Here is a 113,552-nt window from a genome sequence, read left to right as displayed (position 1 = left end):
CGACCGGTTGGCGGCGTTGGCCACCGAGATCAACCGGTTGGGCGGTGACGCCGCCGAAACACCCGATGGCCTGATCATCACCGCGGCGCCGCTGCACGGCGGAACCTGGTGTTCCTATGCCGATCACCGGATGGCCACCGCAGGCGCGATCATCGGCCTGCGGGTCGCCGACGTCGACGTGGAGGACATCGAGACCACCGCCAAGACCCTGCCCGCCTTCCCCCGGATGTGGGCGGAGATGCTGGCCGATTCGGGTTCGAGCGCTTGAAGCCCGGCGACTACGACGAGTCCGACGTCAAGGTCCGTTCCGGCCGCGGCTCCCGGCCGCGCACCAAGATCCGCCCCGAACACGCCGACGCCCGTTCGGCCATGGTGGTCAGCGTCGACCGCGGCCGCTGGGGGTGCGTGCTCGACGGCGAGCCGGATCGCCAGATCACCGCGATGCGCGCCCGGGAACTGGGCCGCACCCCGATCGTCGTCGGCGACAACGTCGACGTCGTCGGCGACCTGTCCGGCCGGCCCGACACGCTGGCCCGCATCGTCCGGCGCGGTCCACGACGAACGGTGTTGCGCCGCACCGCTGATGACACCGATCCGACAGAACGGGTGGTGGTCGCCAACGCCGACCAGCTGCTGATCGTGGTGGCCCTGGCCGACCCGCCGCCGCGCACCGGACTCGTCGAGCGGACGCTGATCGCCGCCTACGCCGGCGGATTGGTGCCGATCCTGTGCCTGACCAAGACGGACCTGGCCGATCCGGAGCCGTTCGCCGGCCAGTTCGCCGACCTGGATCTCACGGTGGTCACCGCAGGCCGCGACGATCCGCTCGACGCGGTGGCTCCGCTACTGCAGTCGCACATCACGGTGTTGCTGGGCCACTCCGGGGTGGGCAAGTCGACGTTGGTGAATCGCCTTGTCCCGCAAGCCGACCGAGCGGTCGGGCAGGTCACTGACATCGGCCGGGGCCGGCACACCTCCACCCAGTCGGTGGCGCTGCCGCTGGCCGGATCAGGCTGGGTGATCGACACCCCGGGCATCCGATCGTTCGGCCTGGCCCATATCGCGCCCGACGATGTGCTGATGGCGTTCTCCGATCTCGCCGAGGCGATCACCGAATGTCCGCGGGGCTGTGGACATCTGGGGCCGCCGGCCGACCCCGAATGCGCCCTGGACTCGCTGAGTGGGCCCGCGGTACGGCGCGTCGCCGCCGCGCGACACCTGCTGTCCACGCTCCGCGAGGGTTAGCGCGCCACAACGGGAGGTCAGGCGGCCAGGCGGGCCGGCTTGTCGCGCCGCCAGCCCCGCACGGTAGAGATCGCGGTCTTGAGTCCGCGACGCCGGCCGGTCACCGGGTCGGCTCCGGTCGACTCCGGGCCCAGCTCGGCGAACATCCGCTCGCTGCGAGTCTCCGGGGCATCATCGGCGGTGTCACGCAGGAATCGGTCCGGCAGTGACAACTTGGCGATGGTGCGCCAGGTCTTGCCGTACTGCACCAGAAAGGGACCCGAGGTGTAAGGCAGGTCGTAGCGCTCGCAGATCTCGCGCACCCGCACCGCAATCTCGGGGTAGCGGTTGCTGGGCAGGTCCGGGTACAGGTGGTGTTCGATCTGATGGGACAGGCTGCCGCTGAAGAACCGCATCGGCTGCCGGGCGTCGATGTTGGCGCTGCCCAACAGCTGTCGCAGATACCAATGGCCGCGTGTCTCGCCGACCATGTCGGTCTTGGTGAATTTCTCGGCGCCGTCCGGAAAGTGGCCGCAGAAGATGATCGCGTTGGACCACACGTTGCGGATCACGTTGGCGATCGCGTTGGCCTTGCATGTCGAGCCAAACGTCGCGCCGGGCGACAGCGCGGTCAGCGCCGGGAACGCGATGTAGTCCTTGAACACCTGCCGGCCGGCTTTGGTGACGAACTCCCGCAGCCGCACCAGCGTCGCCGCACGATCGGCCCGGCCCATGAAAATCTTGCCGATCTCCAAGTGCTGCAAGGCGACTCCCCACTCGAACCCGATCGCCAACATGGCGTTGTAGAACAGGTTGAACAGGTTGAAGCGCTTCCACGGAGTGTCACGGGTAACCCGCAGCAGGCCGTAGCCCACGTCGTCATCCATTCCGAGGATGTTGGTGTACTTGTGATGCTGGAAGTTGTGGGTGAAGCGCCAGTGCTTGGACGACCCGGCCATGTCCCACTCCCAGCCACCGGAGTGGATCTCCGGGTCGTTCATCCAGTCCCACTGGCCGTGCATGACGTTGTGGCCGATCTCCATGTTCTCGATGATCTTGGCCACGCCCAGCGTCGCGGTGCCGGCCCAGCGGACCGAGCGGCGAGAGCCGGCGGCCAGCATCAGCCGGCCGGTCACCTCGAGCACCCGCTGCGCGGCGATGGTGCGACGGATATAGCGGGCGTCGCGCTCGCCGCGGGATGCCTCGATGTCGCGGCGGATCTCGTCGAGCTCGGCGGCGAGATTCTCCACATCGGCGTCGCTGAGGTGCGCGAACACCTCGACGTCGGTTACCGCCATCGAACCGCCTTTCGGACACGGGATGCTGAAGCCTTGACCTACGATATCGTAACCTACGTTGGCGTAGGTTACCAACGGGTAACCCTCAGACGTCCAGTTCGCAGTCGCCGGCGGCGGTCGAGATGCACGTCTGGATGCGGGTGCCCGGCTCATGATCGTCACCGGTGCGCAGGTCGCGGACCTGGCCGGCCGTCAACTCCACCACACAAGACTGGCAGATGCCCATCCGGCAGCCGAACGGCATCTGCACCCCGACGCTCTCACCGGCCTCCAGCAGCGTCGTCGCCGCATCCGTCACGACGATCTTGCCGCTGGCGGCGAAGGTGACCGTACCGCCACCGTCGGCCACCGCGGTGCGCGCGAGGGTGAATCGCTCGATGTGCAGCCGGTCGGCGATCCCGGCGGCCGCCCAGATGCGCTCGGCGTCGCCCAGCAGCGCCGCCGGCCCGCACGCCCAGGCCTGCCGGCCGCGCCAGTCGGGCACCGCGGCGTCCAGCGAGCCGGGCCCGGACAGGTCCAGCCGGCCTTCGGTGCGGGTGGCGCGCAACAGCAGCCGGTAGCCGGGATGCTCACGCGCCAGGGCCGCCAACTCGTCGGCGAACAGCACGTCGTCGGCGGTGGGCGCCGAGTGCAGGTGCACCACGTCGGTGATGCCGTCCCGGCGGGCCAGGGTCCGCAGCATCGACATCACCGGGGTGATGCCGGACCCGGCGGTCAAGAACAGCACCGTGGCCGGCGACGGATCCGGTAGCACGAACTCGCCCTGGGGGGCGGCCAGCCGGACCACGGTGCCCGGGGCGACGCCGTCCACCAGGTGGCTGGACAGGAATCCCTCGGGCATCGCCTTGACGGTGATCGCGATGGTGCGTGACCCGGTCACGGGACTGGAGGTCAGCGAGTAGGACCGCCAGCGCCAGCGGCCGTCGACCAGCAAGCCGATGCCGATGTACTGACCGGCCCGGTAGTCGAAGTGAAAACCCCAGCCCGGTTTGATGACCAGCGTCGCCGAATCGGCGGTCTCACGCCGCACCTCCAGCACCCGCCCGCGCAGCTGGCGGGCCGACCACAGCGGGTTGGCCAGTCGCAGGTAGTCGTCCGGCAACAGCGGCGTGGTGATGCGGGTGGCGATGCGGCGCAATGCGTTCCAACCCGGATGACGATCGGCGCCGGCGACGGTCGGCCGCTTGGTGTCGCCGATGTTCGCGGTGACTGCGGAATGTTTCTTGCTCACGATGAACCTACGGTAGCGTAGCTTCGCCCGGCCGACATCAGAGCAGGTCAAGCAGGAACGGCAGCTCCTGGGTGGCATACCAGGCCAGGTCGTGGTCCTGGGCGTCGCCGACGGTCAGCTCGGCGTCCTCGTCGCCGAGGTCGGCGTCGTCGATCACGGCCACCGCCGCGCGCACTGCCGGTTCGGCGGCCGCGTTGTCCACGTAAGCCGCCACGACGTCGCCGATCTCGACCGGCCCGGCCAACCGCACCACGGCGGCATCGAGATCGGGGCGCGCGGCCGCGCCGTCGACCTCGGCGACCAGCACCGCCCGGCGGGCGGGCAACGTATCGTCGCCGGGGCCCGTGCCGGCGCCGCCGAGCAGCCGCAGCGAGGCCAGCGCCGCCTCGCCGAGTGCCACCTCGGCCAGTTCCTCGTCGTCGCCGTGGGCGTAGGACTCCCGCAGCGCCGGGGTCACAGCGAACGCGGTCCCGCTGACCGCCTGCAGTGACCCGTCGGCGACCAACTGGGCCAGCATGGCCAGCGTCACCGGGATGTACACGCGCATGAGCCCAGACCTTAGCGGCGATAACGAGCGCGACGAAGCCGGTCGCAGCCATCAAACACCGCGGCCCGGCCGGGACCGGTCACGCCTCGCCCGCCAGCGTCGCCGCGTAGTCCTCGACGTAGCGGTAGTTTCCGCGGTCGGGGCGCTGGTAACCGTCGCCCGCCGCGGGCCGGTCCGGCAGTTCCACCTGCGGCAGCGCCACCTCGCGGTAGGGAATCGTCGACAGCAGGTGCGCCATCATGTTCAGCCGCGCGTGCTTCTTGATCTCGGACTCGACGACGTACCAGGGGCTTGCCGCGACGTCGGTGTGCGCCATCATCTCGTCACGGGCCCGCGAGTAGTCATCCCAGTGGTTCACCGACTCGAGGTCCATCGGGGACAGCTTCCACTGCTTGAGTCGATCGTTGCGCCGGTTGCGAAACCGACGCAGCTGTTCCTCCTGGGAGACCGAGAACCAGTACTTGCGCAGCAGGATTCCGTCGTCGATCAGCAGTTGCTCGAAGACCGGGGCCTGTTCGAGGAAGCGCGCATGCTCTTCGGCCGTGCAGAATCCCATCACCTTCTCCACGCCGGCGCGGTTGTACCACGACCGGTCGAAAAGGGTGATCTCGCCGCGGGCCGGCAGCGCGGCGACGTAACGCTGGAAATACCACTGAGACCGTTCGCGTTCGGTGGGCGCCGGCAGAGCCGCCACGTGGACCACACGCGGGTTGAGGGTCTCGGTGATCCGCTTGATGACACCGCCTTTGCCGGCCGCGTCGCGGCCTTCGAAGATCACCACGACTCGAGCGCCGGAGCGCCGCACCCATTCCTGGAGTTTGACGAATTCAATTTGCAGGCGCAGTAATTCGGCCTGATACACATCGTCGGCGATCCGGGCCTGCGCTCCGCTCATGTCGCAGCCTCCAGCAGTTCGGCCAGCGCTTCGTCCAACAGCGCAGAGACCAGCCCGACGTCACTCATCGACTTGCGGTCGGCGTTGACCCCGTAGTACAGCATGCCGTTGTAGGACGTGACCCCGATGGTGAACGCCTTGTTGGGCAGCAGCGGGGGCACGCTGTAGGTCTCGAGCAGTTTTGCGCCGCAGACGTACAGTTGCCGCTGCGCGCCGGGCGCATTGGTGATCAACAGGTTGAACACCCGCCCGGAGAACCCGGCGAACGCGGTGGCGACCCGAACGCCCATCGCATGCAGCGTCGGCGGCGCGAAGCCCGACACCGTCAAGATGGTGCGGGCATCCACCAGGCCGGTCGGAGCGGGGTGCGACTCGGTGGCGTAGGCGATCTGGGACAGTCGCACCACCGGATTGGGTTCGCCGACCGGCAGATCCACCAGGAACGGGGTGACCGAACCGATCGGCTGACCCGCGGTGTCGTACTCATGGTCGGGATACACCGACAGCGGCGCCATCGCCCGCACCGTCCGCGTCGAGGACACCGGCTCGCCGCGGGACAGCAGCCAGTTGCGCAGTGCCCCGGTGATCACGGCGAGCACGACGTCGTTGATCGCACAGCCGTAGCGGGCCCGTACCGTGCGGTAGTCCTCCAGCGCCCCGTGCGCCACCGTGAAGAGGCGGTTCTGCGACACCTGGGTGTTGAGCGGGGTGTTCGGCGCGGTGCCGCGCACCATCGCCCGGGCGGTGTCGAATGCCTTGCGGCCCACCCAGGTCAGCGGGTCGCTGAACGTCGATCCGACCGCCCGCAGCTGGGTTCGAGGTGCCGCCACCCAGTCCCCGAGCGCCCCCAGCACCAGTTCGACGGCGCCGGGCTCGCGCCGCGGAACCCAGATGTCCTCGTCGAACGGCGGCGGGCGCTGCGTCCGGTCCACCAGCACATGACCGAGCGCGGGCGCCGCCATTCCGTTGACCAGCGCCTGGTGCGACTTGATGTAGAGCGCCATGCGGTTGTCGGCCAGGCCCTCGATCAGGTACAGCTCCCACAGCGGCCGGTGCCGATCCAGCCGCTGCTGCCCGAGATGGGCGATCAACTCGTGCAGCTGGCGGTCGCTGCCCGGCGACGGCACCGCGAGATGGCGCACATGGTAGGTGATGTCGAACTCGTGGTCATCGACCCACACCGGCCGGGCCAGGCTCATCGTGACTTCCCTGATCTTCTGCCGGTAATACGGGATCTGTGGCAGCCGTTGCTCGACGGTGGCCAGCAGCTGCTCGTAGCTCAATCCGCCGCGCGGCCGGCGCACGATGAACAGCGATTGCACATACATCGGCGTGGTGGTGTTCTCCAGCCGGTAAAAGGCCGCGTCCGTCGCCGACAGCCGGTTCACCATCGCCGCCCGCCCTCCCTACTGACTCGATTCGGCCTGGCGCGCGACACCCACCGGAACCAGAACCGGAGAAACACTGCCGCTCACGGTAGCCCGCCGCCGCAGCGCAGGTACCCGGATACGGCCGCGCCGTGATTGTGCGATGATCGCCACACATCCTGCCACTCTCCAGCAGGGTCATCCGTCGGATCGACCGTGGAGAGCTGCCGTGACCGTGGACCCCTCCCCGCCCATACCCGCGACCGTCGCGCCGGTGATCGACTACGAGCCACCGGCCCGGGCGGCGACCCCGTGCCGGCCGGCACAACAGGCAGCACCGCCCGGGCCCCGGCGCGGGCGCGGGCAGCCCCCCGGAGGCGGGCAGGACCGGCCCCCGCGTCACCGGCTGTCGCCACCGTTGCAGTCGGCCGTGGTGTTCGCCGACGCCGCGCTGCGCCGGGTGCTGGAGGTCGTCGATCAGCGTCGCTCGGCCAAACACCTGTATCCGCTGCTCGCCGCCGGACTCGCCGAGTCGGTGCTGGCGGCGCGCCCCGGCGCCAAGCTCCGTGGCGGGCCGGCGACACTGCAGCGGGTGCGCGTGCGACCGGCCGGATCAGCCGAACCGGCCACCGCCGTCGAGGCGTTCGGCACCTACCGGCGCGGCCGGCGCACCCACGCGCTGGCCTGCCGTATCGAGCGGGTGGCCGAAACCGGACCCGAATGCACGGCCTGGCAGATTGTCGCCCTGCACATCGGCTGAGGGCCGGTCGGGCGAACGCTGCCCAGTCCCGGCTACCCGGCACTGTACTTCTCCACCAGCACGTCCTTGTACAGCTTGCCGGCGGCGCACATGCCGCCAGTGTCGCCAAGGCGTACGTCTCCGATGCTCGGGTTCACCTGGGAACACGACCTGCACCTGTACCTGCGGCGCGCACGGACCGACGCACTGCTGTACGGGGACGCCGTCTTTCACCGGGAGCAGCTGTGCCGATCGCTGGAGGCCGCGAACGCCTAGGCGGTCTTGACCGGCCGCAACCGCGACGCCAGCGCGGCCGGCGAATCAGCTCTTGCGCGTCTTGGGGGGTTTGGGTCCGCGGCCTTCGCGGCGGGCCGCCTCCCGGCGCTCACGCCGCGATGCCGCACCCGCCGGCTGCAGGTCGCGGCTGCGCCGCACCTGCGCGGAGCCGTCCTCGTCGGGACCGGAGTACGTCAGGCCCGCGGTGCCGTCGGCGCCGTCGGCGCCATTGGCCCCGTCGACTCCCTTGGCGCGCAACCCGAACTGCGCCAACCCCTCCGGGGCGTCCACCGGTGCCACCTGCGGCTGGGTGGGCGCGGCCTCGACGGCGACGTTGAACAGGAAGCCGACCGACTCCTCCTTGAGACCCTCGAGCATGCCGGTGAACATGTCGTAGCCCTCACGCTGGTATTCCACCAGCGGGTCGCGCTGAGCCATCGCCCGCAGCCCGATGCCCTCCTTGAGGTAGTCCATCTCGTAGAGGTGTTCGCGCCACTTGCGGTCCAGGACCGACAACAGCACGCCGCGTTCCAGCTCCCGCATGGCCCCGGCACCCGCCTTGCCGTCGACCTCGGCCTCGCGTGCGGCGTAGGCGTTCTCGGCGTCGGCGATCAGCGCCTCCAGCAGTTCCTCGCGGGTCAGGTCATCAGCCTCGCCCACGTCGGCGGCGTGCAGCAGGTCGTGATAGTCGATGCCCACCGGGTACAGCGTCTTCAGCGCGGTCCACAGCTGCTCCAGGTCCCAGTCCTCGGCGTAGCCCTCGGACGTGGCGCCGTTGACGTAGGCGGTGATCACGTCGACGAGCATGTCGTGGGCCTGCTCGGCCAGGTTCTCGCCGTCGAGGATGCGCCTGCGCTCGGCGTAGATCACCTTGCGCTGCTGGTTCATCACCTCGTCGTACTTCAGCACGTTCTTGCGGATCTCGAAGTTCTGCTGCTCGACCTGGGTCTGGGCGCTCTTGATCGCCCGGTTGACCATCTTGGCCTCGATCGGCACGTCGTCGGGCAGGTTGAGCCGGGTCAGCAGCGACTCCAGCGCCGCACCGTTGAACCGTCGCATCAACTCGTCGCCCAGCGACAGGTAGAACCGCGACTCGCCCGGGTCGCCCTGCCGGCCGGATCGGCCGCGCAGCTGGTTGTCGATACGCCGGGACTCGTGCCGCTCGGTGCCCAGCACGTAGAGCCCGCCGGCCTCGCGGACCTGCTCGGCCTCGGCCTCGGCCTCCGCCCGGATCTTCTCCAGGACCTCGTCCCAGGCGGCCTCGTACTCGTCGGGGGTTTCGACCGGGTCCAGTCCCTGGCTGCGCAGCCGCTGGTCGGCCAGGAAGTCCGGGTTGCCGCCGAGCACGATGTCGGTGCCGCGGCCGGCCATGTTGGTCGCCACGGTGATCGCACCGCGCCGGCCGGCCTCGGCGATGATGTGCGCCTCGCGCTCGTGCTGCTTGGCGTTGAGCACGTTGTGCGGGATCCGCCGCTTGGTCAGCTGTTTGGACAGGTACTCCGAGCGCTCCACGCTGGTGGTGCCGATCAGCACCGGCTGACCCTTCTCGTACCGCTCGACGAGGTCGTCGACGACCGCGGCGAATTTGGCCTCTTCGGTCTTGTAGATCAGGTCGATCTGGTCGGTGCGCACCATCGGTTTGTTGGTCGGGATAGGAACCACGCCCAGCTTGTAGATCTCGTGCAGCTCGGCGGCCTCGGTCTCGGCGGTGCCGGTCATCCCGGCGAGCTTGTCGTAGAGCCGGAAGTAGTTCTGCAGGGTGATGGTGGCCAGCGTCTGGTTCTCGGCCTTGATCTCCACCTGCTCCTTGGCCTCGATGGCCTGGTGCATGCCCTCGTTGTAGCGCCGTCCCACCAGCACCCGGCCGGTGAACTCGTCGACGATGAAGACTTCGCCGTTTCGGACGATGTAGTCCTTGTCGCGGTTGAACAGCTCCTTGGCCTTCAGGGCGTTGTTGAGGTAGCTGACCAGCGGCGAGTTGGCCGCCTCATACAGGTTGTCGATCCCGAGCTGGTCCTCGACGAACTCCACCCCGAGCTCGTGCACCCCGATGGTGCGCTTGCGCAGGTCGACTTCGTAGTGGACGTCCTTCTCCATCAACGGCACGATCCGGGCGAACTCGGTGTACCAGTGGGAGCTGCCGTCGGCCGGCCCGGAGATGATCAGCGGGGTGCGGGCCTCGTCGATCAGGATGGAGTCGACCTCGTCGACGATGGCGAAGTTGTGCGGACGCTGCACCAGCTGGTCCAGCGAATGCGCCATGTTGTCACGCAGGTAGTCGAAGCCGAACTCGTTGTTGGTGCCGTAGGTGACGTCGGCGTTGTAGGCGACCCGCCGCTCGTCCGGGGTCATCGACGACAGGATCACCCCGACCTCCAGGCCCAGGAACCGGTGCACCCGGCCCATCCACTCGCTGTCGCGCTTGGCCAGGTAGTCGTTGACGGTGACGACGTGCACGCCGTTGCCGGCGATCGCGTTGAGGTAGGCCGGAAGCACACAGGTCAGGGTCTTGCCCTCGCCGGTCTTCATCTCGGCGACGTTGCCGTAGTGCAGCGCGGCGCCGCCCATGAGCTGGACGTGGAACGGCCGCTGGGTCAGCACCCGCCAGGCCGCCTCGCGGGCCACCGCGAACGCCTCCGGCAGCAGGTCATCGAGGGATTCGCCACCTTGGTGCCGCTCCCGGAACTCGTCGGTCTTGGCCCGCAGTTCGGCGTCGGTGAGGGCTTCGACGTCCCCGGAGAGGGTGTCGATGTAGTCGGCGACCTTCCTGAGCCGTTTGACCATCCGGCCTTCACCAAAACGCAGCAACTTGGACAGCACGGCTGGTCCCCTACTCAGTCTTCGTCTATTACGAGCGCCACCCATGGTAGGTGACGCCGCTGCGCAGCACGGTTTTGCCGCGGCCGAGCAGTGTCAGGACGGCTTTTCCGCGGCGCCGGGCCGGGCGGCGTCAGACCAATCGGATCAGGCCGTAGTCGTAGGCGTGACGGCGGTAGACCACCGACGGCTGGTCGGTCTCCTTGTCGTGGAACAGGAAGAAGTCGTGTCCGACCAGTTCCATCTCATACAGCGCGTCGTCGACCGACATCGGCGTGGCGGCGTGCTCCTTGGTGCGCACTATCCGGCCCGGCTCGTGCGCGTACGCGTGCCCGTCGGGGTGCACGGAGCCGTGCCGGTCCGGTTCGGCGGTGCCGTCCCGGTTGAACGCCGCGGCAAGGAACTCCGGGTCCGGCGCCGTCGCCCCGGTCGCCTCGGCCACCGACAACGGCGTCTTGTCGCCGTAGGAGACGTTGCGGCGGTCCTTGTGGCGGCGAAGCCGGCCCTCCAGCCGGTCGAGTGCAGCCTCGAATGCGGCGTAGAAACTGTTGGCGCGGGCCTCGCCGCGGATCACCGGTCCGCGACCGTGCGCGGTGATGTCGATCTGCTGGCAGGACTTTCGTTGCCGGCGGTTGTTGGCGTGTTTGAGCTCGACGTCGAACAGCCGAATGGAGCGATCCAGCCGCTCCAGCCGGGCCAGCTTCTGCGCGACATAGACCCGGAAGTGGTCCGGTATCTCCACGTTGCGGCCCTTGACCACGATCTCCGCGCCGGTCGACTGCTCCGGGCTGTCATCGACGTCGACCTGCGTACGGCTGGTTTCCACGAATTGACTTGCCATGCTCGACACTCTTTTCTCGTCGTCTCGACCACGTACTGCTGCGCCTCTACGGTCCAGCGAACCCCTTGATGACGACCGTAGCCATGCCGCCGGATACGTGCCACCGGTTTGACGGACCCGTTGCCGGTTGGTTGCCGCAGCGGCATCAGGCGGCCGCGATCACCAGCGCGGCGATCACCCGAACGCCCCCGGCGCGCAGCACCCGCACCGACTCGGCCAGCGTGGCGCCGGTGGTGACGACGTCATCGATGATCACGACGTCACCACCGGCGGCGGGCAGCCGGCGGCGGTTCAGCAGCACCCGGCCGGCGATGTTGCGTTCCCGGGCGCCACTGCCCAGCCCGACCGAGTCGCGGGTCAGCGCCCGCATCCGCAGCGCGGGCGCCACCGTCATGCCGGGCTGCCGCGCCGTGGCCGCGGCCGCCACCCGCCCGACCGGGTCACCGCCGCGGCGGCGGGCGGCGCTGCGCCGGGTGGGTGCGGGAATCAGCGTCAGCGGCACGTCGACCATCTGCCAGCACAGCAGCCGGTGCAGCGCCGCGGCCAGCGTCGCTGCCAACGGCGTGATCAGGTCGGTGCGCCCGTGCTCCTTCAGCGCGACGATCGCCGCCCGGCGGGCTCCGGCGTAGCGGCCCAGCGCGAACACCGGCACCTGCGGGTCCAGCCGCGGACTCACCAGCCGCGGCTCATCCGGCCCGATGGCCAACTGCGCCGCGCAACCGGGACACCACCGGGTCGCCGGGGCGCCGCAGCCACCACACTGCCGGGGCAGCACGAGGTCGAGCACAACGACGAAACTGCCACCGGCCACCGACAACCTGACTGCGCCAGAGGCCCTACTACGCGATGTCGTACTTCGGTGTCAAGGGGCATTGGTCAGCGACAATGTTAACCCCGGACCCCAATACCGTGAGGTCCCTAACAGATTCACGAATTTTCCGCTTCGATACTGTTAGCGTCCCCGTCCATGACCTCCGAAGCGACACAGATGGGCACGCCGACCAGCGACTCCGGCCGCGCCGAAGCATTGGTCAGCAAAGGCTGGGCCCAGGGCGTGGCCCTGGTGATGATCTTCGGATTCCTGGTGATGGGAATCTTGGCCTACCGCACCTATACCGCATCGATGCCGATGCCGGACAAGGTCGTCACCGAGACCGGCGAGCAGTTGTTCACCGGCGACGACATCACCCGCGGCCAGACGCTGTTCCAGGCCCGCGGACTGATGCAGTACGGCTCGATCCTCGGCCACGGCGCCTACCTCGGCCCGGATTACACCGCCGAATACCTGCGGTTGGCCACCGACAACGTGGCCGGCCAGTTCGAAGCGCAGGGCGTAGCCAACCCGCACCAGGAAGTGATCGCCGAATTCCGGACCAACCGCTACAACGCCGACACCGGCACGCTGGTCTTCACCGACAAGCAGGCCCGCGCATTCGACGACATCCAGCGCCACTACGCCGAGTACTTCGGTGAGGCCACCACCAAATACGGCCTGCTGCCGGACATGATCACCGACCCGGGCGAGATCCGCGACCTGACGGCGTTCTTCGCCTGGACGGCCTGGGCGGCGGCGGCCGAGCGGCCCGGCCACAGCTATAGCTACACCAACAACTGGCCCTCCGAGCCGCGCGTCGACAACGGCCCCACCGGATCGGTCGTGGTGTGGTCGGTGCTGTCGCTGATCGCGCTGCTCGGCGGTATCGGGATCATGTTCACCATTTACGGCCGGTGGAGCCAGAACATCGGCTGGCACGGCGCCGAGACGACCAGGCTCAAGTTCCGCCAGCCCGGCGAGGTGCCGCTGACCCGCTCGCAGCGCGCCGCGATCTGGATCTTCGCCGTGGTCGCGGTGCTGTTCTTGATCCAAACGCTGCTGGGCGGCGCCGTCGAGCACTACCGCGCGGACCTGGCGGAGTTCTACGGCATCGACCTGGCCAGGCTGCTGCCCTACAACCTGGCCCGCACCTGGCACCTGCAGCTGTCGCTGTTCTGGACCGCGGCGGCGTTCCTGGCCGGCGGGATCTTCCTGGTGCCGTTCATCACCCGCCGTGAGCCCACCAAGCAGTCGTGGCTGGTCTACGGGCTGCTCGGCGCGCTGGCGATCGTGGTCTTCGGATCCATGGCATTCGAGGCGCTGTCGATCTTCGGGATGATCGAGCCCGGCACCGTCCTCTCCCAGCAGTGGGAGTTCCTGGACCTGCCACGGGTGTTCCAGCTGTTGCTGATCGTCGGATTGTTCTTGTGGATCTTCATCATCTGGCGCGGCATGCGCGCCAAGCTGGCGTCCACCTCGAAGCTCAATCTGCCCTGGGTGTTCTTCTTCACCGGCCTGACCATCCCGGCCTTCTACGCGGTCAGCCTGCTCGCCGGCAGTGAAACACACTTCTCGGTCGCCGACTTCTGGCGGTTCTGGATGGTGCACCTGTGGGTGGAGGACTTCCTGGAGCTGTTCACCACGGCGATGGTGGCCTACCTGTTCGTGCAACTCGGGGTGGTGCGCGAGCGCGTCGCGCTGCTGGTGATCTTCCTCGACATCATCTTGTACTCCGCCGGCGGCGTGATCGGCACCATGCACCACCTGTACTTCTCCGGCACCCCGGTGGAGCACATGGCCCTGGGCGCGTTCTTCTCGGCCGCCGAGGTCATCCCGCTGACCTTCCTGACCGTGGAGGCGTGGGCGTTCCTGCAGCTGGGCGCGCGTCAGGAGGCCGGCGGCGAGCACAACTTCCCGGCTCGCTGGGCGGTGATGTTCCTGGTCGCGGTCGGGTTCTGGAACTTCCTGGGGGCGGGCATCTTCGGCTTCCTGATCAACCTTCCGGTGGTGTCCTACTACGAGATCGGCACCGCGCTGACCGCCAACCACGCGCACGCGGCGATGTTCGGGGTCTACGGCATGCTCGCAGTGGCGCTGGCGATGTTCGCCTTCCGCTATGTGATCCCGGCGGACCAGTGGCCCAACAAGCTGGCCCGGCTCTCGTTCTGGAGCATGAACATCGGACTGGCCTGGATGGTGTTCGTCACGCTGCTGCCGCTGGGGGTGCTGCAGCTGTTCCACTCGGTCAACGCCGGCTACTTCGAAGCGCGGTCGCTGGGCTACATCACCAAGCCGGGCAACGCACTGCTGGAGTGGATGCGGCTGCCCGGTGACTTGATCGTCATCGTCGGAGGCGTACTGCCGTTCTGCTGGATCGCCTGGATCGCGCTGCGCAACTTCCGTTCCGGTGAGACGGTCGACGAGTTGCCGGAGCACCCGCTCTACGCCACGGTGACCGTCGGCGAGGATTCCGAGGCCGAGGGCTGACGACGATGACGATGCCGGGAGCGTGGGTGTGGCTGATGTCCGGCTACGCCGTTCTCCTGCTCGTCTTCGCGTGGGGCTTCGACGCCATGGCCAGGCGGACCTCCGACCGCGCCGCCCAGTGGCGCACCGGCAGGTTCGCCTACCACGACGATCACGACGCCTGGAAGTGCCCGGAGGACCAGTGGCTCTGGCCGACGTCGTTCGACCCCGACAACCGGGTGATGCGCTACCGGGCGACGCCGTCGATCTGCAACGCCTGCCCGGTCAAGGACACCTGCACCACGTCGAATCACGGCCGGGAGATCACCCGGCCGGTGGACCCGTGGCCGCATTCGGAGGCGGGCCGGTTCCATCGGGGCATTGCCTGTGCGGTAGCGGGGTTCGGGGTGGTCATGCCGCTGGCGACGCTGATTGCCAACCACCGGTCCGGCGACGTGCTGGTGCTGGGTGCGACGATCCTGATCGTGCTGGCCGGTGGTGCCCCACTGGTGCGCCATCTGTGGAACACTCCGTCGAACGCCCCGACCGAGACGCCGGGCCCGGCCGGCGGGCAAGCACAGGTCGAGCAGGTCGAAGCGGCCATCGACCGGTATTCCACCCGGTGGGGCGGTTTCTCCGACAGTGCTCTGACCACCAAGACCAGGAAGGCAGCGCGCAAGTGAGTGAAGGGCTCATCACCGTGGTGGTGCTGGTGATCGCGGCGCTGGCCGTGCTGGCCTACTTCTCGATCCATGTGCTGCGGGAATACGAGCGCGGCGTCGTCTTCCGCGTCGGGCATGCCCGCCCGCTGTATCAGCCGGGACTGCGGATCCTGATTCCACTGGTGGACAAGATGATCCGCGTCGACCAGCGGGTCGTGACGCTCACCATTCCCCCGCAGGAGGTGATCACCCGCGACAACGTTCCCGCCCGGGTGAACGCGGTGGTGATGTTCCAGGTGGTCGATCCGCTCAAAGCGATTCTGGCGGTCGAGAACTACGCGGTGGCCACCTCCCAGATCGCCCAGACGACCCTGCGCTCGCTGCTGGGCCGGGCCGACCTGGACACGCTGCTGGCCCACCGTGACGACCTCAATGCCGACCTGCGCACCATCATCGACAAGCAGACCGAGCCGTGGGGCGTGCAGGTCCGGGTGGTCGAGATCAAGGACGTGGAGATCCCCGAATCGATGCAGCGGGCGATGGCCCGCGAGGCGGAGGCCGAGCGCGAACGCCGGGCGAAGGTCATCAACGCCCGCGGTGAACTGCAGGCCTCCGAGGAGCTGAGCCAGGCCGCCGAGACGCTGTCACGTAATCCGGCGTCGCTGCAACTGCGGTATCTGCAAACCCTTTTGGAGCTCGGCGCCGACCAGAATTCCACGGTGGTGTTCCCACTGCCGGTGGACATCATCACGCCGTTCCTGGGCGGCGCGAGCCAGGCGCTGCGCGCTACCGGACGCGACAGCACAGCCGGCTGAGTCGGTTAGCGGGCCACCATCCCACCGTCGGCGTGCAGGGTCTGCCCGGTGATGAAGCTGCCGGCGTCGGAGACCAGAAGCAGCGCCGGGCCGACCATTTCGGCAGGGTCGGCGATGCGCTGCTGCAGCGTGGCGACCCGCAGCGATTCGATGAACTCCGGCGGGTTGTTGCGCACCATGTCGGTATCGACCGGTCCGGGGGCAAGCGCATTGACCCGGATCCGCGATGAGGCGAACTCGGCGGCCATGGACCGGGTGAAGGAGACCAATGCCGCCTTCGCCGCCGAGTACATCGACGTCGCCGGCGAATAGACGAAGGCTCCGGCCGACACCATGTTCAGGATCGCGCCCCGGCCGCTGGCGCGAAGGTGCGGTAGCGCCGCTTGGACCAGCAGCACCGGCCCCTGCAGATTCACCGCGAACGACTTGCCCAACGCCTCGGGGGTGATCTCACCCAATGGCTGGGCGAGCGCATTGGCCGCATTGTTGATGACGATGTCGATGCCGCCGAACCGCTCGACCGCGGTGTCGACCAGCTGCTGGATCGCCTCGACGTCGCCGAGATGCGTTGGCACCCCGATCGCCTCGGCGCCGGCCTGGCACAGTTGCTGCGCGGCGCGCTGGCATGCATCGCCCTTGCGGCTGGCCACGACGACCTTCGCGCCGGCGGCGGCAAGGCCGTGCGCCACCGACAACCCGATGCCGCGCGTACCTCCCGTCACGATGGCGGTGCGGCCGGTCAGGTCGAACAACGCGGTGAGGGCGGACCGGTCCACTGTGACCTCCTTTGCTGATTGCCGATATTACTTCCGAGCGGTATCGGGGCTTTGTACCCTGTGAATCCGCGGGTTGCGCCACTACCGTGGTCAGTGTCTGAGCGGAGAGGACGCGTTGTGGTCACAGTCTTTCTGGTCGACGACCACGAGGTGGTGCGCCGCGGCCTGATCGACCTGCTCGGCGCCGATCCGGAGCTCGACGTCGTCGGCGAGGCCGGTTCGGTCGCCGAAGCGCTGGCGCGCATCCCGGCGCTGCGCCCCGACGTGGCGGTGCTCGACGTCCGGCTGCCCGACGGCAACGGCATCGAGCTCTGCCGGGAACTGCTGTCGCGCATGCCGGAGCTGCGGTGCCTGATCCTGACGTCCTTCACCTCCGACGAGGCCATGCTCGACGCCATCCTGGCCGGCGCCAGCGGCTACATCGTCAAGGACATCAAGGGCATGGAGTTGGCCCGTGCCGTCAAAGACGTCGGCGCCGGACGTTCGCTGCTGGACAACCGCGCCGCGGCGGCGCTGATGGCCAAACTGCGCGGCGCCACCGCCAAGCCCGATCCGCTGTCCGGGCTCTCGGAACAGGAGCGCACGCTGCTGAGCCTGCTCGCCGAGGGCCTGACCAACAAGCAGATCGCCGACCGGATGTTTTTGGCCGAGAAGACCGTCAAGAACTACGTGTCGCGGCTGCTGGCCAAGCTGGGGATGGAACGGCGAACCCAGGCCGCGGTGTTCGCCACCAAACTCGAGCGCTCCCGGAATGACTGACGACGGACCCGCGGACGGCCCGGACCCGCTGCGCGACACGTTATCTCACCTGCGGTTGCGCGAGCTGCTGGTCGGTGTCCAGGACCGGGTGGAACAGATCGTAGAGGGACGCGATCGCCTCGAGGGCCTGCTGGCCGCGATGCTGGTGGTCACCTCCGGATTGGAGCTCGACGCCACGCTGCGCTCCATCGTGCAGACCGCCACCAACCTGGTCGATGCCAAATACGGTGCGCTGGAAGTACACGACAACGACCGCCGGATGCTGGAATTCGTCCACGAGGGCATCGACGACGACACGTTCGCGCGGATCGGACGGCTGCCCGAGGGGCTGGGCGTGGTGGGCCTGTTGATCGAGGATCCCAAACCGCTGCGGCTCGATGATCTGACCAAACATCCGTCCGCGGTGGGATTTCCGTCCGGGCACCCGACCATGCGCACGTTCCTGGGGGTGCCGGTCGGCGTGCGTGACGAGGTCTTCGGGAATCTGTATCTCACCGAGAAGGCCAACGGACTGCCGTTCAGCGAGGACGATGAGGTGCTGGTGCAGGCACTGGCCGCCGCCGCCGGGATCGCCATCGCAAACGCCCGGTTGTACGCCCAGGCCAAGGCGCGACAGTCCTGGATCGAGTCCACCCGCGACATCGCGACCGAACTGCTGTCCGGAACCGATCCGAGCACCGTGTTCCGGCTGATCGCCGAGGAAGCCGGCAAGCTCACCGGATCGGAGTCGGCGCTGGTCGCCATCCCGCTCGATGACGACACCCTCGAAGCCGAGGTCAACGAGCTTCTGGTGGTCGAAACCATCGGCGCGGCAATGGCTCCCCTCGACGGCGACACCATCCCGGTCACCGGCAGCTCGGTCGGCGAGGCGTTCTCCCAGCGCAAGCCACGCCAGGTGGCCCGGCTTGCGCTGCCCGGCATCGACGCGACCGGTCCGGCACTGATCCTGCCGTTGCGCGCCGCCGACGCGGTGGCCGGCGTGGTGGTGGTGATGCGCCACGGCACCAGCATTCCGTTCAGCGTCGAACAGCTCGACATGATGGCCGCCTTCGCCGACCAGGCCGCGCTGGCCTGGCAGCTGGCCACCTCGCAGCGCCGGATGCACGAACTCGACGTGCTCACCGACCGCGACCGGATCGCCCGCGACCTGCACGACCACGTCATCCAGCGACTGTTCGCCGTCGGGTTGTCGCTGCAGGGCACCATTCCGCGGGCTCGCGACGCCGTGGTGCGGCGCCGGCTGACCGACGCGGTCGACGACATGCAGGAGATCATCGGCGAGATCCGCACCACCATCTTCGACCTGCACGGCGCCTCGGCGACGGTGACCCGGCTGCGGCAACGCCTCGACAACGCCGTCGCCCAGTTCTCCGGTTCGGGCCTGCACACCACCGTTGCGTTCATCGGCCCGCTGTCGGTGGTCGAACCGGTGCTGGCCGATCACGCCGAGGCGGTGCTCTCCGAGGCCGTCAGCAACGCGGTCCGGCACTCCGGCGCCACCGAGTTGGCGGTGCAGATCAAGGTCGAAGACGACCTGGCCATCGAGGTGGCCGACAACGGCCGCGGGATGCCGGAGGTGGTCACCCCCAGCGGTCTGGCCAACCTGCGGCGACGCGCCGAGCAGGCGGGCGGGACGTTCGGCATCGAGGAGGCGCCGGGCGGTGGCACGGTGGTGCGCTGGTCCGCGCCGCTGACGATATAGCCTCGGGCCGTCAGACACACACCGCGAGGTTTCCGGTTTCCTTCCCGGCTTCCGCGGAGCCGGCCCGCCGATCACCGGCGGTCAGCCATTCGACGGTGTCGTCGAGGAAGCGCCGCGGGGTGGCCGGCAGCGGGTCGGCGTTGATCGGGGCCCAGCCCACCCGCAGCAGCATCTGCGGATAGCCGCTGGTGCCGAAGACGTCGCGGCGCACCGCGGCGCGGGTTTCGGCGATCTCGAGCGGCTCGGTGACCGGGCAGCTGGCCAGCCCCAGCGCCGTCGCGGTCAGCAGCACCACGCTGGTGGCCTCACCGGCACGCAGCTGCGCCAGCCGGTCGTCGTGCTCGGTGCCCAACGCCAGCATCACCGCGCGATCCTCTGCCGGGCTGGCTCCGGGCGGCTGGGCCAGCAGCGGGTCGGCGAACAGCCGCCCCGGAATCGGCGCGCCGGTGCTCGGCGCCGGAACGCTGCGCGCCGGGACGCCGGCCACCGACCCGTATCGACCGCTCCACCTCGCCAGCTCGGCAAGGTAGTCGTAGTCGGTCCGGTGGGTGGAAACGGCTTGAGCCACCAGGGTGTTCAGCTGGTCGAGCGCGTCGATTCGGCGCAGCATCACCCCGGCGCGGGCGGCGCGGGCGCCCATCAACGCGATGTCGGCCGCCGCCACCGGCCAGCCGCTGAAGTAGCGGCGATCGGTGCGGCGCCGGGGTATCGCCGCGGCCAATGACACATTGACCTGCTCGGGAACCGGTTCGGGCACCCCTCCGGGATCGGGTCCGAACAGCTCAATCGAGGCCAGCTGGTCGGGACGAGCCGGATCGGGCAGCCGGTGAACCCGGCAGCGCCACCCCAATGCGGCCAGCGCCACCACGCAATGATGCAACGCCGCTCCGCAACTCAGCATCAGACCGCGGCCGTCGGGATCCACGCTGCGCAGCTGCAGATCGGGGTTGGCGAACAGCTCCAGTCGAGGCTGCTGCGTCGCCAGCTGCACCTGCCAGCGCCACGGCTGGGAGTTGTGCACCGACGGTGCACGGGCCGCCAGCTGCAGCGCAGTGCGAACGGTCTCCCGAACGGCCGCGGTGGCCAGGTAGTCAGCAGGCTGTTCATCCACGGTCCGGCCCCCTTTCGACTGCCATGGGCCTGCGCCGAATCGGCGCCGCCTCCGAGCCCTTGCGGAGCCCTTGACGCTTCCACGATGCCCCGGGGCGCGTGGCCCGCGACAGGGCAGGAAGACCCGGCTGCAAAGGACTTTGGGCCACCGGCGGCAGCGGCCTTCGCCGCCGATTTCATCCTGCCGCCGGACCGACTGGCCGCCGCGGTGCTGGCGCTACTAGGGACTTCTGGCCCTGCCTGCGCCGACCGGTACGGGCGGATCATGGAGAGCGGACGCAGGCAGGAGGTCCGCATCATGGAGCAACTGACCACACTGGACGCGGGATTTCTGGAGGCCGAGGACTCCGACCGCCACATCAGCCTGGCGATCGGCGGGCTGGTCATCCTGGAAGGGCCACCGCCGGATTATGCGTCCCTGGTTGCCACGTTGGGGGCGCGGATCAGCGGCTGCCGGCGGTTCGGCCAGAAACTCCAGTTCCACCCGTTCGACCTGGCGCCGCCCCAGTGGGTCGCCGATCCGGACTTCGACATGGCGCATCACCTGCGGCGGGTCGCGCTGCCGAGCCCCGGCGGCGACGCCGAACTGTTCGGCTTCGTCGCCGACCAGATGGCGCGCCGGCTGGACCGGGATCGGCCGCTGTGGCATATCTGGGTGATCGAGGGCCTGACCGACGACCGGTGGGCCATGCTGATCAAAGTTCACCACTGCGTCGGCGACGGGATCGCGACCTCGCACCTGTTCACCGGGCTCTGCGATGAAGGCGGCGACCTGGGCGACCGGGTGGCGAGTTTTGCCGGCCACCTTCATAGCTCACACGAATCACATTCGGGCGAATGGCATTTCGGACTCCCCACCGTGAACAGCAGCCCTGCGGCCTGGGCCGCCGAGCTGTGGAACGTGTCGACCGCGATCAGCGCCGCGGCGGTGCGGGCGGCCCGCGGCACCGTCGAGCTGTCGGCGGGGCTGCTCCGCCAGGGCACCCCCACCTCGTTGAACGGGCCGATGAGGACCATGCGCCGGTACAGCTCGGCGAAGGTGTCGCTCGCCGACGTCAGCCGGATCTGTCAGGCGTTCGACGTGACCCTCAACGATGTCGCGCTGGCCGGCTTGACCGAGGCCTACCGCGGCATGCTGGAGCGCCGCGGCGAACGCCCGCTGCCCGAAACGCTGCGCACCCTGGTCCCGGTGTCCACCCGCGGCGGCGACGCCATCGGCGCGACCGACAACCGGGTGTCGGTGATGCTGCCCTGCCTGCCGGTGGAGGAGGACAACCCGGTGCGGCGGCTGAAGCTGGTGCATGCGCGGCTGAGCCGAACCAAGCGCACCGGGCAGCACCAAGCCGGCAGTGTGTTCGTCTCGGCGGCCAACCACATTCCGTTCCCGCTGACCGCATGGGCCGTGCGGCTGTTGACGCGGTTGCCCCAGCAGGGCGTCACCACCCTCGCGACCAATGTGCCGGGGCCGTCGGAGACCCTGCACATCATGGGCCGCACCGTGCTCGAGGTGCTTCCGGTGCCGCCGATCGCGCTGCAGTTGCGGTCCGGGGTGGCGATGCTGAGCTACGCCGAGAGCCTGTCCTTCGGCGTGCTGGCCGATTACGACACCATGCCCGATGTCGACGAATTCGCCCGCAGCATCGAGGCGGCGGTGGCCCGCCTGGCTGCCGTCGCAAAGCGGCACAACGACAGGCGAGAACGTAGCGAACACCGGCAGCCGGCGCTGGTAGTCACCGGGTGAGCGATCCCCCGCAGCGCCTCGAAGCCTCAGCCCGGCAATACCGGCAGCGCGCCGGCGACCATGAACGGCCCCAGCGGCGACCAGCTCTGATCATCCTCGGCCCTCGACGACGACAGCGCGAGCACCCCGCGCGGATCCGCCACATAGACCGTGGACGGGTCGGCGACGATCGTCGATACCGGCAGCTGCAGATTGCCGCTGGGGGCATCGGAGTTCACCCCGTCGATGTTGACGTAGGACACCGGGTCCTTGGGATCGGATCGGCTCACCACGATGTCGTCGCCGGTGCGCCAGCTCAGTGACACCACCGAGGAGCCGAGCCCAAAGCCCAGCCGGCGGGGATAGTTCAGCACGAACTGGCCGGCCGCCGTCTGCTCGACACCGGCCAAGATCACCTGTCCTTCGATCACCATGGCGGCCCGGGTGCCGTCGCGGGACAGCTGCAGCTCGCTGATCGGTCCGGGGAACCGCGCGTTGATCGCCCCGGAGTCCACCGGGATCCGGGCCGGCCGGCCCGAGGCGACCTCCTGGATCGCCCGCACCACGTAGTTGCCGTCGACCACCACCCACACCGCTTCGTCCAGCGACCAGCTGGGCCGCGACAGGGTGTGCCCCTCGGCCGCCTGCACCGCCTCACCGCCGAGATCGCCGATCCACAGCGTGGCCTCGGGGTCGCCGGGGTGCACCACCACCGACGCCACCTGACGCCCGTTGCGCGACAACGCCGCCGACTGCTGGTCGGGTTCGCGGCCGAACGCCCCGGGCACCCGGTTGGCCTGCTGGCCGTCCAGGACCAGCAGCGAACCGCCCACCAGGGCGTGGATCCCGGCGCCGGCACCGTCGGACGCACCCGGGTCGGTGGTGGCCACATCGGAGGTCGTCCAGCCGTCGGGGAACCGGTCGTCGAGCGCCGCGCCGTCGGCGTTGATCACATACGGCCCCTTGATGTCCGCCCGGGCCAGCGTCCAGATCAGTTGGGCGGCAAGCAGTTGCCTGCTGTTGGGATCGGTGGTCGAGAGGCTGTCCAGCTCGATCTTCGCTCCGCCGTAGCCCCGGCCCACCCCGCTCTTGCCCCCGTCGGCGCGGGTCACCGGCCCGCGCAACCGCAACGGCGCCGCCAGCAGGTTGCGCACCCCGGCCATCTCCGGACGGGGGCCGGCGATCAGTTTGGACACCAACTCCGTCGCCAGCTGGTCCGGGTCGGACACCGCCACGTAACGGGGGTCGGGAACCACCGTCTTGCCGGTGGGGTCCACGAAATACAGCGTGTTGCGCTTGTAGGTGGCCTGAAACTGCTGCCAGTCCAAAAAAACTCCGTTGGGCAGCCGGTCGATGCGCCAGCCATCGGAGGTCTTGAGCAGCTCGATCGGCTCCGGGGACGGCAGTGCCCCCTCGGCGGTCTCGAAAACCCCCATGTCCGACAGCGAACCCAGCATGTCGGCTCGCATGGTGACCGCGACCCGGTCGGCGCTGCGGGTTTCGACGAACACCACGTTGTCGATCAGCAGCGCGCTGCCGGCGTCGTCCCAGGCGTCCGACGCCGACTGGGTGAGAAACTGCCGCGCGGCGCGGTGCCGGTTGGCCGGATCGGCTGTTGCCTTGAGGAATTCGCGCAGCAGCACGTCGGGGTCCATCCCCGGGGTGGGTTTGGGCAGCACCGACGGCGGCGGCGCCTGCACCGTGCCGATCGCCTGCGGCGCGGAGTTGCTGGGCACCCCGGCGCAGCCCGCCAACACGAGCACCGCGTTCATCAGGGCGACCAGCAACGCCACTGGAGTCCGCCGGCGCATCACCCGCTCCGCTCAGCATGTTCGCGTGCCCGCTGCCGGCGCTCCCGGCGCTCGGCGGCGCTCACCGGTTTCATCGGCAGCGGGCTGGTGGTGACCTTGTGGCCGCGGACCAGCGGCAGCGTGAGCCGGAAGCAGGCACCCTTGCCGGGTTCGCCCCAGGCCTCCAGCCGGCCCTGGTGCAGCCGGGCGTCCTCGACACTGATCGCCAATCCCAGCCCGGTGCCACCGGAGCGGCGTACCCGCGACGGGTCGGCGCGCCAGAACCGGCTGAACACCAGCTTCTCCTCCCCCGGCCGCAACCCGACACCGTGATCGCGGACGGTGACCGCGACGGTGTCCGCGTCGGCGCCCATCCGGATCACCACCGGCTTGTGCTCGGCGTGGTCGATGGCGTTGGCGATCAGATTGCGCAGGATCCGTTCCACCCGTCGCGGATCGACCTCGGCGATCACCGGTTGGCCCGGAACGTTCACCCGGAGTTCGACGCCGGCCTCGGCGGCCAGATGACCGACGTTGTCCAGCGCGCTGTTCACCGTCGAGCGCAGGTCCACCGACTCCACCGACAACTCGGCCACGCCGGCGTCGTGCCGGGAGATCTCCAGCAGGTCGTTGAGCAGCGACTCGAACCGGTCGAGCTCACTGACCAGCAGCTCGGTGGAGCGCCGCAGCGACGGCTCCAGGTCTTCACTGTGATCGTGGATCAGGTCGGCCGCCATCCGCACCGTGGTCAGCGGGGTCCGCAGCTCGTGGCTGACGTCAGAGGTGAACCGGCGCTGCAGGTTGCCGAACTCCTCGAGCTGGGTGATCTGGCGCGACAGGCTCTCGGCCATGTCGTTGAACGACACCGCCAGCCGGGCCATGTCGTCTTCGCCGCGCACCGGCATCCGTTCGGACAGGTACCCCTCGGCGAACCGTTCGGCGATCCGCGAGGCCGACCGCACCGGCAGCACCACCTGGCGCGAGACCAGCAACGCGATTCCCGCCAGCAGCACCAGCAACACCAGGCCGCCGGTGGCGATGGTGCCGCGCACCATCGAGATGGTGTTGCGCTCGGTGCCCAGCGGGTAGATCAGGTAGAGCTCCAGGTTGGTGATCCGCGAGGTGGTCGGTGTCCCGATCACCAGCGCCGGGCCGGAGAACCCCTCCACGTGCACGGTGGCGTACTGGTAGCTGACCTGACCGGCCTTGACGAATTCGCGCAGTGCGGCCGGCACCTGCTCGACCGGCCCGGCGCTGGTCGCCGCACGCGGGCCCTCGCCGAGCACCACCAGCACCGCGTCGAACGCGCCGGCGGTTCCGCTGCCGGAGGCCGGGTCGGTCTTGCTCATCAGCGTGTTGCGGGCCAGTTGCAGGCTCGAGGTCAGCGACCGGGCCTCCTCACCGCCGACGATGCCGCCGGCCGTGACGCGGGCCCGCTCGATCTGTTCGGTGGCCGCGCGGACCTTGACGTCGAGCACCCGGTCGGTGATCTGGCTGGTCAGCACAAAGCCGAGCGCCAAGATGACCGCAGCCGACAATCCCATCGTCAGCACCACGACCCGCAGCTGCAGCGACCGCCGCCAGGCGACCTGCACCGCGCGGCGCAGCGTGTTCACGCCGAGCAGCAGGGGACCCGACCGCCGGGGGCGCCGTCTGGAGCTGAAGATCACTGGCGCCGCACCCCGGGGGGGATCACGGAGGTCCGGCCTTGTAACCCACTCCTCGAACGGTCAGCACCACGGTCGGATTCTCCGGGTCTTGCTCTACTTTGGCCCGCAGGCGCTGGACGTGCACGTTCACCAGCCGGGTGTCGGCCGGGTGCCGGTATCCCCAGACCTGTTCGAGGAGCACCTCACGAGTAAACACCTGGCGGGGTTTGCGTGCCAGCGCCACCAGCAGGTCGAACTCCAGCGGCGTCAGGGAGATCTGCTCACCGCCGCGGCTGACCTTGTGTGCCGGCACGTCGATGTCGATGTCGGCGATCGAGAGCATCTCGGCCGGCTCGTCGTCGTTGCGGCGCAGCCGCGCGCGCACCCGGGCCACCAGCTCCTTGGGCTTGAACGGCTTCATGATGTAGTCGTCGGCACCCGACTCCAGCCCGAGCACCACGTCGACGGTGTCGGTCTTGGCGGTGAGCATCACGATCGGCACCCCGGAGTCCTTGCGCAGCACCCGGCACACGTCGATGCCGTTCATGCCGGGCAGCATCAGGTCCAGCAGCACCAGATCGGGCCGCAGCTCGTGTACCGCGGTGAGCGCCTGGGTGCCGTCGCCGACGACCGCGGTGTCGAAACCCTCCCCGCGCAGCACGATGGTGAGCATCTCGGCCAGCGAAGCGTCGTCATCGACGACGAGAATCCTTTGCCTCATGGCGTACATGGTGTCATCAGATCGAGATAAAACCCTGCTACCACACGCGTGTTTCGCAGGTTAACCGCACAGCACGCCGGCGAGCTCGGCCGGCGAGACCGTCGGACCGGCCAGCTGCCACCGCCCGCCGAAGCCGGCGCGGGCCAACCGGCGGTACACCTCGCCGGTGCGGCGCTGCAGACCGTCGTCACGTTCGTAGCTGTCGCGGGCCCGGGCGGTGTCGTGCGTCTCGCGGTCGCGGGCACGCTGGGCGGCGAGCTCGGCAGGGACGTCGAGCAGCACCTGCCAGTCCGGCGCGGGCAGCCCGAGTCGCTCGAACTCCAGCTCGCGCACCCAGGCCACCACCTCGCCGTCGGCGTTTTGGCGCAGCCGGGCGGCGCTGTAGGCCGCACTGGAGGCCACATACCGGTCCAGGATCACCACGTCATGTTCGCGGCACAGCTCCCCGATCTGGTCTTTGGCCCCGGCCCGGTCCAGCGCGAACAGCATCGCCATCGCATACACCGAGTCCGCCAGGTCGCCGTGCCGGCCGCGCAGCGCCTCGGCGGCGACGTCGGCGGTCACCGAGAGGCCGTAGCGCGGGAAGGCCAGGCTGGCCACCGACTTCCCGGCGGCCCCGAACGCCGCGCGCAGCCCGTTGGTGAGGGTGTTCTTGCCGGCGCCGTCGATCCCTTCGATCGCGATCAGCACGGCGGGAAACCCCTCGCGAGCAGACATGAAAGCCCCCAAATTCCCGCGGAAATGGGGGCGTTCATGACTGCTCGGCAGCGAAAATCAGTACCGGTAGTGGTCCGGCTTGTAGGGGCCTTCGACGTCGACGCCGATGTACTCGGCCTGTTCCTTGGTCAGCTTGGTCAGCGTGCCGCCCAGGGCCTCGACGTGGATGCGGGCCACCTTCTCATCCAGGTGCTTGGGCAGCCGGTAGACCTCGTTGTCGTACTCGTCGCCCTTGGTCCACAGCTCGATCTGGGCGATGACCTGGTTGGAGAAGCTGTTGCTCATCACGAACGACGGGTGCCCGGTGGCGTTGCCCAGGTTGAGCAGCCGGCCCTCGCTCAGCACGATGATCGAGCGGCCGGTGTCAGGGAAGGTCCAGACGTCGACCTGCGGCTTCACGTTGTCGCGCACCGCGCCGGAGGTCTCCAGAGCGGCCATGTCGATCTCGTTGTCGAAGTGGCCGATGTTGCCCAGGATGGCCTGGTTCTTCATCGCCTTCATGTGCTCGAGGGTGATGATGTCCTTGTTGCCGGTAGTCGTGATGACGATGTCGGCCTCACCGATGGCCTGCTCGACGGTCTGCACGTCGTAGCCCTCCATCAGCGCCTGCAACGCGTTGATCGGGTCGATCTCGGTGACGGTCACCCGGGCACCCTGGCCCTTGAGGGACTCCGCACTGCCCTTGCCGACGTCACCGAAGCCGCAGACCAGCGCCTTCTTGCCGCCGATCAGCGCGTCGGTGCCGCGGTTGATGCCGTCGATCAGCGAGTGCCGGCAGCCGTACTTGTTGTCGAACTTGCTCTTGGTGACCGAGTCGTTGACGTTGATCGCCGGGAACACCAGCTCGCCGGCGGCGGCCAGCTGGTACAGCCGCAGCACGCCGGTGGTGGTCTCCTCGGTGACGCCCCGAACCGACTCGGCGATCTTGGTCCACTTGGTTTTGTCGGTCTCGAAACGCTCACGCAGCGTGTTCAGGAAAACCTTCCACTCGTGCGAGTCGCCGTCCTCGGCGGGCGGCACCACACCGGCCTTCTCGTACTGGGCGCCGCGCAGCACCATCATGGTGGCGTCGCCGCCGTCGTCGAGGATCATATTGGCAGGAGCGTCCGGCCACGTTAATGCCTGCTCGGCGCACCACCAGTACTCCTCGAGGCTCTCGCCCTTCCAGGCGAACACCGGGGTGCCCTTGGGCTCCTCGACGGTGCCGTGGGGGCCGACGACGACCGCGGCGGCGGCGTGGTCCTGGGTGGAGAAGATGTTGCACGACGCCCACCGGACCTCGGCGCCGAGGTCGACCAGGGTCTCGATGAGCACGGCGGTCTGGATGGTCATGTGCAGCGACCCGGTGATGCGAGCGCCCTTGAGCGGGTTGACGCCGTGGTACTCCTCGCGCAGCGCCATCAGGCCGGGCATCTCGTGCTCGGCCAGCCGGATCTCCTTGCGGCCGTAGTCGGCCAGCGACAAGTCGGCGACCTTGTAGTCGATGCCGTTGCGGCTGTCTGCGGTCAAACTCATCAGTGCGCCCCTGTAGGTTCGGTGAAATCAGCTCCGCTACAAGCTACCGGCGGGAAGCCGAGTCTGCTCGAGCGGGTCAATCGACGTCGACGACCCCATAGGTCTCGGCTGCCGGGGTGAACAATCGGGCCAGGTCAGCGGCCACATCGTGGTCGGCTTCGGGCGGCATCGAGACATAGCTCATGGCCAGCCGGACGATGGCCCGGGCCAGGATTCCGGCGTCTTCCTCGCTGGCCTTGACCCAGCTGTGCATGAACGACGAGGTGAGCCGTGCCGAGCAGCGGGTGATGATCGGCCCGCTGTCGGTGGTGATGATCTGCAGCAGGTCCGGCTTGGCGGCGCCGGTCAGCAGCGAGATCACCAGCGGGTCGGCGGCCGAGGAGGAGAAGAAGGACCGGAATCCCTCCAGGAACGCGGCGTGGACGTCGCCGACGTTGTCGTAGATGGCGCGCTCGACGGCGTCGACGAGCCGGTCGGCCAGCCTGATCGCGTAGCCCTGCGCCAAGCCCTGACGGGAGCCGAACTCGTTGTAGATGGTCTGCCGGCTGACCCCGGCCGCCTCAGCTACCGCGGCGAGCGTGATCGACGACCAGTCCCGGCTGGTCAGCAGCTCCCGCATCGCGTCGAGGACCGAGTCGCGCAGCAGCGCCCGGGATGCCTCGGCGTAGGGGACGCGTTTCACCACCGCGAGAGTAGCGGGTGTCACGCTTGGACCTGCTCGAAGTCCGGCTTCTCGCGTACCGCGCAGTCCGGGCAGCACCAGTCGTCGGGCACCTGCGCCCACGGGGTGCCGGCTGGAAAGCCTTCGCGGGGCGCGCCGACGGCCTCGTCGTAGCAGTAGTCGCAGCCCGGGCAGCGGTAGCTCGCCATCACGCGGCCGCCGGTTCGTCCAGGGGCGCACCGTAGCGGGCCAGGATCTTCGCCCGCCGGCGCGGCTCGATGTTGACCCGGGTGATGTCGCCGTCGTAGTGGGCCAGCACCCGGTGGTCCATCAGCCGCCGCCACAACGGCGGGAGGTAGGTCAGCCCGATCAGCGTGGCGTACCCACTGGGCAGGTTCGGCGCCTCGGCCATGCTGCGCAGCGTCTGGTAGCGCCGCGTCGGGTTGGCGTGGTGATCGCTGTGCCGCTGCAGGTGGTAGAGGAACAGGTTGGTCACCAGGTGGTCGGAGTTCCAGCTGTGTTCGGGTGTGCAGCGCTCGTAGCGACCGTTGGCGCGGGTGCCGCGCAGCAGGCCGTAGTGCTCGATGTAGTTCACCGACTCCAGCAGCGAGAAGCCATAGCCGGCCTGGATGACCACGAACGGGATCAGCGCCGGGCCGAACACCGCGATCAGCACACCCCACAGCACCACCGACATCAGCCAGGCGTTGACCACGTCGTTGGACAGCCAGGTTCTCGGATCCGCCGGGTTCTTGTCGAGCCGGCGCAGCCGCGCGGCCTCCAGCTGCCAGGCCGAACGCAACCCGCCGAACACGCTGCGCGGCAAGAACTCCCAGAACGTCTCACCGAACCGTCCCGACGCGGGGTCTTCCGGAGTGGCCACCCGCACATGGTGGCCGCGATTGTGCTCGATGTAGAAGTGGCCGTAGCAGACCTGGGCCAGGGTGATCTTCGCCAGCCACCGCTCCAGCCGATCCTTCTTGTGCCCCAGCTCGTGTGCGGTGTTGATGCCGACGCCGCCCAGGGTTCCCACCGACAGCGCCAGCCCGATCTTGGCGAACCAGTTGAGAGACCCCTCGACTCCCAGCCAGCTCAGATCGGTTGCGGTGAACAGGTAGGCGCCCATGACGACGCTGGCGTACTGGCACGGGATGTAGGCGTAGGTGCAGTAGCGGTAGTACCGGTCGCTCTCGAGCTGCGCCATCAGCTCGTCGGGCGGATTCTGACCGTCGGCGCCGAACCGCAGATCCAGCGCCGGCAACAGGATGTAAACCAGGATCGGCCCGATCCAGAACGGCAGCTGGGCGGCGACGTGCCAGCCGAGCCGGTTCATCGCCCAGATCATCGGCAGCATGGTGAACAGCAGTGTCGGGGCGATCAGGCCCATCAGCCACAGGTAGCGCTTCTTGTCCCGCCAGATCTCCACCTCGGTGCTCAAATTCCCGCCTCCTTGTGAGTTCAACCACCGTCGCGCATGGACATTACCCCGTGATTCGTCCGGGGTCTAGACATTTGACGGTAATTTGTACACGTGCGTTCGGTGCAATGGCATCCGCGCAGCCGTATAACTTTGAGTGCACAACGCACTCACGGATGGGCACCACCGCGATGATGACTGCAGGGCCGGAGGCGGATTCGCGGCCGCCCACAGCGCTGCGACTCGGCGCCCACTACGCCGCCGGACTGGCGTTCGCACAACTGCTCACCAGCACCGAAGCGATCGCGGTGGTGATGTCGCTGAGCGGTGAGCCCCACAGCGGCACCGGTATCTGGCGCTCGGATTACCTGGTCCTGACCGTGGTGCTCGTCGCGCTCAGCACGCTCAGCGTGGCCATCGCGGGCACCGCCAGCATCGCCCCCACGCTGCGCTGGTACACCGCCGGACAACAGCCCGACGCCGCGCAGCGCCGCGCGGCCCTGCACATCGTGCGCCGGCAGTCGGCGGTCGTGTTCGGCACCTGGGTGATCGGCGGCGCGATCGGCCTGGCCACCGTGCGCTCGAGTGACGCCGGGATGATCGTGTTGCAGAGCCTGGTCGTCGTCTTCGGTGGAACCGCCACGGTGAGCACCAGCATGCTCTTCACCCACCGCACGTTTCGGCCGATCGTGGCCGCGGCCTGGCGGGAGACCGAGATCCGCGAGAACGCTCCCGGCGTGCTGCCGCGGCTGGTCACCATGTGGTTCATCACCAGCGCGCTGCCCGCGGCGGCGATCGTGGTGCTGATCGTCTGCCGCCGGATGGGCTGGGTCATCGACCGCGACGCCTCGGTGGAGATCCCGGTGCTGGTGCTGTGCCTGGTGGCGGTGCTGCTCGGGATGCGCGCCATGATCCTGGTGGCCCGCTCGATCTCCGATCCGGTCGGCGAGGTGGTGCGCGCGATGGCCCGGGTCCAGCACGGCGAGCGGGACGTCGCCGTCGGCGTCTACGAGCACTCCGAGATCGGCCGGTTGCAAACCGGGTTCAACAGCATGGTGGCCGGCCTGCGCGAACGCGACCGGCTGCGGGATCTCTTCGGCCGGCACGTCGGCCCGGAGGTGGCCCGGCTGGCGGTGGAGCGGGATCTCGCGCTGTCGGGGCAGGTGCAGGACGCGGCGATCCTGTTCATCGACCTGACGGGCTCGACCGAACTGGCGGCCACGCACCCGCCCGATGAGGTCGCTGCGGTGCTCAACGACTTCTTCCGCATCGTGGTGGCCGCCGTCGACGCACGGCACGGCTCGATCAACAAGTTCCAGGGCGACGCGGCGCTGGCGGTGTTCGGCGCCCCGGTCGCCTCCGACGGCGCGGCCGCAGCGGCGCTGGCCACCGCCCGGACCCTGCTCACCCAACTGCGGCGGCTGCCGTTGGTGGACTTCGGCATCGGCGTCTCGGCCGGGCCGGTGTTCGCCGGCAACATCGGCAGCGAGAACCGCTACGAGTACACCGTGGTGGGTGACGCCGTCAACGAGGCCGCGCGGCTGGCCGATCGCGCCAAGACCGTCGCCGCCCGCGCGCTGTGTTCCCAGACGGCACTGGAATGGGCCGACGACGACGAACGGGCGCGGTGGGCGACGCACGCAACGGCGGTGTTGCGCGGCCGCTCCGAACCCACCGTGATGTCCATGCCGGCCGGCGAGCCGACCCCGGTGCCGGCCACCGGGATGTGACCCAGCTCCCACCGTCATGTCACACTCTGGGCATGGTTTACGAGATCGCCCGCCCTCAGATCGAGGGCAAGATAGCCGTCGGTGAAGACCGTCAGCTCGGCTTCGCCGAGTTCGGCGCCCCGCACGGCCGGGCGATGTTCTGGCTGCACGGCACCCCGGGTGCGCGGCGACAGATCCCGGTCGAGGCGCGGGTCGTCGCCAAGGAGGCCGGCATCCGGCTGATCGGGGTGGACCGGCCCGGCATCGGCTCCTCCACGCCGTATCAGTACGAGACGGTGTCGCAGTTCGCCGATGATCTGCGCGCCGTGGCCGACACGCTCGGCATCGACAAGATGGCGGTCATCGGGCTGTCCGGCGGCGGCCCGTACACCCTGGCGTGCGCCGCGGCGATGCCCGAGCGGGTGGTGGCCGCCGGGATTCTGGGCGGCGTCGCCCCGGCCGTGGGCCCCGATGCCATCGACAGCGGCCTGATGACGCTGGCCCGGATCGCCGAGCCGGTGCTGCAGCGCGCCGGGCGCCCGATCGGCATCCTGGCCACCGGCCTGATCCGGATGATCCGGCCGGTCGCCGAACCGGCGCTGGAGCTCTACGCCCTGATCTCCCCGGAGGGCGACCGCCGGTTGCTGGCCCGGCCGGAGTTCAAGGCGATGTTCCTCGACGACCTGCTCCACGGCTCCCGCAAGCAGCTTGCCGCGCCCATCGCCGACGCCGTGTTGTTCGCCCGGTACTGGGGTTTCCGGCTCGAGGAGGTGAAGGTGCCGGTGCACTGGTGGCACGGGGATGCCGACCACATCGTCCCGTTCGCCCACGGCGAGCACGCGGTCTCGCTGCTGCCCGACGCGCAGCTCCACCCGCTGCCCGGCGAGAGTCATCTGGCCGGACTGGGGCGCGCGGAGGAGATTCTGCGCACCATGTCGCAGGTCTGGGACGACGCCGAGGCGCGCTGACTCACGCCATGACCGCACCTCAATCGATCAGGGAGTTGTTCGACCAGCTCGGCCTGCAAGAAGTGCCGTCGGCCGATGACACCCTGACCATGGAGATGCCGGTCGATGAGCGGGTGGTCAACACCGCCGGCGGGCTGCAGGGCGGCTTGATCGCCACCATGGCCGACGTGGCCGCCGGGCAGCTCGCCGCGCGCAGCACCGCGTTCGGCAACGGCATCGCCACCACGGATCTGTTCATCCGGTATCTGCGGCCGATCAAGATCGGGCCGGCCCGTGCCGTGGCGGCCATCCTGCGCACCGGCCGGCGCTCGGTGGTGGTCCAGGTCGACATCTACCGCGGCAACGACGACCAGCTCGCGGCCACCGCGACGGTGAACTTCGCCGCCATCGATCTGCCGGGCTGAGCTCCGGGCACGCCGCGCTGATTGCGCCACTTAGCTAAACAACCTAATATTTGGACACATGTCCAGACAGCCAGCCGATGATGTCGAGCGCCTGCGGATCGCGCTGCTGTCTTATCGCAGCAAGGAGCACTGCGGCGGTCAGGGTGTCTACGTACGCCATCTGAGCCGGGGGCTCGCCGAGCTCGGCCATCACGTCGAGGTGTTCTCCGGGCAGCCCTACCCCGAGCGGCTCGACCCGGCGGTGCAGTTGCGCAAGGTGCCCAGCCTGGACCTGTATCGCGAACCGGACCCCTTCCGGGTGCCGCGGCCCAGCGAGATCCGCAGCCGCATCGACCTGCTGGAGCTGACCACCATGTGGACCGCCGGGTTCCCGGAACCGCGCACCTTCAGCTTGCGCGTCGCCCGGCTGCTCGCCGCCCGCCGCGACGACTTCGACGTCGTCCACGACAACCAGTGCCTCGGCACCGGCCTACTGCAGATCGCGGCGACCGGGCTGCCGGTGGTGGCCACCGTGCACCATCCGATCACCCGCGACCGGCGGCTGGACCTGGCCGCCGCGCCGTGGTGGCGCAAGCCGGCGGTGCACCGCTGGTACGGGTTCGCCGAGATGCAGAAGCGGGTGGCCCGCCGGCTCCCCGAGCTGCTGACCGTCTCGAGCACCTCGGCCGCCGACATCGCCACCGACTTCGAGGTGGATCCGGCACGGCTCAGGGTGGTCCCGCTGGGGGTGGACACCGAGGTGTTCCGGCCCCGCGAAGGGCCGCGGGTCGCCGGGCGCATCGTGGCGATCGCCAGCGCCGACGTGCCGCTCAAGGGGGTGGCGCATCTGCTGGCGGCGGTGGCCGAACTGCGCACCGAGCGCGACGTGGAGCTGCAGCTGGTGGCCAAGCTGGAACGGGGCGGGGTGACCGAGAAGCTCATCGCCGAACTCGGCATCGCCGACATCGTGACGGTCTCCAGCGGCCTGACCGACGCCGAACTGGCGGCGGTGCTGGCTGCTGCCGAACTGGTCTGCATCCCCTCGCTCTACGAGGGGTTCTCGTTGCCGGCGGTGGAGGCGATGGCCAGCGGCACCCCGGTGGTGGCCAGCCGGGCCGGCGCCCTGCCCGAGGTGCTCGGCGACGACGGCGCCTGCGCGCAGCTGGTGCCCCCCGGCGACGCGGCGGCGCTGACGCAGGCACTGGGCATGCTGCTCGACGACCCCGAACGGCGCCGTCGGCTCGGCGCGGCGGGCCGCCGCCGCGCCCTGGACGTCTACAGCTGGCCGGCCGTCGCCGCCCAGACCGTCGCCGTCTACCGCGACGCGATCCAGCGGAGCGCGGCACCGTGTTGACCGTCGACTTCGACCGGCTGGGGATCGGAGCCGGGACGACGGTGATCGACGTGGGCTGCGGCGCCGGACGGCATTCGTTCGAGGCCTACCGCCGCGGCGCCGACGTCACCGCGTTCGACCAGGACGCCGACGAGATCGACGGTGTCGCAACCATGTTCGCCGCGATGGCCGAGGCCGGGGAGGCTCCGGCGGGCGCGTCGGCGCGCGCGGTGGTCGGTGACGCGCTGGCACTGCCCTACCCCGACGGCGCCTTCGATGTCGTGATCGCCTCGGAGATCCTCGAGCACGTCCCGGCTGACGGTGCCGCGATCGCCGAGCTGATCCGGGTGCTCGCCGACGGCGGCACGCTGGCGGTGAGCGTACCCCGCTGGCTGCCCGAGCAGGTCTGCTGGCTGCTCTCCGACGAGTACCACAGCAACGAGGGCGGTCACATCCGGATCTACCGGGCGTCCGCGCTGCGCAGCAAGATCACCGGAGCCGGGCTGCGATTCACCGGATCGCATCACGCCCACGGGCTGCACGCCCCGTTCTGGTGGCTCAAATGCGCTGTGGGGGTCAATAATTCGGACCATCCCCTGGTGTCGGCCTACCACAAGCTGCTGGTCTGGGACATGATGTCGCGGCCGCCGGTCACCCGGGTCGCCGAAGCGGTGCTCAATCCGGTGCTCGGCAAGAGCGTCGCGATGTATTTCACCAAAGCTGACGCAACGGCCGACTTCAAGGCCGACTTCCCCACCTCGGCGGGCACCCGTGCGCCCCGCTGAGATCGGCGCGCCGGGCGTTCCCGGCGTGCTCACCCCGCAGCAGTGCCGCCAGACCGCCGCCTCGATCGTCGCGGTGCAGGAATCATCCGGGGCGATTCCGTGGTCGGCGACCGGGCACACCGACCCCTGGGATCACGTCGAATGCGCGATGGCGCTCACCGCGGCCGGACTGATCGAGCCCGCCCGCGCGGCGTTCGACTGGTCTCGGGAGTCCCAGCGTGCCGACGGGTCGTGGCCGATTCAGTTGCGGGCCGGTGCGATCGAGGACGCCAACAGCGACAGCAACTTCTGCGCCTACATCGCCACCGGCGTCTGGCACCACGTGCTGATCACCGGAGACCGGTCGTTCGCCGCGGCCATGTGGCCGACGGTGGCGGCCGCGATCGACTTCGTGCTGGGGCTGCAGCGCGGCTCCGGGGAGATCTGCTGGGCGGCGTCACCGGCCGGCCCGGTCCCCGAGGCGTTGCTGACCGGATGCGCCAGCATCTACCACAGCATCCGCTGCGCGCTCGCCCTCGCCGACTATCTCGGCGCGCCGCAACCGGAGTGGGAGGTGGCGCTGGGCCGACTCGGGCACGCGATCACCGCCCACCCGGGCGCGTTCACCGAGAAACCGCATCACGCGATGGACTGGTACTACCCGGTGCTCACCGGAGCGCTGCGCGGCCCGGCGGCCGATGAACGGATCGCCGCACGCTGGGACGCCTTCGTGGTCGACGGCCTCGGTATCCGCTGCGTCGATGATCGGCCGTGGGTAACCGGCGCCGAAACCTGTGAGCTGGTGCTGACATTGGACGCGATGGGCTGGTCCGATGCGGCCCGCAACCAGTTCGCGGCGATGCAGCACCTGCGCGAGGCGGACGGATCCTATTGGACCGGCCTGGTTTTCACCGACGGAAAACGCTGGCCGGTGGAGCGCACCACCTGGACCGGGGCCGCCGTCATCCTGGCCGCCGACGCGCTGTCGGACACCACCGCCGGCGCCGGGATCTTCCGCGGCACCGACCTGCCCCGCGGGCTGGAAGGCGACTACGACTGCGCCTGCGCCGAACTGCCGCGCTAGACGTCGTCGCCGGCAACGCCGGACGTGCGCCGCAGCACCCGCAGCGACCCCGTCTGTGACACCGGCTCGAACTGCCGACTTTCGATTGCCCGGCAATAGATCTGGTAGGGCGCCTGACCACCGTCGGCCGGATCGGGGAAGACGTCGTGGATCACCAGCACCCCGCCCCGGTCGACCCAGCGCGCCCAGCCGTCGAAGTCCTGCTGCGCGGCCGCCTCACTGTGGCCGCCATCGATGAACAGCAGCTGCAGCGGGGTGCGCCAGCCGCGGGCCACCACGCTGGACTTGCCCACCACCGCCACCACGGTGTCGTCGAGGCCGGCCTGATCGAGGGTGCGCCGGAACGCCGGCAGCGTGTCGAACCGGCCGCTGTGCGGGTCGACCATGGTGACGTCGTGGTACTCCCAGCCCGGTTGGTGCTCCTCGGATCCGTGATGGTGGTCGACGGTGTAGAGCACACTGTGCCGTTCGAGCGCCGCGGCGCCGAGCAGCACGGTGGATTTGCCGCAGTAGGTACCGATCTCGACCGCCACGCCGCCGTCGAGCGCATCGACCGCGGCCCGGTGAAGCGCCCGGCCCTCGTCCTCGGGCATGAAGCCGGTCACCCGGCCGGCCAGGTCGAACAGTCGCTGGGTCTCATGGGATGCCATGCAGGCAAACTACGCTAGCGTGCGCTGCGCTGTTGTAGTAGCGTCCAGACATGTGTCCAGTCCGGTGGCTCGGGAGTCGACGCGTCGTCGGCTGACCGCCAAACAGGCTGACACCGTGGAGCGGCTGAGCCGCGCCACGATGACGGTGCTGGGCCGGGAGGGATTCTCCGGCCTGACGATTCGCATGGTGGCCGCCGAGGCCGGGATCGGCGCCGCCACCGCCTACACCTACTTCTCGTCGAAAGAGCATCTGGTCGCCGAGATCTTCTGGCGTCGGCTGGCCCTGGCACCGGCCCCGACGGTCGACTCGCCCGACCGCACGGTCCGGGTCGTCACCGTGCTGCGCCACATCGCGCTGCTGGTCGCCGACGAAGCCGAGTTGGCCGGTGCGGTCACCGCTGCGCTGCTCGGCAGCGCCCCGGACGTCGAGCACCTGCGCCGCCGGATCGGTACCGAGATCCATGACCGACTGGCCACCGCGGTGGGCCCCGGCGGCGATCCGGACCTGGTCGACTCACTGGAGCTGCTCTACTCCGGGGCGCTGGTGCGGGCCGGGATGGGGTACGGCTCCTACCAGCAGATCGCCGACCGGCTGGAGAAGTCGGCGCGGCTGCTGCTCAGCGCCGCGAGCTGAGCCGCCGCTCGGCGATGAAGTGCGGCAACCGGAAGTGGCGCGGCTGCTGCGCGGCCGGTTCCTGCTGCGCCACTCCGCCGTTCTGGGCCGCGGCGTAGGCGCCGGAATCACCGGCGACAGTCAGCACCTGGCCGCGCCAGCTGATGTCGGCCTCCCGATTGGCCTCCACCAGCGCGCGCTCCAGCAGTTCGTCGGCCTGCTCGATCGACAGCGCCGCCAACTCGACGAATTCGCCGTCGCGGGCGTCGAGCTTCAGCGTCGTCGGGCCGGTCTCGACCAGGTCGCAGTTGGCCCGGATGCTCAGCTCGGAGTTGGCGCGGGTCAGCCCCGCCAGCGCGTAGGCGGCCAGCAGCGCGCGGCCGGCCTCATCCCCGGCGATGCCGCAGTCGAAGCGCAGTTGCCGCAGTGCGGCGAAGCTCAGCACCTGGGTGCGAATGATGCGGCTGCAGCAGACACCGGACTCGGCCGCGGCGCGCGAGTCCGTCGGCGCACCGTCGACGAGCACCCCGATGATCTCGCCGGACAGCACGCCGCGGAAGCGGCTCTGGCCGGTGCCGCGGGCGGCGTCGATCGCACCGAAAACCAGGCTGCCCGGGCTCAACTCGGCCACGGCGCGGGCATTCTCCGGAGTGCTCTCGCGTGCGGCCCGATAGGCCGGGTGGGCGATCGCCGGCTTGCCGCCGATCGAGCCGGTCAAAAAGTGGCCGTCGAAAATCCGTTGCGGCAGCTCAAGATCGGTGTAGACCGTCCGGCAGCCGTCGTAGCACACCTCCAACCGCGGCACCCGGCCCAGCACCGGATGCTGATCGCGGATGCCCTGCAGGATCGCGGCTTCCACCCGCTGGATCTGGCTCTGGTTGTCGTCGATGATCACCGACGCGGTCGGATTGCCGTCGATCAGCCGGGTCTCCTGGGCGATCGCCGACGGGCCACGTCCGGCGCGGTGGGCCGGGCTGATCGCGGCATGCGGCCCGCCGGCGGGGGCCAGCTCGGTGTACACGCTCAGCGTGCTGGCACCGCCGGCCTGACAGGCCGCGATGAGCTGCCGGTAGGAGAAGCTGGACAAAGCAATCAACCTTTCTGCTGCCGCGAGTCTGGCACAGCGGCGCGGTCCAGGTCGGGTTCGAGGTAGATCACCCGGGCTGCCGGGACCGCCCTGCGGACGTTGGCTTCGGCATCGTCGATGGTGGCGGCGACGGCGGCCAGATCCAGCTGCGGAGGCAGCGCGATCTTGGCGCCCACCAGCATCTCGTCGGGCCCCAGATACAGGGTGCGGATGTGGATCAGCCGGGTGACGTTACGGGTCTGCTCCAGCGCCGCGCGGATGGCCCGGTCCTCGGCGAGCGTGGCGCCCTCACCGATCAGCAGGCTGTGCATCTCGACCATCAAGAACACCGCAACGACGCCCAGCAGCACGCCGATGCCCAGCGTTGCCACGCCGTCCCACACCGGGTTGCCGGTGACCACACTCAGGCCCACACCCGTCAACGCCAGCACCAGGCCGATCAACGCCGCGGTGTCCTCCAGCAGCACCACCGGAAGCTCCGGGGTACGTGAGGTGTGCAGGAACCGCAGCCAGCTGCCCTCCCCCTTGAACGGGCGCGACTCCACCACCGCGGTGCGAAAACTGAATGTCTCCATCCCGATCGCCACCACCAGGATCACGATCGCCACCACCGGCGAACTCAACTCGACCGGGTGGTGGACCTTCTTGTAGCCCTCGTACAGCGCGAACATCGAGCCCAGGCTGAACAGCACCAGCGCCACCACGAACGACCAGAAGTAGCGGCTGCGGCCGTATCCGAACGGATGCAGCTCGTCGGGGGCCTTGGCGGCGGCGCGCTGGCCGAACAGCAGCAGCGCCTGGTTGGAGGTGTCGGCCACCGAGTGCACCGCCTCGGCGAGCATGGCGGCGCTGCCGGTGATCAGATACCCGGTGAACTTCGCGACCGCGATCCCGGCGTTGGCCAGCAGCGCCGCCAGGATCGCCCTGGTGCTGCCGGAGGTCGACACTCACAGACCTATCGTCGAGCGGAACAGCACGGCCTGTTGCTGGGCCAGCAGGCGGATCGGCCCGTCGTCGCTGGGGACCCAGGCCGACTCGCCGCGGCGCAGGATCAGGCTCCCCGACTTGGCGTGCACGGTGACCGAGCCTTCGGTGCACAGCAGGATCTGCGGACCGTCATGGTGGGCCGGAGCGTCCAGCTCATGACCGAGGTGGGCGCCGTCCAGCGTCAACCGGGACACCGCGAACTCCTCGGCCGGGGTCTGGTAGACCACCTCGGGGCCGTCGGAGTGGATCGCCGGCCGCAGCGCCTCCTCGGTGGTCGGGGTGAAGTCCAGCACCCGCAGCAACTCGGGCACGTCGACGTGCTTGGGCGTCAGGCCGCCCCGCAGCACGTTGTCCGAGTTGGCCATCACCTCCAGCCCGACCCCGTGCAAGTAGGTGTGCAGGTTGCCGGCCGGCAGGAAGATGGCCTCGCCGGGCGCCAGGCTGATCCGATTGAGCAGCAGCGCGGCCAGCACGCCGGCGTCGCCCGGATAGCGCTCACCGAGTTCGAGCACGGTCTTGGCCTCGGCTGCGAATTCGCCGGCCTCCGAATGCAGGTATTGGATGGCCCCCTCGAGTACCGCGGGAACCAGCACGTCGAGGTCGGGCTGGGGCGCGGTGATCCAGGTGGTGAACAGCGCCCGCAGCCCGTCGGCGTCGGACTGGGCATCGGCGGGATCGAGGGCGGGGCGATCGCCGGCGGTCTGGCCGCCGAGCAGGTCGATGAACGGATCGAGGTCCGAGACCGCCAGCGCCCGCAGCAACTCGACGGTGCGCGCCGCGGGCCGGAAGCCGGCCAGCGCCTCGAACGGCTGCAACGCCACCAGCAGTTCGGGTTTGTGGCTGGTGTCGCGGTAGTTGCGGATCGGCGAGGACACCGGAACCCCGAGCCGCTCCTCCCGCTCATAGCCCTCGATCGCCTGCATGGCGCTGGGGTGGGCCTGCAGCGACAACGGCTCGTCGGCGGCGAGCACTTTGACCAAAAACGGCAGCCGGTCACCGAAGCGGGCGTGGGCCACCGGCCCGAGCTGGCCCTCCCAGTCGGCGGTCAAGACCTCCAGCAGCGACACCTCGCCGTCGGGAGTCTCCAGCCAGGCCGGGTCGCCGGGGTGGGCGCCCAGCCACAGCTCGGCCTCCGGGTGCGCCGCCGGGACCGGCCGCCCGGTGAACTCGGCGATGGCGGTCCGCGATCCCCAGGCGTAGGTCCGTATCGCGCCGCGTAGTGGTTCCACTGTTCCCGTCAACCTCGTAAAAGTCGCACGTAGGCGGCGGCCATCTCCAACCGCACGGCCAGTACCGCAAGCTGTTGCTCGGCCCGGCCCGGTCCGCCCGGTGCCGGCACGGCCGCCGCACCCGGTGTGTCCTCGGCTGCCGCCGGTGCCAGCGGCACGTCCCCGGCGCCGATCAGGTCGACATCGTGCAGCCCGCTGATCCGGGCCGCCACCACCGTCCGCTCGGCCGACAGTGCCAGGGCCAGCACTCGCAGCCGCTCTGCAGCCGGCCCGTCGATCTGCTCGTCATGAAAAATATCAGCGGATCCGCCGGCGCCGTCCGCGGCCCGGGCACGCAGCGCGCTCACCGCGTCGGCCAGCCCGGTCGCCGCCACCGCGGTCCGCCCGATCCGCAGCATCATCGCCGAACCGTGCCGGGCCAGTGCCAGTGATGCCGCGCAGTCACCGGCCAGGGCGACGTCGCGGCCGACGATCCGGTCGGCCAGGATCTTCGCTGGGTTGGTGAACAGCTCGCGTCCGGCGCTGTTGCGCAGCGCCTCGGCATCCAGTTCGTCGGCCAGCGCGCCCAGGTCGATCTGCGCGGCGGGATTCTCCGGCTCCACGGCCTCCAGCACGGCAAGCCCGGCGGCCAGGTAGCGAGGCAGCCCGAATTCGTCGGGGACCCCGACCCGCGGCTCGAGCACCGCGACCCGGCCGGCCGTGGCATCGCGCAACGGGCCCTGGTAGGGCGCGGCCACCACGACCCGCGCGCCGCGGCGCACCCCGGCGGCGGCCGCGGCGACCAGCGCGGGATCTCCCGGGTCATCGCCGGCGACCACCAGCACGTCCAGCGAGCCCATCCAGGCCGGGGCCTCGCCGGCCCGCACCAGCGGTTCGCGAGCCGAATCCCCCCGGGCCGCGGCCAGCAGGCTGCCCGCCGTCGCCGCCGCGCCGCGGGTCGCCACCCAGATCAGGGTGCGCGCCGGAAAGTCCCGGATGTCGCCGCGCACGGTGTCCAGGGCGCCCTCGGCGACCGCGGCGGCGGTGGCGCGCACCTGCGCCCCGGCCATCGACGCGGCCCACAGCGCCCCGTCGCGGTCAGCGGCCAGCAACGCCTCGGCGTCGTCGAGATCGACGGTCGTCGGGAAGGACCCGGGGAACGCGTTCACGGCCGTGACTTCTCGGCTGCGGTGACGGCCTCGACCTGTTCGGTGACCTGGGCCACCACCGCATCGACCGCGGCGGAATCGGGGGCCTCCACGTTGAGCCGCAGCAGCGGTTCGGTGTTGGAGCTGCGCAGGTTGAACCAGCTGCCGCCGCCCAGGTCGACGGTCACCCCGTCGAGATGGTCGACGGACGCCTGCTCGCCGAACGACGCGACCACGGCATCCGCATAGGCCTGCGCGTCGACGCCGTCGGCCAGGGTGTAGTTGATCTCGCCGGAGGCCGCGTAACGCTGGTAGTCGGCGGTCAGCTCCGACAGCGGCCGCTGCTGCTCGCCGAGCGCGGCCAGCACGTGCAGCGCTGCCAGCATCCCCGAGTCGGCCCCCCAGAAGTCCCGGAAGTAGTAGTGCGCCGAGTGTTCCCCGCCGAAGATGGCGCCGGTCTCGGCCATCATCGCCTTGATATAGGAGTGTCCGACCCGTGACCGCAGCGGCGTGCCGCCGCGCTCGGCCACCAGTTCGGCCACCGCGCGGGAGGTGATCAGGTTGTGGATCACCGTCGCGCCGGGTTCGCGGGCCAGTTCCCGCGCGGCGACCAGGCCGGTCACCGCCGACGGCGAAACCGGCTCGCCGCGCTCATCGACCACGAAGCACCGGTCGGCGTCGCCGTCGAAGGCCAGCCCGATATCGGCGCCGCTGTCGCGGACGAACGCCTGCAGGTCGACCAGGTTGGCCGGGTCCAGCGGATTGGCCTCGTGGTTGGGGAAGGTCCCGTCGAGCTCGAAGTACAGCGGCAGCAACGTGATCGCCGGCAGCGAACCGAACACCGCCGGAGCGGTGTGTCCGGCCATGCCGTTGCCGGCGTCCACGGCCACCCGCAGCGGGCGCCCGCCGGAGATGTCGACCAGGGAGTGCAGGAACGCCGCGTAGTCGGCCAGCACGTCGCGGTCGGAGACGGTCCCGCGGGATCCGGCCCGGTCGGCATCGGGCGCCACCCCGGCGATCAGCTCATCGCGGATCCGGTCCAGGCCGGAGTCGGCGCCGACCGGCTTGGCGCCCGCCCGGCACAGCTTGATGCCGTTGTAGGCGGCCGGATTATGGCTGGCGGTGAACATCGCCCCCGGGCAGTCCAACGACCCGGAGGCGAAGTAGAGCTGATCGGTGGAGGCCAGCCCGATCCGGATCACGTCGAGGCCTTGGGCGATCACCCCCTCGGCGAACGCCGCCGACAGCGGGGGCGAGCTGTCCCGCATGTCGTGGCCGATCACCACCTGCCGGGCACCCTCGTTGGCCATCAGCCGGGCGAACGCGGCGCCGACCTCGGCGACCAGGGATTCATCGATCTCCGAACCGACCAGACCACGTACGTCGTACGCCTTGATCACACGGTGGACAGCCGCAGCGGGCCGAGACATGGACAGGGCTCCTGACGAAGTGGACTCTTGACGCTCAAGCGTAGCCCGGAACGTCCGATCAGTCCGAAGGGTCCGGCAACACGCGCAGGTGGCCGCGACGCCTGCCGTTGCTCTTGCCCGGCGGGCCGGGCGGCGCCAGTACGCCGCCGCCGGGCGCGCCCCGCGAGCCGGTATCCGCCGGGCCGGCCTGCGGATACCACCCGTTGGCCGGCGCGGCTTGGCCGGACCGGCCCTCGCGCACCGCTTCGGCGAGCGCGATCAGGTCGTCCTCCTCGGGGGACACCCACGGGCCGGGGTGGCGGACCAGTTCCCAGCCGCGCGGGGCGGTGATCCGGCCGGCGTGGCTGAAACACAGGTCCCACGAATGCGGCTCGGCGGCGGTCGCCAGCGGGCCCACCACGGCGGTGGAGTCCGAGTAGACGAACGTCAACGTCGCCACCGCATAGTGCGGACACCCTGGCCGGCAGCAGCGGCGGGGAACCTTCACGCGGTCGAGGCTATCGTGGCGGCGCATCCCCGTGGCGCCGGACACGCGCAACGCGCGGCGACCCTATGCGCAACCGTTACCATCTTCTTTCGTGATCGCCACGCGTCGTCCATGGCGCGGCCGCGAACCCCGCGGACCGCTGCTGCCGCCGACGGTGCCCGGCTGGCGCACCCGGGCCGAACGGTTCGACATGGCGGTGCTGGAGGCCTACGAGCCCATCGAGCAACGCTGGAAACAACGGCTGGCGGCGCTCGACGTCGCCGTCGACGAGATTCCCCGGATCGCCGCCAAGGATCCCGACAGTGTGCAGTGGCCCCCGGAGGTGGTCGCCGATGGGCCGATTCCGCTGGCTCGCTTGATACCTGCCGGGGTGGATGTCCGGGGTAACCCGACACGGGCGCGAATACTGTTGTTCCGCAAGCCGATCGAGCAACGCGCGAATGACAGCGTGGAACTCGGGGATTTATTGCACGAGATCCTGGTGGCTCAGGTCGCCACCTACTTGGATGTCGAGCCCACCGTCATCGATCCGACGATCGAGGACTAGCGGCCGACGGCGGTGTGCGGCGCGCTCAGATGATGCCGCGCTTGAGGCGACGGCGCTCCCGCTCGGACAGGCCGCCCCAGATGCCGAATCGCTCATCGTGCGCCAGCGCGTATTCCAGGCACTCGCTGCGCACCGAGCACCGCTGGCAGATCTTCTTGGCCTCGCGGGTGGAGCCGCCCTTCTCCGGGAAGAAGGCCTCCGGGTCGGTCTGCGCGCACAGCGCGCGGTCCTGCCACTGCTCATTGGTGGCCGAGGCCGGGTCGAACGGGTCGAACTCGTCGTAGTCGTCGAGCTCCGGGACCAGGCTCAGGTGTGGCCGGCTGGGCGCCGGGTCGGCCTCGGCTGGTGCCATGAATCCGGTATTGGCATGCGGTGTCGCTCCCATTACGCCCCAAAGGTGCTCATAGGACATGCTCCGCTCCTCACCTGGTTGCGCGATTCTGATGTGTCGCCCGTATTGCGATGCTCTGCATCCCAATTCGAACATGTGATCGAATCTCGGTCTGCGACACCGAAATCGGCTGGCCAACCGCGAAATGACACTGATGTGATTAGACACGGGATGACTGGTCCGGTCAAGCCGAATGGCGAAATTCCTTACCATCTCGTGACCGATTTCGGACGTGTCCGAGACCGGCGAGTCCGTGTCATCTAGCCCACACCCCCGTTTCGGCGTGTCTTACCGGGGCCGGCCGGGCGGCCCGCTGTGGCGGTCCGCCACACCGGTCGCGGCCACGTCAACGGTACTGTCGTGCGCTGTGAAGGTCACGGTTCTCGTCGGCGGGGTCGGCGGCGCGAAGTTCCTGCTCGGCGTGCAGAAGTTGCTGGGCCTGGGCCGGTTCGGCGAGGCCGACGCTACGGCACACGAGTTGACCGCCGTCGTCAACGTCGGCGATGACGCCTGGATGCACGGGGTGCGCATCTGCCCGGACTTGGACACCTGTATGTACACGCTGGGCGGCGGGGTGGACCCCGAGCGCGGCTGGGGTCACCGCGACGAGACCTGGCACGCGATGGAGGAGTTGGCCCGCTACGGGATGCAACCGGACTGGTTCGGTCTCGGCGACCGTGACCTCGCCACCCATCTGGTGCGCACCCAGGCGCTGCGCGGCGGCTACCCGCTGACGGAGGTGACCGCGGCGCTGTGCGACCGCTGGCAGCCCGGCGCGAGGCTGCTGCCAGTCACCGACGACAGCTGTGAAACCCATGTCGTGATCACCGATCCCGCCGACGACACCCAGCGTGCGATCCACTTCCAGGAGTGGTGGGTGCGCTACCGCGCCGAGGTGCCCACGCACGGATTCGGCTTCGTGGGCGCCGAGAAGGCCAACGCGACACCGCAAGTCCTCGAGGCCATCGCCGACGCCGACATCGTGCTGCTGGCGCCGTCGAATCCGGTGGTGAGCATCGGCGCCATCCTGGCCATTCCCGGCATCCGGGCAGCGCTGCGGTCCACCCCGGCGCCGGTCGTCGGCTACTCGCCGATCATCGCCGGAAAACCGTTGCGCGGCATGGCCGACACCTGCCTGAGCGTGATCGGTCTGGAGTCCAGCTCACACGCCGTGGGTCAGCATTACGGGTCGCGCAGCGGGACCGGGATCCTCGACTACTGGCTGGTGCACGAGGGCGAAGCCACCGCCGACGAGCCGGCCGGTATCACCGTGCGCAGCGCCCCGCTGCTGATGACCGATCCGGCGGCGACGGCCGAGATGGTGCGCGCCGGGCTGGATGTCGCGGGCGTGTCACCGTGACGGGTCGCGGCGAACACGGCAGTGCCGCCAAGGTTCAGATCCTGCCGGTCACCGGCTTGGGCGAGTTCCGGCCGGGTGACGATCTGGCGGGTGCGCTGGCGCAGGCCGCGCCGTGGCTGGCCGACGGCGACATCGTGGTCGTCACCAGCAAAGTGGTGTCCAAGTGCGAGGGCCGGATCGTGCCGGCGCCCCACGACCCCGAGGCGCGTGACGCGCTGCGCCGGCAACTGGTCGAGGCCGAGGCGGTGCGCGTGCTGGCCCGCAAGGGCCGCACCTGGATCACCGAGAATCGGCTCGGGCTGGTGCAGGCCGCCGCCGGCGTGGACGGCTCCAACGTCGGCTCCGACGAACTCGCGCTGCTGCCGGTCGATCCCGACGGCAGCGCCGCGACGTTGCGCGCCCGGCTGGCCGAGCGGCTCGGCGTCGACGTCGCGGTGCTGATCACCGACACGATGGGTCGTGCCTGGCGCCATGGGCAGATCGACGTCGCGATCGGGGCGTCCGGCCTGACCGTGCTCAACGGCTACGCCGGCGCCGTCGACCGGCACGGCAACGAGCTCGTCGTCACCGAGGTTGCCGTCGCCGACGAGCTCGCCGCCGCCGCCGACCTGGTCAAGGGCAAGCTCACCGACGTCCCGGTGGCGGTGGTGCGCGGTGTCGTCAGTCCCGACGACGGATCCACCGCGGCCGCGCTGGTGCGCTCCGGGCCCGAGGACCTGTTCTGGCTCGGCACCGCCGAGGCCATCGAGGCCGGACGCCGGCAAGCCCAGCTGCTGCGCCGCTCGGTGCGCGCGTTCTCCGCCGAGCCGGTGCCGGCCGAGACGATCACCGACGCCATCGCCGAGGCGCTGACCGCCCCGGCGCCCCACCACACCCGGCCGACGCGGTTCGTCTGGCTGCAGAGCCCGGGTGTGCGGACCCGGCTGCTCGACGCCATGGCCGACAAGTGGCGCGCCGACCTGGCCGGCGACGGCAAATCCCCCGAGGCCGTCGAGGCCCGGGTCGCGCGCGGCCGGATCCTCTACGAGGCACCTGAAGTCGTCATCCCGGTGATGGTTCCCGACGGGGCGCATGACTACCCCGACGCGGCCCGCACCGCCGCCGAACACACCATGTTCACCGTCGCGGTCGGTGCCGCGGTTCAGGCGCTGCTGGTGGCGCTGGCGGTGCGCGGTGTCGGCAGTTGCTGGATCGGGTCCACCATCTTCACACCGGATCTGGTACGGGCCGAACTGGATCTGCCGGCGGACTGGGAACCGTTGGGCGCCATCGCTATCGGGTATGCCGCCGAGCCGCCCGAACCCCGGTCGCCGGCCGCCGTCGATGACCTGCTGGTACGCCGGTGAGCACGCACGACTCCGCCGTCGAGGCGCTGATCGGGTGGGCCGCACCGGATTTCGCGCAGGACGCACTGCGCCACGCGGTGCTGGCGTTCCTGACAGCCCGGCCCGATGCGTGCGCGCGCGAATGCGTGCCCGGCCACATCACCGCTTCTGCGCTGGTGCTCGACCACACCGGTGAACACGCGCTGCTGACGCTGCATCCGCGGGTCGGCCGCTGGGTGCAACTCGGCGGGCACTGCGAGGACTCCGACGCCGATATCGTCGCCGCGGCAATGCGTGAAGCCACCGAGGAATCCGGCATCGCCGGGCTGCGGCTGGAGCCGCAGCTGGCGGCCGTGCATGTGCACCCGGTGACCTGCTCACTGGGGATCCCCACCCGGCATCTGGACCTGCAGTTCGTGGCGCACGCGCCGGCCGGGGCGCAGATCGGGATCAGTGACGAGTCGGTCGACCTGCGCTGGTGGCCGGTCGACGCGCTGCCGCCGGATGCCGACGACGCGCTGCGGTATCTGGTGGGGCGGGCCGTCGCCACCACCCGCATCGGTTGACACCGAGCGCAGCGTCAGCGGGGAGACCGGGCTCAGATGTCGCTGGAGTAGCGGATCCCGCAATCCGGGATCGAGACCCCCGGCCACACCCGTGCGCCGCGCAGCAATTCGCAGCGCGCCCCGATGTCGGCGCCGTCGCCGATCACCCCGTCGCGGATCAGCGCGCGCGGCCCGATCCGGGCGCCGAACCCGATGATCGAGCGTTCGATCACGCTGCCCGCTTCGACTTTCACACCGTCGAAGATCACCGCGCCGTCCAGCCGGGCGCCGGGGCCGATCTCGGCGCCGCGCCCGACGACCGTGCCGCCGATCAGCACCGCGCCCGGCGCCACTGCGGCGCCGTCGTGCACCAGCGACTCGCCGCGCCGGCCGCCCAGCGCCGGTGACGGCGCGATCCCGCGCACCAGATCCGCCGAGCCGCGCACGAAGTCCTCGGGGGTGCCCATGTCGCGCCAGTAGCTGGTGTCGACGTAGCCGCAGACCTTGACCCCGTCCGAGAGCAGCGCCGGGAACACCTCGCGCTCCACCGAGACCGCCCGGCCGCGCGGAATGCGGTCGATGACGTTGCGCGACAACACATAGCAGCCGGCGTTGATCTGGTCGGTCGGCGGGTCCTCGGTCTTCTCCAGGAACGCGGTGACGCGGCCGTCGTCAGTGGGCACGCACCCGAACGCGCGCGGGTCACCGACCCGCACCAGATGCAGGGTGGCCTCGGCCTGATGCTCACGGTGGTAGGCGTACAGCTCGGCCAGGTCCGCCCCGGAGAGCACGTCGCCGTTGAACACCATCGCGGTGTCGTGGCGCAGTTTGGGCGCGACGTTGGCGATACCGCCGCCGGTGCCCAGCGGCTCGTCCTCGGTCACATAGTCGATCTGCAGGCCCAGCGCGGACCCGTCACCGAATTCCTGCGCGAACACCGCCGGCTTGTAGGAGGTGCTGAGGATGACGTGCTCGATGCCGGCTGCGGCGATCCGCGACAGCAGGTGCGTCACGAAAGGCAGACCGGCGGTCGGCAGCATCGGTTTGGGCGCCGACAGCGTCAGCGGCCGCAGCCGGGTGCCCTTGCCGCCGACCAGCACGACCGCGTCGACTTGGCTGAGTGTCACGGGCGTCCCCTCGTCAGTTTGCGGCGAGCGTTGCGCACCGCCAGGTGTGAGCGCACCGCCAGCGCCCCCCGCATGGTCGCGCGCAGCGGCGCCCGCCACCACCCGGTGTGCCGGTCGGCCAGATAGGTGTAGGTGCTGCGGTGGTGCGCCGCCAGGTTGGCCGCCGGGTCCTTGCCGGTGGCGTGGCCGTTCTGGTGCAGCACTTCGGCGGCCGGGACATAGACGTTGAGCCAGCCGGCCCGGCCCAGCCGGTCTCCTAGGTCCACGTCTTCCATGTAGAGGAAGTAGCGCTCGTCGAAGCCGCCGATCGCGTCGAAGGCGGTGCGGCGCACCAGCAGGCAGGCGCCCGACAGCCACCCCACCGGGCGCTCGCTGGGTTCCAGGCGTTCCTGCCGGTAGGCCCGCGACCAGGGGTTGTTCCGCCACAGCGGACCCACCACGGCGTGCATACCGCCGCGGATCAGGCTCGGCAGCTGCCGCGCCGAGGGGTAGACCGAGCCGTCGGGCTCGCGGATCAGTGGACCCAGCGTGGCCGCGTCCGGCCAGCGGGCGGCCGCCTCCAGCAGCGCGTCGATGCTGCCGGGCCCCCACTGCACGTCCGGATTGGCCACGATGAAGAATTCACCGCACTCGTCGTTGCCGCCGAGCTTGGACACCGCCCGGTTGACCGCTCCGCCATAACCCAGATTCGCCCCGGTGACCAGCAGTTCCACGTTGGGATAGCGCTGCACGGCTTCCTGCGGCGCACCGTCGGTCGACCCGTTGTCGGCCATCACCACCTGCACCGGACGGTCGGTTGCCAACGACAAGGACGCCAGGAAGCGGTCCAGATGCCATCCCGGCGAATAGGTCACCGTCACCACCGGCAGGGCCTCACTCACGGCGTAGAGGTTAGCTGGCCACCGCGGCGGCCAACGCATCGCGCCATGGGCGCAGCGGCGCCAGGCCGGCCCGGGCCGAGTCGACCCCCGACAACGCGGAGTAGGCCGGCCGGGTCGCCGGGCGGGGGTTGGCGGTGCTGCTGACCGGACGCACCCGGTCGGGGTCGGCGCCGAGCGCGGTGAACACCGCGCGGGCCTGTTCGTAGCGGCTCACCGCGCCGGCATTGGCGGCGTGCAGCAGTCGCGCGGCCGGCCACGCCTCGGCCAGCCGCAGTAGCGCGTCGGCCAGGTCGCCGACGTAGGTCGGTGAGCCGATCTGGTCGTCGACCACCTCCACCGTCTCGCCGGCCTCGGCGCGGGCCCGCATCACCGCGACGAAGTCCGACCCGCCGGCGGCGCCGGTGTAGACCCAGGCGGTGCGCACCACCAGGGCATCCGGCGACCCCGCCAGCACCGCGTTCTCGCCGGCCAGTTTGGTGTCGCCGTAGACGGACAGCGGCCGGGTCGGATCGCCCGGCTCGTACGGGCGCGGCGGGGCGCCGCCGAAGTCGCCGTCGAAGACGTAGTCGGTGGAGATGTGGATCAACCGGGCGCCGGCCCGCGCGCAGGCGGCGGCCAGGTGGCCCGGCCCAGCCGCGTTGACGGCGCGGGCGCCCTCAGGGTCGGTCTCGGCGGCGTCGACGGCGGTGTAGGCCGCACAGTTGACCAGCAGGTCACCGGCGCGCAGGTCAACGGCGTCGACGGCGCCGGGATCGGTGATGTCGCACTGCGCCGAGGACAGTGCCAGCACGTCTCGGCCCGCCTCGGCGGCGCGCCCGGTCAGGAACCGGCCGAGCTGGCCGCGGGCCCCGGTGATGACGATCCGCTGCGTCACTGTCATTAACCGCCACTCCTCCTCATCGCTCCGCAGGCTCCACTCTGCATCGTCGTCGCGGTGCCGAGTCTGGCACGCCGACCGCGGCTACCGCCGATACGGCTGTGACGCAAGTAGTCTGATGTGATGCCTGCGCAACGTGTGATACGTGTGATCGCAACCGTGGCAGCCGTTGTCATCCTGCTGGGAACCGGGGTGGCCTGGAGCCAGGTCCGGTCTTTCGAGGACGGCATCTTCCACGTCGCATCGCTGGCGCTGGGCCAAGGCGGATCCGACGGCGCGGTCGACATCCTGCTGGTCGGGATGGACAGCCGCACCGACGCCCACGGCAACCCGCTGACACCCGAGGAACTGGCGGAGCTGCGGGTCGGCGACGACGACGCCACCAACACCGACACCATCATCTTGGTCCGCATACCCAACAACGGGAAGTCGGCCACCGCGATCTCGATCCCCCGTGACTCCTACGTGGCGGCGCCCGGGCTGGACAAGACCAAGATCAACGGCGTCTACGGCGCCACCCGGCTGGAGACCGCCGACGCGCTGGTCGAAACCGGGATGGACCCGGTCCAGGCCCAGGCCCGCGGCACCCAGGCCGGCCGGGAGGCGCTGATCCAGACCGTGGCCGAGCTGACCGGGGTCACCGTCGACCACTACGCCGAGATCGGTCTACTGGGCTTCTCGCTGATCACCGACGCGCTCGGCGGCGTCGACGTCTGCCTGCGGGAGCCCGTCTACGAAGAACTCTCCGGCGCGGATTTCCCGGCCGGCTGGCAGCGGCTCGGCGGCGCCCAGGCGCTGAGCTTCGTGCGGCAACGCCACGAGCTGCCGCACGGCGACCTGGACCGGGTGCGCCGCCAGCAGGCGGTGATGGCGTCGCTGGCCCACAAGGTCATCTCCGGCAAGACGTTGTCGAGCCCGGCCACGCTGTCGCGGCTGCAGGCGGCGGTGCAGCGCTCAGTGGTGCTGTCGGAGGGCTGGGACGTGCTGGATTTCGTCACCAAGCTGCAGGATCTGGCGGGCGGCAAGGTCGCGTTCGCCACCATCCCGGTGCTCGAGGAATCCGGCTGGAGCGACGACGGCATGCAGAGTGTGGTGCGGGTCGATCCGGGCCAGGTGGCCGACTGGGTCGACGGGCTGCTGCATGACCAGGACGAGGGCAAGACCGAGCAGCTGGCATACGAACCGGAGCACACCACCGCCAGCGTCTACAACGACACCGACATCAACGGCTTGGCCGCCGCAGTCTCGGGAGTGCTGCGGGCCAAGGGATTCGGCACCGGCGCGGTCGGCAACAACGAGGCCGCCCGGGTGCCCGCCAGCCAGGTGCAGGCCGCCAACACCGACGACCCCGGCGCGCAGGCGGTGGCCAAGGACCTCGGCGGGTTGCCGGTGGTGTCCAACGAGTCGGTGCCCGCCGGCGCGGTGCGTGTCGTGCTGGCCGACGACTACACCGGACCGGGCTCGGGCCTGGGCGGCGGGGGCTACGCCGAGGTGGCCGGCATCTCCGGCGTGCAAGACGGCGGCGTGAGCGAAATCCCGCCCGCGTCACCGATTCTGACCGCGGGTTCCGGTGACCCGCAATGCGTGAACTAACGTCGCTGAGGTGACCAACCTCAGCTCGGCGATCCTTGATCCGATCATGCGCGCCGATCCGGTGGGGCCACGGATCACCTACTACGACGACGCCACCGGGGAACGCATCGAGTTGTCGGCGGCCACGCTGGCGAATTGGGCCGCCAAGACCGGCAACCTGCTGCGTGACGAACTCGGCGCCGGTCCGGGCGCCCGGGTGGCGGTATTGCTGCCGGCGCACTGGCAGACCGCGGCGGTGATGTTCGGGGTGTGGTGGATCGGCGCCGAGGTGCTGCTCGAATCCGGCGGCGACGCCGATATCGCCCTGTGCACCGCGGAGCGACTCGACGAGGCCGACGCGGCGGTGGCCGGCACCGGCGGGGAGGTGGTGGTGGCGTCGCTGGACCCGTTCGGCCGGCCGGCCGCGGATCTGCCGGTGGGTCTCACCGACTATGCGACGGCGGTACGCGTGCACGGCGACCACCTCGACCCCGAGCGCTCCCCCGGCGCCGCGCTGGCCGGATCGTCCGCCGACGAGGTGCTGGCGCTGTGTGAGAAATCCGCGGCCGCAACCGGTCTGACGTCCGCCGATCGGGTGTGGTCGGCCAACGGCTGGCAGACGCCGGCCCGGCTGATCGACAACATGCTGGCGGTCTTCGCCGTGGGCGCCTCGCTGGTGCAGGTCGGCAATCCGGACCCGGACCGCCAAGCGCGTCGCCGGGAAACCGAGAAGGTGACCCGGGTCCTGGCCTGACCCGGCGGCAGGCCCGATCCGGCGGCCTGGCATTCATGCATAAATGCTTATATGATGATGCTCCTGCCGGCGAGAACCACCGGCGAGAACCAGGATCTAAAAGGGGATTACTCATGGCGGTGCAGGGACTGCTGGCGAAAGCGGCCACGACGGTGTTCACCGGGCTGGTCGGGGTGAGCGCCTATGAGGTGGTGCGCAGGGCGCTGGAGAAAGCGCCGCTGCACGAAGCCGCGGTGACCGCCACCGAGTGGAGCCTGCGCGGCACCCGGCGCGCCGAAGAGGTCGCCGAGTCGGCACGGCTGAAGGTGGCCGACGTGGTCGCCGAGGCACGCGAACGCCTCGGCGAGGAGGCCACCCCGCCGGCGGTGGCCGTCGCGCACGACCACGACCATTGATCGCGGCGACGTGAGCGCCGCCAACAGCGCAGAGCTGATCGTCGTCTCCGACGCTGCCGGCCGGATGCGGGTGCGCACCCCCTGGGTCCGCGGCGACTCGCGGCGCGCGGTGGCAGTCGAGGAGACGGCCGGCCGGGTCAACGGGGTGCGCACGGTGCACGCCTACCCGCGCACCGGCTCGGTGGTGGTCTGGTACTCCCCGCAGCGCTGCGACACCGACGCGATCCTGGCCGCGATCCGCGATGCGGCCGACGTCGCGGCGGACCTGATCCCGGCCCGCACGCCGCGCTCGGCCGATATCCGCAACACCGATGTGCTGCGCATGGTGATCGGCGGCACCGCGCTGGCGATGCTGGGCCTGCGCCGCTACGTGTTCGCCCGGCCACCGCTGCTGGGACCGAGCGGCCAACTGGTCGCCACCGGCGCGACGGTCTTCATGGGCTATCCGTTCCTGCGCGGCGCGCTGCGCTCGATCCGATCCGGGCGGGCCGGCACCGATGCGCTGGTGACGGCCGCGACCATCGCCAGCCTGGTACTGCGTGAGAACGTGGTGGCGCTCACCGTGCTGTGGCTGCTCAACATCGGCGAGTACCTGCAGGACCTGACGCTGCGCCGTACCCGGCGCGCGATCTCGGATCTGCTGCGCGGCAGTCAGGACACCGCCTGGGTGCGGCTACCCGACGGAGCCGAGGTGCAGGTACCGATCGATACGGTGCAACTCGGCGACGAGGTGATCGTCCACGACCACGTCGCGATCCCGGTCGACGGCGAGGTCATCGACGGCGAGGCCATCGTCGACCAGTCGGCGATCATCGGCGAGACCCTGCCGGTCAGCGTGATCGCCGGGACGGCGGTGCACGCCGGCTCGGTGGTGGTGCGCGGCCGGGTGGTGGTGCGCGCCACCGCGGTCGGCAGCCAGACCGTGATCGGCCGGATCATCAGCCGCGTCGAGGAGGCCCAGCACGACCGCGCCCCGATCCAGACCGTCGGCGAGAACTTCTCCCGCCGTTTCGTGCCGGCGTCGTTCATCCTGTCGGCGTTCACCCTGCTGGTGACCGGCGACGTCCGCCGCGCGATGACGATGCTGCTGATTGCCTGCCCGTGCGCGGTCGGGCTGGCCACGCCGACGGCGATCAGCGCGGCGATCGGCAACGGTGCCCGGCGCGGGATCCTGATCAAGGGCGGCTCGCACCTCGAGCAGGCCGGCCGGGTCGACGCCATCGTGTTCGACAAGACCGGGACACTCACGGTGGGCCGCCCTGTGGTAACGAATATCGTTGCCATTCACAAGGATTGGGAGCCCGAGCAGGTACTCGCCTACGCCGCCAGCTCGGAGCTGCACTCGCGGCATCCGCTGGCCGAGGCGGTGATCCGCTCCACCGAGGAGCGGCACATTGTGATCCCGCCGCACGAGGAGTGTGAAGTCCTGGTGGGGCTGGGCATTCGCACCTGGGCCGACGGGCGCACCCTGCTGCTGGGCAGCCCGAATCTGCTGCGCGCCGAGAAGGTCCGCATTTCGAAGAAGGCGGCGGGCTGGGTCACCAAGTTGCGCGCCCAGGCCGAGACACCGTTGCTGCTGGCCGTCGACGGCACCCTGGTCGGGCTGATCAGCCTGCGCGACGAGGTGCGCCCGGAGGCGCACGAGGTGCTCGAGCAGTTGCGCGCCAAGGGTATTCGTCGCGTCGTGATGCTCACCGGCGACCATCCGGAGACCGCCGCGGCGGTGGCCGCCGAACTCGGCATCGCAGAATGGCGCGCCGAGGTGCTGCCGGAGGACAAGCTGCAGGTGGTTCGCGACCTGCAGGACGAGGGCTACGTCGTCGGCATGATCGGTGACGGCGTCAACGACGCGCCGGCCCTGGCCGCCGCCGACATCGGCATCGCGATGGGGCTGGCCGGCACCGATGTGGCGGTGGAGACCGCCGACGTCGCGCTGGCCAACGACGACCTGCGGCGGTTGCTGGACGTCCGAGACCTGGGCAGCCGGGCGGTCGAGGTGATCCGGCAGAACTACGGCATGTCGATCGCGGTCAACGCCGCCGGCCTGCTGATCGGCGCCGGCGGAGCGCTGTCACCGGTGCTGGCGGCGATCCTGCACAACGCCTCGTCGGTGGCGGTGGTCGCCAACAGTTCGCGGCTGATCCGCTACAAGCTGGATCGCGAACCGATGGCATCGGACCCCGCGGAGGCGTAATCTGTCCCCGTCCCGACTGTTCCTGTCGAGCAACACCACCAGCTCCAGGACAGTCGGGACTTTGTTCAGCAGCCGCAACCCTCGCCACGCCAGGACCGGAAACCCTGCCAGACCGACACCGCCGCCACCGCCAGCCCGATCAGCGGGTCCAGCCACCATCCGCCCGTCCACTGCGCGGTCAGCGTCAGCCCCACCAGCACCGCGGCGGCCTGAATCGCGCACAGATAGTTCTGTACGCCTTCCCCGACGGTGGCCGCCGAGCCCAGCCGGGTGCCGAGCCGTCGCTGCGCGCGGCCCAGTACCGGCATCACCAGCACCGCCACCGAGGTGAGCGCGATCCCGATCAGGCTGCTCTCGGCGCGGTGGTCGCCGAACAGGTGGCGGACCGACTCGGCGGCAATGTAGGGGGCGTTGATCCAGAACGACACCGCCACCCCGATCTGGGCGCGCCGCTCGGCGGTCTCCGAAAGCGTCCGGGCGCCGGTGAAGCGCCAGATCACGATGGCCCCGGCCAGCGCCTCGGGAATGGCCCCCAGCGCCCAGCCGGTCAGCGCGATCGAGCCGGCCGCCAGGCCCTGCCAGATCCCCACCACGCCTTCCACCCCGACGACCAGCAGGCTGACCCAGGCCAGCCGCCGGGCCCAGCGTGCGGCGCGATGCCAGCCCGCGTCGAACACCGGGCGGATGACGGTGCGGTGTCCGCGGTGATCGTGACGGTGGCCGGTGTCCACGTCGCTCGGACCGATCACGGCCGCATCGGGGCCCACGACGCGACTGTCCACGCCAAAATGCTACCGCCCATGTCGGGCCCGGGCCCGCCGCCGGGCCGCTCAACCTGCAGGATCCGGCGTGAAACGGCTCTCAGCGTTCGGCGTCGACCTTGACCACCCGATCATTGCCGCGGTCGGCGACGTAGACGTTGCCGTGCTTGTCCACCGCGACGTCCAACGGGGCGTTGAGGCCGGTGAACGGCAACACCACCGGGATCGCGGCCCCGGCCGCCAGCTTCACGACCTTGTTGCGGTTGTGCTCGGTGACATAGACGTTGCCGCCGTCGTCGACCGCGATACCCCGCGGTGAGACGATCCCGGCGAACGGCAACACCACCTGCTCGTTGGAGACCGCCACCAGCTTGAGCACCCGGTTGTTGCCGGTGTCGGTGACGTAGACGTTGCCGGCCGAGTCCACCGCCACCCCGTCGGGCTTGTTGAGACCGACGAACGGCAGCGCGGTCTGGGTGTTCGTGCCGGATTCGAGCCGCAGCACCAGATCGCTGCCACGGTCGGCGACGTAGACGTTGCCGTCGGAGTCCACCGCCACCCCGTCGGGATCGTCCAGGCCGGCGAACGGCAGCACGGTGTGGGAGTCGTCGTCGGCGGCCAGCTTGACGACCCGGCTGGCATCGGAGAAATAGACGTTGCCGATGTCGTCGACCACCAGGCCGCGCGGCTGGTACTGGTCGCTGAACGGCAGCACCGTCGAGGAGTCCGAGCCGGCCGCCAGCTTCACCACCCGCCCGTGGATGCCCTCGCTGCTGACATAGACGTTGCCCTCGGCGTCCAGCGCCACCCCGCCGGGCGAGAGCCGATAGTCGAGGTCGGTGAACGGCAGCACGTCCTGCGGGGGCGCCGCCACCGGCGTCGCCGATGACGGCCGGCTCACCAGCTGGCCCACGGCGGTGGCGAGGGCGACCGCGGCCAGCACCGCACCGGCCACCAGCACCGGTTTGCGCGGCAGCCGGCGGCGACGCGACGCGGTCGGCATCGGCGGGGTCTCGGCGGCCGGGTCGGTCTGCAGCAGCGGGGACACCGGGAACGGTCCGCCCCAGCCGCCGAACCCGGTGTCGGGGCGGGCGTCGGGCCTGGTTTCGGGTTCCAGGCCGCCGGGCAGGTGCAGCGCCGGCTCGCCTCGCCGCAGGATCCTGCTCACCTGATGGCGTTCGGGCTCGGTCAGCGCCTGGTAGGCGGCGGCGGCCAGCTCCCCGGCGCTGCTGTAGCGGTCCTCGGGTTTGCGGGCCATGCCGCGGGCCAGCACGTCGTCGATGGCGGCGGGAACGCGTCCCGGGCGCGCCCTGCTGGGGCGAGGGGCGGCGGCCGTCCGGCGTTCCTGCAGCGCGGCGTCGACGGTGTCGGCGGTGAACGCGGGCACTCCGCTCAGGCACTCGGCCAGCACGGCGGCCAGTGCGTAGATATCGGCGAGGTGGGTGACCTGCTCGCCGGTCAGCCGTTCGGGCGCCATATAGGCCACCGAGCCGGTCGCCGGGTCGACGGGCTTCCCGGGGTCGGCGATCGCCGCGGCCACCCCGAAGTCCATCAGGTAGGCCAGGTCGTCGTCGGTGACCAGGATGTTGGCGGGTTTGACATCGCGGTGGACGACGTCGGCGTTGTGGGCGGCGTCCAGCGCCGCGGCGATCTGCCGCACCACGGCCACCGCCCGCGGCGGGCTCAACGGGCCGCCGTCGGCCAACACGGTGGCCAGGTCGGTGCCTTCGACCAGGTCGGTCTCCACGTACAGCAGATCGTCGATCTCGCCGTAGGCCCGGATCGACACCACGTGCGGTTCGGTCAACTGACCGGCGGCTTCGGCCTCGTCTTCCAGCCGATTGCGGAACGCCTCGTCGCCGGAGAACGATTCGGAGATCAGCTTCAGCGCCACCATTTCGTCGGTGCGGGTGTCCTCGGCCCGGTAGACCTCACCCACGATGCCGTGGCCCAGCAGGTCGCCGAGCTGGTAGGGGCCGAACCGTGACCCGGCCCGCGAACCGGGCTCGGTGTTGTTCACCGACGACACTCCTTTCGACCGCAGCGCACCACCGTGCCGCGAATCCGCGGCGAAAGACCGGCTATCAGCCTAGTGGGTGCCGACCCGCCAACCGGTCAGGAGACGGCGTTCACCGCGGCCAGCACCTTGGCCGCGAAGGCTTCCGGCAACGGGATCGACCCGTACTGGTCCAGGCCGTCCTGTCCGGGACCGACCGCGGCCTGCAGGAACGCCCTGACCGCTGTTGCGGTGGCGGCGTCGGCGTACTTCGAGCAGACGATCTGATAGGTCGCCGACACGATCGGGTAGGCGCCCGGCGTGCTCGGCTTGTACAGCGACGACATGTCCAGCACGAGGTCGTTGCCGTGACCGGAGCCCGCCGCGAATTTCGCGCCGGCGATCGTCTTGCCGACCGACTCGGCGGAGATGGACACCGGCCGGTCGCCGGCGGTGGCAATGATCTGGGCCATGGGCAACTGCTTTCCCGCCGCGAACGACCACTCGCTGTAGCTGATGGAGCCGTCGGTGTTCTGCAGCGCCGCCGACGTGCCGTTGTTGCCGACGGCGCCCTCGCCGACGCCGCCGTTGAACGTCTCGCCGTCGGCGGCGTACCAGGCGCCGTCCGAGGCGCTCTCGAGATAGCGCTGGAAGTTGGCCGTGAGCCCGGACTTGTCGCTGCGGTACACCACGTGGATGGGTGTCGACGGCAGCGCCACACCCGCATTGAGCGCCTTGATGGCGGGGTTGTCCCAGGTGCCGATCGTGCCGTTGAAGATCCTCGCCACGGTCGGGCCGTCGAGGTTGAGCGCGCCGACTCCGCTGATGTGGAAGGTGACCGCGATCGGGCCGAACACCGTCGGCAGGTGCCATGCCGGTGATCCGCACCGCTCCGCGGCCCGTTCCGGCTGCCCTTTGGCCGGATCCAGCGCCACATCGGTGCCGGCGAAGTCGGTCTCGGCGGCGAGGAAGTCGTCGACCCCGGCACTCGAGCCGTTGGCGGTGTAGTTCAGCGTCTGTCCCGGGCAGGCCCGGCTGTAGGCGTAGCCGAACTGTGCGATCGCGTTCTGCTGGGCAACCGAACCGGCGGCATGCAGGTCCTGCTTGCCGCCGCAATCCACCGTCGACTCCGGCCCGGCCGGCGGGCCCGCCTCCTCAGCGGAGCCACCGCACGCCGAAACGGCAAGTGCGCCAACAGCGAGCAGGGTCGGCAACACAGACCATCGGCCGGATTTCACAGCACCGAACCTTACCCCGACTCAAGCGGATCGGGCATCGGCATACGCCCGGGATCCGGGCACTGTGCCTATCGTGTTCATGGTGTTGCTCATCATCGCCGGACGTCGGCTCGCCGGGCCGTCCGGCCGGCATCGGAGAGGGCTGAGCAGATGACCGACGATTCGGGACCGAGACCACTGGACGGATTCCGCGTGCTGGACTTCACCCAGAACGTGGCCGGGCCGCTGGCCGGCCAGGTACTGGCCGACCTGGGCGCCGAGGTCATCAAGGTGGAGGCGCCGGGCGGCGAGGCCAGCCGGCAGATCACCTCGGTGCTGCCGGGTCGTCCGCCGCTGGCCGTCTACTTTCTGCCCAACAACCGCGGCAAGAAGTCGGTGACCGCCGATCTGCGGGCCGACGGGCCCAAACAGCAGATCCTGTCGTTGGTCGACACCGCCGACGTCGTGCTGGAGGCGTTCCGGCCCGGCGTGATGGAACGGCTGGGGCTGGGGCCCGACGAATTGCGGACGCGAAACCCGAAGCTGGTCTACGCGCGGTTGTCGGCCTACGGCGGCAACGGCCCCAACGGCGACCGGCCGGGGGTCGACCTGATGGTGGCGGCCGAGGCCGGGATGACCTCGGGCATGCGCACCCCGGACGGCAAACCACAGATCATCCCGTTCCAGCTGGTCGACAACGCCAGCGGGCACGTGCTGGCCCAGGCGGTGCTGGCTGCGTTGCTCAACCGCGAGCGGCACGGGGTCGCCGACGTCGTGGAAGTGGCGATGTACGACGTGGCGGTGGCCCTGCAGGCCAATCAGCTCACCGTGCACCTGAACCGGCCGGCGGCCGCTGCCGCCGGCCCCGCGGGCGGGCAGCCGGCCAAGCGCCGAAAGGGCGTCGGCTTCGCCACCCAGCCGTCGGACGCCTTCGCCACCGCTGACGGCCACGTCGTCATCAGCGCCTACACCCCCAAGCACTGGGACATCCTGTGCCGCACCATCGGCCGGCCCGACCTGGTCGAGGATCCGCGATTCGCCGATCAGCGCTCCCGGTCGATCAACTACGCCGAGCTCACCGACGAGCTGGAGACCACGCTGGCCTCGGCGACATCGGCCGAATGGGTGGCTCGGTTGCAGCGCAACGGCCTGATGGCGTGCCTGGCCAACACCTGGAAGCAGGTCGTCAACACCGCGCTGTTCGCCGAGAACCGGCTGGCGCTGCGAATCGGCGACGGCGACGACGCGGTCACCGTAGTGCGAACCCCGGCCCGCTACGGCTCGTTCGAGGCGGTGGCCACCGGCGCTCCGCCGTCACCCGGCCAGCACAACGCGGATCTGTTGGGCGAGAAACCGCCGGGCTGAGCCGGCGCATCGGGGCCGGGTCAGACGAATTGCCAGGCCGCCCGGGCGATCGCCAGTTCCTCGTTGGTGGGAACCACCAGCACAGTGCTGCGCGAGTGCTCGGCGGAGATGATCCGCGCACCGTTGCCGCCGCGATTGCGCTGCGGGTCGACGACGATGCCCAGGCCGTCCAGGCCGGCCAGTGCGTCCTCGCGCACCGCGGCGACGTTCTCCCCCACTCCCGCGGTGAAGGCGATCGCGTCGACGCGGCCCAGCACCACCAGGTAGGCGCCGATGTACTTGCGCAGCCGGTGGATGTAGACGTCGTAGGCCAGCTTCGCGGCCGGCGAACCGTGTGAAACCTGGTGTAGCAGTTCGCGGAAATCGTTGACCCCGCACAGTCCCTGCAGCCCGGAGCGGCGGTTGAGCAACTCATCGAGCTTGTCGACGCCCAGGCCGGCGGTGCGGTTGAGATGAAACAGCACGCCGGGATCGATGTCGCCGCAGCGGGTTCCCATCACCAGCCCCTCGAGCGGCGTCAGACCCATCGAGGTCTCGACGGCCACCCCGCCCCGCACCGCCGACGCCGACGCACCGTTGCCCAGGTGCAACACGATGGTGTTCACCTCGGCGGGCTCGCGGCCCAGCAACAGCGCGGCCTCACCGGAGACGTACTCGTGCGAGGTGCCGTGGAACCCGTACCGGCGGATGCCGTACTGGCTTGCCACCTCGCGCTCTATCGCATAGGTGGCGGCGGCCGCCGGCAGGGAGTGGAAGAAGCCGGTGTCGAACACCGCCACGTGCGGTACGTCCGGGAAGTCGGCGCGCGCCACCTCGATGCCGATCGCGTTGGGCGGGTTGTGCAGCGGCGCCAACTCGGCGAGCCGCTTGATCTCTGCCACCACCGCGTCAGTGATCAGGGTCGGTGCGTGAAATTTGGTGCCGCCGTGCACCACCCGGTGGCCTACCGCTCGAACCTCACCGAGGTCCACCCCGGAATCGGCCAGCCGTTGATGGATCAGCCGCAGCCCGGCGGCGTGGTCGGTGACCGCCGAGTCCGGCTCACCGATCTGCTCCACCAGCCCGGACACCACCGCGGTGCCGGCCACCGGGTCGATCAGCCGGAACTTGATCGACGACGAGCCGGAGTTGAGCACCAGCACCAGCCCGGCCGACACCGTGCTCACCGGGCCGCCTCCTGCGCCTGGATCGCGGTGATCGCCACCGTGTAGACGATGTCGTCGACCAGCGCGCCACGCGAGAGGTCGTTGACCGGTTTGGCCAGGCCTTGCAGCACCGGCCCGATCGCCACCGCGCCGGCGCTGCGCTGCACCGCCTTGTAGGTGTTGTTGCCGGTGTTGAGGTCGGGGAAGACCAGCACGGTGGCCCGTCCGGCCACCGCCGAATCCGGTAGTTTGGCCGCGGCCACTCCCGCATCGACCGCGGCGTCGTACTGGATCGGTCCGTCGGCGAGCAGATCGGGGCGCCGCTGGTGCACCAATGCCGTTGCGGCACGTACCTTGTCGACACCCGCCCCGGCCCCGGATTCACCGGTGGAATACGACAGCAGCGCCACCCGGGGTTCGATACCGAACGCCGCGGCGGTGGCCGCCGATGAGATGGCGATATCGGCGAGTTGCTCGACGGTCGGATCGGGCACCACCGCACAGTCGCCGTAGGCCAGCACCCGGTCCGACAGGCACATCAGGAACACACTGGACACCGTCGACACCCCCGGCGCGGTCCGGATGATCTCGAACGCCGGCCGGATGGTGTGGGCGGTGGTGTGCGCCGCACCGGACACCATGCCGTCGGCGATACCGAGTTGCACCATCATGGTGCCGAAATAGGAGATGTCGCGCATGATCTCGCGGGCGCGGTCCTCGGTCATGCCCTTGTGGGCGCGCAGCTGGGTGTATTCCGCACCGAACGAATCCAGCAGCCCGCTGCTGGCCGGGTCGACCACCTGCGCCGCAGCCAGGTCGACGCCGAGTTCGGCGCCGCGCCGGCGCACCACATCCTCCACCCCGAGCAGCGTCAGGTCCACGATGCCGCGCGACAGCAACCGGCCGGCGGCCAACAGGATCCGGTCATCGGTGGCCTCCGGCAGCACGATGTGGCGGCGGTCGGCCCGGGCCCGTTCCAGCAGCCGGTACTCGAACATCTGCGGGGTCACCACCGTCGACGCCGGGACCCGGATCCGTTCGGCCAGTTCGGCGCCATCGACGTGGTCGGCCATTACCTGCAGTGCGGTGTCGATCTTGCGCAGCGAATCGACGGTGATCCGGGACCTGGTGTGCGACACCTGCTCGGCGGTGTCATAGGTGCGGTGGCCGGTGGCGATCAGCGGCAGCGTGGGGCGCAGCCCCTTGACCAGCTTGTCGATGGCCGGGTGCGGCAGCAGTCCGCCGTTGAGAATGATCCCGGCCAGCGACGGAAAGCCCTGTGCATCATGGGCGTTCACCAACGCCAGCAGTACGTCGGAACGATCGGCCGGCACGATCACCACCTGGCCCTCGGTGAGCCGGTCCAGGATGTTCTCGGCGGTCATGCCGCCGACCATGACGCTCAGCGCCTCCCGGCGCAGCAGCTCCGGGTCACCGCTGTAGACGGTGCCGTCGAGCGCCGCGCAGAGCTCGGCCATCGTCGGCGCCGATAGCAGCGCCACCTCCGGAACGGCGAACGCCGGGAGGTCGGCGGCGGCCGGCTGACCCGAGATCGCCTCGGTGATCTCTGGCAACCGGTCGGGGTCGCAGCGGTTGGCGATCACCGCCGCCGGGCGCGCATGTACGGCCGTCGCCTCGGCCAGGCAGCGCGCGGTGATCTCCGCGATGTCTTGCGCCCCTCGGTTGTGACCGTTGATGGCCAGCACCAGCGGCGCGTCGAGGTTCACCGCGACGCGGGCGTTGAACGTCAACTCGCTCGGGTTGACCACGTCGCTGTAGTCGCTGCCGACCACCAACACCGTGTCGCAGTGGCGCGCCACCTCGTGGAACCGGGTGACGATCTCGCCCAGCGCGGCTTCCCGGTCGGCGTAGACCTGCTGGTAGGTCACGCCGCGACAGCTGCCGTGGTCGTCGATCCTGGCGGTGGCGTGCGCCAGTAGCAGCTCGAGTTGCTCATCGGGCCGCTCGAGGGAGCGGACGATCGGGCGGAACACCCCCACCCGCGCCGACGAGGCGGCCAACAGGTGCAGCAGCCCCAGCGCGATGACGGCCTTGCCGGTGCCGCCCTCGGCGGCGGCCAGGTAGATGCTCGATGCGCGGGCCGGATCGGCTTCGGTCATGGCGCCCGGGCTCAGCTGATCCGGTCGATCGCGGAGCAAAGCCGCGCGACGGTCCCCTCGATGTCGGCCAGCTTGTCCAGGCCGAACAGCCCCACCCGGAAGGTGCTGAATGTCGCCGGCTCGCCGCATTGCAGCGGCACCCCGGCGGCCGTCTGCAGCCCTTGCCCCAGAAACTTTCTCCCGGAGCGGATCTCGGGGTCGGTGGTGTAGCTGACTACCACCCCGGGGGCTTCGAAGCCTGGTGCGGCCACGCTGGGGAAGCCACGTTCGGCCAGCAGCGCACGCACCTTGCGCCCCAGGGTGAACTGCCGGTCGGCCACCTCGCCGAAACCGCGGTCGCGGGTCTCGGCCATGGCGTCGCGCAGCCGGCCGATGACCCCGGTCGGCATGGTCGCGTGATAGGCATGGCCACCGTTCTCGTAGACCGCCATGATCTCCCGCCACTTCTTGAGGTCCAGCGCGAAGCTGGTGCTCCGGGTGCGCTCCAGGGCCGCCAGCGCCCGGCCGGACAGGCCGACCATGGCGCAGCCCGGTTCGGCACTCCAGCCCTTCTGCGGCGCGGTGACCAACACGTCGACACCGAGCGCTGTCATGTCGACCCAGACCGCACCGGAGGCGATGCAGTCCAGTACGAACAGGCCGCCCACCGCCGTCGTCGCCGCTCCGAGGCGCGCCAGATAGTCGTCGGGCAGCAGGATTCCACTGGCGGTCTCAACGTGCGGGACGAACACCACCGCCGGCCGGGTGCGCGCGATCGCCTCCTCGACCTCGTCGATGGCGGGGGGCATCCAGGGGTCCTGTTCGCCGTCGCCCGCCGGGCGCGCAGTGAGCACCGTAACGGCGTCGGTGATGCCGGTGGTCTCCAGGATCTGACTCCACCGGTAGCTGAAGAACCCGTTGCGCACCACGAGCACGTCGGCACCATTGGCGAACTGCCGTGCGACCGCCTCCATGCCGCATGTTCCGTTGCCGGGCACCAGGATTGCCGCATCAGCGCGGTACACCTCACGCAGCATGGCCGAGACGTCGGTCATGACGTCGCGGAAACGCACCGACATGTGGTTGAGCGCGCGGTCGGTGTAGACGACCGAATACTCCAGCAATCCGTCGGGATCGACGTCGGGCAGAAGTCCTGGCATGAAGCTCTCCTAGGCGGGGCGAACGGAGCCGATCTCGACATCGGATATGTCTCTGCCGCCCAGCCACAGCCCCAGCGCCTCGGCGGTGCCACGGACCACGATGCCACGGCCACGGGGCCGGCCGATCCCGTTGGTGGGCTCCACCCGATACCGCAGCAACGTCGGCTGCAACTTCTGCAGGGTCAGGCTCATACCTTCGGCAAGGATCGCGGCCTCTTCGGCCGGCGGGATCTCCCGGGACCGCCCCAGCCCGCGCAGCACGTCCTGGTGATGCATGGCCACATCGCCCAGCAGGAAGCCGGCCATCGCCCGGTCGGGCACCCGCGCCCAGCGCCGGCCCGCGGCCATGATCTCGTCGCGGTCGCGAACCCGCCCGGCCGCCACGATCTCGGCGTTGATCCTGTGCAGCCGCCACGGTGCCCGCAGGTACCGGCCGATCTCGGTGGTGCCGATCAGGTGCGCCAGCACATCGCGCGGTGACCAGCCCGCGCACAACGTGGTGCCGTGGTCGAACTCCGCGTCGCTGAGTCCGTCGACCGTGTCGATGAACGCCTGGCGCGCCGCACGGGCGGTCTCGATCCGGGATGTCATCGAGCCAATTTAACGCAGTAGGTGCCGGCTCATCACGACACGCTGAATCTGGTTGGTGCCCTCGTAGATCTGGGTGATCTTGGCGTCACGCATCATCCGCTCAACGGGGAAGTCGGTGGTGTAGCCGGCCCCGCCGAACAACTGCACGGCGTCGGTGGTGACCTCCATGGCCACATCGGAGGCGAAGCACTTCGACGCCGCGGAGATGAAGCCCAGCTCGGTCTCGCCGCGCTCGGCGCGCGCCGCGGCCGAGTAGACCATCAGCCGGGCCGCCTCGATCTTCATCGCCATGTCGGCCAGCATGAACTGCACGCCCTGGAAGCTGCTGATGTTCTTGCCGAACTGCTTGCGATCCTTGGTGTAGTCGATCGCCGCGTCCAGGGCGCCCTGCGCGATGCCGACGGCCTGCGCGCCGATGGTCGGGCGGGTGTGGTCCAGGGTCCGCAACGCGGTCTTGAACCCGGTGCCGGGCTCGCCGATGATCCGGTCGCCGGGGATGCGGCAGTTCTCGAAGTACAACTCGGTGGTCGGCGAGCCCTTGATGCCGAGCTTGTGCTCCTTGGGCCCGACGGTGAAACCCTCGTCGTCGACGTGGACCATGAACGCCGAGATGCCGTTGGCGTCCAGGTCGGGGTCGGTCACCGCCATCACGGTGTACCAGCTGGACCTGCCGCCGTTGGTGATCCAGCACTTGGACCCGTTGAGGATCCAGTCGTCGCCGTCGGCCTTGGCGCGGGTGCGCATCGCCGCGGCGTCACTGCCGGCCTCCCGCTCGCTCAACGCGTAGGAGGCCATCACCTCACCGGCGGCCAGCCCCGGCAGCACCTGCTGCTTCAGCTCGTCGGAGCCCGACAGGATCAGCCCCATGGTGCCCAGCTTGTTAACGGCGGGAATCAATGATGCAGATGCGTCGACGCGCGCGACTTCCTCAATCACGATGCAGGCCGCCACCGAGTCCGCACCCTGCCCGCCATAGGCCTCGGGCACGTGCACCGCATTGAAACCCGACGAATTCAGTGCCGCCAACGCCTCCTCGGGGAAGCGGGCCTGCTCGTCGACCTCCTTGGCGTACGGAGCGATCTCCTTCTCGGCCAAGGCGCGGATCGCGGCCCGCAACTCGTCGTGCTCTTCGGGGAGTTGGAACAGGTCGAACGAGGGATTTCCGGCCCACCCAGCCATGACAGCCTCCTAAGCTACTCGCCGGTAACTTTACCTTGAAGTGCGGCGTCCTTCGCAAGCACGGTGTCCGCCAGCTGCTGCTGGAAAGCCGCCATCCGGGCCCGTAGCGCCGGGTCGGCGGCGGCCAGGATTCGCACTGCCAGCAAACCGGCGTTGCGTGCGCCGCCGATGGAAACGGTGGCCACGGGCACCCCGGCCGGCATCTGCACGATCGACAGCAACGAGTCCAGTCCGTCCAGGCGCGCCAGCGGAACCGGAACGCCGATCACCGGCAGCGGTGTGGCCGAAGCCACCATCCCGGGCAGATGCGCCGCCCCGCCCGCCCCGGCGACGATCACCTCGATGCCGCGGCCGGCGGCGTCACGGGCGTAGTCGAACATCCGTTGCGGGGTGCGGTGCGCCGAGACCACCCCGACCTCGAACGGGATGTCGAACTCGGCCAGCGCCATGGCCGCCTCCTCCATCACCGACCAGTCGCTGTCGCTGCCCATGATCACGCCGACCCGGGGACCGGGCTTGTGCTCACTCATGCGGGTCCCATCCGTCCGTCCAGATTCCGTGCGACAACCAGTGTGCCGCGCTTTCAGCTCGCTCACGCAGCTCCGCCGAACCTGCCGCATCGTCACCGAGCAGGTTGATGTGCCCGATCTTGCGGCCGGGCCGCTCATCCTTGCCGTAGAGGTGCACGCGCGCGTCGGGATAGCGGGCGAACAGGTGGTGAAGTCGTTCGTCGATCGTCATCCCCGGCGGCTCGGGCGCGCCGAGCACGTTGGCCATCACGGTCACCGGCACCACCGGGTCGGTGGCGCCGAGCGGATAGTCCAGTACGGCGCGCAGATGCTGTTCGAACTGGCTGGTGGCCGCGCCGTCCATGGTCCAGTGCCCGGAGTTGTGCGGCCGCATCGCCAGCTCGTTGACCAGCAACTCGCCGTCCACCGTCTCGAAGAGCTCGACGGCGAGCACCCCGACCACGCCGAGCTCATCGGCCAGCCGCAGCGCCAGTTGCTGTGCGGCGGCCGCCGACTCCTCGGACAGCTCGGGGGCCGGCGCGATCACCGCCACGCAGATCCCGTCTTGCTGCACCGTCTCCACCACCGGCCACGCCGCGCCCTGGCCGAATGGTGATCGGGCGACCAGCGCGGAGAGCTCCCGCCGCATCGCCACCCGCTCCTCGACCAGCACCGGCACCCCGGAGGCCAGATAGTCGGCGACGGCGGCCCGCGCCCCGGCCGCATCGTCGACGATCGACACCCCGCGCCCGTCGTAACCGCCCCGGGCCGCCTTCACCACCATCGCGCCACTGGTCTGCGCCCCGAACTCGTCGAGGGCCGCCATCCCCGCAGCGGTCTCGATCGCGGCGAACCGGGGCACCGGAGCCCCCAGTGCCGCCAGCTTGCGACGCATCACCAGCTTGTCCTGGGCGTGGCGCAAGGCGGCCGGTGGCGGGGCCACGTTGACTCCCTCGGCCACCAGCTTGTCCAACAGCTCGCCGGGGACGTGCTCGTGATCGAAGGTCAAGACGGTGGCCCCGGCCGCGACCCGACGCAGATCGTCGAGGTCGGTGTGCGATCCGATGACCACATCGGGGGTGACCTGAGCCGCCGGTTCGTCGGTCGCTCCGGCCAGCACCCGTAGTCGCTGACCGAGCGCGATCGCGGCCTGGTGGGTCATCCGGGCCAGCTGACCGCCGCCGACCATGGCGACCTGGGGGTAGCGCCCGGTTGCGGGCGCCGGCGTTGCAGCCGGGGGCGTGGAGGGCACTGGCACGGGCAATATCGTGTCACGCCGTTCCGGCTACGGCGTTACCCAGTCATTAGGCAGGGATCCGGCTAAGTCCGTACACTGGCGACTTGTGTCTTTTACCGACGCCACGATCGCCCGGTTGCCGCGGGTGATCCGGCCGCTGGCCGAGCGCCACCACGAGTTGATCAAGTTCGCCATTGTCGGCGCGACCACCTTCGTCATCGACTCGGCGCTGTTCTACACCCTCAAGCTGACCATCCTGGAACCCAAGCCGGTCACGGCCAAGGTCATCTCGGGCATCGTCGCGGTGATCGCGTCCTACATCCTCAACCGTGAGTGGAGCTTCAAGGACCGGGGCGGCCGGGAGCGCCACCACGAGGCACTGCTGTTCTTCGGGGTCAGCGGCGTGGGCGTGCTGTTGTCGATGGCGCCGTTGTGGTTCTCCAGCTACGTCCTGCAGCTGCGGGCACCGATGGTGTCGCTGACCATGGAGAACATCGCCGACTTCATCTCGGCCTACATCATCGGCAACCTGCTGCAGATGGCGTTCCGGTTCTGGGCGTTCCGCCGCTGGGTCTTCCCCGACGAGTTCGGGCGCACCCCGGACTCGGCGTTGAGCGCCTCCATCGAGGACGGCGCGCTCGTCGAGGCTCTCGAGGACACCTTGGAAGAGACCGCCGAGTCCTCACCCGACGGCCACGCCGGCGTGGTGACCCTGTTCCGGCGCCCGGCCCGGCATCAACCCGCAGCGGACGGGTTGTCGAAGACTTCGTGATAAAGCAGCGCGTGCACCTGTTCCACGCGCGGGATGTCGTAGAACTCCAGCGGTTCTTGTGACGCCGACTCGATGATCAGCGTCCCGGTGCGCAGCATCCGGTCGATGAGCCCGTGCACGAATTCCACGCTGTTGATCCGCGCCAGCGCGATGTCGATGCCGCTGCGGGTCAGCAAGCCGTGCCGATACATCACGCGCCGGTCGGTGACCACGAAATGCGTGGTCAGCCAGCTCAGGAACGGCCAGAGCGCCAGCCAGCCGACCACCACCAGCCAGATCGTCCAGATCACCGCGAAGACCACGTTCTTGGCGTTGGGATCCCAGGCCCGCGGGTTGACGAACCCGGATGCGAAGCCGGCGCAGGCGGTGGCCGCCAGCAGCGCCAGCACCGGACCGAGCAGGCGTTTGACGTGCGGGTGGCGGTGCAGCACCACCTGTTCGTCTTCGGCCAGCACGCTCTCGGGATAACCCACGGCCCGCCCTAGCTGTTCGGCCGCAGCCGGGTGACGTCGCCGGCCGACACGGTGACCGTTTCACTTCCGGTGTCGATGACCAGTCGGCCGGTGTCGTCGATGGCTCGGGCGAGACCCTCGATCTGCTGGCCGCCGGGCATGTCCGCGCGCACCCGGGCGCCCAGCGTGCAGCTGTACCCGCGGTAGTCCGCGGTCAGCGCGTCGTCGGCCCCGCCGGCCGCACGCCAGGCCGCGATCCGGTCCGCCAGGTTCCGAAGAATCTTGTCCGCCCACAGGTTTCGGTCGATCACCGAGGCGCCCAGCATGGCCAACGAGACCGCCCGCGGATCCGGCACCTGCTGCGCGGTCATGGTGACGTTCAGGCCGAGTCCGACCACGACGAGCTGTTTGGGGGCAGCCACCTCGGCGAGGATCCCGGCCAGTTTGCCTTGGTGGTCTGCGCCCACGATCACGTCGTTGGGCCACTTCAGACCGACCTGCAGGCCCGCGACCTCGGTGAGTGCGTCGGCCACCGCGACGCCGGTCGCCAGCGTCAGCCAGCCCCAGCCCGATGTCGGCACCATGTCGGCGGCGACCCCCACCGACAGGGCCAGCTGGCTGCCCGCAGGCGCCACCCAGTCCCGGCCGTGCCGTCCGCGTCCGGCCGTCTGGTGTTCGGCCAGCAACACCGCGCCGTCGATGTCCCCACCGGCGGCCGAGCGGGCCAACAGGTCGGCATTGGTGGACCCGGTCTCGGCGACCACGTCCAGTGCACGCCACGGCCGGCCGGGCCCGGTGAGCCCGTCACGCAGAACGGTTGCGTCGAGCGGCGGAACATTCATTTCGCCAGCTTAGAGCCGGGATCCCCGCGTCGCCGGTTGAAACGCCCGACCGCGGGGTACCCGGCCCCTTAGCGGCGCATGGGGGGTGATCGGGGTGGGCACCGGGGGGTTGAAGCGACGAATTCACCGACGTCACAGCACACAATCGGTTGCGGTGTCGCTGGCGAGCAGGCTCGTAGTCAAGAACGTGGTGCGCGCATGGGCGATTCGGCCGGACATGCCGTGGCCGTTCGCCTCCGTCGACCGCCTCGCCGGCTGGGTACCCTACCGGCCGGCCGTGACAGTCGAACGACTTCGCCTGGGTTCCTGTGTCGCCGAACGTGTTCAGGACAAGCAGACACCGGCGCAGCGAGCGATCCTCTACCTGCACGGCGGCGCATTCCTGACCTGTGGACTCAACACCCACCGCGCCCTGGTGGCCCGGCTGTCGCGGGAGGCGGAGGCAGCCGTTCTCAACATCGATTACCGAATGTTGCCCTCGCACGGGGTATCCGACGCGATCGAGGACGGCTTGGACGGCTTGCGATGGCTGCTCCGGCGCGGCTACGACCCGGAACGAATCGTGATCGCCGGCGACTCGGCCGGCGGCTATCTGGCCTTTATGACCGCTCTGGCCGCCGCGCAATACGGTCTTCCGAAACCTGCTGGTATCGCAGTGATTTCACCGTTCACCGACGCAGATCCGACGGCAAAGATGCGGCATCGCAACGCGAACCGGTGCGCGATGTTCCCGGGCGGGGCGCTGCCGGCGTTCACCCGCTATCTCCGCCGCGCCCAAGTCGTGTCGCCGGTGGATGCCGACCTCTCGGCACTGCCGCCGGTCACCATCCACGCCAGCTCCGACGAGCTGCTGCTGCCCGATGCCGAGGCCATGGCGGAGCGGCTGGGCAGCGCCGGCGTCCCGTGCGATCTGCACCTGTGGGACGGCCAGATTCACGATTTCCCGCTGGCCGCCGATGTGCTACCGGAGGGACGGCGGGCGATCCGCTACATCGGCGACTTCGTCAAGCGGGTCACCGAACCGCCCGAACCCGGTACGGCCGCGGCCTGACGCCGCTGCTTTCTGCCACCGGGCCCTGCCCTCCGCTAGGCGCCGAGCTTGGCCAGTCGATTCCGCAGCGGGGCCAGCGCGCACGCCTGCCGGTACATGTCTGCCCAGGGATCACCGCGCTCGCACATCCGCTTGGGCACGTCGCGCAGGGTCCAGCCGTCCGGTCGCATGCCGGGTACGTCGAGCTCGTCCCACTCCAGCGGGAGTGCCACCGGCGCACCGGCGCGAGCCCGTACCGCGTACGGCGCAACGCCGGTCTGGCCGTAGGCGTTTCGCATCACGTCCAGATACACCCTGCCGCCGCGGCCGGCCTTGCGGATCTCGAGGGTGCGATGCAGCGGGTCGTCGTCGACGACGAGGCCGGCAATGGTGCGGGCGAACTGGCGGGCGGTGTCGAAATCGGCGTTCCCGCGCAGCGGTGCCACGATATGCAGGCCGCGCGAACCGGTCGTCTGCACGTAGGCCGTCATCCCCAGTTCCTGCACGACGTCGGCGACCGCCCGGGCGGTCGCCCGGACCACCGCGAAGTCGTCATCGGCGGGATCCAGATCGAATATCAGCCGATCGGGTGTCTCCAGGTGCGGGCGCCGGGACAGCCAGGAGTGCAGCGTGATGCAGTCCTGGTTGGCCGCCCACACCAGCGCCTCCTCCCGCGTCACCACCGGATGCACCACGGTGCCCTCGCCGGACTTCCGGGCGACCTCGACCCGGTCCATCCAGTCCGGCAGTGTGGCGGCGAAGTTCTGCTGAATGAACCCCTCCTCGTCGATACCGCCGGGATACCGGGTCAGCGTGAGCGGGCGGCCATCCAGGTGCGGCACCATCACCGGCGCGATTTCGGCGTAGTAGTCGATGAGATCGCCCTTGGTGATCGCCTCGTGGGTGCCGGACGCCGGGAAGAGCACCCGGTCGGGATGAGTGATCGAGACGTTGGGCTTCATAGCGGCCGCGTACCCGTTGCCACCGAACCGGTAAACCGGCACCCGAGGGCCGCCCCGGACCGGGAACTCCGCATCGCGGCGCGGGCAGCCATGTCGTGTTAGCGGGTCCGCGCGGCTGATCCGATTGCTCGCGATTAAGATCATTTCTTATGACCGTTACTGAGCACTCCGGACAGTCCGCTGTAGAAGCCCAGGGCGAGCACGTCGTCGACATCCACACCACCGCAGGCAAGCTTGCCGACCTCAGGCGTCGCGCCCAGGAGACGCTGCACCCGGTCGGTGAGGCCGCGGTGGAAAAGGTGCACGCCAAGGGCAAGCTGACCGCCCGCGAGCGCATCCTGGCCCTGCTCGACGAGGGGTCTTTCATCGAGCTCGACGCGCTGGCCAAGCACCGCAGCACCAACTTCGGCCTGGCCGGGAAACGCCCGCTCGGTGACGGGGTGGTCACCGGCTACGGCACCATCGACGGCCGCGAGGTCTGCATCTTCAGCCAGGACGCCACCGTGTTCGGCGGCAGCCTCGGTGAGGTCTACGGCGAGAAGATCGTCAAGGTCCAGGAGCTGGCCATGAAGACCGGCCGGCCGCTGATCGGGATCAACGACGGCGCCGGTGCCCGCATCCAGGAGGGCGTGGTCTCGCTGGGCTTGTACAGCAAGATCTTCCACAACAACATCCGGGCCTCGGGGGTGATCCCGCAGATCTCGCTGATCATGGGCGCGGCCGCCGGCGGCCACGTGTACTCCCCCGCCCTGACCGACTTCATCGTGATGGTCGACCAGACCAGCCAGATGTTCATCACCGGGCCCGACGTGATCAAGACCGTCACCGGCGAGGACGTCACCCAGGAGGAGCTGGGTGGCGCCCACACCCACATGGGTAAATCCGGCACCGCGCACTACGTCGCCTCCGGTGAGCAGGACGCCTTCGAGTACGTGCGCGACCTGCTCAGCTACCTGCCGCCGAACAACTACGCCGACCCGCCGCGCTTCGCGGTGCCGCCGGCCGAGGGTGCGATCGAGGACAACCTCACCACCGAGGACATCGAGCTGGACACGCTGATCCCGGACTCGCCGAACCAGCCGTACGACATGCACGAGGTGATCACCCGGATCCTCGACGATGATGAGTTCCTCGAGGTGCAGGCCGGCTACGCGGGCAACATCGTGGTCGGGTTCGGCCGCATCGAGGGCCGTCCGGTCGGCATCGTGGCCAACCAGCCCACCCAGTTCGCCGGCTGCCTGGACATCAACGCCTCGGAGAAGGCCGCCCGGTTCATCCGGACCTGCGACTGCTTCAACATTCCGATCGTGATGCTGGTCGATGTGCCCGGCTTCCTGCCCGGTACCGAGCAGGAATACAACGGCATCATCCGCCGCGGCGCCAAGCTGCTGTATGCCTACGGTGAGGCCACCGTCGCCAAGATCACCGTCATCACCCGCAAGGCCTACGGCGGCGCGTACTGCGTGATGGGATCCAAGGAGATGGGCGCCGACGTCAACGTGGCCTGGCCGACCGCTCAGATCGCGGTCATGGGCGCCTCCGGCGCGGTCGGGTTCGTCTACCGCCAGCAGCTCGCCGAGGCGGCCCGCAACGGCGAGGATGTGGACGCGCTGCGGCTGAACCTGCAGCGGGAGTACGAGGACACCCTGGTGAACCCGTACGTGGCCGCCGAGCGTGGCTATGTCGACGCGGTGATCCCGCCGTCGCACACCCGCGGCTACATCGCGACGTCGCTGCGGCTGCTGGAACGCAAGATCGTCCAGCCGCTGCCCAAGAAGCACGGGAACATCCCGCTGTGAGCGCCGAAGCCGACGAGGCCACCGCCGCGGCCGAGCCGCAGATCCGGGTGCTCAAGGGCAACCCCACCGACGAAGAGGTCGCCGCCCTGGTCGCGGTGCTGGGCACCGCCGGCGGCGGCGCGGCCGAGACCGGCCCACCGGAGCGCAACATGTGGGGCCACCCGGTCGACAAGCTGCGGTATCCGCTGTTCAGCTGGCAGCGGGTGACCCTGCTGGAGCGCACTCATATGCGCCGGTGACGACACCGAGCGCCGGCGAGGCCGCGGGGATGCCTCCCGCTTGCGGGGGCGAACGGCGCCCCAGGCGCAGCCGGTGACGCGCCTGGTTCTCGGATCGGCCTCGCCGGGCCGGTTGGGCGTGCTGCGCCAAGCCGGCGTCGACCCGTTGGTGGTGGTGTCCGGGGTGGACGAGGACGCCGTGATGGCGAACTTGGGTCCCGATACCGGTCCCGCCGATCTGGTGCGAACACTGGCGTGCGCCAAGGCCGAACACGTCGCGAGCGTCCTGGACCGATCCGTCGCGACCGATTGCGTGGTGATCGGCTGCGATTCGATGCTCTACATCGACGGTGAGCTGGCCGGCAAGCCGCCGTCGGTGGATGAGGCACGCCGCCGTTGGCGGTCGATGGCCGGACGCGCCGGACAGCTGCACACCGGTCACAGCGTTATCCGGTTGCAGGACAATCAGATTCAACATCGCGCCGCGGAAACAGCGGTCACCACAGTCCGATTCGGGACACCCACCGATGACGATCTGGAGGCCTACCTGGCCACCGGCGAACCGCTGCGGGTGGCCGGCGGATTCACCCTGGACGGGCTGGGCGGCTGGTTCATAGAAGGCGTCGACGGCGACCCGTCCAGTGTGGTCGGAATCAGCCTGCCGTTGGTGCGGTCGCTGCTCGCCAAGGCGGGGTTGTCCGTCGCCGCACTGTGGGCGGCCAATCCGGTGTAGCCGAGCCGGCAACGAATCACGACGATGAGCCGGTTTGTCGGCCCGTCAGCTTGTCGCGGATCCGGTCGACCATGCCGACCCCGGCGCCGAGGGTCTTGTGGAACAACTCCGAATGCGGTGCCTGCGGGTGCGGGCGAGTTGGCGCCAACTTCTTGGCGTTCTGGACCTTTTCGCCCATCTCGACGAGCTCCCGGGTCGAAAGGTGTTCCCGTAGCTTGGGAAACTGCTCGGATTCCTCGTCGTGCGCGTGATGACGCAGCAGCGACTTCAGCTCTCGAGTCAGGCCCAGGAACTCCGGATCCGATGCGGCGACGTCCTCGAGCTTCTTCATGACCTTCACGATCTCGTCGTGCTCTTCGTTGTCGTGCTTCACATCGTCGGAGCCGCCGGGGAGCTTGTCCGCCATGACCGGGTAGACGAACATCTCCTCGGCCACGGCGTGACGCATCACCTCGGCGGTGACGGTGTCGGCGATGTCGCGCTGAGCGTCGGAGTCGGCAGTGCTCTCGACTTCGGTCAGCAGGTCGATCATCTCGTTGTGGTCGGCGGTGAGGATGTCGACGACATCTGTGGTCGCCGAAGCGTGCGTGCTGTCAGCCATGAAACGTTCCTCCGGGGGTGCGTCAGCCATCGGCAACTGGGTACCCGCTTGCTGCGGACCCAACCCCGCGGTTGCCCGGCATTCGGCGCCGTCTCGCCGCGCGGCGCGGGGCCGGGGTGAGTAGGCTCGACACCGTGCCAGTGCCTGCCGACCCCAGCCCCGCCCTGCAGTCCTACGCCCACCCGGAACGGTTGGTGACCGCCGACTGGCTCGCGGGAAATCTCGGTAAACCCGGTCTTGTGGTGGTGGAGTCCGACGAGGACGTGCTGCTCTACGACGTCGGCCACATTCCCGGCGCGGTGAAGATCGACTGGGTCACCGACCTCAACGACGCGCCGGTCCGGGACTACATCTCCGGCGAGCAGTTCGCCGACCTGATGAACCGCAAGGGTATCTCCCGCGACGACACCGTGGTGATCTACGGCGACAAGTCCAACTGGTGGGCGGCTTACGCGCTATGGGTGTTCACGCTGTTCGGCCACGAGGATGTGCGGCTGCTCGACGGCGGGCGCGACCTGTGGGTGTCCTCGGGCCGCGAGACCACCCTGGAGGTGCCGAGCAAAACCACGGCGGGCTACCCGGTCGTCGAGCGCAACGACGCCCCGATCCGGGCGTATAAGGAAGACGTGCTGGAGATCATCGGCCGTGCGCCGCTGATCGACGTCCGCTCGCCGCAGGAGTACACCGGCGAGCGCACCCACATGCCGGACTACCCGGAGGAGGGTGTGCTGCGCGGCGGCCACATCCCCACCGCGATCTCCATTCCGTGGAGCAAGGCGGCCGACGACGCCGGCCGGTTCCGCAAACGCGAGGAGCTCGAACAGCTCTACGGCTTCTTGAAGCCGGGCGACAATCCGGTGGCCTACTGCCGCATCGGGGAGCGCTCCAGCCACACCTGGTTCGTGCTGACCCACCTGCTCGGCATGGAGGGGGTGCGCAATTACGACGGCTCCTGGACCGAGTGGGGCAACACCGTGCGGGTGCCGATCGTGGACGGTGAAGCACCGGGAGCCGTGCCGGCCCGATGAGCCTTCCGGAGGGCCTGGCGCAGGTGGTGTCCGACTTCGCCGAAGTCGAAGGGCAGGACAAACTCAAGCTGCTGCTGGAATTCTCCGACGAGCTCCCGGACCTGCCCGACGACCTGGTCGAATCCGCCATGGAGCCGGTGCCGGAGTGCCAGTCGCCGTTGTTCCTGCATGTCGATGCCGCCGACCGGCAGCGGGTGCGGTTGTATTTCAGCGCTCCCCCGGAGGCGCCCACCACGCGCGGGTTCGCGTCGATCTGGGCCGCGGGCCTCGACGGTCAGCCGGCCGACGTCATCCTGGCCGTGCCGGAGGATTTCGCCTCGAGTCTGGGGCTGGCGGCGCTGATCAGCCCGCTGCGGCTGCGTGGGATGTCGGCGATGCTGACCCGGATCAAGCGGCGGTTACGGGCTGCCTAAGGGGCACCGAAACCGGTTCGGCGGTCGCGCCTTACACTGCTGTGAACTACATTCTTAAAGACATTTCTTAAACATGCCATCAGGAGGGCCAGTGGCGAACCATGCCAGCTCGAAGATCTCCAAGGTGCTCGTCGCCAACCGGGGGGAGATCGCAGTCCGGGTGATCCGCGCGGCGCGCGACGCCGGGTTGTCCAGCGTGGCCGTGTACGCCGAGCCCGATGCCGACGCACCGCACGTGCGGCTCGCCGACGAGGCGTTCGCTTTGGGCGGGCAGACCTCGGCGGAGTCCTACCTGGTCTTCGAGAAGATCCTGGACGCCGCGGCCCAGTCGGGTGCCAACGCGATCCACCCCGGCTACGGCTTCCTTTCGGAGAACGCCGATTTCGCGCAGGCCGTGCTCGACGCCGGGCTGATCTGGATCGGGCCGAGCCCGCAGTCGATCCGTGACCTCGGCGACAAGGTCACCGCGCGGCACATCGCCGCCCGCGCCAAGGCGCCGCTGGTGCCCGGCACCCCGGACCCGGTCAAGGACGCCGACGAGGTGGTGGCCTTTGCCAAGGAGTACGGCGTGCCGGTGGCGATCAAGGCCGCGTTCGGCGGTGGCGGCCGCGGCATGAAGGTGGCCCGCACCATCGAGGAGATCCCGGAGCTGTTCGAGTCGGCCACCCGCGAGGCGATCGCCGCGTTCGGCCGGGGCGAGTGCTTCGTGGAGCGCTACCTGGACAAGCCCCGCCACGTCGAGGCCCAGGTCATCGCCGACCAGCACGGCAACGTCGTCGTCGCGGGCACCCGGGACTGCTCGCTGCAGCGCCGCTTCCAGAAGCTGGTCGAGGAGGCACCGGCACCGTTCCTGACCGACGCGCAGCGCAAGGAGATCCACGAGTCCGCCAAGCGGATCTGCAAGGAGGCCGGCTACTACGGCGCCGGCACCGTGGAGTACCTGGTCGGCCAGGACGGACTGATCAGCTTCCTGGAGGTCAACACCCGCCTGCAGGTCGAGCACCCGGTCACCGAGGAGACCTCCGGTATCGACCTGGTGCGCGAGCAGTTCCGCATCGCCAACGGCGAGCAACTCGACATCACCGAAGACCCCGAGCCGCGTGGTCACTCCATCGAGTTCCGGATCAACGGGGAGGACGCCGGCCGCGGCTTCCTGCCCGCGCCCGGCCCGGTCACCCGCTTCGACCCGCCGACCGGTCCCGGCATCCGGATGGACTCCGGTGTGGAGACCGGCTCGGTGATCGGCGGCCAGTTCGACTCGATGCTGGCCAAGCTGATCGTCACCGGGGCGACCCGCACCGAGGCGCTGGAACGCGCCCGGCGTGCCCTGGACGAGTTCCACGTCGAGGGGCTGGCCACGGTCATCCCGTTCGACCGCGTGGTGGTGCGCGACCCGGCGTTCGTCGGCGACGAGAACGGCTTTTCGGTGCACACCCGCTGGATCGAGACCGAGTTCGAGAACACCATCGAGCCCTTCACCGGCGGCGAGCCGCTCGACGACGAGGCGGACGCCTCGCCGCGGCAGAAGGTGGTCGTCGAGGTCGGCGGCCGGCGCCTGGAGGTGTCGCTGCCCGGCGACATGGCCCTCGGCGGCGGCGGTGGCGGTGGCGGTGCCGCCGGAGTCATCCGTAAGAAGCCCAAGGCCCGCAAGCGCGGCGCGCAGGGCGGGGCGGCGGCTTCCGGGGACGCGGTCACCGCGCCCATGCAGGGCACCGTGGTGAAGGTGGCCGTCGAGGAGGGCCAGGAGGTCGCCGCCGGTGACCTGGTCGTCGTCCTGGAGGCGATGAAGATGGAGAACCCGGTGACGGCACACAAGGACGGTGTGGTCACCGGCCTGGCGGCCGAGGCCGGCGCGGCCATCACCCAGGGCACGGTGCTCTGCGAGATCAAGTAACCCGCGTTATCCGCCAGGGTGCGTGTCCCCGGCCGACACGCCGGTGAACTGACCGGATTTGCGCACGCTCGCGGCGGAGCTAACCGGGGCGGAGGTGACCGATGGAGCCCGTCGAGATCAACGCCGGCCCGTGGTATCTGCGGATGCCGCGGGCCGATGATCGCGTCGATGACCGCCCGACACTGGCCGACCTCGGGGAGTTCGACCGGGACTACGTCGCCAAGGCGGAGTCCGGCTGGGCCGATGACACCCGCTACCTGTGGGCAGTCTGCGAGCCGACCACCGGCGAATTGTTGGCGGAGGTCACGCTGAACCCGGCCTCGGGTGACATCGCCACCCGCAGTCGGCCGGGCCAACAGGAGGCGGCGCTGACCGGGGCCCAGGCGGTGTCCCGGTTCGCCGCCGGTGCGCTAGGTCTGACGCCGGTGATGACCGGCCCCGGCTGCCCGGACGGCGCGGTTTCGCCCGACCCAGATCCAGGCCACGCCTCCGGCCGCCAGCGCTAGGGCAGCGATCCCGAACCCCAGCGACCAGCCGGCGTGATGCTGCACGGCAGCGCTCATGAAGCCCACCATCGCCAGTACCGCCATCAGCAGCATGGCCAGGCCCGGCGCCTCGCGGCGATCCTTGAACATCATTCCGTCCCGCGGCCGCGTGGTACGGGCCTCGTCGATCGGGTACTCGGTCTCGTCCATGGCTCTCTGGTACCCGCCGCTGCCGGACCCGAAACCGGGTCCGGCTCAGGCCGCGGCGTCGCGCAGCGCCGCCAGCAACGGTTCCGCGGCCTCCTTGAGGAAGGCGTCCTGCGACTGGCCACCGATCTGGATGAGCGCGATGTCGGTGAACCCGGCATCGCGGTAGGCGCCCACCGCCTCGACGATCGGATCCAGGTCGGGGCCGCACGGGATGGCGTCGGCGACGTCCTGCGGTGTGACGAACCGGGTGGCAGCGGCGAACGCGGCCGGCGTGGGCAACTCGGAGTTGACCAGCCAGCCGCCGCCGAACCAGCGGAACTGCCGGTGGGCGCGCTGCACCGCGGCATCGCGGTCGGGGTCCCAGCACACCGGGAGCTGCCCGATGACCCGGCCGCCGCCCAGCCCCGATGCCTGACGAGCGGTGTGCCAGGCGCTGACCAGGTCCGCGTCGGGCTGTACCGCGATCAGGTCGTCGGCGGCGGCGGCGAATCTGTCGACGCCCTTGTCCCCGGAGACCGCGACGGCCAGCGCGACGGGAATCTCCGGCAGGTCCCACAGTCGCGCCCGGTCGACCTCGAAGTGGTCACCGCGCAGATTGACCGTCTCCCCCATCAACAACTCGCGGATTATCTTGATCGCCTCGCTCAGCATGGCGTGTCTGCGCCCGACGTTCGGCCAGCCGGCGCCGGTGACGATGTGCTCGTTGAGGTTCTCCCCGCTGCCCAGCCCGAGCGTGAACCGGCCGTCGGCCAGGATCTGCACGGTGGCGGCCTGCTGCGCCACCACCGCCGGGTGGTAGCGCATCGTCGGGCAGGTCACATACGAACACAGGCCGACCTGTTCGGTGGCCTGCGCGACCGCCCCCAACACCGCCCACGCGTTCGGGGCGTGGCCCTGCGAGGCCAGCCAGGGCGAGAAGTGGTCGCTGCACACCTCGAAGTCGAAGCCGCGTTCTTCGGCGGAGACGGCGAAACGGACAAGGTCTTTGGGATCGCTCTGCTCGGTCATCAGGGTGTAGCCGAACCGTGTCATGGTGCTCGGGTACCCACCGGCTCGTCCCCGAAACAGTGCGGACGGTCGCGGCGTCGTTTGGCCCCGCCGTGGCCGGGGTACTCGCGAGCGTGACCATCGCACCGCAGCGCACCGATCCCGTGACCGAACCGGAGCTGCCCGTGGCGTGTGGGCCGCTGTCGGCCGCGGTCTGCGGGCTGCTCCGCCGGCCCGCGGGCGCGACCGGCGACGTCGCTGTCACGACAACCGGCGCCGACCCCTACGGGCGGGACCTGCAGCTGGCCCTCTACGTCTGCTACGAGCTGCACTACCGCGGCTTCGCCGGCGTCGACCCGGGGTGGGAGTGGGACGCCACCTTGCTGGAACTGCGCGCGCGGATGGAGCGCGTATTCCTCGATAGTGTTCATCGGGACGTCGGCCCGATACCCGCGGACATCAATGTGAACGACGAAATGGCGGCTGCGGCAACCGAACCCGTGCGCGGCAGTGGACCCTCGTGGTACCTGCGCGATCAGGGCAGCTGGGAACAGGCTCGGGAGTACTTCGTGCACCGGTCGCTGTATCACCTCAAGGAAGGCGATCCGCACGCCTGGGCGATCCCCCGCCTGACCGGCCAGGCCAAGGCCTCCTTCGTCGCGGTCGAGTTCGACGAGTACGGCGCCGGCCGAGGGACCCGGGTGCATCAGCAACTCTTCGCCGACCTGCTCAGCGCGGCCGGTTTGGACGCCGATTACCTCTTCTACCTCGACGTTGTTCCCGCCGAGTCGCTGGCTGTGGTCAACCTGATGTCGCTGTTCGGGCTACACCGCCGGTGGCGGGGGGCGGCCGTCGGGCACTTCGCCTCGACCGAGATCACCTCCCCGCCCGGGTCCGCCCGCCTGGTGGCCGCGCTGCGGCGGATGGGCGCCCCGGAGCCGTGCGTGGCGTTCTACGCCGAGCACGTCGAGGCCGACGCGGTGCACGAACAGGTGGTCCGCACCGGTGTGGTCGGCGACCTGGTACGTCACGCGCCGCAACTGGCGGCCGACGTGGTGTTCGGCATGCGGGCCCGAGATGTCGTCGAGAACAGGCTCGCCGACCTCATGATGGCGGCGTGGTCGGCGGGCGAATCTTCGTTACTCGCAAATTGAAAGTTAAGCTTTCACTGGGATTTTGCGGAATTTGTCGCCGATCTCTTTGCCAATCGAGACGGGCATGGGTAACGTCTGGTTCCTCCGGTTGAGTTCACAGCCGCAACTGAACGTCACCGTGTTTGGTAGCTCTCGCCGAGAGATTACGCTGACGTGATCCAACAGCACGATTCGTCGACTGATGGAGCCACAAATGACAACCAGCAGCATCCCCGAAACCGCTTTCGCCGCTCCCGCAACGGAATCCACTCAGGCCTGGCGAAGCCACACCGCCAAGTTCACCATCCACTGGGGCCGGTCCGGGGCGGTGGTCGCCGCGGACGGGGAGATCGACGCGGCCAACGCCGCACCGTTCGCCGACTACGCCAGGCGCTGCGCCGACTGCTGTGAGTGGCTGATCCTGGACCTGGCCGAGCTGACATTCATTGGCACGGTCGGATTTACCGCGCTGCAATCGGTCAGCGCCCGCTGCGCCGCGGCGCAGACCCGGCTGATGGTGGTCCCGAGCCCGGCGGTGACCAGCGTGCTGCGGATCTGCGACCCGCAGTCCCGCCTGCCGCTGGTGCCCTCGCTGGCCGACGCCCTGGCGGACGTGCAGAAATCCGGGCGCCCGCTGCGCGCGGTGACCTGAAGCCCGGTGACCTGAAGCCGGGCCCGAACCCGGGCCCGGCTCCCAGCGGGCTAGGCGGGCACCTCGTCGGCCTCCCGGTCCCAGGCGCGGTGCTTGGCCAGCACCGTGGCGAAGGCGTCGAAGAACTCCTCGCCCAGATCGCCGGCGGCCGCGGTGGTGGTGATCACGCCGGTGGAGACCGTGACCCCGGTGTCCTCGGCCAGCCGCTCGCCGATCCCCGCCTTGGGTAACAGCTCGACCCCGGCGCCGAACGCCCCGACGGCCTTGAGGTGCTTGTAGGCCTCGGTGATGAAGTGCATGGCGTAGCCGTCGGCGGCCAGGGCGCGCATCGCGTCCGGACCGCACGGCACCACCACTGCGTCGTAGAGCACCGACGCCATGGTGGTGATCGCCCGGTCGACGCTCAGCTGCCCGCCCGAACCGCCGGCCAGCTCTCCGCCCGCGGTCGGCGCCAGCACCTCGGCGATAGCACCGCGCTCGCGCATCGCCGCCACGAAGCGTTCGACACCGACCACGTCGACGCCGTCGGCGGCCAGCACCGCGATCTTGCGGCTTTCGATGGTGGGCGCGCCCCGGGACTCCGGCGGAAGGGTGGCGGCGTGCAGCTGCGAGAGCGCCGGCGACGTCCCGACCTTCTGGGTCGCGGCGTCGAGCTGGCGCTCATCGGGCGCCGGGAGCCCCAGCTTCTCGGCCACCTGCCGCGCCAGGTCGTGGTCGATGCGGTTGAGTTGTTCGACCACCCGCTCACGGATCTCGACGGTCTCGCATTTGCCCAGTTCGAAGGCGTACGCGGCGACGATGTGCTTCGCCTCGATATCGGACATGCTGTTGTAGAACATCCGCGCCTGGCTGTAGTGGTTCTCGAAGCTTGCGGCGCGTTTGCGGATCTTGTCGCCGTCCACCTTCTGGGTGTAGTGCCGAAACACCTCGGCGTCCTCCCCGGACCCCGCAAGCGCCGGGCAGCCGCCGCCCAGCGAGTTCTTGTAGTAGCTGGTCCTGCCGACCGGGATGGCGTGTTGGCTGTAGCCGTCGTGCTGGTTGGTGCGCACTTCGGCCACCGGCCGGTTGATCGGCAGATGATTGAAGTTCGGTCCGCCGAGTCGGATCAACTGGGTGTCCAGGTAGGAGAAATTGCGGAACTGCAGCAGCGGGTCGTTGGTGAAGTCGATTCCCGGCACGACGTTGGCGGTGCAGAACGCCACCTGCTCGGTTTCGGCGAAGAAGTTGTCCGGGTTGCGGTTGAGCACCATTTTGCCCACCGGACGAACCGGGACTTGTTCTTCTGGAATGATTTTCGTGGCGTCCAGCAGGTCGAAATCGAATTTGAATTCGTCGCTCTCGGGCACCAATTGCACCCCGAGCTCCCACTCCGGGTACTGGCCGGCCTCAATCGAGTCCCACAGGTCGCGGCGGTTGAAGTCCGGGTCTTTGCCGGCGATCTTCTGGCATTCGTCCCAGATCAGCGAATGCACGCCGAGCTTGGGCTTCCAGTGGAACTTCACAAAGGTTCCCTGACCCTTGGCGTTGACGAAGCGGAAGGTGTGCACCCCGAAGCCCTGCATCATCCGGTAGCTACGCGGCAAGGAGCGGTCCGACATCAGCCACATGATGGCGTGCAGCGTCTCCGGCTGCAGCGACACGAAGTCCCACAGCGTGTCGTGGGCGGACTGTGCCTGCGGAATCTCGTTGTCCGGCTCCGGCTTCACCGCGTGCACGAAGTCGGGGAACTTGATCCCGTCTTGGATGAAGAACACCGGGAAGTTGTTGCCCACCAGGTCGTAGTTGCCTTGTTCGGTGTAGAACTTGGTGGCGAACCCGCGCACGTCGCGCACGGTGTCGGCCGAACCGCGGGAACCGGCCACGGTGGAGAACCGCACGAACACCGGGGTCTGGGTGCCCGGGGTGGTCAGGAACTTCGCCGCCGTGTACTCGGCGAGCGAATCGTCGTAGGGCTCGAAGTAGCCGTACGCCCCGGCCCCGCGGGCGTGCACCACCCGCTCCGGTATCCGCTCGTGGTCGAAGTGCATGACCTTCTCACGGGCGTGGAAATCCTCCAGCAACGTCGGCCCGCGTTCCCCGGCCGTCAGCGCGTCGTCGGTGTGGTCCACCCGCACGCCCTGCTGAGTGGTCAGATAGCCGGACTGCCGGTCGTACCGGTGGTCGTCGAGCTGTCGCTGCTTGGGGTCACGGTCGTCGGTAGCCACCGCTGGTCCTCTCGGGGTAGGGGGACGGAATGGGGGTATTCCCTGGGTGGGTATCCCAGCGGGGACATCCGCAAACGAAAGGGACACTCGTGACCGCCCAAGCCGCTGTGTTGTTCGATGTCGACGGCACCCTGGTGGATTCCAACTACCTGCATGTGCACGCCTGGCGGCTCGCGTTCGCCGAGGTGGGCATCGAGGCCGAATCCTGGCGCATCCACCGCGCCATCGGGATGGACGGATCCATATTGGTGCGGCTGCTCTCCGATGATGCACCCGAGGACGTCCGCGCACGGCTCAAGGACCTGCACTCCCGCTACTACCTGGAGTCGGCGGCGCTGTTGTCGCCGCTTCCGGGAGCCCGGCCGCTGCTGGAACGTATCGCCGCGCTCAACCTTCCGGTGGTGCTGGCCACGTCGGCGCCCGACGACGAACTGGCGGTGCTGCGAAAGGTGCTGGACTGCGACGACCTGGTCGCCGCGGTCACCTCGTCGGCCGATGTCGACGTCGCCAAACCGGAGCCGGACATCATCGGGATCGCCCTCGATCGCATCGGCGCGACGGCGGAGCGGGCGGTTTTCGTCGGCGACGCGGTCTGGGACGTGGCGGCCTGCGTGCGCGCCGGAGTACCCAGCATCGGTGTGCTCAGCGGCGGGGTGTCCCGCGCTGAGTTGGAAACCGCAGGCGCGGTGGGCGTTTTCGACAACGCCGAGGATCTGCTGGCGCACCTCGACCAGACGCCGATCGCCGACTTGGGGCGAGCCGGACATGGATGAGAATGCGTTTCTGACCACGCTGATCCGGGCAATGGGCGCCCTGCAGCGCGCCGACGTACCCTTCGCCCTGGCCGGTGGCGCCGCGGTGTATGCCCGCGGCGGACCGCACTCCCACCACGACATCGACCTGCTGGTGCAACCGTCCGACGCCGAGCGGGCCGCGCAAGCCCTCACCCGCGCCGGCATGTCGCGCTTTGAGCCGCCGGAGGACTGGCTGCTCAAGGTCTTCGACGGCGACGTGCTCATCGACCTGATTCATCGCCTGGGTGACACTCCGGTGAGCGCCGAGACGATTTCGCACGCCGCGCTGCTTCCGGTCGGTTCGCTGAGTGCCCGCGTCATCAGCGCGACCGAGCTGATGGTGCAGAAGCTCGCGGTGCTGGATTGTCACCGCTGCGACTACGCCGAGCTTCTCGTGGTGGCGCGCATCCTGCGGGAACAGGTGGATTGGGCCCAGGTCCGTTGGCGTCTGCGGGACTCGCCGTTCGCCAAGGCGTTCTGGCAGCTGCTGTGCGGCCTGTCCATCGTCGACGCCGATGACGCCGCCGAACCCGATCCGCCGGATCATCTGGTGGCGGCGGTGCGACGCCAGCTGGCCGAGGACCCGCAGATCGGTGAGCTGGGCATCGGGATCGAAATCCACTCCGGCACAGTGTGTCTGACCGGCTCGGTCAACGGCCCGCGACGCCGGGCGGCGATCGAGGCAGCTGTCGCCGGCATGGTGCGGCCGCGCACCGTGGTCAACGACATCGAGGTGGTCCAGCTGTGCGAGCCGGTCGAGCAGGTGACCGGGTGATCCGGGTAGCCGCGGTCGGCGACATCCACCTGGGCGAGGACTCGCGCGGCACGATGCGCTGGCACGACATCGACGAACGAGCCGACCTGCTGCTGGTCGCCGGCGACCTGACCTGCCACGGGACCGCCGCCGAGGGCCGGGTGGTCGCCGATGAATTGTCCGGGTGCCCGGTGCCGGTGGTGTGCGTGCTCGGCAACCACGACTACCACCAGAACCAGCAGGATGAGATCACCGCGGTGCTGCGCGACGCCGGCGTCGTCGTGCTCGAAGGCCAGACGCACACTGTCGACGTCGCGGGCCGGCGGGTCGGGGTGGCCGGTGTGAAGGGATTCGGGGGCGGGTTCGCCGGGAAATGTGCGACCGCGTTCGGCGAACCGGAGATGAAGGCATTCGTCGCCGCCACCAAGACGGCGTCGGCGGCGCTGCGAGCGGGCCTGCGGACGCTGGACACCGACTACCGGATCGCGCTGCTGCACTACTCCCCGGTCGCCGACACCCTGCACGGCGAGCCGCCGGAGATCTATCCGTTTCTGGGGTCGTGCCTGCTGGCCGAGGCCATCGACGACGCCGGGGCGGACCTGGCCGTGCACGGGCACGCGCACTCCGGAATCGAGGCAGGCCGCACCGCGGGCGGGGTCCCGGTGCGCAATGTCGCTCAGCCGCTGATCCGGGCGCCCTACGCCGTCATCAACGGCGTCCCCACCGCCACGGCAAGTGCCGCCAACGCGGCGAACATCCACGCCAGGTAGTCGCCGATGTGACCGGAGTGCGCGGTGCGCAGCGCGCTGAGCACCGGCGCGCTCAGCGCCGCGGCCCGGCGGCGGCTCACCGGGTCCCAGTGGTGCAACCCGGCGGCCGCCACCCCCGCCGCCGCCAGGCAGCCGAGGACTCCCAGTCCGGCGCCGAGCACCGACCAGGAGGACGCCGCGGTACCGGCCCCGGCGTCGACGAACCGGCGGGCGGCGGTGTCGGCGCCGCGTGCAACCGCGGGCAGCACCCCGGTGGCCAGGCAACCGACCAGCAGCAGACCGATTGCGGTGTACATGCTGGGCGGGGTCCGCCGCAGCCAGGTGTCGGGCTGCTCGTCACCTCTGGTGGTCCGCGAATCCTCGGCCGGCTTGGACCGCCCGCCGAGGCCGGTGAAGCAGCGGATGCCGGCGCGCAGCACCGCCCCGCCAGTGAACGCCGAAACACCCAGGAACAGTGCCGATCCCCAGCCGCTGCCCAGGGCCTCCTCGCACAGCGACTTGCCCAGCGCGGTACCGAACGGCGGCAGCCCGGCCAACGCCAGCGCGGCAAGCAGATAACAGCCGGCCAACACCGGCTGGCCCCGGCCGCGGCCTACCAGCTCCCACTCGTCGACACTGTGGTGGCGGTCCAGCAGGATCCCGACTATCAGGAACAGTGCCGACTTGGCGCCGGCGTGCCCGATCGCATACACCGCCGCGCCGCCCACCCCCTGCGAGCTCAGCGTCGCGGTAGCGACCAGCAGTAGCCCCATGTGACCGACCGTCGAATAGGCCAGCATCCGCTTGAGGTGCCGCTGCAGCAGACACATCACCGAGCCGACGACCGCGGTCAGCACACCGGCCGCCACAAAGACGCGACCGATCACGGCGGGCGGCAGCACCCCGGCGAACACCACCCAGTACACCCGCCACAGCCCGTAGAGGCCGAGTTCGACCATCACGCCGGAGAACAGCACGCACACCCCGGCCGGCGCGACGGCGTGAGCGTCGGCCAGCCAGAAGTGCACCGGCACGATCGCGGCTTTGACCAGCAACGCCGCCGACACCAGCACGAAGGCGGCCACCACCAGGGCGTCGGGCGGGCCGCCGCGCAACGCCGCACCCAATTGCGCCATACCCAGCTGGCCGGCCCGGGCATAGAGCATGGCGATGCCCACCAGGGTCAGGCAGGCACTGAGCGACTGGATGATCCCGAAGTTGAGCGCACCCTGGATCGCCGACCGGTCTTCGATCTTGATGCCGGTCAGCGCGTAGCCGACCGCGCCCATCAGCTCCAAGAACACGAACAGGTTGAACAGGTCCGCGGCCAGGACGAATCCGTTCATCGCGGCCAGGAAGATCAACGCCAGGGCGTCGAAGCGGGTATCGGCCTCATCGAGTCCGCGGCGGCTGTACAGCGCCGCGCACCCGGTCAGCGCACCGATCAACACCGCCAGGCCGGCCGACAGCGGATCGGCCGCCAGGGCGATACCGACCGCCAGCCCGTCGCGCGGCTGCCAGCCCCCGCTCCAGGCCACCACGGTGCGTCCGGCTGCGGCGCTCAGCACGTAGCCGGCAGCACCGGTGGAGGCCGCCGAGGTGGCCAGCACCACCGCGTTGGCAAGGGAGTTGGACAGCCGACGGCCCAGGCCCAGTAGCAGACACGCCACCAGGATCGGCACCGCGACCAGCAGCGGTAGCAGGTTGGTCGCGGCCGGCACGGCAACTCACCCCCGCAGCGCCGACAGCTGGTCCGGGTCCAGGGTGTGGTGGCGCTTGTGGACCTGGATGGCCAATGCCAGCAGCAGCGCGGTGACTGTGGCCTGAATGACGATGTCGGTCAACGTCATCGCCTGCACCACCGGATCCACCACGGGCGTCGATGCCGGAGCGTCGACGAAGATCGGTGGTGCCGCGCCCTGTTGGTAGCCGACCGCCAGCAGCAACAGGTAGGTGCCGGACTGCGCCACCGATAGGCACACCACCGCGTGAATCAGGTTGCGGCTGCGGACGATTCCGAACGAGCCGATCAGCACCAGCCAGCCCGCTACCCCGTAGATGTAGGTGCTCACGAACGTTCCCGCCGTGGCGCGACGGTGATCTCCTGCGCCAGGAATTGCGCCAGCAGCACCGTCATCCCGCACGCCACTGCCACCCCGACCGCCGCGTTGAGCAGCGGCACCGTCCCGGCCGACAGCAACGCACCGCGGGTGCCGGTCGGCAACGCGTTGCACAGGAACGCTCCGCCGGTGATCAGCCCGGCGATCCCGATACCGGCGAACGCCGCCGCGCCCAGCGCCTCGCCGACATCGAACACATTGACCGGACGCAACCGGTCCAGCGCGCGGAAGCTTCCGGTGATGTAGAGCAGGTGCAGGCCGGTGGCCAGCACCACGCCGCCCTGGAAGCCACCGCCCGGGGTCAGGTGGCCGTGCAACACCACATCGAGTCCCACCGCCAGCGTCACCGGCAGCAACAGATACCCGACGAACCGGGTGGCGTCCAGGGCCGCACGCCGGCCGCTTTCGTGGTATTCGCGCTCCTCGGCAGCCGGACGCAGCAGCGCCATCACGCCGGTCACCGAGGCGACGAGAATGGTCTCCTCGCCGAACGTGTCCAGGGCGCGCTGGTCGAAGTTCACCGACGCGACCACGTTGGCCGTGGCATGGGAAAACGCTTCCCGCACCGCAAGATCCCGATACGGGTGGTGGCCGTGGCCGAACGCGGGAAGCCCGGCGAAACCCAGCCACAGCAGCAGGCCCACCCCGGCTGCTCCGAGCAGGAACAGCACCGTTCGGCCGGTACGGGTCACCGGCCGACCTCCCGGTGCCGGCGCTGCACCGTCCGGACGGTGAGCATGACCATCAGCGGCACCACCACGCCGCCGATCAGCAGCTGGGACAACGCCACATCGGGGGCCTGCAGCACCATGAACAACACGGTGAGCGCCAGCCCGAACACCGCCAGCACGATCGCCTGCCGTTGCGGGTCGGCGGTCAGCGTGACGATCGTCCCGGTGACTCCCACCACTGTGATCGAGACCAGGATGAGCGCGGTCATGGCGGCGAATCGGCTTTCACCACACCGGCTTGCTGCGCGGTCAGTCGGGCGGTGGCCGCCGACATCGCCGGCGCGGTGAGCACCACCAACGCGACGATCACCGCGACCATCACCGACGCCTCGGTCGCTCCCCGGTACACGATCAGGCCGAGCCCGGTCAGCGGAAAACCCAGCGAACTGGTCACGCTGAGCAAGTGCAACCGGTCGACCACGCCGGGCAGCACCGCTGCGGCCACCGCGCAACAGACCATCACCGACACACCGGTGAAAGCCAGGATCCAGCCGGTCACGGTCGGCCGGCCAGCAGTCGGGTGTAGACCAGGGTTCCGGGAAAGGTGACCAACGCCAACGCCAATGCGACGATCAGGCTCCAGTCCTGGCGCCAGGAGATCGCCAGCACCATCAGGATCGCGATCGCGCCGACCCCGGCGAATTCCAGGCCCACCAGGCGCTGCCGCGGCGCGCCCCGAGCCGTCATCCAGACACCGGGCAGAAAGACCCCGCACTGCAGCACCAGCGCGGCCAGCTCCCCCGGCTTCACCGCCGCACCGCCGACTCCAGCGCGCCCGGGCGCTGCCCAACCCGGTGGATCAGCACCGCGGACGCGGCACTGTCGAGCACCACGGTTCCCGGGGTCGTTGCCAGCGCCAGCGTCGCGGCGGCCCGGCGGGCGGCCGCCACCGGTACCGGCTCGTCCGGCAACATCACCTCGCTGATCGTCGAGCGGCAACGCCGCGACGGCGCCACGACATAGACCCACACCTGCACGGTCTGCCTGAGCAGTTCGACGGCAACCGTCGGCACCCAGCGCAGCCATCGGCGCCGGAACCGCCAGCTACCGCGGTTGGCCCGCCGGGCGGCGCGCGCCGCGGCCGCACACGGCAACGTGCACAGCGCCGCCACCACCAGTTCCGCGGCGGTGCGCTCGGTCAGCGTGGCCGTCCACAGCGCGGCGGCGACCAACCACCACAGCAGCGTTTCGCCGGCCGCTCCCGCAAACCGGCTACTTGCCCCGGACACGGCGGTTGTGCCTCTTGATCGCCGTGACCAGTTCCGATTTCTTCATCGTCGAGCGGCCGTGAATGTCCAGCCGGCGCGCGACGTCCATCAGATGTCGCTTGCTGGCGTTGGCGTCGACACCCTCGGCGGACGGTCCCGAGTTGTTCGGGCCCCCGCCCTGCGCGCGCTTATCCGACGGGCCGCGGTTCTTCTTGGGCTCCCAGTGGTCTCCAACCTTTTCGAAACTGTGCTTGAGCGCCGCGTAGGCGACCCGGTGGGCGCGCTGCTCGCTGCCGTACTCCTTGGCGGCCGCGTCGTGCGCTTTGGCGAAGGTGCGTTGCGCCTTCGCGCTGGATCGTTGCAGCGTGCTCGGCAACTCACTTTGCTTGGCGGCGCCCCGCTTCGTCGTCTTGGGCATGAAGACCTCCAATCAGCGACTGCAGTCCGGTCTGCATACCCCCCGAACCGGTTCGGCAACCATGTCGAACCTGCCGACGACGTTTGCGGGGCCGATCACCGGGCAACCCGGATGCCGAACGATTCCGTGGATTGCTCACTGCCCGTGCCCGGTTCGTCTCGGTGTACTTCGAGGACTCGCACGACACCGAGGACGCGGCCACCAAGCTCGACCTGACCCGATGAGGCGCTGCCGTGGCGCGCGATCGCAGTCGGCGCGGGCGTGGTGGCCGCCGGCGGGACGACCCATCCGGCCGACGACGTCCGTGCTCATCCGGATTCCGCCCAATCGTCATCCTCGAAGAGCTGTCGTTGCGCGAGGCCCTCGACGGCCACCGCTTCGTAGGCGGCATCGTCGAACAGCGGGTCGTCGAACAGCGGATCATCGCGAACCGGGTCGCCGGGCCACGGCCAGTCGGCGTCGGGCGCTGGCAGGTCCTCGGGCGGCGGGCGGCGGTGGTAGTCGATGACGGCTTCGATGAAGTGGAAGGGATTGACCCGCGGCTGGCCGCGCTCGCGGTGTGGCGGCGGGATCCACTCGACCCGGCCGGATTCGCCGAGCAGGGTGCGCCAGCCCTGCTCGCTGGCCATCCGATTATCCGGCGCACATGCCAGCGCGAGGGTATCGATGTCGGTTTGACCGTTGTTGGCCCAATCCTGCTCCAGATGATGCGCCTGAGACAGGTAACCCGAGACCGTGCACCCGGGTCGGGTACAGCCGCGATCGCGTGCGTGCAACACGATGCGCTGGTCAGCCGAAGCAATGCGCTTGGTGCGCCCCAGCCACAACGCTCGCCCCCGGCCGTCGAAGATACTCAGGTAGTGATACGAATGGGAGGCCATGCGCAGCAGGTCGCTCATCGGCAACAGCGATCCGCCGGCGGTGTGCGCCTTGCCGGCCGCAGCCTGCAGTTCGGCCAGCGTGGTCGAGACGATCACCGTGACCGGCAGCCCGTTGAGCCGGCCCAGATCTCCGCACGCCAGCACCGCCCGGGAAGCGGCCAGCAACGCGTCGTGGTGGCGCTGATCGCGGGTGCGGTGATCAGCCTGGATCTGTTCTTGGCTCGGTGTCCCACTGACGCAGGGCGTTTCGTCGGCGGCGTTGCACATGCCCGGCGCTCCGAGTTTGGCCAGGATCGGCTCCAGGGTGGCCCGCAACTCGGGGGTGATCTTGCCCGAAAGGGTGCTCATCCCGTCGGCGTCTTGGCGACTCAGCCGCAGCCCGCGCCGGGCCTGACGTTCCCGGTCGGTGATATCGCCGTCGGGGTTCAGCGCCGCCAACAAGTGGTCAGCCAACCGTCGAAAGGCCTCCGGGCCGAACTGTCCGGCCAACACCGCCAGGTCGCGTTCGGCGCGCTCCCGATCCGCGGCATCGACGGCGGCCGGAATCTTCGCCATCGTCTTGCGGGCGATCGCCGTATGCTCCGGGCCGATGCGCCCGCGCGCTTGGGCGGTGGCCAACTCGGGCAGCACCGGAGCCAGCGGCTCCCCGGTCACCGCGGTGCGCGGACCGAGTTCCGCGGCCTCGGCCAACCGCCGTTGCGCCGCGGCGCTGCTGATCCGCAACCGCTCGGCCAGCGCCTTGCCCACGGAGCACTCCCCCAACAGCCCGGCATCGCCCTCGGTGACGAGCCGAACCAGAATCTGATGATCGATGGCCGGTGCTCGCCACGCCAGCGCTTCCCGGCGGGCCAGCACGTCCACCAGCTCCTCGGTGGTCAGCGCGGCAAAGGAGCATTGTTCCAGTCGGTCATGGGCGGCCTCGGCCGCGTCGAGGCACGCCATGATGGTGTCTCGATCCGCGAATGCGTCCCTGCCCATGCATCGCACACTAGTTCGACCCACCGACACGAAACGGTCCGGCTTCGGATCCCGGCGATTAAGGAAACGGTGTGAATCAACGCCGCCGCGCGGCGGCCAGCACACCGGCCCCTGCCGCACCCAGCGCGGTGGCCGCACCGGCGACCAACCCGGCGTGGCGGGCGGCCCAGAGCTGCGGGCTGTGCGCGTGCGAGGAATCGTCGAACTGCCCCCGCGCCCCGTGGTCGCTTCCGGGCTGCTGGTCGAGCGGCTCCCAAAGATTGTGCGGCGGCACACCGTCGATGCGTTCACCGGTCTGCTGCGAGTCGTAGCCGGTACGCGCCAGGTAGCGGTCCAGCAGCGGTGCGGCGACGCGCTGCGCCAGCAGGGTGGCCACAGTACTCTCACCGACCCAGTACTGCTTGCGGCGCGGATGGTCGGCGGCACGCAACACCGCCCGGGCGACCAGCTGCGGCTGATAGATCGGTGGCACCGGCTGGGGATGGCGAGGCAGCCGGGACAGCACCCAGGAGAACTGCGGGGTGTTGACCGCCGGCATCTGAACGATGGTGATGTTGACCCCGGAGCGTTCGTGCAGCAGCTCGCAGCGCACCGACTCGGTGAAGCCGTTGACGGCGTGTTTGGCACCGCAGTAGGCCGATTGCAGCGGGATCGCCCGCTCCCCCAGGGCCGAACCCACCTGCACGACGGTGCCGTGGTCCCGGGGTTTCATCTTCGCCAGCGCCACCATGGTGCCGTAGACGAAGCCGAGGTAGCAGACCTCGGTCACCCGCTTGAACTCCTCCGGCCCGATCTCGCTGAACGGCGCGAACACCGAGGCGAAGGCGACGTTGACCCAGATGTCGATCGGACCGAGTTCGGCCTCGACACGGTCGGCGGCGGCTGCTACGGCGGCGTAGTCGGCGACGTCGACGCTGATGGGCAGCGCGATTCCACCGGCATCCTCGACATCGCTTGCCGCGCCCCGTAATCCGGCTTCGCCCCGCGCGAGCAGGGCCACCTTCGCGCCGCGGGCACCGAACCGTTGCGCGACGGCGCGGCCGATCCCGGCACTGGCTCCGGTGATGACGACGGTCTGAGTCATGACTGGAATCCCTTCTGCATAACCTGCTTTCCGGCCAGCCGCTCGGCGAGCCGGGAGGCCAGCGCCATGATGGTCAGTGCCGGGTTGGCCGACCCCTGGGTCGGGCACACCGAGCCGTCGGAGAGGAACAGATTGGGCACCCCCCATACCCGGTGATCGGCGTCGACCACCGAGTTCTCCGGCGTGGTGCCCATCCGGGCGCCCCCGATCAGGTGGGCATAGCGCTGGATGGTGAGCACGTCCTGCGCGCCGGCCGCGTAGAGGATGTCGGTGATCACCTTGGTGGAGTACGCCATATTCGCCTTGTCGTTGTCGCAGCGGGTGTAGTCCATTCGGGCCACCGGGAGGCCGAAGTCGTCGGCCTCGTCGGCCAGTGTGACCCGGTTGTCGGGCAGCGGCAGTAGTTCGTTGAGGACCCCGATCGTGCTCCAGTGGTTGTAGTCGCGCATGTATTCGCGCATCGCCCGTCCCCAGTGCCCGTCGGCGAGCACGTGCTCGGCCCAGCCGATCGGCAGCGGTGAGACGGTCTGGATGGAGAACCCGCGCGCGAATCCGCGCGTGGCGTCGGTTTCGTAGAACTGCTCGCTGCTCACCTGCGGCGGCGGCGCCTTGTACATCCGCAGCTCCTCGGGCCACCGGCCGGCCGTCTGGGAGGCACCTTGGACCATGACGTACCGGCCGACCTGATCGGTGTTGTTTCCCAGCCCGTTGGGGAACCGGGAACTGGTCGAATTGAGCAGCAGCCGTGGGGTTTCGATGGAGTAGCCGGCCACCGCGACGACCTTGGCGCGCTGCAGGTGCTCGGTGCCGTCGCTGTCGAGGTAGACGACACCGCAGGCCGCACCGGTGTCGTCGAGTTCGATCCGGGCGGCCATGCTGTCGGCCCGGATCTCCACGCCGTGTGCCAGCGCGTCGGGCAGGTGAGTGACATAAGGGCTGGCTTTGGCGTTGACCTTGCAGCCCTGCAGACAGTAGCCGCGGTAGATGCAGTGCGGCCGGTTTCCGAAGGTGCCGTTGACGATCCCGACCGGACCGACCCGCATCTCGATTCCGAGATTGAGCGCGCCCTCCCACAGCTTTGACGCGGCAGCGGAGATCGGATGCGGCGAGGACGGGTAGCGGTGCGGATACCCCCACGGCCAGTTCTGTCCCGCCACCGGCAGTTCGGCCTCCAGCACTTCGTAGTGGCGGCGGATGTCCTCGTAGTCGATCGGCCAGTCCGCTCCGACCCCGTCGAGACGGTATGTCCGAAGGTCGCTGGGGTGGAACCGCGGGCAGTAGCCGGCGTAGTGCACCATCGAGCCGCCGACGCCGCGACCGGAGTTGTTCTTGCCCAGCTCGATCGGGTCGTCGCCGCCGATGATGCGTTTCTGCGTCCAGTACAGCGGGTGCGATCCGGCTTCATCGGAGACCCAGTCGGTGTCGGGGTGCCAGAACGGCCCCGCCTCGATGATCACGATCCGCCAGCCGGCCCGTGCCAGTCGCTGCGCCAGCACCGATCCGCCGGCGCCGGCCCCGACGACGACCAGGTCGACCTCGTCATCGGTCGCATACCGGCGCATCGTGTTCTCACCGGGCAACTGCCGCGATTGCACATCGAGCAGGAACCGTGAGTCATTGTCGGGTGGGCCCAGCGATCCTTTGAGCAGGCCCCGCCAGAAATCGCCCACTACGAGCCCTCTTCTTGCACCAGTCTCACCGGGTCCTTGTCGATGGCGCCACGACTCTCGAACGGTTCACGCACCGACGCCGGGCCGCTCGGTCCACCCAGCCGCATGTATCCGCGCGGGTAAGCCGGCCCACCGAATCCGATCTCGTTCCACGCCCACGGATGCGAGTAGAACGCCGTCAACGCCATGCGCATGCACACCGACCACGCCCGGCTCTCGTTCAACCGCGACCATGCGCCGCCGTACAACCCGCCGCGGGAGAACTGTTCGACCAGCGCGAGTTGGCTGGGAACCTCGGCGTCGGCGAATGACGCCCTGCCGTACCTCTGCTTGGCGGCCTCGTCCAGTCCTTGCAGCACCAGCCGCCAGGTGTCGCCGTCATCGGGCATGTCGGCGTACTGGTAGCCGTCAAGCCGGCCGTCGGCCAGTTTGGCGTCGACGAACTCGGCCACCGGCACGCGCGGGTCCTTGTCTTGTGCCAGCACGATGTCGCAGAATGCCCGCAAGGTGGGCTCCTCTGCGGCGGTGAAGAACCGCAACGGTCCCGGCGGCTCGAGCCGGGCCAGCACCACCTTGCGGGTGGCCTCGTCCCAGCTGTCCTGCGTCTCGAGCACGTCGAAATCGGGATAGCGCCCGATCATCTGCGGTGTGGTGCCGCGGCGCTGCCGGGGCAGCCAGGACGGGTGCGGGGGTTGGCGATCGGCACGCAGGTTCGGCAGATGGTCGGGGCGGGAGGTGTCGGCCATTGGCGGCGGCCCGTCAGCGTTCGCGGCGCAGCACCGCGGCCAAGAGCCCCATGCCGCCGACCATCGCCATCAGGCCGGGTGCCGCGATCGGCGGGCCCATCGGAACGTTGTAGGACGCATTCCGCCAACCGCCCGGTTTGCGGGCCACTCCGCGGGCGTGCAGGTACTCCCCGAGCAGGCCGTTGGCGGCATAGACGCCGGCCGTCAACGGCAGCCAGCGTTTGGCCCAGCGGCGGGAGAACACCCCGCCGATGCCGGCGACCACCACCGGCGGCGTGACCAGCACCGGGCTCCACATCCATTTGTTGCCGAAGCCGGCCTTGTAATGCTCGAGATAGATCTCGGCGGTCGTCACCACCGCGGCGAACGCCGTCATCGCCGACAACGACCGCTCGAAGCGGCCGTGCGCGACGTTGCGCAGCATGTGATCGACGAGCTCGCCGGCTTCGCCGATCCATTCTGCGTGACTTCCTGCCCGCAAACCGGATTCGCCCGGGCCCAGCAACATCATCTGCCGCACTCCGTCCTCGCGTTCCTCGCGTTCGTCGATGTCCGCAGATTTGCGGACGTACCCCGCTGCTGCAGGCACCAAACATCGAGGTTTCGACAGCGATGGAAGCGGGAATTATCGGGGGTACAGATGAATGGAGGACGGATGCGGATCGGTGGGCTGGCCGGTGCGATTGTGCTGATATGGCTGCTTATCGGCGTTTTCGCCGCATGGCAGCGAGACTATTTCCATGGGCACGAGACCAGTTGCGCGACTGCCGGAACCATTGCGGTCACCACACTGGCCGGCCCGCTGAACTATCTCGGGTTCAACCCGGTCGTGACGGATTGCCATGTACCGCAGCCCTCGTCGCAGGGTGCGGTCGTTCGGATCGTTTAAACAGAAGGGATCGGTGATGATTGCACTCGGAGTGATCTTGCTTATTCTGGCGCTCGTTCTCAAGATCAATGTGTTGTGGACGATCGGAATCATTCTGGTGGTGATCGGCGCGGCACTATGGATTCTGGGAGCGATCGGGCGTCCGGTGGGTGGTCGGCGTTACTGGTATTGACCAGCGCCGCCCCCGGCAGCGTTAGACTGACCGGGTTCTGCGGCCCGTTCAATGACGGGGGCTCATGCGATGGCTGCCGCTGCCGACCACGGCTCCTTCAGTCATATCGCGCTGTTCTACCGATCACCGAGGGATTACGTAGCGCACCTGGTGCCGTTCCTCGCCGATAGTGCGGCCGCCCGGATCCCCGTCCTGGTGGCGGTGCCCGAACCCAATCTCTCGCTGTTGCGAGACGCCCTTCCCGGGGGGATGGCCGATTCCGTGACGATGGCGGATATGAGCCGGGTCGGACGCAATCCCGGGCACATCATCGGCGGTGTGTTCGGCGCGTTTGCCGCCCAACATCCCACCGGACCGGTGCGGATGGTCGGCGAACCGGTCTGGCAGGGCCGATCCGATCAGGAGTATCCGGCCTGTGTCCAACATGAAGCCCTGATCAACTGGGCGTTCACCGGCCGGGAGGTCACGGCTGTATGCCCGTATGACGCAACGAATTTGAACTCCGACGTCCTCCTCGACGCCGAGATCACCCATCCGCGCCTGGACGGTGCCGGACATCCGGAGCGCAGCAGCGCGGCCTTCGCCCCCGAGGCGGCCTGGGCACGCTACAACGAGCCGTTGCCGAGCAGTCCGACAGCGGCGAGCTGCACCCTGAACGAACTCAGCGATCTGGCCGTAGCCCGGGCGTTCGCCGCCAAGTACGCCCGCTGGTTCGGATTCTCCGATGCCGACATCGCCGACCTGCAACTGATCGTCAACGAACTGGCCTCCAACAGTCTGCAGCACGGGCGCGGCCCGTGCACCCTGCTGCTGTGGGAGTCGGCCGGACAATTGATCTGCCAGGCGCGCGACTTTGGCCACCTGGCGGACCCGATGGCGGGCCGGCGGCCGATCACGTACGACGACCCGCAAGGGTTCGGATTGTTCGTGGTCAACGCCACCGCGGACCTGGTGCGAATCCACACCGCAGCATCCGGGACCACGGTGCAGGCGCACCTGCGGATCAGGGAGTCAGCATGAGCGCCCCACCCGCCGGGCCGACCGCCACCTTGCTCGAGCACATCCACAATGACACCGGGTTGGAGTAGCGGGAGAAACCGATGGCCAATTTTGAACCTAAATACGCTGAGCTGCAGTCGATCTACGACATCTCCAATGAGTTCTTCGAGCTGTTCCTAGGCCCGACGATGGGCTACACCTGCGGCTACTACCCGGATCCGGACACCACCCGCGACGAGGCGCAGAACGCCAAGTTCGACCTGGCTTTGGGAAAGCTGGGACTGGAGCCCGGGATGACGTTGCTGGATATCGGCTGCGGCTGGGGCGGCGGGATGAGCCGAGCACTGGAAAAATTCGATGTCAACGTCATCGGACTGACACTCAGTGAGCGACAACGCGAATACGCGGTCGCCAAGCTGGCCCGGGTGCCAACCCGGCGCCGCGTGGAGGTGCGTCTGCAAGGCTGGGAAGAATTCGACGAGCCGGTCGATCGCATCGTATCCATCGGCGCCTTCGAACACTTCGGGCACAACCGTTACCCCGAATTCTTCAAGACGGCCTACCGCGTTCTGCCGTCCGACGGGGCGATGCTGTTGCACACCATCACCGCAATCACCCAGGACGACGCCCAGCGGTTGGGTCTTCCGCTGACCATGAGCCTGGTCCGATTCAACAAGTTCATCATGACCGAGATCTTCCCCGGCGGTCAGCTGCCGACAGCCGCTATGGTTGCCGACCGTGCAGCCGAAGCCGGATTCGCTGTCGCCCGCATCCACGAGATCGGCCCCAACTACGTGCGGACGCTGCAGGATTGGGCCGCCGCGCTGGCCGCCAACAAAGAGCAGGCGATCGCCGCGCAGTCCCAAGAGGTCTATGACCGTTACGACAAGTACCTCAACGGCTGCGTGCCGCTGTTCCGGGACGGCTACACCAGTGTTCACCAGTACACGCTGCGGAAGTGACGCCGCCGGCCGCGCCTTGCGTCAGCGGTGCCGTCGCACCGGGCCTGCCCGCAGGTAGTCCTGCGATGACGAGGACTGCCGGCGGTAGCTGACGGGGATGGTGACCGGACCGGCCGCGGCGGATTGGTGGCCGCTCCGACGCAATGCGTCATATGCGCAAAGCAGCTGCCGCAGTCGTGCGGCCGCATCATCGGGTGGGGACGAACCCGCATAGCCGCTGTCGGGGTGAAGGCTGCGCACCTTGATGCGGAACGCATGGCTGATCTGTGCCGGGGTGGCCGAATGCGGCACTCCCAGTATGTCGTAGGGATCGGGGCTCTCGTTCATCACGTCACCAAGGTCGCTTACCAACTCGGTCGCTCACCAACTCCAGGACTTTTTTGCTGCGGGTCGGCGGGTCCCGCTGCCCGGGAGAGCAGGGTGGGCAGCGGGGCCACGCCGGACCGCGCGGCGCTCATCGCGTTGGATCATCACCTCCCGTCATCACGCGGCGGACGGCATCGGGGGGGTAGCCGCCCGGAGGCGACCGTTGCGTCGGCCAGACTCGCCGGCTGCGCCGCCGCGTATCCGACCGGTTACGAGGACTCCCCGGTGGTGGCGCGCCACGCCGCTCGGGTGTGGCGTTACGAATGGCGAGCTCGGGGGGTCGGGGCCGGGCGGCGGGCATTTCGGTGTGCACCGCGTGACAGCACTCCGGGATCGCCGCGGCCAGCAGGCGCAGCCATTCGGCGCGCACGATGCGGTCCGCCTCCTCAAGCACCTCCGCGGTCAACGTGTCGGTGGTCATGCCGCTCACCTCCTTCACCGCGCAAACCGCCTCCCGGCCCCTCGCTATCAGGCGTTGATGGCCCGCTCGCCGTGTCCGCTGGCGACCTTGATCCGGCGCGGCTTTGCCTTCTCCGCGACCGGAATGGTCACCCGAAGCACCCCGTCCTGGTAACTGGCCTGGATGTGCTCGGCATCGAGGTTGTCGCCCAGGAAAAGCTGTCGGCTGAACACGCCGCGCGGCCGTTCCGCCGACACCATCTCGCGATTCTGATCAAGTCCCGGCCGTTCGGCGTGCACCGTCAGCACGTTGCGTTCGACATCGAGGTCCAGCGAGTCTTCTTTGATCCCCGGCAGGTCGAACTCGACGATGAACTGATCACCGTCTCGCCAGGCATCCATGGGCATGACCGCCGGCCGCGCCGCGGTGCCCAAGACCTGCTGGGTCCAGCGGTCGAGATCACGGAACGGGTCGGTACGCATCAACATCATCTCCACCTCCTCAATCTGCAGCAGATCATCTATGTCTGCTGACATAGATTTTTATATAGCACTGATGGTAGGTTCGTGCAAGAGGATCTCCGACGAACGGAAGCGACGCACCTTGACCGAGAACATGAATGCCCGATCCGGGCTCGGGGTATACAGCATCTCCGTGGCGGCAGAGTTATCCGGTGTCGGTCAGCAGACGTTGCGGCTCTACGAGCGGCGCGGCCTGCTCACGCCGGCGCGCACCGCGGGCGGCACCCGCCGTTACAGTGACGACGACCTGGCGCGGCTGCGGCGCATCGTCGAGCTGGCCGGTGTGGGGGTCAACGTGGCCGGCATCGGGGAGATCCTCGGGCTGGAAGCCCGAAACGTCCGGCTGGAATCGGACAACCACCGGCTGAAGTCGGACAACAATCGACTCAGATCGGATAACGACCAGCTGAAGTCGGACTATGCCCTGCTCGTCGCGCAGCGAGCGAAGCGAGCAGGCGCAGCGCGCGAGCGCGGAACCGAAAGGGGTCATGATGATCGACGCTGAAGGACTGTCGCCGAGCGATGGCATCCCGGAGGCGGACCGTGCCGAACAGTGGCTGCCGGCCGACGTCGGCGACGAGGAGGCCGGGCTGGACCCGGCCCATCTCGAGAACATCCACGACAAGGACGCCAACCCGGCCGACGTGATCGATCAGGCGATCAGCGTTCCGCTTCCGCACGACGACTACGACATCGAGCAGTAGCGCGGCCCGGTCAGCAACGCAGCCCCGGTCGGACTACTCGGCGTCGGCCGGGTCGCCGTCGACGTGGCGCGACGACGGGTCACGCCGCCGATGGCTGGTGTCGCACAGCGGGTAGGTGCGGCTGCGCCCACAGGCACAGATCGCGACCATGAACCGATCCGATTCCACGACGCCGCCGGGGGTTTCGATGCGCACCGGCCCGGCGACCAGCACCGGACCGTTTCGCACCGGCTGTACCAGGTGGGGCTGCTGCTCACTCACGGCTTGTCCGCCCGTATCACGACCAGTTGCTCCTCGCGGCAGCCGCGGGGCATTCGGCCGGTTCGTTCCAGCCAGTCGGCACGCGCGGACAGCACCGGGCCGAACGGGATCCACCGGGTAGCCGCGATGTCCGCATCCAGGCCGCTGTCCCGCAATGCTTTCAGCGATCGGCCGGCATCGGCCAGCGCGGACTGGACCAGCAACATCGATCCACCGCTGCGCAACAGCGTCGCCGCCGAGCGGCACAGTGGGTCCAGAACGATCCGGCCGTCGACGCCACCGTTCCACGACCACTCCGGACCGCCTGCCACCGGGACCGGCCCGCTGTGGCGCGGGCTGGGCACATACGGCGGATTCGACACGATCAGGTCGAATGGCTCGCAGCTCAACGCGCCGGTCCACGGCCCCTGCCGGATCTCGATGTCGACACCGGCCGCACCCGCGTTATCCCGGGCGCACCGGACCGCCCGCGGACAGATGTCGAATGCGGTGACGCTGCCGGCGCCCAGGCCGGCCGCGGCGATCGCCACCACACCGGACCCGGTGCACAGGTCCAGCACCCGGCGCCGGCGGGCCAGCCCAGACGACTCCATGACGTCGACCAATAGGTGCGAATCCTGCTGCGGCGCATAGACACCGATCGGGGTCAGCAGCTGCGGCCGGGTAGCGTACGTGGCGATGGTGGGGTTCACCTAGCCCGTTTACCCAGCTGCAGCCGCCGACAAACGCCATTGGCCACTCCCGTAACGGGGGCACCGTTACGGCGGGCAACCCAGGTCAGCCGGCGCGTTCGCGTCGCCGTAAGCCGAATGCGGTGACCGCTCCCGCTGCTGCGAGCACAGCAACCGGTCCCGCGGTGCGGACGGCGCGTACCCCCTTGCCGGGTACCGGGCGCCCCGGCCTGCCGGCCGAGCCGATATCCGCCATCAGCTGTCCCAGGTGCAGCGGCGATGCCGCGCCGGCGTCGCGCAGCTGCGTCTGGCAGGAGAAGCCGTCGGCCACCACCATCGCGTCGGGGTGGTCGCGGACCGCCGGGAACAGCGCCTGCTCACCGCAGGCCAGAGACAGCTGATACTTGCCCTGCTCGAAACCGAACGACCCGGCCAGCCCGCAGCAGCCCCCCGATACGGGCGCGACGTCCACGCCCATGCGTTGCAGCACCTGCTGATCGGCGTCGACGCCGCCCGTCGCCCGCTGATGACAGTGCCCCCACAGCAGTGCCCGCAACCCCGGCGTCTTGGGCACCTCGAGACCGAACTCGGCGAAGAACTCCGCGAAGTGATAGCTGTTGCGCACCAGCCGCTCGGCGTCGTCGTCGTATGGGAGCAGCTTGGGCAGCTCGTCTTTGAACACCGCCAGGCAGCTCGGCTCCATCCCGACCACCGGGGTGTCGTCACGGATCTCGTCGCGCAGCTGGGAAAGAACGTTTAGCAGATAGCGTTTCGCGAAGTCGAGAAAGCCGTAGTCATACAGCGGACGTCCGCAGCAGATGTGGCCCCGTGGCATGATCACCTGCCAGCCGGCCGCTTCGATGGCCTGCACGCAGGCGACGCCGACATCGGTGTGCAGGTGGTTGTTGAAGGTGTCGGGGAACAGGATGACCCGCGGCCCCCCGGAGTTGATCACGGGCCGTTGGGAGAACCACTGCTGCAACGTCATCGGCGCGAACGTCGGCAGTGCGCGTTGCCGGTCGATGCCGCCGACGAACTTGGCCAGCCGGGACAACACCGGGGTCTGGGTGGCCAAGTTCGCCAGCTCCGGCACCTTGGCGGCCAGCCGGGCGGCCTGGTCGATGAAGCCGAAGGCGTAGGCGTAGCGGGGCCGCCACCGCCGCCACGAGCGGTAGTGGTGGTAGAGGAACTCCGACTTGTAGGTCGGGATGTCGACGTTGACCGGGCAGTCGTTGGTGCAGCCCTTGCACGCCAGGCACAGGTCCAGTGCGTCGGCGACTTCGGTTGACTGCCAGCCGTCTTGGATCACCTCGCCGCGCAGCATCTCGAACAGCAGCCGGGCACGGCCCCGGGTGGAGTGCTTCTCCTCCCGGGTGACCTGATAGCTGGGGCACATGGTGTCCTGCGCCTCGGGCACCCGGCATTTGCCCACGCCGACGCAGCGCAGCGCGGCGTGGGAGAAGTCGCCGTGATCCTCGGGGTAGGCGAACTTCACCTGCGGGCGCGGCGGGTTGTAGTCGGTGCCGAGCTTGAGGTTCTCGTCGAACCGGTAGGCGTCGACGACCTTGCCGGGGTTCATCTTCCACAGCGGATCCCAGATCGTCTTGAACTCCCGCATCGCGTCGATCAGCCGCGGACCGTACTGTTTTCCGAGCAGCTCGGCGCGCTGCTGGCCGTCGCCGTGCTCACCCGACATGGATCCGCCGTAGGAGGCCACCAGATCGCCGGCGGCTTCCATAAAATGCCGGTATGTCTTCAGCCCGTCCTTGTGGCGCAGATCGAAATTGATCCGGGAGTGGATGCAGCCCTCCCCCAGATGTCCGTACATGGCGCCGCGCAGCCCATGATCGACGTAGAGCCGCTGCAGGTCTCGCACGTAATCGCCGACCCGCGCCGGCGACACCGCGGAATCCTCCCAGCCGGGCCAGTGGTTGCCGCTGTCCACCGGGAACGCCGTCGACCCCAGACCCGCTTCCCGGATCGCCCACAACTCAGCGCTATTGCCGCCGTCCTGCTCGCTGCGGGCCATCACGACGCGGTCGGAGTCGAAGCCCTTCTTGTTCTGCAACCACTCGACGAACCGCTGCGCCTGCGCCGACGAATCGCGTGCGTCATCGGATCCGAACTGCACCATCAGCCAGGCCCCGGCCGAATCCAGCTGCGGCAACGCCGCTCTGCCGGCGGCGTTGGTACCGGTCAGCTCTTGATCGTGCACCAGCAGCTTGTCCACCGCCTCGCACCCGATCGGCTTGGACTCCAGGATCTCCGGCGCCAGGTCGCCGGCGTCGCCGAGCGAGTCGAAGGCCACCACCACCACGCTGCGGTGGATCATCGCCGGGGTGAGCATCACGGTCGCGTTCAAGACGACCGCGCAGGTGCTTTCGGTTCCCACCAGCGCGCGCGCGACGTTGAAACCCTTCTCCGGCAACAGTTCGTCGAGGTTATAACCAGAGACCCGGCGCGGCAGCTCCTCGACGTCGGGATAGCCGCGGCGGATGTCGTCGGCATACTTGTCACGCAGCGCGCGCAGCGCGGCATAGATCTCGCCCTTCCGGCCGCCCTGGGCGATAATCGCATCGATCTTCGACTCTTCGTTGTTGCCCACCCAGAACTGGGCGCCGTCGTAGGTGATGACCTCCAGCGCGTGGGTGTTGTCCGAGGTGCGGGGCCCCGGTCCGTAGAGGTGGGCCTGGATGGAATGCACCCCGCACGAGTTATTGCCGATATTGCCGCCCAGCGTGCACCGCGAATGCGACGACGGGTCCGGCCCGAACACCAAGCCGTACTCACCGGTCGTCTTGTTGAGCTGCTCGTTGATCACCCCGGTCTGCACCGTGGCCAGCCGTTGTCCCGCGTCGATGTCGACGATCTCGGTCAGGTACTGCGAGAAGTCGATGACCACCGCCACGTTGACGGTCTCCCCCGACAGGCTGGTCCCGCCGCCGCGGCACAGCACCGGCGCCCGATAGCCGTGACAGGCCCGCACGGTCTGCACCACGTCCTCGATGGTCTTGGGCACGACCACCCCGATCGGCACCTGCCGGTAGTTCGACGCATCGTTGGCGTACATCGCCTTGGTGCCGGCGTCGAAGCGCACCTCGCCTTCGACGTGGCGGCGCAACTGCTTTTCCAGTCCGATGACGTTGACGCGGTCGACCGCCGCCATCCCCGCCACGAACCGGCTGTCCGGCCGGGCGGGGATCTGCTCGGTGTGCCGGTGGCCGAGCAGGCTCACTAATCGTCCTTGTCGCGCAGGTCTCGCACGGTCTGCTTGGCCGACTCGGTGAACTCGTGCATCTTCTGCTTGGCGCCCTTGGTGGCGATGCTGACCCGGTCCGGGTCCTTGATCATCGCCTTGGCGGTGTTCTTCGCGATGTCCATCCGGATCTGCGGCGGCACCGGGGCGACGTCGGCGTCGACGACCACTTCCAGCACCACCGGGGTGGTGGCCGACAGCGCCTGATCCCAGGCGTTCCCGATGTCCGCCGGGTCATCGCAGCGGATACCGGTCAGGCCCAGCAGCTTGGCGAACTCGGCATATGGCACATCCGGAATGTATTGGGAGCCTTCGAATTTCTTCTCCCCGCCCATCGCCCGCTGCTCGAAGGTGACCTGGTTGAGGTCCTGGTTGTTGAACACGCAGAAGATCAGCGGGCCTTTGGACAGCCGCTCCTTGTAGCGCTTGACGGTGATCATCTCGGCCAGGCCGTTCATCTGGAACACCCCGTCGCCCACCAGGGCGATCACCGGGCGACCCGGATGGGCCAGCTTGGCGGCGATCGCATACGGCGTGCCGGGCCCCATGGTGGCGAGGTTGCCGGCCAGTGAGGCGGCCATCCCCGGGCGCAGCCGCAGATGCCGCGCCCACCAGTTGGCCACCGAGCCGGCATCGCAGGTGATGACGGAGTTGTCGGGCAGCCGCTTGGACAGCTCGTGCACCACCAGTTCGGGGTTGAGCGGGTTGGCCTTGTCGTGGGCCCGCTTGTCGAGCACCCGCCACCACTCCTGCACTTCGCTTTCGATCTTCTCCCGCCAGGACCGGTCGTCTTTGCGCTTCAGCAGCGGGATCAGCTCTTGCAAGGTGTCTTTGGAGTCACCGATCAGATTCGCGTCCATCGGGTACCGCACGCCGATCATCCGGCCGTCGTGGTTGATCTCCACCCCGCGGCACTGCCCTTCTTTGGGCAGCCATTCGGAGTAGGGGAAGCTCGATCCGATCATGAACAAGGTGTCGGCCCCGGACATCATCGCTTCGCTGGCAGTGGAGCCGAGCAGCCCGATCGGACCGGTGACATACGGCAGGTCATCGGGCAGCGCGGCCCGTCCCAGGGCGGTCTTGGCCACTCCGGCACCCAGCAACTCGGCGACCTGCACCACCTCATCGGAGGCGTCGGCGGCGCCGGCGCCGATCAGAATCGCCACCTTCTTGGCGTCGTTGAGAATGTCGGCCGCCTTCTGCAGCTCGGGCTTCGCCGGCAACATCCGCGACCGGCTCCAGCCGACGCTGCTGTACACCGCGCCGTGCATCCGCGGCGGCGAGGGCACCGCGTCTTCCTCGGCGACGTCCTCCGGCAGGATGATGGTGGCCACCGTCCGATTCGTCAGCGCCACCTTGCACGCCCGATCCACCAGATGCCTGGCTTGCACGGGCGCCATGCAGGTTTGGATGAAGTCCGATGAGACGTCCTTGTACAGCGACATCGGGTCGATCTCCTGCTGGAACGCCGCGCCCAGCGACATCCGCTTCTGCTGACCGACGATGGCGACCACCGGCTGGTGGTCGAGTTTCGCGTCGTAGAGCCCGTTCAGCAGGTGGATCGCGCCGCCGCCGGAGGTGGCCAGGCAGCAGCCGAGTTCGCCGGTGAATTTGGCGTGCCCGGTCGCCATGAACGCGCCCATCTCCTCGTGCCGGGGCTGGATCAGCTCCGGATCGCCGTTGGCCCGGTCTAGTGCGCCGAGCATGGAGAGGATGCCGTCCCCGGGATATCCGAAGATCCGGTGCACCCCCCACTGGCGTAGCCGGTCGATGATGAAGTCCGCGGTTTTCGGCATGGTGCGCTCCCTTCTATCGGCAAACGGTTACCCGTCGCCCTCGTTGTCAAACAGCGCCGTCCTACAAGCGGTGCTGCCGGTCGCCGCACTGGCGGCCACGCGTAAGTCGTCGACGAACGCGCGGTAGGCCTCATCGCGCCGGTCCCTGCGGTCTCGCAGCACCGCCGAGGGATGCACGGTCGCCAGCACCGGCGGCCGGCACTGGACACCGGTCGGCGGGTGCAGCAACTCCCCGCGTCCGGTGGAGACCCGGAACGCCGCGCCCAGCAGCGATTGCGCGGCGGTGGCCCCCAGGCAGACCACCAGTTGCGGGCGCACCGCGTCGATCTCGGCGATCAGCCACGGCCGGCACGCCACCACCTCGGTTCGGCCGGGCTTCTGGTGGATCCGGCGCTTGCCTTCCCGGCGGGTGAATTTGAAGTGCTTGACCGCGTTGGTGGCATACACCAGCTGCGGGTCGATGCCCGCGTCGCGGATCGCCCGGTCCAGCAACCGCCCCGCCGGACCGACGAACGGATGGCCGGCCCGATCCTCCTGGTCGCCGGGCTGCTCACCGACCAGCATCAACGGCGCCCCGCGGGGGCCCTCGCCGAACACGGTCTGGGTGGCGTCGCGATACAGCTCGCAGCCGTGACACCCGGCGGCCGCCTCCCGCAGTGCGCTCAGCGTCCGGCTGTCGGGCAGATAGCGTTGCGCTCCCGGCACCTTCGTCGTCACCACGGCTCATGCCGCCAATTCCGGCGCGATCTCGGCTTCCCAGAAGGCGAAGAACCCCTCCTGCCGGACCAGCTCGTTGGGGCCAAACTCCTCGCAGGACAACGCGTAACCCAGGGTCGTCATGTGGCAGGCATACCCGTCAGGGCGGGGGCTAATCGTGGTCGGCGCGGCGTTTACCGGCAACCGGGAGGCCGCCGCCGTGGATCAGCGGTGGGGTCAGTAGCCCCCCGGTGTCCCGTTGCCCAGACAGGCCAGCCGTGCTCCGCCGACCGCACGGCGGTCGACGATGTTGCGGGTGTCGACGACCACCGCACCGGTGGCCGCGCACCGGGCGATGGCATCCCAGTCCAGCGCGGCGAAGTCGGGCCACTCGGTGAGCACCACGATCACGTCGGCGTCCTTGGCGGCGACGTAGGGGTCGTCGGCGACGGCGGTGGGCAGCCGCGCGGTGTCGATTGCCGCCAGCCGCGGATCGTAGGCAGTGACCTGGGCGCCGATGTGCCGCAGACCGTCGCAGACCGCGATCGCCGGGGAGTCGCGGATGTCGCTGGTGCCGGCTTTGAACGTCAGACCCAGCACCGCGACTTTCAGTTCGGCCGGCGAGCGGCCCGTCTGCCGGCCCAGCAAGGCGGCGATGCGCTGCACCTGGGCGGCGTTGGTACGCCGGGCCGATTCGATCTCCGGCAGCTCGACACCGTGCGCCCGGCCGGTGCAGACCAGGGCTGCGCTGTCCTTGGGCAGGCAGGAGCCGCCCCAGCCCGGGCCCGGCCGCAGAAAGTGCGGGCCGATGCGCGGGTCGGCGCCCATGCACCGGGCGATATCGGCGATATCGGCGTCGACCCGGCTGGCGAGCTGGGCCAGCGAGTTGACGAAGGACAGCTTGACCGCCAGGAAGGCGTTGCTGGCGTACTTGGCCAGCTCCGCACTCTCCGGGCTCATCTGCAAGATGGTGGCGCACTCGCCGGCGTAGAGCTGCGCCACCCGGTCGGCCGCCGCCCGCTGCTCCGGGTCGGCCCCGATCACCACCCGGTCGGGGTGCTGGAAATCCTCGACGGCGAAACCCTCCCGCAGGAACTCGGGGTTGGCCACCACCTGGATGCCGCGAGCCACCAACCGCTGCCCGATATGCCGGCAGGTGCCCGGCGGAACCGTGGATTTCACGGCCACCACCGATCCCGGCGCCATGGTGTCGGCCAGTCGGCCGATGACGCGTTCGACGGCGCTCAGGTCGGCGCTGCCGTCGTCACTGGTCGGGGTGGGGACGCAGACGAAGACGACGTCGCGGTCGGCCAGGGTGCCGTAGTCGCCGGTGACGCGTAGGGTGCCGCGCGCCAGGGCGGCGCCCAGCAGATCGTTGATACCCGGCTCGTCGATGGCGGCGTGGCCGGCGCCCAAGTCGGCGACGCGACGCCGGTCGGTGTCGATGCACACCGTGTCGACACCCTTGGCGGCCAGGCACACCGCGCTGGTCAAGCCGACATATCCGGCTCCGACGACGCCTACCAGCGGGATGCTCACGCGCACTCCGCGAGGATCTGCCGGGCTGCCGCGATCACCCGCGCCGGCGTGATCAACAGCAGTCCCGCGTCCGGGCGGTCGCCGTGCGGGTCGCCGCGGTCACCGGCCCAGATGGCGATGTGTGGGCCCGGGCCGCGCGGACCCCAATGCGCCGGCGGGGTCGGACCGAACAGCAGCACCGACGCCGTGCCGGTGGCGGTGGCGATGTGGCCGATGCCGGTGTCGCCGCACACCAGCAGCCGGGCGTCGCTGATCAACGCGACCACGCCCAGCAGGTCCAGCTCACCGGCGAGCACCGAGGTCGATCTCAATCCGGCGTAGGCGGCGACGGCCTCGGCCAGCGACCGTTCCGCGGCCGAGCCGGTCACCACCACCCGGTGGCCGGCCCGGCTCAGCGCTGCGGCGACGGCGCCGAACCGGTCCGGGGGCCAGCGCCGCGCCGCCGCCGCGGCCCCGGGGTGGATCACCACCACGCCGTCCCGGCGCGGGTACCCCGGCGGTCGGCCGATACCGAGTTCCCCGGGCCGGCAGGCGATTCCCGCCGATTCGAGCAACATGCACCATCGGTCCACGTCGTGCAGGTCGTCACGCCAGGGCGGTCCCTGCACCGCGGGATAGTCGCAATTGGCGTGGCTGATCACGGTTTCGGCGCCGGTGGACATCAAATCGGCGATGCTCTGCGGACCCCGGCCGTGCAGGTTGACCGCCAGCTGCGGCGCCGGGCCGGACCAGTGCAGTTCACCGAGGCCGGCGGTCGGCGCCACCTCGTCGACCGCGGTGCAGCAGCGTGCCAGCGGTTCCAGCGGCCCGGGCGTGGCCAGCACGATCCGCGCCGACGGATACGCCCGTCGCAGTCCGCGCAGCGCTGGCACGCCGGTGAGCAGGTCGCCCACTCCCAGCGCGCGCAGCACCAACACGGTTTCGTCGGTCATGGCCACGACGCTTCCTCGCTGCAGCACACCACCATTTCCCGGATCTCGCTGCCGGTCGGCTGGCGCAGCGCGAACAGCACCGCCTCGGCCACCTGGTCGGGGTCGTTGAGTTTGGCGTCCGGCGGCGGCTTGTACTGCTCGGCGCGGCCGTCGAAGAACGGCGTGGTCATTCCGCCGGGGATGAGCAGCGTCACGCCGACCTCACCGGCCAGTTCGGCCGCCAGTGCGCGGGTGAAGCCGACGACCCCGAACTTGGAGGCGCAGTAGGCGGTAGCGTCGCTGACCGCTTTGATGCCGAGCGTCGAGGCACAGGTGACGATGCGCGCCCCCTCGCAGTCGAGATACGGCAGCGCGGCACGAATCACCGCGGCGGTGCCCAACAGATTGACGTGCAGCACCCGCTCCCAGTCTTTGGCCGGGACGTGGTCCAGCCGCCCGCAGCTGTCGACACCCGCCGGGGTGAACACCCCGCGCAGCGGTTGGCCGGCAGCGCCGGCCAATTCGGCCACCGCGTCCTCGACCGCCACGGTGTCGGCCAGATCCGCGCACCGATAGGCGACCTCTTCGGCCGGTTGGTTGATGTCGATCACCAGCGGTGTCCCGCCGGCGCGTCGCACCGCCCGCACGGTGGCGGCGCCCAGCCCGGAGGCGCCACCGGCGATCAAGATGTTGCCCAGTCGGTCCATCTCCCACTCCTTCTGCTCGCTAGCGGACGGCGGCGATCAACTTCGACGACGAGTAGCCCGGGATGGTGGGCAGCACCATCACCTGGCCGCCGTTGCGGCGCACCGTGTCCGCCTCGGGTAGCTCCACTCCGCCGTAGTCACCGCCTTTGACCCAGATGTCGGGGCGCAGCCGCTCGAGCACCGCTGTCGGCGAGGTCTCGTGGAAGATCGCCACACCGTCCACGCAGGCCAACGCGGCCAGCACCCGGGCACGGTCCTCGGCGGCCACCACCGGGCGCCCGGCGCCTTTGAGGGCGCGCACCGAGTCGTCGGAGTTGATCAGCACCACCAGCGCGTCGCCGAGGTCGCGGGCCCGGCGCAGCAACCGGACGTGCCCGGTGTGCAGCAGGTCGAAGCACCCGCCGGTGGCCACCAGCGTGCCGCCGCGCCGCCGCACCCGCTGGGCCAGCGCCGTCACCGCCGCCATCCCGGTGACCGCGGCGTCCGGCGTGGTCAGATCGATCCCGCCGGGCATCGGCATGGCGCTCGACACGCCGGCCGCGCCGCC

Annotated in this window: 116 protein-coding genes (2 of these 116 running past the window's edge); 46 read left to right on the top strand and 70 right to left on the bottom strand. The window is 69.5% G+C overall.

The genetic code is table 11. The annotated features are described in order from the left end of the window. Both aroA and rsgA read left to right on the top strand, forming a co-directional pair. On the top strand, positions 1-268 hold the 3' portion of the coding sequence (gene aroA / locus ACAG20_RS06755; RefSeq protein WP_112688581.1) for a 3-phosphoshikimate 1-carboxyvinyltransferase. It extends 1,025 nt beyond the left edge of the window; the window shows 268 of its 1,293 coding nt (coding positions 1,026-1,293); its start codon lies off the left edge, out of view; its stop codon occupies positions 266-268. Continuing rightward, on the top strand, positions 265-1,245 hold the full coding sequence (rsgA, locus tag ACAG20_RS06750; RefSeq protein ID WP_112688589.1) for a ribosome small subunit-dependent GTPase A: 981 nt from the start codon (positions 265-267) through the stop codon (positions 1,243-1,245). The genes aroA and rsgA overlap by 4 nt, the downstream gene beginning before the upstream one ends. 17 nt (positions 1,246-1,262) lie before the next feature. On the opposite strand, the gene ACAG20_RS06745 is transcribed toward rsgA, so the two are convergent. The 5 genes from ACAG20_RS06745 to ACAG20_RS06725 form a co-directional block, all read right to left on the bottom strand. After that, positions 1,263-2,522, bottom strand: coding sequence for a fatty acid desaturase (locus tag ACAG20_RS06745; protein WP_370492016.1), 1,260 nt, complete (start codon positions 2,520-2,522; stop codon positions 1,263-1,265). An 85-nt stretch (positions 2,523-2,607) separates the two neighbouring features. Continuing rightward, on the bottom strand, positions 2,608-3,753 hold the full coding sequence (locus tag ACAG20_RS06740; RefSeq protein ID WP_370492015.1) for a ferredoxin reductase: 1,146 nt from the start codon (positions 3,751-3,753) through the stop codon (positions 2,608-2,610). A gap of 37 nt (positions 3,754-3,790) precedes the next feature. After that, complete coding sequence (locus tag ACAG20_RS06735) at positions 3,791-4,300, bottom strand: hypothetical protein (RefSeq protein WP_370492014.1); 510 nt, start codon at positions 4,298-4,300, stop codon at positions 3,791-3,793. Between the two features lie 79 nt (positions 4,301-4,379). After that, complete coding sequence (gene ppk2, locus ACAG20_RS06730) at positions 4,380-5,195, bottom strand: polyphosphate kinase 2 (protein ID WP_370492013.1); 816 nt, start codon at positions 5,193-5,195, stop codon at positions 4,380-4,382. Then, positions 5,192-6,586, bottom strand: coding sequence for a wax ester/triacylglycerol synthase family O-acyltransferase (locus ACAG20_RS06725; protein ID WP_112689500.1), 1,395 nt, complete (start codon positions 6,584-6,586; stop codon positions 5,192-5,194). The genes ppk2 and ACAG20_RS06725 overlap by 4 nt, the downstream gene beginning before the upstream one ends. A gap of 205 nt (positions 6,587-6,791) precedes the next feature. Here ACAG20_RS06725 and ACAG20_RS06720 point away from each other — a divergent pair, with 205 nt between their 5' ends. Beyond that, on the top strand, positions 6,792-7,322 hold the full coding sequence (locus ACAG20_RS06720) for an Rv3235 family protein (RefSeq protein WP_370492012.1): 531 nt from the start codon (positions 6,792-6,794) through the stop codon (positions 7,320-7,322). A 123-nt stretch (positions 7,323-7,445) separates the two neighbouring features. Continuing rightward, entirely contained in the window at positions 7,446-7,577 is a 132-nt protein-coding gene (locus tag ACAG20_RS06715; RefSeq protein ID WP_370492011.1) for a hypothetical protein, read from the top strand. 45 nt (positions 7,578-7,622) lie between these two features. On the opposite strand, the gene secA is transcribed toward ACAG20_RS06715, so the two are convergent. From secA to ACAG20_RS06700, 3 genes are all read right to left on the bottom strand, one after another. After that, on the bottom strand, positions 7,623-10,397 hold the full coding sequence (gene secA / locus ACAG20_RS06710; RefSeq protein WP_370492010.1) for a preprotein translocase subunit SecA: 2,775 nt from the start codon (positions 10,395-10,397) through the stop codon (positions 7,623-7,625). Positions 10,398-10,527: 130 nt separating this feature from the next. Then, positions 10,528-11,235 (bottom strand): ribosome hibernation-promoting factor, HPF/YfiA family, encoded by a 708-nt coding sequence (gene hpf, locus ACAG20_RS06705; protein ID WP_370492009.1) that lies wholly within the window; start codon positions 11,233-11,235, stop codon positions 10,528-10,530. A gap of 145 nt (positions 11,236-11,380) precedes the next feature. Then, a complete protein-coding gene (locus tag ACAG20_RS06700; protein WP_370492081.1) occupies positions 11,381-12,022 on the bottom strand; it encodes a ComF family protein in 642 nt (213 codons plus the stop codon). A gap of 201 nt (positions 12,023-12,223) precedes the next feature. Between ACAG20_RS06700 and ACAG20_RS06695 the strand changes: the two genes are divergently transcribed. The 3 genes from ACAG20_RS06695 to ACAG20_RS06685 are packed head-to-tail and all read left to right on the top strand — an operon-like array spanning position 12,224 to position 15,992. Then, complete coding sequence (locus tag ACAG20_RS06695; RefSeq protein ID WP_370492080.1) at positions 12,224-14,536, top strand: nitric-oxide reductase large subunit; 2,313 nt, start codon at positions 12,224-12,226, stop codon at positions 14,534-14,536. A gap of 5 nt (positions 14,537-14,541) precedes the next feature. After that, positions 14,542-15,198 carry a hypothetical protein gene (locus ACAG20_RS06690; RefSeq protein WP_370492008.1) on the top strand — a complete coding sequence of 219 codons (657 nt, stop codon included), beginning with the start codon at positions 14,542-14,544 and terminating at the stop codon, positions 15,196-15,198. Beyond that, positions 15,195-15,992 (top strand): slipin family protein, encoded by a 798-nt coding sequence (locus tag ACAG20_RS06685; protein ID WP_370492007.1) that lies wholly within the window; start codon positions 15,195-15,197, stop codon positions 15,990-15,992. Before ACAG20_RS06690 ends, ACAG20_RS06685 begins: the two co-directional genes overlap by 4 nt. Positions 15,993-15,997: 5 nt before the next feature. Here the strand turns inward: ACAG20_RS06685 and ACAG20_RS06680 are convergent, their stop codons facing one another. Then, complete coding sequence (locus ACAG20_RS06680; RefSeq protein WP_370492006.1) at positions 15,998-16,768, bottom strand: SDR family NAD(P)-dependent oxidoreductase; 771 nt, start codon at positions 16,766-16,768, stop codon at positions 15,998-16,000. 117 nt (positions 16,769-16,885) lie between these two features. On the opposite strand from ACAG20_RS06680, the gene ACAG20_RS06675 reads away from it, so the two are divergent. Then, on the top strand, positions 16,886-17,527 hold the full coding sequence (locus tag ACAG20_RS06675; protein ID WP_085085023.1) for a response regulator transcription factor: 642 nt from the start codon (positions 16,886-16,888) through the stop codon (positions 17,525-17,527). After that, a complete protein-coding gene (locus ACAG20_RS06670; RefSeq protein WP_370492005.1) occupies positions 17,520-19,229 on the top strand; it encodes a GAF domain-containing protein in 1,710 nt (569 codons plus the stop codon). The genes ACAG20_RS06675 and ACAG20_RS06670 overlap by 8 nt, the downstream gene beginning before the upstream one ends. Positions 19,230-19,239: 10 nt before the next feature. On the opposite strand, the gene ACAG20_RS06665 is transcribed toward ACAG20_RS06670, so the two are convergent. Continuing rightward, positions 19,240-20,340, bottom strand: coding sequence for an NAD(P)H nitroreductase (locus tag ACAG20_RS06665; protein WP_370492004.1), 1,101 nt, complete (start codon positions 20,338-20,340; stop codon positions 19,240-19,242). 297 nt (positions 20,341-20,637) lie between these two features. Between ACAG20_RS06665 and ACAG20_RS06660 the strand changes: the two genes are divergently transcribed. Beyond that, complete coding sequence (locus tag ACAG20_RS06660; protein WP_370492079.1) at positions 20,638-22,080, top strand: wax ester/triacylglycerol synthase family O-acyltransferase; 1,443 nt, start codon at positions 20,638-20,640, stop codon at positions 22,078-22,080. 26 nt (positions 22,081-22,106) lie between these two features. Here ACAG20_RS06660 and lpqB read toward each other — a convergent pair whose 3' ends face one another. The 8 genes from lpqB to ACAG20_RS06620 all read right to left on the bottom strand — a co-directional run bounded on the left by lpqB (position 22,107) and on the right by ACAG20_RS06620 (position 30,499). Next, positions 22,107-23,870 (bottom strand): MtrAB system accessory lipoprotein LpqB, encoded by a 1,764-nt coding sequence (lpqB, locus tag ACAG20_RS06655; protein ID WP_370492003.1) that lies wholly within the window; start codon positions 23,868-23,870, stop codon positions 22,107-22,109. After that, complete coding sequence (gene mtrB, locus ACAG20_RS06650) at positions 23,870-25,519, bottom strand: MtrAB system histidine kinase MtrB (RefSeq protein WP_112686604.1); 1,650 nt, start codon at positions 25,517-25,519, stop codon at positions 23,870-23,872. The genes lpqB and mtrB overlap by 1 nt, the downstream gene beginning before the upstream one ends. A 22-nt stretch (positions 25,520-25,541) precedes the next feature. Beyond that, complete coding sequence (mtrA, locus tag ACAG20_RS06645; RefSeq protein WP_013829915.1) at positions 25,542-26,228, bottom strand: two-component system response regulator MtrA; 687 nt, start codon at positions 26,226-26,228, stop codon at positions 25,542-25,544. Between the two features lie 51 nt (positions 26,229-26,279). Then, a complete protein-coding gene (locus ACAG20_RS06640; protein ID WP_112686602.1) occupies positions 26,280-26,909 on the bottom strand; it encodes a dTMP kinase in 630 nt (209 codons plus the stop codon). An 84-nt stretch (positions 26,910-26,993) separates the two neighbouring features. Further along, a complete protein-coding gene (gene ahcY / locus ACAG20_RS06635) occupies positions 26,994-28,451 on the bottom strand; it encodes an adenosylhomocysteinase (RefSeq protein WP_112686600.1) in 1,458 nt (485 codons plus the stop codon). 76 nt (positions 28,452-28,527) lie between these two features. Beyond that, on the bottom strand, positions 28,528-29,157 hold the full coding sequence (locus ACAG20_RS06630) for a TetR family transcriptional regulator (RefSeq protein ID WP_370492002.1): 630 nt from the start codon (positions 29,155-29,157) through the stop codon (positions 28,528-28,530). Further along, on the bottom strand, positions 29,154-29,321 hold the full coding sequence (locus ACAG20_RS06625; protein ID WP_370492001.1) for a rubredoxin: 168 nt from the start codon (positions 29,319-29,321) through the stop codon (positions 29,154-29,156). Before ACAG20_RS06625 ends, ACAG20_RS06630 begins: the two co-directional genes overlap by 4 nt. Continuing rightward, on the bottom strand, positions 29,321-30,499 hold the full coding sequence (locus ACAG20_RS06620) for an alkane 1-monooxygenase (RefSeq protein WP_370492078.1): 1,179 nt from the start codon (positions 30,497-30,499) through the stop codon (positions 29,321-29,323). The genes ACAG20_RS06625 and ACAG20_RS06620 overlap by 1 nt, the downstream gene beginning before the upstream one ends. Positions 30,500-30,720: 221 nt before the next feature. Here ACAG20_RS06620 and ACAG20_RS06615 point away from each other — a divergent pair, with 221 nt between their 5' ends. The 6 genes from ACAG20_RS06615 (at position 30,721) to ACAG20_RS06590 (ending at position 36,770) form a co-directional block, all read left to right on the top strand. After that, the gene (locus ACAG20_RS06615) at positions 30,721-32,259 is read left to right on the top strand and encodes an adenylate/guanylate cyclase domain-containing protein (RefSeq protein ID WP_112686620.1); all 1,539 of its coding nucleotides are present in this window, start codon (positions 30,721-30,723) and stop codon (positions 32,257-32,259) included. Positions 32,260-32,291: 32 nt separating this feature from the next. Further along, positions 32,292-33,206 carry an alpha/beta fold hydrolase gene (locus ACAG20_RS06610; RefSeq protein ID WP_112686594.1) on the top strand — a complete coding sequence of 305 codons (915 nt, stop codon included), beginning with the start codon at positions 32,292-32,294 and terminating at the stop codon, positions 33,204-33,206. An 8-nt stretch (positions 33,207-33,214) separates the two neighbouring features. Further along, positions 33,215-33,610 (top strand): PaaI family thioesterase, encoded by a 396-nt coding sequence (locus tag ACAG20_RS06605; protein ID WP_112686592.1) that lies wholly within the window; start codon positions 33,215-33,217, stop codon positions 33,608-33,610. Between the two features lie 91 nt (positions 33,611-33,701). Beyond that, positions 33,702-34,943: a glycosyltransferase family 4 protein gene (locus ACAG20_RS06600; RefSeq protein ID WP_370492077.1), complete on the top strand. Its 1,242-nt coding sequence runs from the start codon at positions 33,702-33,704 to the stop codon at positions 34,941-34,943. Then, on the top strand, positions 34,937-35,707 hold the full coding sequence (locus ACAG20_RS06595) for a class I SAM-dependent methyltransferase (RefSeq protein ID WP_370492000.1): 771 nt from the start codon (positions 34,937-34,939) through the stop codon (positions 35,705-35,707). The genes ACAG20_RS06600 and ACAG20_RS06595 overlap by 7 nt, the downstream gene beginning before the upstream one ends. After that, a complete protein-coding gene (locus tag ACAG20_RS06590; protein ID WP_205868944.1) occupies positions 35,694-36,770 on the top strand; it encodes a prenyltransferase in 1,077 nt (358 codons plus the stop codon). Before ACAG20_RS06595 ends, ACAG20_RS06590 begins: the two co-directional genes overlap by 14 nt. On the opposite strand, the gene ACAG20_RS06585 is transcribed toward ACAG20_RS06590, so the two are convergent. Next, a complete protein-coding gene (locus ACAG20_RS06585; RefSeq protein WP_370491999.1) occupies positions 36,767-37,420 on the bottom strand; it encodes a class I SAM-dependent methyltransferase in 654 nt (217 codons plus the stop codon). The genes ACAG20_RS06590 and ACAG20_RS06585 overlap by 4 nt on opposite strands. A gap of 64 nt (positions 37,421-37,484) precedes the next feature. Here ACAG20_RS06585 and ACAG20_RS06580 point away from each other — a divergent pair, with 64 nt between their 5' ends. Beyond that, positions 37,485-38,054: a TetR/AcrR family transcriptional regulator gene (locus ACAG20_RS06580; protein WP_112688817.1), complete on the top strand. Its 570-nt coding sequence runs from the start codon at positions 37,485-37,487 to the stop codon at positions 38,052-38,054. Here ACAG20_RS06580 and ACAG20_RS06575 read toward each other — a convergent pair. Genes ACAG20_RS06575 through ACAG20_RS06550 form a run of 6 tightly spaced genes read right to left on the bottom strand, consistent with a single transcriptional unit; the run spans position 38,038 to position 44,380 of the window. Beyond that, positions 38,038-39,120, bottom strand: a complete 1,083-nt coding sequence (locus tag ACAG20_RS06575; protein WP_370491998.1) for a type I-U CRISPR-associated protein Cas7 — start codon at positions 39,118-39,120, stop codon at positions 38,038-38,040. The genes ACAG20_RS06580 and ACAG20_RS06575 overlap by 17 nt on opposite strands. 5 nt (positions 39,121-39,125) lie before the next feature. After that, complete coding sequence (locus ACAG20_RS06570; protein ID WP_112688821.1) at positions 39,126-40,067, bottom strand: cation diffusion facilitator family transporter; 942 nt, start codon at positions 40,065-40,067, stop codon at positions 39,126-39,128. Next, entirely contained in the window at positions 40,068-41,336 is a 1,269-nt protein-coding gene (gene manA, locus ACAG20_RS06565) for a mannose-6-phosphate isomerase, class I (RefSeq protein WP_112688823.1), read from the bottom strand. 8 nt (positions 41,337-41,344) lie between these two features. Further along, entirely contained in the window at positions 41,345-42,484 is a 1,140-nt protein-coding gene (locus tag ACAG20_RS06560) for a TobH protein (protein ID WP_370491997.1), read from the bottom strand. After that, complete coding sequence (locus ACAG20_RS06555) at positions 42,481-43,893, bottom strand: phosphomannomutase/phosphoglucomutase (protein WP_112689224.1); 1,413 nt, start codon at positions 43,891-43,893, stop codon at positions 42,481-42,483. The genes ACAG20_RS06560 and ACAG20_RS06555 overlap by 4 nt, the downstream gene beginning before the upstream one ends. A 58-nt stretch (positions 43,894-43,951) precedes the next feature. Further along, positions 43,952-44,380: a DUF3499 domain-containing protein gene (locus tag ACAG20_RS06550; protein ID WP_370491996.1), complete on the bottom strand. Its 429-nt coding sequence runs from the start codon at positions 44,378-44,380 to the stop codon at positions 43,952-43,954. 91 nt (positions 44,381-44,471) lie between these two features. Between ACAG20_RS06550 and ACAG20_RS06545 the strand changes: the two genes are divergently transcribed. Further along, positions 44,472-44,927, top strand: a complete 456-nt coding sequence (locus ACAG20_RS06545; RefSeq protein WP_013829937.1) for a metallopeptidase family protein — start codon at positions 44,472-44,474, stop codon at positions 44,925-44,927. A 25-nt stretch (positions 44,928-44,952) separates the two neighbouring features. Here ACAG20_RS06545 and ACAG20_RS06540 read toward each other — a convergent pair whose 3' ends face one another. Beyond that, the gene (locus ACAG20_RS06540) at positions 44,953-45,279 is read right to left on the bottom strand and encodes a WhiB family transcriptional regulator (RefSeq protein WP_370492076.1); all 327 of its coding nucleotides are present in this window, start codon (positions 45,277-45,279) and stop codon (positions 44,953-44,955) included. Between the two features lie 406 nt (positions 45,280-45,685). Here ACAG20_RS06540 and cofD point away from each other — a divergent pair, with 406 nt between their 5' ends. Genes cofD through ACAG20_RS06525 form a run of 3 tightly spaced genes read left to right on the top strand, consistent with a single transcriptional unit; the run spans position 45,686 to position 48,569 of the window. Then, on the top strand, positions 45,686-46,678 hold the full coding sequence (gene cofD / locus ACAG20_RS06535; protein WP_370491994.1) for a 2-phospho-L-lactate transferase: 993 nt from the start codon (positions 45,686-45,688) through the stop codon (positions 46,676-46,678). Further along, positions 46,675-48,024 carry a coenzyme F420-0:L-glutamate ligase gene (locus ACAG20_RS06530; RefSeq protein ID WP_370491993.1) on the top strand — a complete coding sequence of 450 codons (1,350 nt, stop codon included), beginning with the start codon at positions 46,675-46,677 and terminating at the stop codon, positions 48,022-48,024. The genes cofD and ACAG20_RS06530 overlap by 4 nt, the downstream gene beginning before the upstream one ends. Beyond that, positions 48,021-48,569 (top strand): NUDIX hydrolase, encoded by a 549-nt coding sequence (locus tag ACAG20_RS06525; RefSeq protein WP_370491992.1) that lies wholly within the window; start codon positions 48,021-48,023, stop codon positions 48,567-48,569. The genes ACAG20_RS06530 and ACAG20_RS06525 overlap by 4 nt, the downstream gene beginning before the upstream one ends. Before the next feature lie 32 nt (positions 48,570-48,601). Here the strand turns inward: ACAG20_RS06525 and ACAG20_RS06520 are convergent, their stop codons facing one another. Genes ACAG20_RS06520 through rfbD form a run of 3 tightly spaced genes read right to left on the bottom strand, consistent with a single transcriptional unit; the run spans position 48,602 to position 51,436 of the window. Beyond that, complete coding sequence (locus ACAG20_RS06520; RefSeq protein WP_370491991.1) at positions 48,602-49,675, bottom strand: sugar phosphate nucleotidyltransferase; 1,074 nt, start codon at positions 49,673-49,675, stop codon at positions 48,602-48,604. Next, complete coding sequence (locus ACAG20_RS06515; protein ID WP_370492075.1) at positions 49,672-50,538, bottom strand: glycosyltransferase family 2 protein; 867 nt, start codon at positions 50,536-50,538, stop codon at positions 49,672-49,674. Before ACAG20_RS06515 ends, ACAG20_RS06520 begins: the two co-directional genes overlap by 4 nt. A gap of 28 nt (positions 50,539-50,566) precedes the next feature. Next, on the bottom strand, positions 50,567-51,436 hold the full coding sequence (rfbD, locus tag ACAG20_RS06510; protein ID WP_370491990.1) for a dTDP-4-dehydrorhamnose reductase: 870 nt from the start codon (positions 51,434-51,436) through the stop codon (positions 50,567-50,569). Between the two features lie 120 nt (positions 51,437-51,556). Here rfbD and ACAG20_RS06505 point away from each other — a divergent pair, with 120 nt between their 5' ends. The 4 genes from ACAG20_RS06505 (at position 51,557) to ctpC (ending at position 56,348) form a co-directional block, all read left to right on the top strand. Continuing rightward, on the top strand, positions 51,557-53,026 hold the full coding sequence (locus ACAG20_RS06505) for an LCP family protein (protein WP_370491989.1): 1,470 nt from the start codon (positions 51,557-51,559) through the stop codon (positions 53,024-53,026). Positions 53,027-53,036: 10 nt separating this feature from the next. Further along, a complete protein-coding gene (locus tag ACAG20_RS06500; RefSeq protein ID WP_370491988.1) occupies positions 53,037-53,759 on the top strand; it encodes a TIGR03089 family protein in 723 nt (240 codons plus the stop codon). Positions 53,760-53,872: 113 nt separating this feature from the next. After that, entirely contained in the window at positions 53,873-54,154 is a 282-nt protein-coding gene (locus ACAG20_RS06495) for a DUF1490 family protein (protein WP_370491987.1), read from the top strand. Positions 54,155-54,218: 64 nt separating this feature from the next. Then, entirely contained in the window at positions 54,219-56,348 is a 2,130-nt protein-coding gene (ctpC, locus tag ACAG20_RS06490) for a manganese-exporting P-type ATPase CtpC (RefSeq protein WP_370492073.1), read from the top strand. 65 nt (positions 56,349-56,413) lie between these two features. Here ctpC and ACAG20_RS06485 read toward each other — a convergent pair whose 3' ends face one another. The 3 genes from ACAG20_RS06485 to pstS all read right to left on the bottom strand — a co-directional run bounded on the left by ACAG20_RS06485 (position 56,414) and on the right by pstS (position 60,343). Then, the gene (locus ACAG20_RS06485; RefSeq protein ID WP_112688857.1) at positions 56,414-57,025 is read right to left on the bottom strand and encodes a cation transporter; all 612 of its coding nucleotides are present in this window, start codon (positions 57,023-57,025) and stop codon (positions 56,414-56,416) included. A 184-nt stretch (positions 57,026-57,209) separates the two neighbouring features. Then, a complete protein-coding gene (locus ACAG20_RS06480) occupies positions 57,210-59,129 on the bottom strand; it encodes a serine/threonine-protein kinase PknD (protein ID WP_370491986.1) in 1,920 nt (639 codons plus the stop codon). A gap of 95 nt (positions 59,130-59,224) precedes the next feature. Further along, positions 59,225-60,343, bottom strand: coding sequence for a phosphate ABC transporter substrate-binding protein PstS (gene pstS / locus ACAG20_RS06475; RefSeq protein ID WP_370491985.1), 1,119 nt, complete (start codon positions 60,341-60,343; stop codon positions 59,225-59,227). A 150-nt stretch (positions 60,344-60,493) separates the two neighbouring features. On the opposite strand from pstS, the gene ACAG20_RS06470 reads away from it, so the two are divergent. Then, positions 60,494-61,687: a CoA transferase gene (locus ACAG20_RS06470; RefSeq protein ID WP_370491984.1), complete on the top strand. Its 1,194-nt coding sequence runs from the start codon at positions 60,494-60,496 to the stop codon at positions 61,685-61,687. 20 nt (positions 61,688-61,707) lie between these two features. Here the strand turns inward: ACAG20_RS06470 and ACAG20_RS06465 are convergent, their stop codons facing one another. The 7 genes from ACAG20_RS06465 to ACAG20_RS06435 are packed head-to-tail and all read right to left on the bottom strand — an operon-like array spanning position 61,708 to position 69,559. Beyond that, positions 61,708-62,853: an acetate kinase gene (locus ACAG20_RS06465; protein WP_370491983.1), complete on the bottom strand. Its 1,146-nt coding sequence runs from the start codon at positions 62,851-62,853 to the stop codon at positions 61,708-61,710. Then, entirely contained in the window at positions 62,850-64,952 is a 2,103-nt protein-coding gene (gene pta, locus ACAG20_RS06460) for a phosphate acetyltransferase (protein ID WP_370491982.1), read from the bottom strand. The genes ACAG20_RS06465 and pta overlap by 4 nt, the downstream gene beginning before the upstream one ends. Positions 64,953-64,963: 11 nt before the next feature. After that, positions 64,964-66,091 carry an aminotransferase class V-fold PLP-dependent enzyme gene (locus tag ACAG20_RS06455; protein WP_370491981.1) on the bottom strand — a complete coding sequence of 376 codons (1,128 nt, stop codon included), beginning with the start codon at positions 66,089-66,091 and terminating at the stop codon, positions 64,964-64,966. Between the two features lie 9 nt (positions 66,092-66,100). Beyond that, positions 66,101-66,682 (bottom strand): maleylpyruvate isomerase family mycothiol-dependent enzyme, encoded by a 582-nt coding sequence (locus tag ACAG20_RS06450; protein ID WP_370491980.1) that lies wholly within the window; start codon positions 66,680-66,682, stop codon positions 66,101-66,103. Positions 66,683-66,691: 9 nt separating this feature from the next. Further along, positions 66,692-67,861, bottom strand: coding sequence for an acyl-CoA dehydrogenase (locus ACAG20_RS06445; RefSeq protein WP_370491979.1), 1,170 nt, complete (start codon positions 67,859-67,861; stop codon positions 66,692-66,694). Between the two features lie 14 nt (positions 67,862-67,875). Continuing rightward, the gene (gene purE, locus ACAG20_RS06440) at positions 67,876-68,391 is read right to left on the bottom strand and encodes a 5-(carboxyamino)imidazole ribonucleotide mutase (protein ID WP_083035963.1); all 516 of its coding nucleotides are present in this window, start codon (positions 68,389-68,391) and stop codon (positions 67,876-67,878) included. Continuing rightward, on the bottom strand, positions 68,384-69,559 hold the full coding sequence (locus ACAG20_RS06435; protein ID WP_370492072.1) for a 5-(carboxyamino)imidazole ribonucleotide synthase: 1,176 nt from the start codon (positions 69,557-69,559) through the stop codon (positions 68,384-68,386). Before ACAG20_RS06435 ends, purE begins: the two co-directional genes overlap by 8 nt. A 154-nt stretch (positions 69,560-69,713) precedes the next feature. Between ACAG20_RS06435 and ACAG20_RS06430 the strand changes: the two genes are divergently transcribed. Further along, a complete protein-coding gene (locus ACAG20_RS06430; RefSeq protein WP_083035967.1) occupies positions 69,714-70,379 on the top strand; it encodes a GtrA family protein in 666 nt (221 codons plus the stop codon). On the opposite strand, the gene ACAG20_RS06425 is transcribed toward ACAG20_RS06430, so the two are convergent. Both ACAG20_RS06425 and ACAG20_RS06420 read right to left on the bottom strand, forming a co-directional pair. After that, entirely contained in the window at positions 70,343-70,852 is a 510-nt protein-coding gene (locus ACAG20_RS06425; protein ID WP_112684805.1) for a PH domain-containing protein, read from the bottom strand. The two genes, ACAG20_RS06430 and ACAG20_RS06425, sit on opposite strands and share 37 nt — an antisense overlap. A gap of 8 nt (positions 70,853-70,860) precedes the next feature. Further along, positions 70,861-71,673: a biotin--[acetyl-CoA-carboxylase] ligase gene (locus ACAG20_RS06420; RefSeq protein ID WP_370491978.1), complete on the bottom strand. Its 813-nt coding sequence runs from the start codon at positions 71,671-71,673 to the stop codon at positions 70,861-70,863. Between the two features lie 94 nt (positions 71,674-71,767). On the opposite strand from ACAG20_RS06420, the gene ACAG20_RS06415 reads away from it, so the two are divergent. Continuing rightward, entirely contained in the window at positions 71,768-72,724 is a 957-nt protein-coding gene (locus ACAG20_RS06415; protein ID WP_370491977.1) for an alpha/beta hydrolase, read from the top strand. A 35-nt stretch (positions 72,725-72,759) separates the two neighbouring features. Here the strand turns inward: ACAG20_RS06415 and ligD are convergent, their stop codons facing one another. Further along, on the bottom strand, positions 72,760-73,665 hold the full coding sequence (ligD, locus tag ACAG20_RS06410) for a non-homologous end-joining DNA ligase (protein ID WP_370491976.1): 906 nt from the start codon (positions 73,663-73,665) through the stop codon (positions 72,760-72,762). A 149-nt stretch (positions 73,666-73,814) separates the two neighbouring features. Between ligD and ACAG20_RS06405 the strand changes: the two genes are divergently transcribed. The 3 genes from ACAG20_RS06405 to ACAG20_RS06395 all read left to right on the top strand — a co-directional run bounded on the left by ACAG20_RS06405 (position 73,815) and on the right by ACAG20_RS06395 (position 76,415). After that, positions 73,815-75,464: an acyl-CoA carboxylase subunit beta gene (locus ACAG20_RS06405; RefSeq protein WP_112684811.1), complete on the top strand. Its 1,650-nt coding sequence runs from the start codon at positions 73,815-73,817 to the stop codon at positions 75,462-75,464. Further along, on the top strand, positions 75,461-75,703 hold the full coding sequence (locus ACAG20_RS06400; RefSeq protein ID WP_112684813.1) for an acyl-CoA carboxylase subunit epsilon: 243 nt from the start codon (positions 75,461-75,463) through the stop codon (positions 75,701-75,703). Before ACAG20_RS06405 ends, ACAG20_RS06400 begins: the two co-directional genes overlap by 4 nt. A 73-nt stretch (positions 75,704-75,776) precedes the next feature. After that, the gene (locus tag ACAG20_RS06395; RefSeq protein ID WP_112684815.1) at positions 75,777-76,415 is read left to right on the top strand and encodes a nucleoside triphosphate pyrophosphatase; all 639 of its coding nucleotides are present in this window, start codon (positions 75,777-75,779) and stop codon (positions 76,413-76,415) included. 16 nt (positions 76,416-76,431) lie between these two features. Here ACAG20_RS06395 and ACAG20_RS06390 read toward each other — a convergent pair whose 3' ends face one another. Next, positions 76,432-77,016 (bottom strand): hemerythrin domain-containing protein, encoded by a 585-nt coding sequence (locus ACAG20_RS06390; protein ID WP_112684817.1) that lies wholly within the window; start codon positions 77,014-77,016, stop codon positions 76,432-76,434. A 134-nt stretch (positions 77,017-77,150) separates the two neighbouring features. Here ACAG20_RS06390 and ACAG20_RS06385 point away from each other — a divergent pair, with 134 nt between their 5' ends. The 4 genes from ACAG20_RS06385 to ACAG20_RS06370 all read left to right on the top strand — a co-directional run bounded on the left by ACAG20_RS06385 (position 77,151) and on the right by ACAG20_RS06370 (position 80,857). Continuing rightward, on the top strand, positions 77,151-78,044 hold the full coding sequence (locus tag ACAG20_RS06385; protein ID WP_112684819.1) for a sulfurtransferase: 894 nt from the start codon (positions 77,151-77,153) through the stop codon (positions 78,042-78,044). Further along, positions 78,041-78,457: a SufE family protein gene (locus ACAG20_RS06380; RefSeq protein ID WP_013829973.1), complete on the top strand. Its 417-nt coding sequence runs from the start codon at positions 78,041-78,043 to the stop codon at positions 78,455-78,457. Before ACAG20_RS06385 ends, ACAG20_RS06380 begins: the two co-directional genes overlap by 4 nt. Positions 78,458-78,548: 91 nt before the next feature. Next, the gene (locus ACAG20_RS06375; protein WP_112684821.1) at positions 78,549-80,351 is read left to right on the top strand and encodes an acetyl/propionyl/methylcrotonyl-CoA carboxylase subunit alpha; all 1,803 of its coding nucleotides are present in this window, start codon (positions 78,549-78,551) and stop codon (positions 80,349-80,351) included. A 101-nt stretch (positions 80,352-80,452) separates the two neighbouring features. After that, complete coding sequence (locus ACAG20_RS06370) at positions 80,453-80,857, top strand: hypothetical protein (protein WP_112684823.1); 405 nt, start codon at positions 80,453-80,455, stop codon at positions 80,855-80,857. Between the two features lie 234 nt (positions 80,858-81,091). Here ACAG20_RS06370 and ACAG20_RS06365 read toward each other — a convergent pair whose 3' ends face one another. Further along, positions 81,092-82,078 (bottom strand): TIGR03557 family F420-dependent LLM class oxidoreductase, encoded by a 987-nt coding sequence (locus tag ACAG20_RS06365; protein WP_370491975.1) that lies wholly within the window; start codon positions 82,076-82,078, stop codon positions 81,092-81,094. Positions 82,079-82,167: 89 nt separating this feature from the next. Here ACAG20_RS06365 and ACAG20_RS06360 point away from each other — a divergent pair, with 89 nt between their 5' ends. Continuing rightward, positions 82,168-83,187, top strand: a complete 1,020-nt coding sequence (locus ACAG20_RS06360) for an iron-containing redox enzyme family protein (protein ID WP_370491974.1) — start codon at positions 82,168-82,170, stop codon at positions 83,185-83,187. A 193-nt stretch (positions 83,188-83,380) separates the two neighbouring features. Continuing rightward, positions 83,381-83,818 carry an STAS domain-containing protein gene (locus ACAG20_RS06355; RefSeq protein ID WP_370491973.1) on the top strand — a complete coding sequence of 146 codons (438 nt, stop codon included), beginning with the start codon at positions 83,381-83,383 and terminating at the stop codon, positions 83,816-83,818. A 50-nt stretch (positions 83,819-83,868) separates the two neighbouring features. On the opposite strand, the gene ACAG20_RS06350 is transcribed toward ACAG20_RS06355, so the two are convergent. Continuing rightward, complete coding sequence (locus ACAG20_RS06350; RefSeq protein WP_370491972.1) at positions 83,869-86,022, bottom strand: catalase; 2,154 nt, start codon at positions 86,020-86,022, stop codon at positions 83,869-83,871. 89 nt (positions 86,023-86,111) lie between these two features. Between ACAG20_RS06350 and ACAG20_RS06345 the strand changes: the two genes are divergently transcribed. Genes ACAG20_RS06345 through ACAG20_RS06335 form a run of 3 tightly spaced genes read left to right on the top strand, consistent with a single transcriptional unit; the run spans position 86,112 to position 88,340 of the window. Continuing rightward, positions 86,112-86,795, top strand: coding sequence for an HAD family hydrolase (locus tag ACAG20_RS06345; RefSeq protein WP_234825578.1), 684 nt, complete (start codon positions 86,112-86,114; stop codon positions 86,793-86,795). Next, entirely contained in the window at positions 86,788-87,591 is an 804-nt protein-coding gene (locus ACAG20_RS06340; RefSeq protein ID WP_370491971.1) for a BON domain-containing protein, read from the top strand. Before ACAG20_RS06345 ends, ACAG20_RS06340 begins: the two co-directional genes overlap by 8 nt. After that, positions 87,588-88,340 (top strand): metallophosphoesterase, encoded by a 753-nt coding sequence (locus tag ACAG20_RS06335; protein WP_370491970.1) that lies wholly within the window; start codon positions 87,588-87,590, stop codon positions 88,338-88,340. The genes ACAG20_RS06340 and ACAG20_RS06335 overlap by 4 nt, the downstream gene beginning before the upstream one ends. Here ACAG20_RS06335 and ACAG20_RS06330 read toward each other — a convergent pair. From ACAG20_RS06330 to ACAG20_RS06270, 13 genes are all read right to left on the bottom strand, one after another. After that, positions 88,268-90,040 carry a complex I subunit 5 family protein gene (locus ACAG20_RS06330; RefSeq protein WP_370491969.1) on the bottom strand — a complete coding sequence of 591 codons (1,773 nt, stop codon included), beginning with the start codon at positions 90,038-90,040 and terminating at the stop codon, positions 88,268-88,270. The genes ACAG20_RS06335 and ACAG20_RS06330 overlap by 73 nt on opposite strands. Positions 90,041-90,046: 6 nt before the next feature. Then, positions 90,047-90,391, bottom strand: coding sequence for a sodium:proton antiporter (locus tag ACAG20_RS06325; RefSeq protein WP_370491968.1), 345 nt, complete (start codon positions 90,389-90,391; stop codon positions 90,047-90,049). Further along, positions 90,388-91,131: an MnhB domain-containing protein gene (locus ACAG20_RS06320; protein ID WP_370491967.1), complete on the bottom strand. Its 744-nt coding sequence runs from the start codon at positions 91,129-91,131 to the stop codon at positions 90,388-90,390. The genes ACAG20_RS06325 and ACAG20_RS06320 overlap by 4 nt, the downstream gene beginning before the upstream one ends. Beyond that, positions 91,128-91,379, bottom strand: coding sequence for a hydrogenase subunit MbhD domain-containing protein (locus ACAG20_RS06315; RefSeq protein WP_112684839.1), 252 nt, complete (start codon positions 91,377-91,379; stop codon positions 91,128-91,130). The genes ACAG20_RS06320 and ACAG20_RS06315 overlap by 4 nt, the downstream gene beginning before the upstream one ends. Beyond that, positions 91,376-91,669 carry a monovalent cation/H(+) antiporter subunit G gene (locus tag ACAG20_RS06310; protein ID WP_370491966.1) on the bottom strand — a complete coding sequence of 98 codons (294 nt, stop codon included), beginning with the start codon at positions 91,667-91,669 and terminating at the stop codon, positions 91,376-91,378. Before ACAG20_RS06310 ends, ACAG20_RS06315 begins: the two co-directional genes overlap by 4 nt. After that, positions 91,666-91,920 carry an MrpF/PhaF family protein gene (locus tag ACAG20_RS06305; protein WP_205868832.1) on the bottom strand — a complete coding sequence of 85 codons (255 nt, stop codon included), beginning with the start codon at positions 91,918-91,920 and terminating at the stop codon, positions 91,666-91,668. Before ACAG20_RS06305 ends, ACAG20_RS06310 begins: the two co-directional genes overlap by 4 nt. Further along, entirely contained in the window at positions 91,917-92,399 is a 483-nt protein-coding gene (locus ACAG20_RS06300; protein WP_370491965.1) for a Na+/H+ antiporter subunit E, read from the bottom strand. The genes ACAG20_RS06305 and ACAG20_RS06300 overlap by 4 nt, the downstream gene beginning before the upstream one ends. After that, positions 92,383-92,796, bottom strand: a complete 414-nt coding sequence (locus ACAG20_RS06295; protein WP_112685323.1) for a ChaB family protein — start codon at positions 92,794-92,796, stop codon at positions 92,383-92,385. The genes ACAG20_RS06300 and ACAG20_RS06295 overlap by 17 nt, the downstream gene beginning before the upstream one ends. 308 nt (positions 92,797-93,104) lie before the next feature. Further along, positions 93,105-94,655, bottom strand: a complete 1,551-nt coding sequence (locus ACAG20_RS06290) for an HNH endonuclease signature motif containing protein (RefSeq protein WP_370491964.1) — start codon at positions 94,653-94,655, stop codon at positions 93,105-93,107. A 76-nt stretch (positions 94,656-94,731) separates the two neighbouring features. After that, positions 94,732-95,739, bottom strand: coding sequence for an SDR family oxidoreductase (locus ACAG20_RS06285; protein ID WP_370491962.1), 1,008 nt, complete (start codon positions 95,737-95,739; stop codon positions 94,732-94,734). Next, the gene (locus tag ACAG20_RS06280) at positions 95,736-97,409 is read right to left on the bottom strand and encodes a GMC family oxidoreductase (protein WP_370491961.1); all 1,674 of its coding nucleotides are present in this window, start codon (positions 97,407-97,409) and stop codon (positions 95,736-95,738) included. Before ACAG20_RS06280 ends, ACAG20_RS06285 begins: the two co-directional genes overlap by 4 nt. Next, positions 97,409-98,155, bottom strand: coding sequence for a gluconate 2-dehydrogenase subunit 3 family protein (locus ACAG20_RS06275; protein WP_370491960.1), 747 nt, complete (start codon positions 98,153-98,155; stop codon positions 97,409-97,411). The genes ACAG20_RS06280 and ACAG20_RS06275 overlap by 1 nt, the downstream gene beginning before the upstream one ends. 13 nt (positions 98,156-98,168) lie before the next feature. After that, entirely contained in the window at positions 98,169-98,666 is a 498-nt protein-coding gene (locus tag ACAG20_RS06270; RefSeq protein WP_370492071.1) for a hypothetical protein, read from the bottom strand. A gap of 144 nt (positions 98,667-98,810) precedes the next feature. Here ACAG20_RS06270 and ACAG20_RS06265 point away from each other — a divergent pair, with 144 nt between their 5' ends. The 4 genes from ACAG20_RS06265 (at position 98,811) to ACAG20_RS06250 (ending at position 101,177) form a co-directional block, all read left to right on the top strand. Continuing rightward, entirely contained in the window at positions 98,811-99,044 is a 234-nt protein-coding gene (locus ACAG20_RS06265; RefSeq protein WP_112685275.1) for a hypothetical protein, read from the top strand. Positions 99,045-99,060: 16 nt separating this feature from the next. Then, positions 99,061-99,216, top strand: a complete 156-nt coding sequence (locus ACAG20_RS06260) for a hypothetical protein (protein ID WP_370491958.1) — start codon at positions 99,061-99,063, stop codon at positions 99,214-99,216. A 69-nt stretch (positions 99,217-99,285) separates the two neighbouring features. Further along, positions 99,286-100,236 carry an anti-sigma factor RsbA family regulatory protein gene (locus ACAG20_RS06255; RefSeq protein WP_370491957.1) on the top strand — a complete coding sequence of 317 codons (951 nt, stop codon included), beginning with the start codon at positions 99,286-99,288 and terminating at the stop codon, positions 100,234-100,236. A gap of 80 nt (positions 100,237-100,316) precedes the next feature. Beyond that, complete coding sequence (locus tag ACAG20_RS06250) at positions 100,317-101,177, top strand: cyclopropane mycolic acid synthase family methyltransferase (protein ID WP_370491956.1); 861 nt, start codon at positions 100,317-100,319, stop codon at positions 101,175-101,177. 21 nt (positions 101,178-101,198) lie between these two features. On the opposite strand, the gene ACAG20_RS06245 is transcribed toward ACAG20_RS06250, so the two are convergent. From ACAG20_RS06245 to ACAG20_RS06235, 3 genes are all read right to left on the bottom strand, one after another. Further along, a complete protein-coding gene (locus ACAG20_RS06245) occupies positions 101,199-101,504 on the bottom strand; it encodes a J domain-containing protein (protein WP_370491955.1) in 306 nt (101 codons plus the stop codon). 127 nt (positions 101,505-101,631) lie between these two features. Further along, the gene (locus ACAG20_RS06240; RefSeq protein ID WP_370491953.1) at positions 101,632-101,964 is read right to left on the bottom strand and encodes a hypothetical protein; all 333 of its coding nucleotides are present in this window, start codon (positions 101,962-101,964) and stop codon (positions 101,632-101,634) included. A gap of 47 nt (positions 101,965-102,011) precedes the next feature. Next, the gene (locus ACAG20_RS06235; RefSeq protein WP_112685327.1) at positions 102,012-102,434 is read right to left on the bottom strand and encodes an Hsp20/alpha crystallin family protein; all 423 of its coding nucleotides are present in this window, start codon (positions 102,432-102,434) and stop codon (positions 102,012-102,014) included. 124 nt (positions 102,435-102,558) lie between these two features. On the opposite strand from ACAG20_RS06235, the gene ACAG20_RS06230 reads away from it, so the two are divergent. Both ACAG20_RS06230 and ACAG20_RS06225 read left to right on the top strand, forming a co-directional pair. Then, on the top strand, positions 102,559-102,969 hold the full coding sequence (locus ACAG20_RS06230; protein ID WP_370492070.1) for a MerR family transcriptional regulator: 411 nt from the start codon (positions 102,559-102,561) through the stop codon (positions 102,967-102,969). Further along, positions 102,953-103,168, top strand: a complete 216-nt coding sequence (locus ACAG20_RS06225; RefSeq protein ID WP_112685285.1) for a hypothetical protein — start codon at positions 102,953-102,955, stop codon at positions 103,166-103,168. Before ACAG20_RS06230 ends, ACAG20_RS06225 begins: the two co-directional genes overlap by 17 nt. A 33-nt stretch (positions 103,169-103,201) precedes the next feature. Here ACAG20_RS06225 and ACAG20_RS06220 read toward each other — a convergent pair whose 3' ends face one another. From ACAG20_RS06220 to ACAG20_RS06180, 9 genes are all read right to left on the bottom strand, one after another. Continuing rightward, the gene (locus tag ACAG20_RS06220) at positions 103,202-103,429 is read right to left on the bottom strand and encodes a CDGSH iron-sulfur domain-containing protein (protein ID WP_112685287.1); all 228 of its coding nucleotides are present in this window, start codon (positions 103,427-103,429) and stop codon (positions 103,202-103,204) included. Further along, complete coding sequence (locus ACAG20_RS06215; protein WP_370492069.1) at positions 103,426-104,109, bottom strand: HemK2/MTQ2 family protein methyltransferase; 684 nt, start codon at positions 104,107-104,109, stop codon at positions 103,426-103,428. The genes ACAG20_RS06220 and ACAG20_RS06215 overlap by 4 nt, the downstream gene beginning before the upstream one ends. Positions 104,110-104,206: 97 nt before the next feature. Then, positions 104,207-107,335 carry an FAD-binding and (Fe-S)-binding domain-containing protein gene (locus ACAG20_RS06210; protein WP_370491952.1) on the bottom strand — a complete coding sequence of 1,043 codons (3,129 nt, stop codon included), beginning with the start codon at positions 107,333-107,335 and terminating at the stop codon, positions 104,207-104,209. Next, positions 107,335-109,152: a thiamine pyrophosphate-requiring protein gene (locus tag ACAG20_RS06205; RefSeq protein WP_370491951.1), complete on the bottom strand. Its 1,818-nt coding sequence runs from the start codon at positions 109,150-109,152 to the stop codon at positions 107,335-107,337. The genes ACAG20_RS06210 and ACAG20_RS06205 overlap by 1 nt, the downstream gene beginning before the upstream one ends. A 27-nt stretch (positions 109,153-109,179) precedes the next feature. Further along, complete coding sequence (locus ACAG20_RS06200; RefSeq protein WP_370491950.1) at positions 109,180-109,872, bottom strand: UdgX family uracil-DNA binding protein; 693 nt, start codon at positions 109,870-109,872, stop codon at positions 109,180-109,182. Between the two features lie 213 nt (positions 109,873-110,085). Beyond that, complete coding sequence (locus ACAG20_RS06195; protein ID WP_370491949.1) at positions 110,086-111,387, bottom strand: UDP-glucose/GDP-mannose dehydrogenase family protein; 1,302 nt, start codon at positions 111,385-111,387, stop codon at positions 110,086-110,088. Further along, positions 111,384-112,319, bottom strand: coding sequence for a glycosyltransferase family 9 protein (locus ACAG20_RS06190; RefSeq protein WP_370491948.1), 936 nt, complete (start codon positions 112,317-112,319; stop codon positions 111,384-111,386). The genes ACAG20_RS06195 and ACAG20_RS06190 overlap by 4 nt, the downstream gene beginning before the upstream one ends. Then, positions 112,316-113,005: an SDR family oxidoreductase gene (locus tag ACAG20_RS06185; RefSeq protein WP_370491947.1), complete on the bottom strand. Its 690-nt coding sequence runs from the start codon at positions 113,003-113,005 to the stop codon at positions 112,316-112,318. The genes ACAG20_RS06190 and ACAG20_RS06185 overlap by 4 nt, the downstream gene beginning before the upstream one ends. 19 nt (positions 113,006-113,024) lie before the next feature. After that, positions 113,025-113,552, bottom strand: partial view of a PfkB family carbohydrate kinase gene (locus tag ACAG20_RS06180; RefSeq protein WP_370491946.1) — the end only. It continues 858 nt past the right edge of the window; only the last 528 of its 1,386 coding nucleotides appear in the window; its start codon lies beyond the right edge, outside the window — the gene reads right to left on this strand; it ends in the stop codon at positions 113,025-113,027.

It is taken from the genome of Mycobacterium sp. pW045 (genome assembly GCF_041287085.1).
Classification (GTDB): domain Bacteria; phylum Actinomycetota; class Actinomycetes; order Mycobacteriales; family Mycobacteriaceae; genus Mycobacterium; species Mycobacterium algericum_A.
Note: the sequence above shows the minus strand (reverse complement) of the source record. Positions and strands in the feature narration are given on the sequence as shown.

Bases quoted from the DNA above. Each gene is read 5' to 3' on its own strand.
- ACAG20_RS06470 (WP_370491984.1), top strand. From the start codon at position 60,494: ATGACCGACGATTCGGGACCGAGACCACTGGACGGATTCCGCGTGCTG.
- ACAG20_RS06205 (WP_370491951.1), bottom strand. From the start codon at position 109,152: ATGCCGAAAACCGCGGACTTCATCATCGACCGGCTACGCCAGTGGGGG.
- ppk2 (WP_370492013.1), bottom strand. From the start codon at position 5,195: ATGAGCGGAGCGCAGGCCCGGATCGCCGACGATGTGTATCAGGCCGAA.
- ACAG20_RS06450 (WP_370491980.1), bottom strand. From the start codon at position 66,682: ATGACATCCCGGATCGAGACCGCCCGTGCGGCGCGCCAGGCGTTCATC.
- ligD (WP_370491976.1), bottom strand. From the start codon at position 73,665: ATGAAGCCCAACGTCTCGATCACTCATCCCGACCGGGTGCTCTTCCCG.
- ACAG20_RS06620 (WP_370492078.1), bottom strand. From the start codon at position 30,499: ATGGGCCTGATCGCCCCGACACTGCTGTTCACCATGCTGCCGATGATC.
- ACAG20_RS06660 (WP_370492079.1), top strand. From the start codon at position 20,638: ATGGAGCAACTGACCACACTGGACGCGGGATTTCTGGAGGCCGAGGAC.
- ACAG20_RS06285 (WP_370491962.1), bottom strand. From the start codon at position 95,739: ATGACTCAGACCGTCGTCATCACCGGAGCCAGTGCCGGGATCGGCCGC.
- ACAG20_RS06380 (WP_013829973.1), top strand. From the start codon at position 78,041: ATGAGCCTTCCGGAGGGCCTGGCGCAGGTGGTGTCCGACTTCGCCGAA.
- ACAG20_RS06230 (WP_370492070.1), top strand. From the start codon at position 102,559: ATGAATGCCCGATCCGGGCTCGGGGTATACAGCATCTCCGTGGCGGCA.
- ACAG20_RS06610 (WP_112686594.1), top strand. From the start codon at position 32,292: ATGGTTTACGAGATCGCCCGCCCTCAGATCGAGGGCAAGATAGCCGTC.
- ACAG20_RS06250 (WP_370491956.1), top strand. From the start codon at position 100,317: ATGGCCAATTTTGAACCTAAATACGCTGAGCTGCAGTCGATCTACGAC.
- ACAG20_RS06245 (WP_370491955.1), bottom strand. From the start codon at position 101,504: ATGAACGAGAGCCCCGATCCCTACGACATACTGGGAGTGCCGCATTCG.
- ACAG20_RS06355 (WP_370491973.1), top strand. From the start codon at position 83,381: ATGACAACCAGCAGCATCCCCGAAACCGCTTTCGCCGCTCCCGCAACG.
- ACAG20_RS06690 (WP_370492008.1), top strand. From the start codon at position 14,542: ATGACGATGCCGGGAGCGTGGGTGTGGCTGATGTCCGGCTACGCCGTT.
- ACAG20_RS06735 (WP_370492014.1), bottom strand. From the start codon at position 4,300: ATGCGCGTGTACATCCCGGTGACGCTGGCCATGCTGGCCCAGTTGGTC.
- ACAG20_RS06240 (WP_370491953.1), bottom strand. From the start codon at position 101,964: ATGACCACCGACACGTTGACCGCGGAGGTGCTTGAGGAGGCGGACCGC.
- ACAG20_RS06540 (WP_370492076.1), bottom strand. From the start codon at position 45,279: ATGGCACCAGCCGAGGCCGACCCGGCGCCCAGCCGGCCACACCTGAGC.
- ACAG20_RS06270 (WP_370492071.1), bottom strand. From the start codon at position 98,666: ATGATGTTGCTGGGCCCGGGCGAATCCGGTTTGCGGGCAGGAAGTCAC.
- ACAG20_RS06365 (WP_370491975.1), bottom strand. From the start codon at position 82,078: ATGACACGGTTCGGCTACACCCTGATGACCGAGCAGAGCGATCCCAAA.
- ACAG20_RS06555 (WP_112689224.1), bottom strand. From the start codon at position 43,893: ATGTCTCGGCCCGCTGCGGCTGTCCACCGTGTGATCAAGGCGTACGAC.
- ACAG20_RS06495 (WP_370491987.1), top strand. From the start codon at position 53,873: ATGGCGGTGCAGGGACTGCTGGCGAAAGCGGCCACGACGGTGTTCACC.
- lpqB (WP_370492003.1), bottom strand. From the start codon at position 23,870: ATGCGCCGGCGGACTCCAGTGGCGTTGCTGGTCGCCCTGATGAACGCG.
- ACAG20_RS06505 (WP_370491989.1), top strand. From the start codon at position 51,557: ATGCCTGCGCAACGTGTGATACGTGTGATCGCAACCGTGGCAGCCGTT.
- ACAG20_RS06605 (WP_112686592.1), top strand. From the start codon at position 33,215: ATGACCGCACCTCAATCGATCAGGGAGTTGTTCGACCAGCTCGGCCTG.
- ACAG20_RS06235 (WP_112685327.1), bottom strand. From the start codon at position 102,434: ATGATGTTGATGCGTACCGACCCGTTCCGTGATCTCGACCGCTGGACC.
- ACAG20_RS06275 (WP_370491960.1), bottom strand. From the start codon at position 98,155: ATGGCCGACACCTCCCGCCCCGACCATCTGCCGAACCTGCGTGCCGAT.
- ACAG20_RS06615 (WP_112686620.1), top strand. From the start codon at position 30,721: ATGATGACTGCAGGGCCGGAGGCGGATTCGCGGCCGCCCACAGCGCTG.
- ACAG20_RS06435 (WP_370492072.1), bottom strand. From the start codon at position 69,559: ATGGTCGGCGGCGGTCAGCTGGCCCGGATGACCCACCAGGCCGCGATC.
- ACAG20_RS06585 (WP_370491999.1), bottom strand. From the start codon at position 37,420: ATGGCATCCCATGAGACCCAGCGACTGTTCGACCTGGCCGGCCGGGTG.
- ACAG20_RS06695 (WP_370492080.1), top strand. From the start codon at position 12,224: ATGGGCACGCCGACCAGCGACTCCGGCCGCGCCGAAGCATTGGTCAGC.
- ACAG20_RS06185 (WP_370491947.1), bottom strand. From the start codon at position 113,005: ATGGACCGACTGGGCAACATCTTGATCGCCGGTGGCGCCTCCGGGCTG.
- ACAG20_RS06625 (WP_370492001.1), bottom strand. From the start codon at position 29,321: ATGGCGAGCTACCGCTGCCCGGGCTGCGACTACTGCTACGACGAGGCC.
- ACAG20_RS06225 (WP_112685285.1), top strand. From the start codon at position 102,953: ATGATGATCGACGCTGAAGGACTGTCGCCGAGCGATGGCATCCCGGAG.
- ACAG20_RS06715 (WP_370492011.1), top strand. From the start codon at position 7,446: ATGCTCGGGTTCACCTGGGAACACGACCTGCACCTGTACCTGCGGCGC.
- ACAG20_RS06315 (WP_112684839.1), bottom strand. From the start codon at position 91,379: ATGACCGCGCTCATCCTGGTCTCGATCACAGTGGTGGGAGTCACCGGG.
- ACAG20_RS06260 (WP_370491958.1), top strand. From the start codon at position 99,061: ATGATTGCACTCGGAGTGATCTTGCTTATTCTGGCGCTCGTTCTCAAG.
- mtrA (WP_013829915.1), bottom strand. From the start codon at position 26,228: ATGTACGCCATGAGGCAAAGGATTCTCGTCGTCGATGACGACGCTTCG.
- ACAG20_RS06255 (WP_370491957.1), top strand. From the start codon at position 99,286: ATGGCTGCCGCTGCCGACCACGGCTCCTTCAGTCATATCGCGCTGTTC.
- ahcY (WP_112686600.1), bottom strand. From the start codon at position 28,451: ATGAGTTTGACCGCAGACAGCCGCAACGGCATCGACTACAAGGTCGCC.
- ACAG20_RS06265 (WP_112685275.1), top strand. From the start codon at position 98,811: ATGCGGATCGGTGGGCTGGCCGGTGCGATTGTGCTGATATGGCTGCTT.
- ctpC (WP_370492073.1), top strand. From the start codon at position 54,219: ATGCGGGTGCGCACCCCCTGGGTCCGCGGCGACTCGCGGCGCGCGGTG.
- ACAG20_RS06725 (WP_112689500.1), bottom strand. From the start codon at position 6,586: ATGGTGAACCGGCTGTCGGCGACGGACGCGGCCTTTTACCGGCTGGAG.
- ACAG20_RS06390 (WP_112684817.1), bottom strand. From the start codon at position 77,016: ATGGCTGACAGCACGCACGCTTCGGCGACCACAGATGTCGTCGACATC.
- rfbD (WP_370491990.1), bottom strand. From the start codon at position 51,436: ATGACAGTGACGCAGCGGATCGTCATCACCGGGGCCCGCGGCCAGCTC.
- ACAG20_RS06405 (WP_112684811.1), top strand. From the start codon at position 73,815: ATGACCGTTACTGAGCACTCCGGACAGTCCGCTGTAGAAGCCCAGGGC.
- ACAG20_RS06670 (WP_370492005.1), top strand. From the start codon at position 17,520: ATGACTGACGACGGACCCGCGGACGGCCCGGACCCGCTGCGCGACACG.
- ACAG20_RS06745 (WP_370492016.1), bottom strand. From the start codon at position 2,522: ATGGCGGTAACCGACGTCGAGGTGTTCGCGCACCTCAGCGACGCCGAT.
- ACAG20_RS06420 (WP_370491978.1), bottom strand. From the start codon at position 71,673: ATGAATGTTCCGCCGCTCGACGCAACCGTTCTGCGTGACGGGCTCACC.
- ACAG20_RS06295 (WP_112685323.1), bottom strand. From the start codon at position 92,796: ATGCCCAAGACGACGAAGCGGGGCGCCGCCAAGCAAAGTGAGTTGCCG.
- purE (WP_083035963.1), bottom strand. From the start codon at position 68,391: ATGAGTGAGCACAAGCCCGGTCCCCGGGTCGGCGTGATCATGGGCAGC.
- ACAG20_RS06190 (WP_370491948.1), bottom strand. From the start codon at position 112,319: ATGACCGACGAAACCGTGTTGGTGCTGCGCGCGCTGGGAGTGGGCGAC.
- ACAG20_RS06445 (WP_370491979.1), bottom strand. From the start codon at position 67,861: ATGGCTGGGTGGGCCGGAAATCCCTCGTTCGACCTGTTCCAACTCCCC.
- ACAG20_RS06370 (WP_112684823.1), top strand. From the start codon at position 80,453: ATGGAGCCCGTCGAGATCAACGCCGGCCCGTGGTATCTGCGGATGCCG.
- hpf (WP_370492009.1), bottom strand. From the start codon at position 11,235: ATGGCAAGTCAATTCGTGGAAACCAGCCGTACGCAGGTCGACGTCGAT.
- ACAG20_RS06340 (WP_370491971.1), top strand. From the start codon at position 86,788: ATGGATGAGAATGCGTTTCTGACCACGCTGATCCGGGCAATGGGCGCC.
- ACAG20_RS06455 (WP_370491981.1), bottom strand. From the start codon at position 66,091: ATGCCAGGACTTCTGCCCGACGTCGATCCCGACGGATTGCTGGAGTAT.
- pta (WP_370491982.1), bottom strand. From the start codon at position 64,952: ATGACCGAAGCCGATCCGGCCCGCGCATCGAGCATCTACCTGGCCGCC.
- ACAG20_RS06290 (WP_370491964.1), bottom strand. From the start codon at position 94,655: ATGGGCAGGGACGCATTCGCGGATCGAGACACCATCATGGCGTGCCTC.